General features: G+C 51.1%; 83 protein-coding genes and 1 pseudogene. 49 read left to right on the top strand and 35 right to left on the bottom strand.

All coding sequences use genetic code 11. From position 1 onward, the window contains the following. From JXQ78_RS18185 to JXQ78_RS18175, 3 genes are all read left to right on the top strand, one after another. Positions 1-2142, top strand: a complete 2142-nt coding sequence (locus tag JXQ78_RS18185) for a type B DNA-directed DNA polymerase (RefSeq protein ID WP_330633595.1) — start codon at positions 1-3, stop codon at positions 2140-2142. Between the two features lie 762 nt (positions 2143-2904). Continuing rightward, positions 2905-4134, top strand: coding sequence for an RNA-guided endonuclease InsQ/TnpB family protein (locus JXQ78_RS18180; protein ID WP_330633594.1), 1230 nt, complete (start codon positions 2905-2907; stop codon positions 4132-4134). Positions 4135-4516: 382 nt separating this feature from the next. Further along, positions 4517-5845 carry a restriction endonuclease gene (locus JXQ78_RS18175; protein WP_330633593.1) on the top strand — a complete coding sequence of 443 codons (1329 nt, stop codon included), beginning with the start codon at positions 4517-4519 and terminating at the stop codon, positions 5843-5845. Between the two features lie 11 nt (positions 5846-5856). Here JXQ78_RS18175 and JXQ78_RS18170 read toward each other — a convergent pair whose 3' ends face one another. Then, positions 5857-6564 (bottom strand): SOS response-associated peptidase, encoded by a 708-nt coding sequence (locus tag JXQ78_RS18170; RefSeq protein WP_330633592.1) that lies wholly within the window; start codon positions 6562-6564, stop codon positions 5857-5859. A gap of 190 nt (positions 6565-6754) precedes the next feature. Between JXQ78_RS18170 and JXQ78_RS18165 the strand changes: the two genes are divergently transcribed. Next, positions 6755-7585 (top strand): lamin tail domain-containing protein, encoded by an 831-nt coding sequence (locus JXQ78_RS18165; protein WP_330633591.1) that lies wholly within the window; start codon positions 6755-6757, stop codon positions 7583-7585. Between the two features lie 455 nt (positions 7586-8040). Here JXQ78_RS18165 and JXQ78_RS18160 read toward each other — a convergent pair whose 3' ends face one another. Together JXQ78_RS18160 and JXQ78_RS18155 are read right to left on the bottom strand one after the other, a co-directional pair. Then, a complete protein-coding gene (locus tag JXQ78_RS18160; protein ID WP_330633590.1) occupies positions 8041-9072 on the bottom strand; it encodes a hypothetical protein in 1032 nt (343 codons plus the stop codon). Between the two features lie 112 nt (positions 9073-9184). Beyond that, positions 9185-10363, bottom strand: a complete 1179-nt coding sequence (locus tag JXQ78_RS18155; RefSeq protein ID WP_456237581.1) for a competence protein CoiA family protein — start codon at positions 10361-10363, stop codon at positions 9185-9187. 248 nt (positions 10364-10611) lie between these two features. On the opposite strand from JXQ78_RS18155, the gene JXQ78_RS18150 reads away from it, so the two are divergent. From JXQ78_RS18150 to JXQ78_RS18120, 7 genes are all read left to right on the top strand, one after another. Beyond that, positions 10612-12975 (top strand): DEAD/DEAH box helicase, encoded by a 2364-nt coding sequence (locus tag JXQ78_RS18150; protein WP_330633588.1) that lies wholly within the window; start codon positions 10612-10614, stop codon positions 12973-12975. Between the two features lie 515 nt (positions 12976-13490). Continuing rightward, positions 13491-14051, top strand: a complete 561-nt coding sequence (locus JXQ78_RS18145) for a hypothetical protein (RefSeq protein WP_330633587.1) — start codon at positions 13491-13493, stop codon at positions 14049-14051. Next, positions 14052-14933 carry a hypothetical protein gene (locus JXQ78_RS18140; protein WP_330633586.1) on the top strand — a complete coding sequence of 294 codons (882 nt, stop codon included), beginning with the start codon at positions 14052-14054 and terminating at the stop codon, positions 14931-14933. Positions 14934-15409: 476 nt separating this feature from the next. Further along, positions 15410-16639: an RNA-guided endonuclease InsQ/TnpB family protein gene (locus tag JXQ78_RS18135; RefSeq protein WP_330633585.1), complete on the top strand. Its 1230-nt coding sequence runs from the start codon at positions 15410-15412 to the stop codon at positions 16637-16639. Positions 16640-16849: 210 nt separating this feature from the next. Beyond that, positions 16850-18184, top strand: coding sequence for a transposase (locus JXQ78_RS18130; protein ID WP_330633584.1), 1335 nt, complete (start codon positions 16850-16852; stop codon positions 18182-18184). Positions 18185-19310: 1126 nt separating this feature from the next. After that, positions 19311-19520, top strand: coding sequence for a hypothetical protein (locus tag JXQ78_RS18125; RefSeq protein ID WP_330633583.1), 210 nt, complete (start codon positions 19311-19313; stop codon positions 19518-19520). Positions 19521-19632: 112 nt separating this feature from the next. After that, the gene (locus tag JXQ78_RS18120) at positions 19633-20157 is read left to right on the top strand and encodes an NUDIX hydrolase (RefSeq protein ID WP_330633582.1); all 525 of its coding nucleotides are present in this window, start codon (positions 19633-19635) and stop codon (positions 20155-20157) included. Here the strand turns inward: JXQ78_RS18120 and lanM are convergent. Beyond that, a complete protein-coding gene (gene lanM / locus JXQ78_RS18115; protein ID WP_330633581.1) occupies positions 20151-22145 on the bottom strand; it encodes a type 2 lanthipeptide synthetase LanM in 1995 nt (664 codons plus the stop codon). The two genes, JXQ78_RS18120 and lanM, sit on opposite strands and share 7 nt — an antisense overlap. Positions 22146-22751: 606 nt before the next feature. Between lanM and JXQ78_RS18110 the strand changes: the two genes are divergently transcribed. Further along, positions 22752-23489, top strand: coding sequence for a recombinase family protein (locus tag JXQ78_RS18110; RefSeq protein WP_330633580.1), 738 nt, complete (start codon positions 22752-22754; stop codon positions 23487-23489). 413 nt (positions 23490-23902) lie between these two features. On the opposite strand, the gene JXQ78_RS18105 is transcribed toward JXQ78_RS18110, so the two are convergent. From JXQ78_RS18105 to JXQ78_RS18095, 3 genes are all read right to left on the bottom strand, one after another. Further along, on the bottom strand, positions 23903-25387 hold the full coding sequence (locus JXQ78_RS18105) for a hypothetical protein (RefSeq protein ID WP_330633579.1): 1485 nt from the start codon (positions 25385-25387) through the stop codon (positions 23903-23905). A gap of 21 nt (positions 25388-25408) precedes the next feature. After that, positions 25409-26023, bottom strand: coding sequence for a hypothetical protein (locus tag JXQ78_RS18100; protein WP_330633578.1), 615 nt, complete (start codon positions 26021-26023; stop codon positions 25409-25411). 869 nt (positions 26024-26892) lie between these two features. Then, entirely contained in the window at positions 26893-27078 is a 186-nt protein-coding gene (locus JXQ78_RS18095) for a recombinase family protein (protein ID WP_330633577.1), read from the bottom strand. 160 nt (positions 27079-27238) lie between these two features. On the opposite strand from JXQ78_RS18095, the gene JXQ78_RS18090 reads away from it, so the two are divergent. Continuing rightward, positions 27239-27967: an FxLYD domain-containing protein gene (locus JXQ78_RS18090; RefSeq protein WP_330633576.1), complete on the top strand. Its 729-nt coding sequence runs from the start codon at positions 27239-27241 to the stop codon at positions 27965-27967. 197 nt (positions 27968-28164) lie between these two features. Here the strand turns inward: JXQ78_RS18090 and JXQ78_RS18085 are convergent, their stop codons facing one another. From JXQ78_RS18085 to JXQ78_RS18065, 5 genes are all read right to left on the bottom strand, one after another. Continuing rightward, positions 28165-29817, bottom strand: a complete 1653-nt coding sequence (locus tag JXQ78_RS18085; RefSeq protein ID WP_330633575.1) for a hypothetical protein — start codon at positions 29815-29817, stop codon at positions 28165-28167. A gap of 121 nt (positions 29818-29938) precedes the next feature. Then, complete coding sequence (locus tag JXQ78_RS18080; RefSeq protein ID WP_330633574.1) at positions 29939-30382, bottom strand: recombinase family protein; 444 nt, start codon at positions 30380-30382, stop codon at positions 29939-29941. Between the two features lie 540 nt (positions 30383-30922). Beyond that, positions 30923-31528 (bottom strand): site-specific integrase, encoded by a 606-nt coding sequence (locus JXQ78_RS18075; RefSeq protein WP_330633573.1) that lies wholly within the window; start codon positions 31526-31528, stop codon positions 30923-30925. Between the two features lie 166 nt (positions 31529-31694). Further along, positions 31695-32633: a polyprenyl synthetase family protein gene (locus JXQ78_RS18070; protein ID WP_330633572.1), complete on the bottom strand. Its 939-nt coding sequence runs from the start codon at positions 32631-32633 to the stop codon at positions 31695-31697. Positions 32634-32650: 17 nt separating this feature from the next. Further along, on the bottom strand, positions 32651-34042 hold the full coding sequence (locus JXQ78_RS18065) for a terpene synthase family protein (protein WP_330633571.1): 1392 nt from the start codon (positions 34040-34042) through the stop codon (positions 32651-32653). A 738-nt stretch (positions 34043-34780) separates the two neighbouring features. Here JXQ78_RS18065 and JXQ78_RS18060 point away from each other — a divergent pair. Next, entirely contained in the window at positions 34781-36202 is a 1422-nt protein-coding gene (locus JXQ78_RS18060) for a terpene synthase family protein (protein WP_330633570.1), read from the top strand. Here JXQ78_RS18060 and JXQ78_RS18055 read toward each other — a convergent pair. Beyond that, the gene (locus JXQ78_RS18055) at positions 36189-36341 is read right to left on the bottom strand and encodes a hypothetical protein (RefSeq protein WP_330633569.1); all 153 of its coding nucleotides are present in this window, start codon (positions 36339-36341) and stop codon (positions 36189-36191) included. The genes JXQ78_RS18060 and JXQ78_RS18055 overlap by 14 nt on opposite strands. Positions 36342-36458: 117 nt before the next feature. Here JXQ78_RS18055 and JXQ78_RS18050 point away from each other — a divergent pair, with 117 nt between their 5' ends. Continuing rightward, positions 36459-37397: a polyprenyl synthetase family protein gene (locus JXQ78_RS18050; RefSeq protein ID WP_330633568.1), complete on the top strand. Its 939-nt coding sequence runs from the start codon at positions 36459-36461 to the stop codon at positions 37395-37397. 425 nt (positions 37398-37822) lie between these two features. Here the strand turns inward: JXQ78_RS18050 and JXQ78_RS18045 are convergent, their stop codons facing one another. Further along, positions 37823-38650 carry a transposase gene (locus JXQ78_RS18045; RefSeq protein ID WP_330633567.1) on the bottom strand — a complete coding sequence of 276 codons (828 nt, stop codon included), beginning with the start codon at positions 38648-38650 and terminating at the stop codon, positions 37823-37825. Then, complete coding sequence (locus JXQ78_RS18040) at positions 38604-39425, bottom strand: hypothetical protein (RefSeq protein ID WP_330633566.1); 822 nt, start codon at positions 39423-39425, stop codon at positions 38604-38606. The genes JXQ78_RS18045 and JXQ78_RS18040 overlap by 47 nt, the downstream gene beginning before the upstream one ends. 1239 nt (positions 39426-40664) lie before the next feature. Between JXQ78_RS18040 and JXQ78_RS18035 the strand changes: the two genes are divergently transcribed. From JXQ78_RS18035 to JXQ78_RS18025, 3 genes are all read left to right on the top strand, one after another. Then, the gene (locus JXQ78_RS18035) at positions 40665-42014 is read left to right on the top strand and encodes a prenylcysteine lyase family protein (RefSeq protein ID WP_330633565.1); all 1350 of its coding nucleotides are present in this window, start codon (positions 40665-40667) and stop codon (positions 42012-42014) included. A gap of 359 nt (positions 42015-42373) precedes the next feature. Beyond that, complete coding sequence (locus tag JXQ78_RS18030; protein ID WP_330633564.1) at positions 42374-42862, top strand: hypothetical protein; 489 nt, start codon at positions 42374-42376, stop codon at positions 42860-42862. 411 nt (positions 42863-43273) lie between these two features. Then, positions 43274-44872 (top strand): transposase, encoded by a 1599-nt coding sequence (locus tag JXQ78_RS18025; RefSeq protein ID WP_330633563.1) that lies wholly within the window; start codon positions 43274-43276, stop codon positions 44870-44872. Positions 44873-45316: 444 nt separating this feature from the next. On the opposite strand, the gene JXQ78_RS18020 is transcribed toward JXQ78_RS18025, so the two are convergent. Continuing rightward, a complete protein-coding gene (locus JXQ78_RS18020; protein WP_330633562.1) occupies positions 45317-45667 on the bottom strand; it encodes a nuclear transport factor 2 family protein in 351 nt (116 codons plus the stop codon). A gap of 1095 nt (positions 45668-46762) precedes the next feature. Here JXQ78_RS18020 and JXQ78_RS18015 point away from each other — a divergent pair. The 4 genes from JXQ78_RS18015 (at position 46763) to JXQ78_RS18000 (ending at position 49997) form a co-directional block, all read left to right on the top strand. Continuing rightward, positions 46763-48361, top strand: a complete 1599-nt coding sequence (locus tag JXQ78_RS18015; protein WP_330633561.1) for a transposase — start codon at positions 46763-46765, stop codon at positions 48359-48361. A gap of 355 nt (positions 48362-48716) precedes the next feature. Further along, on the top strand, positions 48717-49322 hold the full coding sequence (locus tag JXQ78_RS18010; protein ID WP_330633560.1) for a site-specific integrase: 606 nt from the start codon (positions 48717-48719) through the stop codon (positions 49320-49322). 102 nt (positions 49323-49424) lie between these two features. Next, complete coding sequence (locus JXQ78_RS18005; RefSeq protein WP_330633642.1) at positions 49425-49853, top strand: TRAM domain-containing protein; 429 nt, start codon at positions 49425-49427, stop codon at positions 49851-49853. A gap of 12 nt (positions 49854-49865) precedes the next feature. Continuing rightward, complete coding sequence (locus tag JXQ78_RS18000) at positions 49866-49997, top strand: hypothetical protein (RefSeq protein WP_330633641.1); 132 nt, start codon at positions 49866-49868, stop codon at positions 49995-49997. Positions 49998-52104: 2107 nt separating this feature from the next. Here the strand turns inward: JXQ78_RS18000 and JXQ78_RS17995 are convergent. Further along, complete coding sequence (locus JXQ78_RS17995) at positions 52105-52608, bottom strand: hypothetical protein (protein WP_330633640.1); 504 nt, start codon at positions 52606-52608, stop codon at positions 52105-52107. Positions 52609-52762: 154 nt separating this feature from the next. On the opposite strand from JXQ78_RS17995, the gene JXQ78_RS17990 reads away from it, so the two are divergent. The 3 genes from JXQ78_RS17990 to JXQ78_RS17980 all read left to right on the top strand — a co-directional run bounded on the left by JXQ78_RS17990 (position 52763) and on the right by JXQ78_RS17980 (position 55224). Next, a complete protein-coding gene (locus tag JXQ78_RS17990; protein ID WP_330633639.1) occupies positions 52763-53017 on the top strand; it encodes an HAD family hydrolase in 255 nt (84 codons plus the stop codon). Between the two features lie 1330 nt (positions 53018-54347). After that, positions 54348-54731, top strand: coding sequence for a winged helix-turn-helix domain-containing protein (locus JXQ78_RS17985; RefSeq protein WP_330633638.1), 384 nt, complete (start codon positions 54348-54350; stop codon positions 54729-54731). A gap of 163 nt (positions 54732-54894) precedes the next feature. After that, positions 54895-55224, top strand: coding sequence for a hypothetical protein (locus tag JXQ78_RS17980; RefSeq protein WP_330633637.1), 330 nt, complete (start codon positions 54895-54897; stop codon positions 55222-55224). Here the strand turns inward: JXQ78_RS17980 and JXQ78_RS17975 are convergent, their stop codons facing one another. The 3 genes from JXQ78_RS17975 to JXQ78_RS17965 form a co-directional block, all read right to left on the bottom strand. Next, positions 55225-55611 carry a hypothetical protein gene (locus JXQ78_RS17975; protein ID WP_330633636.1) on the bottom strand — a complete coding sequence of 129 codons (387 nt, stop codon included), beginning with the start codon at positions 55609-55611 and terminating at the stop codon, positions 55225-55227. Positions 55612-55613: 2 nt separating this feature from the next. Beyond that, on the bottom strand, positions 55614-56537 hold the full coding sequence (locus JXQ78_RS17970; RefSeq protein ID WP_330633635.1) for a ParA family protein: 924 nt from the start codon (positions 56535-56537) through the stop codon (positions 55614-55616). 427 nt (positions 56538-56964) lie between these two features. After that, entirely contained in the window at positions 56965-58233 is a 1269-nt protein-coding gene (locus JXQ78_RS17965) for a Cdc6/Cdc18 family protein (RefSeq protein WP_330633634.1), read from the bottom strand. 1095 nt (positions 58234-59328) lie between these two features. Between JXQ78_RS17965 and JXQ78_RS17960 the strand changes: the two genes are divergently transcribed. Continuing rightward, entirely contained in the window at positions 59329-60063 is a 735-nt protein-coding gene (locus JXQ78_RS17960; RefSeq protein WP_330633633.1) for an HTH domain-containing protein, read from the top strand. A gap of 41 nt (positions 60064-60104) precedes the next feature. Next, positions 60105-60698, top strand: a complete 594-nt coding sequence (locus JXQ78_RS17955) for a hypothetical protein (RefSeq protein ID WP_330633632.1) — start codon at positions 60105-60107, stop codon at positions 60696-60698. A 223-nt stretch (positions 60699-60921) separates the two neighbouring features. Here JXQ78_RS17955 and JXQ78_RS17950 read toward each other — a convergent pair whose 3' ends face one another. Then, complete coding sequence (locus tag JXQ78_RS17950) at positions 60922-61221, bottom strand: hypothetical protein (RefSeq protein WP_330633631.1); 300 nt, start codon at positions 61219-61221, stop codon at positions 60922-60924. A gap of 510 nt (positions 61222-61731) precedes the next feature. On the opposite strand from JXQ78_RS17950, the gene JXQ78_RS17945 reads away from it, so the two are divergent. The 4 genes from JXQ78_RS17945 (at position 61732) to JXQ78_RS17930 (ending at position 66670) form a co-directional block, all read left to right on the top strand. Continuing rightward, a complete protein-coding gene (locus JXQ78_RS17945; protein WP_330633630.1) occupies positions 61732-62952 on the top strand; it encodes a Cdc6/Cdc18 family protein in 1221 nt (406 codons plus the stop codon). 678 nt (positions 62953-63630) lie between these two features. Then, the gene (locus JXQ78_RS17940; RefSeq protein WP_330633629.1) at positions 63631-64221 is read left to right on the top strand and encodes a hypothetical protein; all 591 of its coding nucleotides are present in this window, start codon (positions 63631-63633) and stop codon (positions 64219-64221) included. A 309-nt stretch (positions 64222-64530) separates the two neighbouring features. Further along, positions 64531-65625: a hypothetical protein gene (locus tag JXQ78_RS17935; protein ID WP_330633628.1), complete on the top strand. Its 1095-nt coding sequence runs from the start codon at positions 64531-64533 to the stop codon at positions 65623-65625. Between the two features lie 151 nt (positions 65626-65776). After that, positions 65777-66670 (top strand): hypothetical protein, encoded by an 894-nt coding sequence (locus JXQ78_RS17930; RefSeq protein WP_330633627.1) that lies wholly within the window; start codon positions 65777-65779, stop codon positions 66668-66670. Here the strand turns inward: JXQ78_RS17930 and JXQ78_RS17925 are convergent, their stop codons facing one another. Both JXQ78_RS17925 and JXQ78_RS17920 read right to left on the bottom strand, forming a co-directional pair. Further along, positions 66671-66865, bottom strand: a complete 195-nt coding sequence (locus JXQ78_RS17925; protein WP_330633626.1) for a hypothetical protein — start codon at positions 66863-66865, stop codon at positions 66671-66673. A 53-nt stretch (positions 66866-66918) separates the two neighbouring features. Then, positions 66919-67386, bottom strand: coding sequence for a hypothetical protein (locus JXQ78_RS17920; RefSeq protein WP_330633625.1), 468 nt, complete (start codon positions 67384-67386; stop codon positions 66919-66921). 149 nt (positions 67387-67535) lie between these two features. Here JXQ78_RS17920 and JXQ78_RS17915 point away from each other — a divergent pair, with 149 nt between their 5' ends. The 4 genes from JXQ78_RS17915 to JXQ78_RS17900 all read left to right on the top strand — a co-directional run bounded on the left by JXQ78_RS17915 (position 67536) and on the right by JXQ78_RS17900 (position 77512). Continuing rightward, entirely contained in the window at positions 67536-67994 is a 459-nt protein-coding gene (locus tag JXQ78_RS17915; protein WP_330633624.1) for a hypothetical protein, read from the top strand. A gap of 185 nt (positions 67995-68179) precedes the next feature. Further along, positions 68180-70231, top strand: coding sequence for a hypothetical protein (locus tag JXQ78_RS17910; protein ID WP_330633623.1), 2052 nt, complete (start codon positions 68180-68182; stop codon positions 70229-70231). Next, positions 70224-73505 carry a VirB4 family type IV secretion system protein gene (locus JXQ78_RS17905; RefSeq protein ID WP_330633622.1) on the top strand — a complete coding sequence of 1094 codons (3282 nt, stop codon included), beginning with the start codon at positions 70224-70226 and terminating at the stop codon, positions 73503-73505. Before JXQ78_RS17910 ends, JXQ78_RS17905 begins: the two co-directional genes overlap by 8 nt. A gap of 56 nt (positions 73506-73561) precedes the next feature. Beyond that, positions 73562-77512, top strand: coding sequence for a type IV secretory system conjugative DNA transfer family protein (locus JXQ78_RS17900; RefSeq protein ID WP_330633621.1), 3951 nt, complete (start codon positions 73562-73564; stop codon positions 77510-77512). 3 nt (positions 77513-77515) lie between these two features. Here JXQ78_RS17900 and JXQ78_RS17895 read toward each other — a convergent pair whose 3' ends face one another. After that, positions 77516-77917, bottom strand: a complete 402-nt coding sequence (locus JXQ78_RS17895; RefSeq protein ID WP_330633620.1) for a hypothetical protein — start codon at positions 77915-77917, stop codon at positions 77516-77518. Between the two features lie 912 nt (positions 77918-78829). Between JXQ78_RS17895 and JXQ78_RS17890 the strand changes: the two genes are divergently transcribed. After that, positions 78830-79282, top strand: a complete 453-nt coding sequence (locus JXQ78_RS17890) for a hypothetical protein (protein ID WP_330633619.1) — start codon at positions 78830-78832, stop codon at positions 79280-79282. Further along, positions 79283-79555, top strand: a complete 273-nt coding sequence (locus JXQ78_RS17885; RefSeq protein WP_330633618.1) for a hypothetical protein — start codon at positions 79283-79285, stop codon at positions 79553-79555. Between the two features lie 40 nt (positions 79556-79595). Here the strand turns inward: JXQ78_RS17885 and JXQ78_RS17880 are convergent, their stop codons facing one another. The 3 genes from JXQ78_RS17880 to JXQ78_RS17870 form a co-directional block, all read right to left on the bottom strand. Then, positions 79596-80498: a hypothetical protein gene (locus JXQ78_RS17880; RefSeq protein ID WP_330633617.1), complete on the bottom strand. Its 903-nt coding sequence runs from the start codon at positions 80496-80498 to the stop codon at positions 79596-79598. Positions 80499-80733: 235 nt separating this feature from the next. Then, a complete protein-coding gene (locus JXQ78_RS17875; RefSeq protein ID WP_330633616.1) occupies positions 80734-80958 on the bottom strand; it encodes a hypothetical protein in 225 nt (74 codons plus the stop codon). A 191-nt stretch (positions 80959-81149) separates the two neighbouring features. Then, entirely contained in the window at positions 81150-81473 is a 324-nt protein-coding gene (locus tag JXQ78_RS17870; RefSeq protein WP_330633615.1) for a hypothetical protein, read from the bottom strand. 880 nt (positions 81474-82353) lie between these two features. Here JXQ78_RS17870 and JXQ78_RS17865 point away from each other — a divergent pair. Further along, complete coding sequence (locus JXQ78_RS17865; protein WP_330633614.1) at positions 82354-82746, top strand: SWIM zinc finger family protein; 393 nt, start codon at positions 82354-82356, stop codon at positions 82744-82746. 33 nt (positions 82747-82779) lie between these two features. Here JXQ78_RS17865 and JXQ78_RS17860 read toward each other — a convergent pair whose 3' ends face one another. Further along, a complete protein-coding gene (locus tag JXQ78_RS17860; RefSeq protein ID WP_330633613.1) occupies positions 82780-83019 on the bottom strand; it encodes a hypothetical protein in 240 nt (79 codons plus the stop codon). Positions 83020-83251: 232 nt separating this feature from the next. Next, entirely contained in the window at positions 83252-83443 is a 192-nt protein-coding gene (locus tag JXQ78_RS17855; protein ID WP_330633612.1) for a hypothetical protein, read from the bottom strand. A gap of 735 nt (positions 83444-84178) precedes the next feature. Between JXQ78_RS17855 and JXQ78_RS17850 the strand changes: the two genes are divergently transcribed. Then, positions 84179-84442 carry a hypothetical protein gene (locus JXQ78_RS17850; RefSeq protein WP_330633611.1) on the top strand — a complete coding sequence of 88 codons (264 nt, stop codon included), beginning with the start codon at positions 84179-84181 and terminating at the stop codon, positions 84440-84442. A gap of 405 nt (positions 84443-84847) precedes the next feature. On the opposite strand, the gene JXQ78_RS17845 is transcribed toward JXQ78_RS17850, so the two are convergent. Continuing rightward, positions 84848-85525, bottom strand: a complete 678-nt coding sequence (locus tag JXQ78_RS17845; protein WP_330633610.1) for a hypothetical protein — start codon at positions 85523-85525, stop codon at positions 84848-84850. Positions 85526-85527: 2 nt separating this feature from the next. Continuing rightward, positions 85528-85758, bottom strand: coding sequence for a hypothetical protein (locus JXQ78_RS17840; RefSeq protein ID WP_330633609.1), 231 nt, complete (start codon positions 85756-85758; stop codon positions 85528-85530). Between the two features lie 514 nt (positions 85759-86272). Here JXQ78_RS17840 and JXQ78_RS17835 point away from each other — a divergent pair. Continuing rightward, on the top strand, positions 86273-87616 hold the full coding sequence (locus JXQ78_RS17835; RefSeq protein WP_330633608.1) for a hypothetical protein: 1344 nt from the start codon (positions 86273-86275) through the stop codon (positions 87614-87616). Positions 87617-87619: 3 nt separating this feature from the next. On the opposite strand, the gene JXQ78_RS17830 is transcribed toward JXQ78_RS17835, so the two are convergent. Further along, positions 87620-88552, bottom strand: coding sequence for a hypothetical protein (locus tag JXQ78_RS17830; protein ID WP_330633607.1), 933 nt, complete (start codon positions 88550-88552; stop codon positions 87620-87622). Positions 88553-88703: 151 nt separating this feature from the next. On the opposite strand from JXQ78_RS17830, the gene JXQ78_RS17825 reads away from it, so the two are divergent. The 6 genes from JXQ78_RS17825 (at position 88704) to cyaB (JXQ78_RS17800) (ending at position 93657) form a co-directional block, all read left to right on the top strand. Continuing rightward, positions 88704-89654, top strand: a complete 951-nt coding sequence (locus JXQ78_RS17825) for a transcription initiation factor IIB (protein ID WP_330633606.1) — start codon at positions 88704-88706, stop codon at positions 89652-89654. Then, positions 89645-90433 carry a M14 family metallopeptidase gene (locus JXQ78_RS17820; protein ID WP_330633605.1) on the top strand — a complete coding sequence of 263 codons (789 nt, stop codon included), beginning with the start codon at positions 89645-89647 and terminating at the stop codon, positions 90431-90433. Before JXQ78_RS17825 ends, JXQ78_RS17820 begins: the two co-directional genes overlap by 10 nt. Before the next feature lie 449 nt (positions 90434-90882). Beyond that, positions 90883-91242, top strand: coding sequence for a hypothetical protein (locus JXQ78_RS17815; RefSeq protein ID WP_330633604.1), 360 nt, complete (start codon positions 90883-90885; stop codon positions 91240-91242). Between the two features lie 125 nt (positions 91243-91367). Next, positions 91368-91697, top strand: coding sequence for a hypothetical protein (locus JXQ78_RS17810; protein ID WP_330633603.1), 330 nt, complete (start codon positions 91368-91370; stop codon positions 91695-91697). 724 nt (positions 91698-92421) lie between these two features. Beyond that, positions 92422-93093 (top strand): hypothetical protein, encoded by a 672-nt coding sequence (locus tag JXQ78_RS17805; protein ID WP_330633602.1) that lies wholly within the window; start codon positions 92422-92424, stop codon positions 93091-93093. Between the two features lie 6 nt (positions 93094-93099). Continuing rightward, the gene (cyaB, locus tag JXQ78_RS17800) at positions 93100-93657 is read left to right on the top strand and encodes a class IV adenylate cyclase (RefSeq protein ID WP_330633601.1); all 558 of its coding nucleotides are present in this window, start codon (positions 93100-93102) and stop codon (positions 93655-93657) included. Between the two features lie 382 nt (positions 93658-94039). On the opposite strand, the pseudogene JXQ78_RS17795 reads toward cyaB (JXQ78_RS17800), so the two are convergent. From JXQ78_RS17795 to cyaB (JXQ78_RS17785), 3 genes and pseudogenes are all read right to left on the bottom strand, one after another. After that, positions 94040-94423, bottom strand: a pseudogene (locus JXQ78_RS17795) (RNA-guided endonuclease TnpB family protein); the annotation flags it as partial. A 123-nt stretch (positions 94424-94546) separates the two neighbouring features. Then, a complete protein-coding gene (locus tag JXQ78_RS17790; RefSeq protein ID WP_330633600.1) occupies positions 94547-96472 on the bottom strand; it encodes an ABC transporter ATP-binding protein in 1926 nt (641 codons plus the stop codon). Between the two features lie 158 nt (positions 96473-96630). Beyond that, on the bottom strand, positions 96631-97155 hold the full coding sequence (cyaB, locus tag JXQ78_RS17785) for a class IV adenylate cyclase (RefSeq protein ID WP_330633599.1): 525 nt from the start codon (positions 97153-97155) through the stop codon (positions 96631-96633). A 281-nt stretch (positions 97156-97436) separates the two neighbouring features. Between cyaB (JXQ78_RS17785) and JXQ78_RS17780 the strand changes: the two genes are divergently transcribed. From JXQ78_RS17780 to JXQ78_RS17770, 3 genes are all read left to right on the top strand, one after another. Further along, the gene (locus JXQ78_RS17780; protein WP_330633598.1) at positions 97437-98465 is read left to right on the top strand and encodes a Cdc6/Cdc18 family protein; all 1029 of its coding nucleotides are present in this window, start codon (positions 97437-97439) and stop codon (positions 98463-98465) included. Between the two features lie 137 nt (positions 98466-98602). Then, the gene (locus tag JXQ78_RS17775; RefSeq protein ID WP_330633597.1) at positions 98603-99418 is read left to right on the top strand and encodes a P-loop NTPase family protein; all 816 of its coding nucleotides are present in this window, start codon (positions 98603-98605) and stop codon (positions 99416-99418) included. Positions 99419-99420: 2 nt separating this feature from the next. Next, positions 99421-99699 carry a hypothetical protein gene (locus JXQ78_RS17770; RefSeq protein WP_330633596.1) on the top strand — a complete coding sequence of 93 codons (279 nt, stop codon included), beginning with the start codon at positions 99421-99423 and terminating at the stop codon, positions 99697-99699. Position 99700 lies beyond the last annotated feature (1 nt).

The raw sequence follows: 99700 nt of genomic DNA, 5'->3' as shown, positions 1-99700 counted from the left end.
ATGGCCTACACGTTCGACTTTCTGGACGACGGTCGTGTGGTAGAGTGGGAACTCACAGCTGATAGTGCCGACTATACAGTCCAAACCGGCTACACTCCACGGTTTTTCGTCGGCTCGCGCTCTCCGGACACTGGGGTCGATCTCGACCCTCTCCATACGCTCTACGCCAACCATCCAGATGTCGTGGCTGTCGAACGTGTCGATCGCCGGCCAGGCTTTCGTCGCGAGCACGAGCCCGTGCTGGCCGTCGACGCAACGCATATCGATGCTATCCCCTCGCTCGCCGAGCAGGCCCGTCAGCTTCCAACGATTCCGATCGGCGATGTCACAACGTTCAACGTGGATATTTCCAGGGAGTTCCGCTACTGTCTGGAAACAGATCGCGATCCAACACCGGCACGTACCCCTAGGGCACTTACACTCGACGTTCCGATAGCCGAAACTGCTGGAGAGCAGTATGGCGAGCTCGCGATCGACGGCGACACAGTAACCGGACGACCGCCAGCTATTCTCGATGCCGTTCAGACGGCGATCGACGAGCGCGATCCCGACGTGCTGGTCTGTTCAACCGCCGAGATCGTACCGACGCTGTACTCGATGGCCGACGAGTGCGAGCTCAATTGGTTTTCACTGAGTCGCTGGCCCGATATCGACTATCAACAGCTGGCCACCCGATCGACGTACGCCAGCTACGGGCAGATCGGTCACTCACCGGCACGGTACAATGTTCCCGGTCGAGTGATACTCGATCGATCGAGCTCGTTTTTCTACAGCAAGTCGAATCTCGACGGCATTCTCGATCTAGTGTTCCGGTCACGAAAGCCACTCCAGGAAGCTGCCTGGGCGTCGATCGGGAACATCCTGACGGCGATCCAGATCTGTGAAGCCCACGACCGTGGCGTGCTGGTCCCGAATCGCTCCTGGCGACACGAGCAGTTCAAGTCGATGACGACACTGCACCATGCAGATAGAGGTGGCTTCATCTTCACCCCAAAGGTCGGCTTGCATGAGGCGGTTCACGAACTCGATTTCGCCAGTCTCTATCCCAACATCATCTGCACGCGTAACGTCTCGCCCGATGTGATCCGGTGTGACTGTCACGCCGATCGCAGTGACGTCCCCGAGCTCGGCTACTCGATCTGCGATGAACAGGGCTACCTCACCGATGTGCTCCAGCCGCTGATTGACGATCGCCAAGTGATCAAAGCTAAAATCCGAAAAGAACGAGAGTGTGCTGATCCCGACCAGGACAAGATTGATTCGCTATCCGGTCGATCGGATGCCCTGAAGTGGATACTCGTCGCCTGTTTCGGCTACCAGGGATTCAACAACGCGAAGTTCGGACGCATCGAGTGCCACGAAGCGATCAACGCGTTCGCTCGAGAGATCCTCCTCACCGCCAAAGACCACCTCGAGGCCGGTGGCTGGCGGGTCGTTCACGGTATCGTCGATTCGATCTGGGTGAAACCAGATTCTGATGCTGACGACCAGCAATCGCTTGAAGAGATCGCTGCGGCGGTCACTGAGGCCGTGGGCATCGAACTGGAGTATGAGGGCGAATTTGACTGGGTAGCGTTCGTACCACAGCGCCACGCTGCGGCCGGTGCGCTAACCAAATATTTCGGCAAACACGCCAACAGAGACGAGTTCAAAATCCGGGGGATCGAGGCCCGACAGCGCTCGACCCCGCCGTTCATCGAGGCATTTCAAAACGAGTGTCTGGACTGTCTCGACAGGACCCGCTCTCCCGAAGCTGTGATCGGACTGCTCAACCGTGCAATTGGTCGGCTTCGACGTGGCAACGTCGATCCCGCCGAACTCGTCGTTCGTAACCGTGTCTCAAAACCAGTCGATGCTTACACGCAGTACACCACCAACGTCGCTGCGCTTGAACGAGCTCGCAACCAGGGACTGTCGATCCATCCCGGACAGGACGTCCGATACATAGTCGTGGATGATGACAAACAATCGCGCGACCGCGTGGCGCTCGCTCACGAAACGCTGGATCGATACGACGCCGAGTACTACGTCACCGAACTCGTGCGAGCCACAGAGAGCATTCTCTCACCGTTGGAGTGGAAACGAGACCGAATCCAAGCAGAGTTAGAAGGGACCGAGGAAGTAGACCTCAGGAGCTTTTGACCCTACGAGGATACGTCTGGAAACAGGCACAACCCTCACGACAACATCTTTGGACCAGCTTCGACCCCTAGGGTGCATTTGTAACTCGGCTTGTCTCGCGAAGAGTTCAAAGCCTTGGTGGCTTCGACCCCACTAGGGTGCATTTGTAACCATTGCCCATTTCGGGGTTACAAGCACTGTTGTGGAGGTTGCGGGTCGGTCGTTTCCGTCGACCCTCAGTACTGCGTCACCCCCCGGGGGTCGATGGAACAGTATTGTATGATCCCCCACGTCGGATATGGATTGGAAATATTCTTTTTCCACTTTCACGGAGGATTGGAGTATCCCCCTCGGTATGTGGCGGGGTGCCTACTCTTGGCCTGAAGGGTTCGCATCCCCCACACCGTGTGGGTATAGGTCTGTAATTTTCGGGACCTCGTCGAGCACCTGCTCTGTGTCCCAACCGCCGCTACTTCCGCGAGCCGGATGCTGTCTATGCATCTCTTTTCCCCTCGTCCAGCGGACGCTGGGTGAGCTGTACGTCCTATGATTCCCTACAGCCGCCAGCTGCCCGAGGCTGGACCTTACGGGCAAGGGAGCTTGGTGACTCCGGGTAGGCTCGATGCCGATACTATCAATCGACATCGCGCGGCGAAGCTACCGCGTCCCGCCGACTGACATATAGCCAGCAACGGTCACAGAAACCTTCGCTCGTATACCTCATTAGATTTCTTGCCACTTGCTACCAATGAACATTATACTGGGCCAGGCCGACTAGCTCCCATGGAAACAGTAGAGAAGAAGGTGAATCGGACGTTCATCTGTAAGTTAGCATCCTCGAAGCGCAAAGACGATCTTGTTTGGAATACGATCGATGCCTGGCAGGAGATGGCAGACTGGTTTTCGGACCAGGCGATGTCATTCCAACCATCTCAGTGGAGTAATTCACGTTCGAATCTCGTTACAAAGACTCTCAAACGAGGATTTCCAGACGATAACGGGATAATGGCGGCCCATGCCCTACAGGCCGGATTCAAGGTTATGGAGGCCTACGATTCCTGGAACAGTAACGGGGGACCGTCAGATTCCCACCCGAGTGGCCAGTTTGGCGACGCTTCCTATATGCGGTTTCGCGGGGATCATTACGAGCTTACTGCCAACGAATCCGGGTACGGTGTGAAGCTAAAGCTCAGACCGTACAATCACGAGTGGTTTCGGATCGATGGCGGTGAGCACCAGAACGAGTATCTAGCGCGAATTCTCGACGAGGATGACCCAATGGCCTATGGTTCAGCTGAACTGCACCGACAAGCAGACGGCTCGCTGTTTCTGCATATCTCGACGAAAGAAAAGGTGCCAATTGTCACTCCAGAGCTGGATGAGATCGAACACGTCGTTGGTGTGGATCTGGGTGAACGGACAATCTACGCCGCTGGCGCAATTTCGCCCCTTGATGGAGGTTGGAGCGAGGTCTCGAAAGAACAACCCGCTATCGAACCGGGCCGAGAGTTTCGGCACCATCGCGATCGATTGACAGACAAACGATCACAGCTGCAAGCCGCTGGCGATCTCCAAGGGGTGAAAGCGTGTGAAGACGAACATGCTCGATATACGGATCAAGTGACGCACCAGGCTTCGCGCGCGGTCATCGAATACGCCGAGCAGTTTACTCCATGCGTGATTGTACTCGAAGATCTCACCGACTACCGCGAGACGGCTCGTGATCCGGTTCACGAGTGGCCATTTCACCAACTCAAAGAAAACATCCGCTATAAGGCGAATGAACGGGGGATTCCCGTCGCTGGTATTGATCCAGCAGGAACGAGCACCACATGCCACCAATGCGGAACAATAGACAAGGCGTTCCGGGACCGAAATGACTTCGAGTGTGAGAACTGCGGGCTCGAATATCACGCCGATGCGAATGCAGCCTTCAATATCGCCAAATTGTGGGTGCTGCGGTCACAGCACGATGATGTTTCGGGGATCAACGATTGTTCCATGTGGATCTGACTCTGTAGACCGCTTGTGTGGCTGAGATGAAAGGTTGAAGGATAGAACTGTATAGCTGATGCTAACCCAGTTTCAAAAGTCTATCTTCCTCGCATTCACCATAGAGGCGTTCAACAGCTAGAAGCGCCCCTCCTTGCTGGGATTTATTATTTGAATTTGCGGGATAACAATCGTTGTCCTGTCCGTACCGGCTGATGACATATATCTCTGTTTTTGTTGAAATTATACACTCATAGCTTTCAACCTGCTTTCGTCACGCGGATCTCTCTCTTTGAACACTCCGAAGACATCGATATGGTCCACATCAGGAATCCTCATAGAATATTCCAATCTACTAATTAATATCCTGAAGTTATATTATATGTGAATAGTATAAAAGCATATGCCGGTATTAGATGACCTATCTGGGCTCGAATTCGAGGCTATCATGGTAGATGTGTTTAGCAACTATGGATACGAGAATGTCGAGCAAACACCCCAGACGGGAGATGAGGGTCGCGATATTCTAATGGAAGAGACGGTGAATGGGCAACGGCGCGAAATCGTCGTTGAGTGCAAGCATATGGATCAGGTCGGTCGGGAAATCGTCCAGAAACTCCACTCTGCTGCGCTTACTCATGACAACTCCGCACCGGTTCGAGGGATGGTCGTGACAACTGGAATCTTCACGGATCAGGCCAAGGAGCATGTCGACAAAATCAGAGCCGGGGGGGATGGAATGGAAATCGAACTCGTCGATGGAAACAGACTTCGTGAGATCTCGGAAGAAGCTGGGCTAGATCTCCAGAACGGCAAAGTTGAGCTTGTGTGTCGCCACACGCTTCCACCAGGAGATATTGAAAAGCCAGTTTTAGAGCAATTCGATTCCGTCAACAATATCGAACCCAGCGAGATTGGGTCGATTGAATCAAGCGTTCAGTTCTATCCAGTCGTTTCGATTGAAGCCCGTACGGACGCGAAGTTCGAAACGTCAGTGGGAGTAATTCACAGGGTCAACGAGTGTGACACGTTTCATCTTCGGGGGAACAGTTCACAGCCGAAGCCGATCGATGATTCACTCCAACAATTTCTTGATGATGACTCTCACCAGTTCGTCGAACTGAATGATCCGACCGTCCAGGAGGGATTCGATAGCATCACGATCGAACGGTTCCGGCACGCAGAAAGTGATTTCAAAGAGTGGGCAGCGGACCAAGTCAAAGCTGAGCATACTGAGACGGTAGAGTATACGGGGAAGAATAACGTCGATTACGACAAAGAATGCGTCCCCTCTGATTCAGACATCTCTATTACCAATCTCACTCCGATGTATGTCCCTCGGATTCGATCGAAGACTCGATTACTGGAGCATGGGTATTCACTGGAATACGATGCTGCTGGTGAAAACCATCGCATAATTGAGAATGGGATCTTCCGATGCAACCATTGTGGCTGGTCCTGGATCTCTCTGACCTACTGTGAAAATTGTGGGAGTATCAATTGTTGGCGGCATATTCGAACCGAGCGGGTTGAGGGAACACCCGTTTGTACAGAATGTGCTGTGACTGGCCGTTTTGCTCTGCGAAAACGGTTCTTCTACGATAAAGAGAATATGGAGCAATTCCGTGAGGAGTTCGAGCAATATTCTCCTCATAAGATGATTCTAGAAAATAGGCCGGCGATTATAGGATTCGTTCTGGTCGTTTTAGTTGCGCTAATCTATCTGTTGTGAGTCCCGTGGGGCTACACAATATTCAAATCTCCAAATCCCCTAAAAAATTCGTCAAGTCCTGATTGCTCAGAATCTATGGATTCGATAACCTGAGGATCGTCGTTCTGAGGATTGTTGACTCGAGTGGTGATCGGATCTGCTGCGAGATCTTCATCGGGATATGGCCGACACATTTCTTTCCGATGCTCTGATCCAGTTGAAAGCCACACATCTTCAGCATCTTTTGGCAGAACAACCGGCATACGGTCGTGGATCGGTTTCATTAGGTCGTTCGGTTCTGTTGTCAGAATTGACATACACGAGATAGACGCACTATCACCCTCCCACTGGTCCCAAATACCTGCCATAGCAAATGCTGGATCATCTTCCCGAAAGATTCGGTAGGGTTGTTTCGATCCCCCCTTTGATTGCCATTCGTAGAATCCGGTCGAAAGAACGAGGCAGGGGTGCGATTCCCAGGATTGTTCGAAGACCCGTTTTTCGTCAACCGTCTCCGACCGAGCGTTGATGATCCCTTCTTCAGGCTCATCGGCCCAGAACGGAATCAACCCCCAATGAAACCGCTTGATTTCGTCTGGAGAATTATTCGTGATGATCTCCATACGCCCACCAGGAGCAATGTTATATCGAGTTTCGTAGGCTTCTTCGGACTCTACTTTTGCTTCGAAACGTTGCTCTAAGTCCTCCAGATCGATGAAGAGTGAATTACGCCCACACATAGATTAGACTTTTTCGCCAGTTCAATCAAGATATGGCTAGCAAATCAGGAGATCCCCCATGCCAAAAATAATAGCAAATAATACTATAGCATTCTATTAGAAATTATTAAAATAATAGATTGGGAAAGATGTATTGATGCGCTTTGGTACTGTGATCGGAATTGTAGCATTAGTTCTCGTTAGCGTAGCTATGCCAGCAACAGCGCCAACGACGACAAATACGCTCTCAGCAACCATTACAGACGTTGTTGATGGTGATACGGTTAATATTCAGTACGAAAACGGTACGGAAGATACTGTCCGGCTGCTCGGAGTTGACACACCAGAGGTGTACGGAGAGAATGACCCCACAGAATACGAAGGAGTCCCAGATACAGAGGCTGGAAAGCAATGTTTAGAAGATGCGGGTGACGCTGCGAGCTCGCATGTGAAGTCTGAACTCTCCATCGGTGAGCAGATCACGCTCGAGTTGGATTCGGAAAGTGACGGACGTGGATACTATGGTCGACTTTTAGCGTACATTCAAGATGACGGCCAAAATCTCAACTATAACCTCGTCGACAGCGGCCATGCGCGCGTATACGACAGTCAATTCAGCCTTAGCGATAGCTTCTATTCTGCCGAATCAGCTGCTCAGGCAGCTGAGCGGGGGCTTTGGCAGTGTCGCAATGTCGGGAGCGAAGACGGTAGTGGAAGTCTGTCAATCGCTGAGATTCACGCTGACGCGGCTGGCAATGACAACTATAATCTAAACGATGAATACGTTGTCTTCGAGAATTCTGGCTCGGAGACGCTCGATATGGCTGGATGGACTGTGTCAGATGCAGCTGGACATAGTTACACGTTCCCGAGTGATGCCTCGATCGCGGCGGAAGCAACTGTCACGCTCCATACCGGCAGTGGTTCGGACACTACCAGTGATCGCTACTGGGGCGCTTCGGGGGCTGTTTGGAATAATGGCGGCGATACTGTGACAGTAACAGATAGCTCAGGATCGGTTGTCGCGACGAAATCCTATTGAAGGTAACTTCTACATTCGGGGCTGTCCGAATACCTCGGTGCTTGCTCCAGAGATAGTCATGAATCCAAAAAAGCCAATTAAGTTGAGCATGTGTCCGATTCCACCTGGAGAGTCTTACTGAAAATTCGAGGCGAAAGCCTCGTCCTTCAGGGCGTCACCAGAACTGCAGAGCAGTTCTGGTTGCCCGCCAGACGTAGTCTGGCGACGGGGATGAACCCGACCAACTGTATTCAACCGCTGCCGATGGCACGGCCCGTGCGATTCGAGTGGGACGACCACGATTGGTCTGGGAAACCACACCCTCACGAAAGTCCCAAAGAAGTGCGCACGAACCCGCAAGTTGCCTCCGTGGGTCGGTAGCCGAACCCCCAACGGAGGAATCCTCGCGCTTCGCCAGAACTTCGTTCTGGCTGATCAGCCGAGCTTCGCTCGGCCACTTTAGCGCGCGGAGGATGTCAACGTTTTATAGGATCTACCTTTCCAGAGGCTAGCACAATCCCATTCAGCGCTTCAAAGCTCAGAAAACGACAATCAGCGTTGATGAATTTATCAACATCAACCCCTAACGATCCACCTCGAGGCCGCATTGGAATGCGATCAATATTCACAATTACAGAGTAGAGATCATCATGAGCCGCTGAGTTTCCAAGCTGTTGGCTTAATTCACTCTGACGTTCTTCATCAGCCCGATAGTATGGGTTCAGGCACGTGATGTATTCGATCCCATTACCCTGATTTGGTGGATCGGGTGTGTCAATTTCGTCTACATAGCCCATGAGCCTATGGCCCTTTACCTTATTGAGTGGCCCATCGAGCTGAAGAGATAGTTGGTCGAGCGATTGTCGTCTAACTGCTGAAGGTGAACCTATCGCAGAATGTTGAAGCCGGTCATGTAGCCATTGTGCGGTGAGTGGTCCTTGTCGCCTATATGTCGTCAAGCATAGCCATGTCTCTATGTGCTGTCGCTCTCTGGTCTCTTGATTAATGAGAAATGTTGAGTAAAATTGAAGTATTACATCCCCTACAGTAACGACACCAACACCAGTCACCTCTAACGGTAGGTCTTGACGCTTTTGAGAAACTTTATCCGTCGGTGCTGGAAGTTGTTCGTCCAAGTCTGAATACGTGATGGAAAAATTTCCTAATGCGTCAAAATAGTCATCAATGGTATTGCCACAGATTTGTGCTCGATCACCCGTAACAGCATAGTAGAACTGACGTTCGGAGTCCACCTTGAACTGGTCAACGATCTCTCGAATGGTGCCCTCAAAAGTCTCCGATTCCGCTATCTCTAACGAATAGCGCTGATGACGGAGGAATTCACCGTCAGCACCTATGAGCGGGTCATCATCAACAAACACAAAAGGTGTCCCCGTATCGTTTCGGATGGCAATTCGATCCGTTCGATGAGTAAGAGGAACTCTTTCATTCCCGTTCTGAGAGTTGTTATCGGCCATATCTACTTCAGAAAAAGCAACCATTTCCATGTTAATATACGTAGTGATCAAATCTTACTTTAATGAGGGAGCAAGCTAGTTGAATTTAATATCCAATCTGATAGATCATCAGACAGTTTTACAGACCGGAAATGTGCATAGGTTACGTAAATTCTTCAATAGCTTCGAAAAAGGAGCGTATCTCTCCTATTCCAACATCATCCAGGGAGAACGACGCTGTCACTTTTTTCCTGGTTCCAGAATGATGCTCCTTTTTACCAAGATTGAATGCCCACTCATTCCACGGAGTGGACAATAGACGAAGCCAAAGTGTCAATGGATGGCGTCGCAGCGAGAGCCAGCTAACACCAATCTCTTCCCATTCTCCATCAGTTGAATCGTGGTGAGACATTGTGTCGAGGAGAGTATTGATTTCTGAAAGAATATCTGCATTCTGTGTTGAAACAGGGACAATCACGTATTCGGGTGAATCACCACGAATGCCTTTACTGAGCTTTAGATACCGCACATTAGATGGTGATTCAATATACTGGAGTGCTCGAACTGATTGGTGATAGCTCTCGGACAGCCAGAGATGCTCAATTGGTTTCCAGGAAGTACTGTCTTCAATTGACTCATCTGCTGGCGACTGAGTAATAGCTGGTTGTACGGATTTTTCACCAGTGACTATATCGTACTGCTCTTTTCCTTGTTCGAAAGCCGTGCGTATTTCTTGTTCGTATGTCCTAACCATTTCACCTGGAAATGGAATTTCCACTTCTACTGCCTGATCCGATTCAACTAGGTCAATTGGCCAAGATAGACAGTCACTCATTGACTTCAGATTGGGCATCGACTTTGGCCATACAGAATTGGTATTGTCAAGATCTACATCAAAACCAGTATAGTCATCCTTCGTCAGCCAAAGCACACTGTATCCGAAGTCATAATAATGTCGATCGGTCTGAAATAGCTTTTTAGACTTGTTGCGGTGTTGGACTTCGACTGCTATACCGTGCCCAAGCGGATACCGGGATTCGGGAAATGACACCAGAATATCGGCTCGTCGGTTGTCCACCTCGGCTTCAAGTTCTACAGACGCATTGGGATATTCATTACGTAATTTAGAAAAGGCTATGAGTTTCATCCGCAGATGGAGATCAGATTCACCTCCACAATCTTCATTCTTATGACGGAAATGACGAGCTACGAATGTCCCATCCCGTAGATGGGCAGTAACAACAGAAAGTGAATCACCGCAATTGCGACAGCTTAGGGAATCTCCGGGTGATGTAGCATGGGGCAGCACTGGTTCTCCATCCCGAAGAGCTATGAACGTCATTCACCACTCAACTCCATACCATTTGGAACTAACGCGCCCATAAAATGCAATACTATAGTGATTATATTTATACTATGCTAAGCCAATAGAATTAGCGGCTTCTATGAGCTTTTGTCGCCAGTATCCAACAACATCGATAAATTTTGAAGTTCGGACGTATTATAAATACGGATTATGTAAAATATAATTTCCATCTTCTTTGTCAAATGTTCTATTATTTAAGTATAATAGTTACATATAGTGTAGTAATGCCATCAGTACCATCGAACATATCAAAATCAGATCGAGACCTAATCAATGAGCTCCTTGACCAGAAACCAGCTGAATTCACAGATCTCACCGTCACACAGTACGAAGCACTCGAGGAAGGAGTTCTAGCCGAAGGCAATCACATCCTAATCGCAGAAACAGGCAACGGGAAGACGTTTGTAGCCGAAACAGTCACTAAGAACGCACTCCAGCAGGGAGACAATGTTGCATACTTGGTTCCATCTGTAGCCCTCGTTAGCGAGAAACATGCTACAATCTCTGCATGGACTCCAGAAAGTATCACCGTGTCACAGGGCCATGGATACACGGAAGCAAATGTCATTGTCGCCACGTTCGAATCGTTCTTTGAGGCTGTAATTCGTGGCTATGCTGACCGATTTGATACGGTGATTTTGGATGATTTTCACGAGATCTATAGTTCGCATCGAGGACCAAACATAGAGAAGGGCATCAGTGCTGCTCTAGACCGAAACGCGGAAATTCTGGCGATATCGGCAACTGTGGGAAATCCTCATACTATCGCACGGTGGCTAAATGCCGATCTCACCATCAGCAGTGAAAAGCGAGCTGTCCCGATTGCCGAACATCCGGTCGAAAAAACTCGAGAAGACTATGCGGAGCAGATCGATGCGATCATTCGTTCGAACCGTGAGAAAGGTCCTTTCCTCGTATTTAACGATACGACAAGTCATGCTGAGGCACGAGCTCGCGGTGTTGCTAAAAATATCGCATTTCAAACGGAGAAAGATATAGACTTTCACGAACTGGTCGAAGAAGCAATCTCCACCGAGTTAACTGACAAACACCGTGAACTCATTAGACTGCTCAATAACGGTATCGCTTACCACCATGCCCAGATGGAAGATGAGCTCAAAGACCTAATCGAGGCGTACACTGACAAAGGGATTATTAAGTGTGTATTTTGCACCACCACACTTAGTTATGGATTCGACTCACCCGTTCAGTCTGTGATTGTTGCGGATCTCAAACGGTGGGATGGGTTCAGACAGTTTATTGGTGTCTATGAATACGTACAGTGGATTGGACGAGCCGGTCGCGACTCTGAGATCTATGATCAGGCCTACGCCTTTGTTTTATATGATGACGAAGATGCTGCGGACACGTTCCAATTTGATATCCCTGTTGAGAAAAAGGACTTAGAGGATGTTACATCGCATCTCTCTGGACAAGTTGCACTTCGGTGGCTAGTCTTAGAGCTCATAAATCACGGCTGGGATAACGATACGGATGTTCTTGACTTCGTACAATCAACACTGTTCTGGTCAGAGAACGTTGATCAAGCTCCACACCACGTACAAGAAGATATTGGTGAGCAACCGGGGCACGACATTGCAGATGAGGTCAGAGAAACCCTGACCTGGTTAACCAATCATGGATTAGTGACGAAGCCAATTGGACAACCACAAGAAGATAAAACTCGATATAAATCGACCGACCTAGGGTCTGCTCTCGTTGAATATGAGCACAGTAATTGGTTCGACGATAGAGTTCGAAACGTTCTAGAACTCACTGATTGGCTGAAAGAAGAAGGTAGTGAACTAACTCCGGAACGGTTGGTAGAGCGGCTTGCTGATGCATACTATGCTTGTGATGAGGGCTATTGGATTGAAGACGAAGGACCAGTATATAAAAAGATGGAACTACACAACCTCTCTGGGAAATCAGGAACGACTTCTGCGATAATATGTTGGTTCTGGTGTGCTGGAGCTTCGATCACGGATATCGAAGATATGCTGTTAGCTGATGATCTTTCGGGGCTCGCCAATACCACATCTAATCTAAGTACAGCCCTGAAAAGCGTTCAGTTGTTATATTCTCCGTTCGACATGCCTGACGAGCCAGAATGGTTGCAGATATTCGCTGACCAAGTTGATGCTGGAGTTCCCGGGCCAGATATGTACCTTATTAAAAACGTGGAACATTTTGGTCGGGTTCTGTACAACAACTTAAAGACTCATCTAAATAATTTGGGTAGGGAAGCAGACTGGGATCCAGGGGGAGACCACTTCATGATCGAGCGACTCTCTAAACTACTTGCAGATCGGGATGAACGGTTGTTTATAGATTTGGTGAAAGAAACAGATAGAATCGGAACGACAATTGGTGAAAATATCCTCAACTGCGTAAAGGAATGGGATCCAGAATCAAATGAAATGGTAGAGGTTCCTTTCTCCGACTCGATTACTGATCGACGAGAAATCGACCAGCTAACGAAGTATCACGAATCAGAACGAAAATCAAAAGATGGGGCGGATACTGATGAGGGCGAAGGGACATCAACCACTAATCTAAAATCAACAACCCTAGACGATTTCCGGTAAACGGTAAACCTGACTTTGTATAGAATATCTGAGAGCGCGAAATGAAAGAATTCGATTTTGAGTTTTTCTACGTTGTAAACCGAAATGTCGATACACTCTTAAGTGTTAAGACAATATAGTTTACAAAGATGTTCACGAAGTCAGGGCTCGCAATTCTAGATGTACTGAGTTCAGGTGACACCGTAACTATCCAAGAGCTGGCTTCAGAGACAGGCTATTGTCGCAAACAGGTTTACCGCGTTGTAGACGATTTCCGTGACGCAGAATTGCTGGATGAGTATCGGTCACACCACAATCAACGTGTTGTGAGGACAACTGACAACCCGGTTGTCGAAGCATACCGACACCTGAGAATGAACCTCAGTCACGTCGACTGGGAATCACTCCTCTCACCTGCCACGATCCAGAGCTGTTGGTATCTTAATCAACCACGTCGAATCAGTACGATCGCGAAACGATTAGGTATCACCCGGCAGGCTGTCCACAAAGCCATCTCCCCATTGAAGAACCGAGCAATGCTCGATCCCACAGGACCAGAGTATGCCCTTGCCGACGATCTCCACCCCTTGCTTGAATTCACTCGCACCCTCGTAACCCACGAACATCGCAAGCGTATCCACAAAGTTGCACCAAGTGCCACGATTGCGTGGTGTGACCCAAAACGCGCGCTCAGTCAAGTCGCTGACAACGAAGAAACTACCAACCTCCAAGCAACCAGCGAATGGAATGTGACTGGGTTAGCGAGATTCCAAGAGTATGGGTTGCGGTTCTACCTCGCAGGAGAGCCCGCGTTCTGGTATGCATCAGACGATCTCACTCCAGAGGAGGTGATTTGCCACACGCTGAGTCTCACTACGGACTCACGGAGAGTGGGCTATTCGATGTTACTCATAGAACAGGAAGAAATCACACAGAACGACCTCATGGAAACTGCAGCCTGGTATGGACTGGAATCGATAGTCGAGCAAATGTATCGACTCATCAATGGAGATCACGATACAACCGAAGAGATGAGTAGGCCCATGCCGAGTGGCCAAGAATATGCGGATCTGAAAAAACAGTATGGAGTCGTATAAATGACGGTATTCCGTGGCGAGGACGCTATTAGGGAGTTTCTTAGCGAATTCGACAAGTGGCTTTCTGAGGCAATTGATGTGTACCTTCTTGGCGGGTCTGCGATGACGGTTCAGGGCCTGAAAGACCAGACCGAAGATATCGACCTAGCGCTCGGCGTGACTACTGAGTTTGAACATGTCTACACCGTTCTTCGAGAGCAAGGTTTCGAGGTAACAGGTGAGCCAACTGCGCCATTCGATGAAGTCGGAAAAACTGTTGAACTACACCATTACGATCGAGGATTTCGAATTGACTTGTTCGAGCGGCAGGTCGTTGGAAAGGTGTGGATCACAGATCGAATGCATGATCGAGCGCACGAATTCTGGACCGGCACATTTGCCACAGCTTTCGTACTTGCTGATGAAGATATGTTCTTATTGAAGGCTGTATCCGGAGGAGATCTCGGGTCGGCAAGAAGACGCGATATAGAGGATATGCGGATATACGCACAGCGTGGGCTAACATATGAGTCGATTATAGACGAAATTTCACATCAGCGGCCATTCAACACCGGGGCAACTGAGGCAACACAGATCCATGACCGGTCTCACCCCTTGTTTACCATCGAAATTGCAGTACAATCGCTCACCGGTCTTCCCCAATCGTTTGTGGACTCTGTGTCGGAATTTGCAACTGAGTTCGAGATTGAGTATGTGATCTTGGGAGCAGTTGCCGATGGACTTCAGACACCAAACTCCATTGAAAATCGTGTTCTCTCGACTGTCCAATCACTCTCAGCCGACCATACTGGGGCTGTCTCAAGGGCGATTGACCGGCTTGTTGATAAACAGGTGCTAGAACGGGATAGTGGTACAGTCCGCCTCTCTCATCAATTGCGCTAACGGATTGGAGGCGAGAAAATTCTCATGCGAGAAATAGACCAAACTATATTCGAAACATATTCGAGTAACATCATTTCCCGCTATATATTTATCCAATAGTTTCCTATTGGTGACTATTGGCCGAACCACGATTGAGGTTGACGAAGACATTCGCGACCGTCTACGAACCTTCAAAGACAGTAACGGAATGACATATGATGGAGCGATCAAACGATTATCTGGAGATAGGACCTAAGACCCCTTCCTCAACGAATGAACGGAGTGAGTGAGTCGGGAGGGGATACAGTTCCGCATAGTTGCCTGACACGTACGACGCTCGGCCCCCATAATCGAAGTATTTAATACATATTCCATTCGGTACATACATATAGTGAAGCGGAAGCCAATCAACATCAGCGGTGACCAGGATGAGTGGATTTAGGTGAATCGTCTGCATCTCTTTTCATTCAACCGCGATTAATTTGACGAACTCATAGATGAACTACAACTACCGGTACAGGCTCGACCCGTCCGACACTCACCGAGAGACGTTGGACCGGCATCGGGATCTGTATCGGCAAGTGTATAACCACTTTCTCTATCGTCTTAATCACAATGACGGGACGACGAAATACGGTGAGATCAATCAGCTCCCGTCGATAAAGCAGTGGTGGGACAACCTCACTGATCTGTATTCCCGAACGCTACAGAACGTCGTTGAGAGATTATACACCAACCTCTCACGACTCAAAGACGCGAAGGATAATGGTCGTGCGGTTGGCCTACTCAAATGGAAAGCGCCGACCGAGTACCGATCGTTCACGTATAGACAGTCTGGGTTCGATCTCAAGAACACGAGTGGTCAGACAGTCCTACGGCTTTCAAAGATCGGTGAAATACCTGTTCATCTCCACCGAGAGATCCCCGAGAACGCGACTATCAAACAGGTTACGGTGAAAAAGGAACCAACGGGCGAGTGGTTCGCCGCATTCGGCGTCGAAACGCCCGAAGCTCCACCAGAAAAACCCGAAAACCCCGAAAAGTGCGTCGGTATCGACGTGGGGATTCTCAAGTATGCTCACGATACGGACGGTACGGCGGTCAAGTCGCTCGATCTCTCAGACGAGCGCGAACGGTTGGAACGCGAACAACGGAAACTTTCACGCAAGCAACACGGCTCCAACAACTGGGAGAAACAGCGGAAGGTCGTTGCTGAGCGTCACGCGATGCTCAAGCGAAAGCGCCGCGATTTCATCCACAAACTATCGAGTTACTATGCCAGTGAATACGATCTCGTCGCTGTTGAAGACTTAAACGTCGCCGGAATGATGCAGTTAGATTCAAACTCACGAAACCGAGCATCCGCCGCATGGAGTACTTTTCTCAGGTTGCTCGAATACAAGTGCGAACGCGAAGGAACGCACTACATTCCGGTTGAGCCAAAAGATACCACCAAAGAGTGTGCGGCGTGCGGTGTTAAAACCAACAAACCGTTGTCGGTCCGCGAACACTTCTGTCCATCATGTGGCTTCACGGCGGACAGAGACGCGAATGCTGCCTGGAACATTCTTTCAAGCGGCCTCGAGAACATAGGAGTGGGATACTCCGAATCAATGCCTGTGGAGACTGCGCTCCCTACGGGGACCACTTCGGTTCCTGCAAAGCGCGTCATTGAAACAGGAAGCCCCGTCCTCAAGGAACGAGCCGTGTCTGCGGCGAGTGAGTAGGGCGGGGTAATTCACCCAGAGGGTGAAGAATATGATTACAAAGTAAAGCAGTTGACCCTCCACAGCCACTGTGATCTAACTCAGGGATTTGGGTTCACCAACGTCAGCTGTCGAGCACGAACGCTCTTCGAGACTGGATGTTCGTAGCAGTGTGCTTTCTCGGCTGAGAAATTTACAGGGGACTTGACCTCCAAGTCAAACCCATTCACAATGGGTGAAACACCCGACGCGACTCGACAAGCAATATACGAAGAGGGATACGAGAACCTTCTCGGTCAGTGGACCACTTCAGCTGTACTGCCGGAGGAAACTGATGACCCAAAATCCAACAGTGTGAATCTGACCTATGTTATTCCGGTAACCATTGGGACACGGACAGCTTCCCACCTTGAGAACTATATTAGCGAGGCGCAGACACTTCGACGTCTTACCGCAAACGTTCTGTGGGCATACGAACGTGATCAGTGGAAAACTCGATGTGATGTGAATGGCTTCCTTAAAACTCTCCCGTATTGGACTCAAAACAGTCTCAAGGCCGGCAATAAGCAATCGAACGTGAATAAAGTCGCTGAGGCGTTTAACTCATGGGATTCGAACGATCGAACGGCAGAAAACTCAGCACTTCCGACATTTGGCTCGAACGACTTTCTGTGCATTCGCAATACCTATGTCGATGTCTGGGATGATGCGAACGGGGTCACCCTAAATATTGGGGGGCTTCAAGGAGATGCCCCTGACCCCGGTCGTGATGAATTATTCGATCTCGTCTGTCACGGTGGGGAGTACCAGCAGCGGGCGCTCGATGCTGTGTCGGATGGAGTCGTAGAGGCTGGCCGTTCAGAGATCCACAAACGGAATGGAGAGTGGTTTTTCCATCTGACGATTTCGTACGACAGACCACAGTATAACGACAACACCCTAGATCGATGGATCGGGATTGACCTGGGGACGGTCAACTTGTACACTGCAGCTGTTGTCGAGCGCACGGAGTCGTCGCCCAAAAGGAACGGAGTTGATGTTGTGTCAAAACCACAGTACGGACCTGGAACAGGGCTGATGGAGACGCGTCGGCAGCAACTCCAGGAACACACACGACTCCAGAAGCAGTACGGGAGAGAAACAGCTCATGAGGAGCTTGGAAAACAACTCTCAGAACAGAGCCAGCATCTTGAACACGAGTATGCGAATGATATTATCCGATACGCGCTCGAACATGCTCCCTGTGGAATCGTCTTTGAGAACCTCAAAGGGGTGAAAGGACTGGGGTGGTCGCATCTCTGGGCGTATTTCCGGTTTAAAGAGACAATCAGTTACAAAGCCGAAAAGCACGGCATACCGATAGTCACACTCGACAAATCCCAAACACAATACACCAGTCTGGATTGTTCGGCGTGTGGCCAACGGACGGGAGACGGGGATCACTACGGGCGAATCACTCGTGATCAATTTCACTGCGATGAGTGTGGATATGGGCCAATGAATGCCGATAAGAACGCTGCCATCAATATTGCCATCAGACATCTTGGAGAACTTTTTTCCTTGTGACCGTCGATGCTGAATATAGCGCCCAATCGGCCACTGCGCCTGTTGGGAGACGGGGCAGCTCCGCCCCGCTCACTGGATTGATGCTATCCAGTGTGTGGTCATATCCGTTAGATCACCGTATCGCCAAGGTAGCCAATCCCTGTGATCGGTGAGTAGGATCTGAAATACAAACCTAGACCAATGAGCTAGGGACAAGTAGTCCATCGTGGACGAACGCCCGATAAGCTGCACGTGGACCGGCCACCGCTGTAGAGCTGAAGACTGATCACCCTACACCAGATATCTGTCCGCTTGGACAGAGCCCAGAGGGCACGTCGCTGACGTGGTGTATGATGCACTGACAGCTGTGTCGCTCGAGACTGGAAAAAGTACCTTTGATTCATACCGTTCCGTCGACCCCCCGGGGGGTCACACAGAATTAGGGGTCGACGGAAACATCTGACTCGTACCCGGCACAACAGGGCTTGGAACCCCGAATAGTAGCATGGTTACAGAAGGACCCTAGTGGGGTCGGAGCCCTGATTGGTGGGACCCCCAGGCGGACGGGGATTACGTTACAGAAGGACCCTAGTGGGGTCGGAGCGAAGCGACGTGCCACAGAAAGGGGCCGTACGATGCCACGCACGACCGTTCAATGAGGTACCCTTGTGGGATAAGAAGACGATATACCACATTTCGCTATCATCACCCAGCCCAATTTGTGGCGCCGCATAATTTGCATTGTGTATAGTATTGAAATAATGTACAGAGCCCGCCAGCAGTCACCTACTGCAGCCAGCTGTATACAACTACAGTACTTTATATATTCAGGCCACAATCAATTATTCCATTAAGAGGGATGGACTCGAAGGAGCAGAACAATCGTGTGTTACGCAACTTAAAAGATGGATTCGATAGCGAGCAACGTCAGTCCGTGATCGATAAAGGGGAGCCGTATGGTGAAACAGCTGTAGATACCGTAATTTGCGATCGGCCAATCCGAGTATCCGAAGATCTCTCGTCAGAACAGCTCAATTTGGTCAGACGTGTAATTCAAGATACAAATCCCATCATTAAGCACTGTTTCCGGAACTCGCTGGAAGTATCGAACCTGTATCCTGAGTTTAGTTACGTAGAGGGATTCGCGATGATGGACGACGTTGAGATAGTGTTCGAGCACGCGTGGCTCTCCCTTGATGGAATACTCGTCGATCTTACTATCGACGGATTCGATGATTACTACGGCATCCAGTTCTCCGACCCAGAATTACTCTCGACGTACTACGAAATCGGCGTCGAAGCCGATACCTGGAGAATTCTCGGAAACCACCAGCAACGGTACGAAGACATCACGTAATCGTCTCTGTGACCGAGGTTTCGGCTAATGGACCAAAACACCACAACGGTCCATGCTCCGAAATACGCTCCTCCCAGAACCTCTAATATCTCCGCATTTGAAGAAGAAAGCAATGCTTGGACAAAAAGCGGTTGAGACCCAATTGGAAGAACTCCGCGACAAATATGGTGAGCTTGCTGTTGAGACCACCGAAAAAGAGGTCTCTTCGTCGGCTATCGAGACAGGACGACGTGATGTTCGGGAGGGGAACACCGTCGATGTTCGTGTTTGGACGACCCGTGGTAATGAGGAAGTTCTTCTCGTTCGGGAACATGACGCTCCCGAGTATTGGATCGAACCAGGAGGGACTGTAGAGCCAGGTGAACCGATCGATGCGGCAGCTCACCGAGAGGTAGCGGAAGAAACCGGTATCGACTGTCGGATTGCCCAACCGCGAGCGGTGCGGCAGATTGTGCTTCGAGATGAGACTGATCCAGATCAATCCGCTCAGTTCCTCCAGGTGTTCTTCAACGCAATATACAACTCTGGAAATCTGTCCATTAATGATGATGAGATATTAGATGCACAGTGGATGACGACGCTTCCAGACGGATTCTATTCACATGTCGGCACGCCATCAGAGTGGACAGATCAGTGAGGAGAAGGGCTGTCAAAGGCTTCTCCGAACCCTCGTTCAAGATGCTGTCGTTGTGTCTCATGGTTCCTCACCGTGAGACTGGAAAGCCGCTGTCGGATTCGCTGGCAACCGGTCACCTCGAAGAATTCTTCTACAGTTTGATCATCGCCTCGGATCACCGATTCGTCGGTCGTCGCTTCGAATCGAGGGAAATCACAATGCAGCAGGGACATCCGTTCACTTTCGTAGAGCGGCCACACTGCGTCCGTTTTATTGGAGAGAAGTGGTTTGGCTAGCTCTTCGACTTTGCAGCCGAACGGAAGGCCCGATCGGAGATACGCTGGCGTTGTGAGGAGTGTGAGAATCTTGGCATACGAAGTCGTTGAGCGAAAGAGAACACGGATATCGATTCCTTCGAAGCACGAAAGCGGAGGACTGCCAGCCCGCTCGCCTTGCTGCCGTAGGAACTGAAACATCTCATCGAATCCGCCGATAATGTCCTCGATGTACTCGTCAGCAGAGACTACGGACTCATTCAATTTAGGGAGATTGTCTCCCTCGATGGCTTTGCCCTGCTGATACGTGAGGTCCATCACATCAGTATTGATGTTTTGAAACTCACGGCACTCTGCTTCCGGCGAGAATGCCTGATTGCTGCCGAATCCACTGGTTCCATGAACATCCTCAGTCGGCAACTCGAAAGGGACAAGTCCCGTCCGTAACACCGAAGCAAGGAGTGTCTGCCTAGTGTTCCCGGAAACGGGAAGCATATCATCAGCTGCATCTGGTTGAGCAAGCGTCTCTAAATCGATGAGAACGGGTTGATCGCCTGCTGCGATGACGTTTTCTAAATTTCCATCTGAGAAGTTGAGGCCGTAAAGGAGTGCAATGAGCATCCCGGCTCGACGAAAGTACGCCCGTGCATCATCGCTGGTGGCACACACTTCTGTGGAAATCCATTCCATCCAGCCGTGGGTATCTCTGGAAAGGTAGGTGGGAGTTCGGAAAGAAGGAAACTCAGACGTCCGATTGACCCATGACAGAAACTCATTAAACGCCTCTTCGACAGCAAGTGAGCGCGGTTTGTAGGCAATACTTTGGCCAGACTCCAAGACAAGACGAAAAACATAACGACCTCCGTGATGTGGCTCTCCCAGTGGGTCGAGTGCCGTTACTGCTCCGAGAGGGTGACCCTTGCCGAACGTCGCTACAAGCTGATCATAGTCGGAATCAAGCCGCTCGCTGAATTCAGCGACCATACTCTGCCAGTCGACGATGATTGACCCGACCAACCGACCAAGAAACGCGTATTCGGTGAAAAAGGCTTTCAGTCCACCATCCCGCAACTCTTCGACGAACTGCTCGTAGTATTGCTGTGGTGGATCACGGGCGTCTTCTATGTCGTTAAAAGCGAGTGACGGGTCTCTCTTGGCGATAAACGTCTTGAACTCAATAAAGAGCGGATGGGCACAATACGATTCCAGCCGGGAAGCAAGCACCTCTCGTAAATCGTCTCGGGCAGAAGCAGAGAGATGAGACGAGAAAGTATGCTGATCGAGATGCGTTTCGGCATAGGAGACGGAAGACGAAAGTAGCGGAGCAAACGGCCGATCGGCAGCCCCCTCTCGATCATTCGGTGGAGAATCGTGCTGAGCGACGAACTGGATCAGCTCGTCGAGTCGGTCGATCCAATCAGGAAGTGGCTTCTCCGTTGGCCATCCATGCCGACGAATACGAACTCGAATTTCATCTTGGGATAATCCAAGCCGTTCTAGACGCTTGCTGAAGCGGGCTGGATCACCATCGGCCACACGATCACTCCACTCCTCGATCCACTTCTTCGGCTCTTCAACCACATCGCCGGACGGAGCAGGGTGAGCTACGCGCTCCTGAAGCGTCCGGGCCTTACCTGCAATCGACACTTTTTCTTCTTGAGTAAAGTTCATAAAGGTAATAGCAAGAAGCGGAAAAGCAGACAACCTTTCCCCTTCGTTTTGGATACTACACACAGCGGAACGACGCTTAATCGCAGTCGGGATGGCCCTTAACAGACCCACCAGATGAGCTACCCATCTCGTGAATCCGAATCTGATAATCATTCCGGCTGTATTTCGCTTCTATCTGCTCTTTCACCGAAGTCATGTCTAGTTCAGACATTACATATACCTATATATACAATATACTTTAATCCTTTTTATTTTTATTTAACTAGATTATATTGTAATATTCGGTAAGGATTTCGGCGTTGTACCTGTCCGACTGAACTTCGGGAAGACTGCGAAAAGCTTCGCTTTTCGCGTTGCCAAGGAGCGATTGCTTTTGCTGAGAAGAATGGACGCACTGAGGAACGGGACCAATTTCAGGATCGACTGGCAGAGCTAGAATCTCCAGTCGAGTAATGATCTTCAAGAACGGACTGGTGACACTGCGGGCTCGAGGGACTGTATATTGTATATCGCTATACAAATTCGAGATTTGTGCGCCACAGAAATTTCACACTATAATAATCGGAAATTAACCACTAGGGGCCTGTCAGTAGGGAGATGACTGCTGACAGTCTGTCAGTAACCACTGTTCTTTATATAGCTGGCACCCGGTCAGTAAGTCGTACTCAGATGGCTCACTATGCTACCTACATTCGTGCCTCGACCGACGACCAAGAGACCACCCATCAACGATCAGCGATCGATGACTGGCTCGACGAGCGCGAAGTCGACGCTGGAGAGGTCGATCACTACGCCGACCTCGGTCACTCCGGGTCCGATCCTGGTCGCGAACAGTTCCGAGAGCTAATCGACGCGATCGAGACCGCCCAGTACGAGTATGTGGTGGTGTGGGAGATCTCCCGGCTGGCTCGCCTCGGGAGCATCTACCAGCGGTTCTTCGAGACGTGTGAGGACGCAGGGACGACCGTGGCGATTACCGATGGCTGGGTCGAGGAAGTTCGTCCTGATGGGACCGGTAAGCTGATCGCAGATATCTCGGCGGCGGTGGCCGAAGAGGAACGACGACGGCTCATCAAACGGGTCGAAGCTGGAGTAGCCAGTGCCCAAGATCAGGGCAAGTGGCTCGGTGCTGTTCCACTCGGATTTGAGCGAGATGATGATGGCTACCTCCAGGTGCTCCTGGATCCCGATCGGGACGCAGGGGAAGTCGGCTATCTCGATGTTCGTCGAGCGATTGAAAGAGTGGACCAGGGAGACTCCTATCGCAGTGTTGCTCGCGACGTACCCAACCTCGCGCGTACAACCCTCATGAGCATTCACAAAGACGACGATCGACGCCAGTGGTATCTTGGGAGGACTGCCGACGATGAGCGGGTCAACGCCGCCCTTGATCCAGTAAAAAACTGACACGATAAGACAAAATAGACACTAGACAGCAATAGCGGGAAAGACCGCTCGCGGAACACATCCGCATCTTCAGCACTGCTGGGCCATCTACTTGCTCGCCGCCATCGTCTACCTCCTTGACCGGCGGCGCTCTGTGAGGGCACCGTAGCATTGCTCATCCGAACGAACGGTAGTATAGTTCCGGGGGATGTGTTGAGGAGTACGGTGGCGATCGTTCCTCCGTGGGTTACTGCCCCACACCCGAGATCGTGAACGAAGCCTTCAAAAAAGCCAGCGATGTGATCACGGACAGCTGGGAAACCCGACAACAAATACCATAAGATGTGGTTTCTCGTTGTCCACTGCTCCCGGTATTCTACCTGAATCGACTACATCGACAACAGTTTCCAGAGGTATCGTATGTATCCCGATAATCAATTCACCCTCTCATCTCTAAACTGTTCATCGACTCGGCGAGAGAGGACAGTCTGGTTGACCATCTGAATCGAATCCGTTGGGCCATCAAGCAACTCAATGTAGGCCAGTACCGTTTGAGCGAGCGTTTTCCGAACGGCATCTAGAAATTCTCGTGGTTCATCCGGTCCGGGATGGTTTATTAGAACCGATTGAGAAAGCGTCACGTCGTTATGGGCGACTTTATTCCGAACCTGCCGGATGCCGTCGAAGAAGGCCCGCGTTTCCGCGATATGGCTGTCACTGGGGTCGGTCAGGAGAACGGTTCCTCGCTCCGAAAGGACATTTTCTGGATCACCACGAATGAGAGTGGTCTCGAAGCCAAGATACGCATCGAGAAGCTGATCCTCGTACGCAGAGCGCTCGTACATCCGGTTAAACCGGGAGAGACACTGCTTGAGCGTCGTTTCCGCTTGACTGTCTTGCGCACAATACGATCCGATATTCACCCAATGCTCGCAGAACCCATCTTCGTCTGGTTCTTCCAGTGTGACTGAACTCCGCTGGAACTGGACACTGCGCTGCCCAAACTTCGGCTGAAGGACTCGGTCAACATCAGCGCTGATCTCCCGATACGTCTTCCACGAATCTCGAAGCAGATACCCCGGACCCAATCCCGCGTACTCTGTCGGCTCCCACAATCGAAGTGCGGTTACGAGTTGCTTCGCAATATTTCCAGCAATGTGGAGGGCACGATTCCCAGTCCAACCAAGATCTAAGCCAACTGCATCAGGGTTATGCTTCGTAGGTCGGTGTGTGACCTCAAGTTCGACTTCGAGTTTTGTTGTCCAGCCGAGACGTTTCTGAGCCTGGTCCTGTTTCGTAATCATCCCTGGCGTTCCATGCGTCTGCATAGCTGTCATCTCCTCATCGAGAATTTTCGAGAGCCGGAGGTCTTCAGTGACCGTCGCGACGTATTGCCCGGAGTCGACATACCCCTGTCGGGGCGGGAGTGTTACGGAGAAAGAGGTTCGTGGGGATTCCGACCGAAGAATTACTTGAGGGAGCGGAAAGATAACGCGGTGCGTATGAGTACTCTGGTAGAGGGATGAGAAGTGCATGGCGTATGCGCTCTCGAAGGCGTCAGTGTCGAATTCGAAAGCACCAGCGTAGTCAAGCGTGAGCTTTGCAAACTCGAACAACCGCTTCCGGAGAAGGGTCTCTTCTACGTCGGGCCGTTGCGGACAGAACGAGAGGCCCTTGTCAAGGAGCGATTGAGTGAGATCCGCGAAGTAGGAGCGGTTGAAGCGGTTTGTATCACGGACGATATTAGACGGCTGTGATACCGAGAACTCATATTTACGGTTACGGAACGTATTTGAGGTGAAGATCGTAGTCGTTGGAGTGTAATCATAGCCGGCCTCTGCGTATGCTTGGACATCGCCGACGAAGCGTTCGATCTCGTCTCGCACAAGGGGTTTCGCACGTTCTGCGAGCGTAGGCATTGATTGGAATCTCTTTTATAGTTACTTTATTTGATTGATGATCCAATCATCGATGTGGAGATATTGAGCAACAGGTGTCAGGAGAACAAGCATGAGAGAAATAAATGTGAGAATTATACACCAATTAAAATATGAAAATTTTGGATTGTTCTTCCCCTTGTTACTACCTGTAGTGGCCTCATAATCAAGTAGGAGTTGCTCTCTTTGGATGTCCTCATTGTCGAATGTCGAGTAATCGTGAAAATCACGAATGTGTTTTCCAGGACGCTTGTAGTCACGGGAACGTATTGCATAGAGTCCAAGCCCGGCGGAAGCGAGTGCTGGTCCCAGTACCACTACTATGAGAAGCGGATGGAATTCTTTGCCGAAGAGAGCGCCGAAGGAGATGAGGAGTGCATCGACGGTGACGACGATCCCAATTTTGTTTTCGACGGCATCTCGCCGCCGTTCTTCATCATCGTACTGCCTCCGGGCCTCTTCCAACGTCAGTTTCAAGGTTGGAAAATCCTCGGGGGAAATAATCTTCTGCTTGTTCTGCTCTAAGTCCTCTACTGACCCACCTGAATCGTCGTCCGCTTCACTATCCTGAATCTCTTCAACAGATGCTTCATGTTCACACCCCTCTATATTGGTCATCTACGTAATTGGCTTCCCGCACCGGCTACAGGTCTTGGGCTTTTTATCATCGTTACGATTCGCAGCCAAACTGTACTCTGCTTCATCTTGACATTCTGAACAGAGGGGCATCAGTTGAGTATCTTACCGCATCGGCTACATTCGTTCGGTTCTGGGTCCTTGGCAAGAGCGGCATTCGTCGATTCCGCCTCCTCAAGACAGTTTCTACAGAGAGCCATCGCTAGAACTCTCTCCCACAGCGACTACATGTCTGCTTACCTTTCTGGACCGTTGATGAGTCAGAGTTACTCCGACATTTAGGACACAAGGGCATAAGTGATGGTACTATCTGGTTATGTGTAAATTTGGTGAAAGTGGAGTGAAAGTGACTGTACGAATTAAAGGTTAATTTGAACTACATAGACGAATTGCCAATAGGAATGTAGGAGAAATCACCTTCCTACGACCTCATATGTCAATACTTCTATCATTTACGACATTCGGCAAGCGGTTTTCCGAGTTCGCGTGCGCAACGAATCTGAACCACCAATATCCCCAACCCTGTGAAACTATTGATACTATCATGACTATCGAATCAGTCAGATGCGCTATTTGTGATAATCAGAGGTCGGCTAGGTGGATTGTTCATGCATAGCCACCTTCGAAATTTAGACTGCCGATATCGGTTTCGAGATCAGTCGTGCATGAACAATCCATCTGCCTGACTTCAGCTGGAATGAACGCCCAGTCTGTGCATTCAGCGACCACCTAGCCGACTTCAGGTTTCATTATTTCAGCGGTCACGAGATTGTAGCGCTCCAGCTTGTCAAGAAAATTCCAGATCGTATCAATGTCGACGAGTTGGCGGACGAACCGACCGTGCCAATCGGCTAGTTGACGGGATCGATACCGTTCTCACTTAATTCCTCGACGAATCCTGCAAGATCGGTAAACGACCAGCAAAGTCGATTAAGCTCATGAGTAACGACAACATCGTACTCCGTAACGTGCTCGCGCAGGTGTTGGTATTCTGTACGTGAGGTTGTGGCTCCGTCCCCATCGAGGTCGCATATCACTTGATCTTGGTGTCTTGCTCAGACCCACCGTACTTATCCCGGATTGCGCATGTCTGCCTCAATACACTAAATCTCTCATATAGATAAATAAAATAAACTATAAATATTTTGAGATCTGGAATATCATAAGACTTATTGCAGATATCACACACATGCGAGCATGCAACGCAGGCGATTCCTCACGTTGGTTGGCGCAACAGCGATAGCAGGATGTCTCGGAGAACAGAACAGTGAAAACGATGGGACAACAATGACAACGACAGAACCGATGGGGACAGGGACACCAACTCCAACGAAAACACCGTCAGGCGAGCCCGATGCAGAGATCCAGAGCTCCCAACTCGTCGATGAGCAAACCAGCTACGGCTCGACTAACTATTACATGACTGGAACGGTCGAGAACACGGGAAGTATACGGTTGCGTCTTCCGTCGGTCTCCATCAAGTTTTTTGACGATTCGGGGTCGGTCTTCGAATCGACAGAACGCGAAATATTCTCGCTCAAACCGGGGCAAAAATGGGATCTTCGCGTGCCGTTCACAGAAACGGATTCGAGGCCTGCTGAAGTGGAGGCGGAGCGCGGAAATCTCGAAGTCGGTTTCGTGGATTATTCGCATCCATCGGAGTTGAATCTTTCCGACATCGGGATAGAGGAGGGGGAAGATCCATCAATCACGGGGTTGATCGAGAACACTACTCAACACTCTATTGATACATATGCATTTGGTCAATTCCTTACAAAGGATAACATCGTGCTTGAGACGGGGACTGATAGTATCTCAGATCTTGATGCGGGAGAATCGTGGTCATTTGATATCGGAGCCCTTTTTGTTGACGAGCAGCGCGCGCAAACAGCAAAGAAGTATGAGATCTATCTTTCTACTGAATGAAATTCTTCTCGTTCGAATGATTCGGATTGTGCGACCGGTTGAGTCAAATACACTTTCGTGCAATTCACCACTTACCACCACGCTCAACCCTCAGATTTCGACTAGTTCACGAAAATAATTTGCCATCTGCCATCAAAAAATCACATGGTACTCTTAAGAAAAACGTGCAAGCTAGGGACGATGTCTCTTGCCACGAATCAGCCCGTCTTCATCGCCGTGATAGTGATGTCCCCTCCGCTGATGGGCACGGGGACGACATGTATCTGCGTAGCGTCGGACTGATTTCTGACCTTCTTCTCCAATCCCTCCAGACGCTCGTGCGGGAAGCGGTTTTTCTGAATTCCCTTCACCTTCCCACCGTTCTCATCCACCCCAATGACTACCATCCCAGCACCGTTGTTCAACTCCTTGGTCAGCTTGTTGGCAAGTTCGTAGTCCTTCCCGCCGTAGAACCACTCGGGCGACTTCAGTTCCACCGACGCCGGGCCGCCCTCGCGGAGGGTAACGCGCGTCCCCTCCGAGATGGTGTCTTTGTGGCTCCGCAGGTACTCGTCCGCCAGCTCACCGAAGAAGTGGCAGATCGGTGCGTTGGCCTCACGCCGGAGTAAGTCGAAGGTTACGTGCTTCATGAGCGACCCCATGTTCGACGTGCCGAGGTCACGGGCGGTGCGCACGAAGTCGTGGAGATCGTCCACAACGCCCTCATCCAGTCCGATTGTATTGTAGATTCGGAGCGCACCGATTCGTACCGGCTCTTCGGCGATGCTGTTCCCGGGATGGTGAATCGAGACGCGTTGGTCGTTAGCGAGCGCCTTCGAGGCGAGTGCCTGTCGCCAGCCAGCCTCAAGGTCGATGAATTCGTTGACGAGTACGATCTCGAAGTCGTCGTGGGTCTTCCTCACCCTGACCTCTTGCTTACTTCCAGACTCGATGGTCAGCCTCTCCTCCCTGTCGATCGCAGTCTTTGTGGCCACGCCTAGGTCGCCCTTTGCCAGCTCATCGAACTTGTCCTCGTAGTACGAGAGTTCATAGTGGTGGGTGAGAGCCTCTTGCTTGAACTCCTCCGCCGACTCGTAGGTCGAGTTGCCCCACCGGATTTGCTTGATGCGGTAGTCACGCTCCGTATCTGGAGTCTCGAGGAGGTTGCCCTGCAGGTTAAACTCGTCCGTATTGATAATCTTCTCCACGATGTCGTCGCGGGTGAACCGGAAGGTCGCCTGTATGTCGTCGGCGATGACCGAGTATATCTTCACGTCGCCCTTGATGTCGTACACCACCTGATCCACCGGGATGCCGAGCCACTCGACGAACGACTTAGTGTCGTACTTGTCGAAGTGGTTGATGACGATTTCGTCTTCTTCCCGTGTGAATTCGGCGTACTTGTCGATATTGTCGGCACTCAGCAGCTCCTCGATGATCTCCATCTCGGTGGTGAGAGCTCGCTGACCGGTGTAGGAGTGGCAGGTGATGAGCCGACCCTCGCCGAGGATGATTACGACGTACTTTCCCGCGGCGCGGGCGCGGGTCTGCATGTCATCCGAGAAGTCCTCGGCTATGGCTTCAAGGTCTCCCTCTGCGCGGTTGTCGAAGGCCTCGCCGGGTTCGATTGCCTCGGATGCGTCGAGACTGCCTTCAATCCACCGCTCGAAGTACCGAGTCGTGTCAAGCTCTTCGAGCGTGTGATCGCCGCTCGCGTTGGTGAAGATATCGTCGAGGAGCATCTCCACGGCTTCCGCATCGTCACCGATGAACCGCTCCTCGGTCAGCTTCGTGGAGTCAGACCGAATTTCTCGATAGAAGATGTAATAGTATTCGCCGAGGGCATCCTCCCTGAGTATCTCCTGACTCATCTTTCTCTGCCGCTGATTTGTATCGCGGACTTAATGTAACTGACTGTTGACGCCAGTTGCGGATGGATCTAGCGGGACGCGCTCCTAGGGGTGTCTCAGAACCCCACTTTCCGAGATAGTTCTACTCGGCTATGTATCGCTCGCGGTTGTCCGCGATCTTCCGCACCGTCGAGCGTGCGATCCCGGGTGAGCGCGCCAGTGATCGTTTGCTGGTTCCCTTGTCGACTTCGTCGAGGGCGACGACCGCTTTCTCAAAGTCGTCATTCGGCGTGAGATAGCCCTCGGCACCAACGTCAAACCCGAATGGTGGCCGACCGTGCAACTTGCCCTGGTCGCGAGCGGCCGCAATGCCTTCCCGGACGTTCTCGAGTTTGATCTCGGCCTCCAGCTCGGCGAACGTCGCAGTTAGAAACGCGCGCGTGTAGGGATCGGAGTCGTTGGGGGCAAGGGCGATCTCCATATCGAAGATATGCAGTCCAACATCGTTCTCGTCGACGATACGCTCGACGGTCGCAGAGAAATCCCGTACTGATCGTGAGATCCGCGACACCTCCGACGCGACCACCTAGTCGATCTTTCCCCACGGGCTCGACGACGCCGGGGACGGAACGCGGGTATTCGTCACCATCGAGTCGATCACTGGCGCGCTGCTTAGCGCTCTCCTCGACTTCGTTCTCGGTCGGCACGGTGAAGCTGGCAGACTACATGAAGAGACATTCAAGAACTCTCGGGGTCCAGTGCTGCGAGCTCGCAGCGTTATATATCGTATGTCGCTATATTATTTCGGAGAGTAGTTTCCTCCCTTACTTCGGAGTGTGGTTTTCTGTAAATGCATTCTTCTCACGAAAACGCGGTTGGAATTTGGAAGGTAGTGGCACGAGAGACTCTCTATCGGTATGCTATTGGTTTTACGAAACTGGTACAAATGTTCTGAGAGTGCCTGTGGAGTAAGCGATGTGAGATCTATTCATAATAGAAAATCACGATCGTTGAATGCAGAAAACAATAGTTTTCAGCCAGACAGGCGAGAAGGTGGGTAGCTTACCGTCGTTGGCGGGTTGGTGCAAATGTCACGTTTTGCCTTTTCCCAAGCACTGTGTGGCACTCACAACGCGACCTTGGTCATCGAGTTGATGATGTTCTCCTCGGTCGGGGCAGCGAGATACGGCTCGATCGCGTCGTAGCTCGACCAGCCACCGAGCGCCATCACAATCCGCGGTGAGATGCCCTCTTCAACGAGCAGGTGATTCGCCCAGCACCGGCGGAGGTCGTGCGTTGACACACGGAGGTAATCATCGTCGCCGGTGTCCTCGGCAGCCTGTTCAGCCGCCTGCTCGACCCAGTACTGGAGCGTACGTTTCGACCGATCAATGATTGGCTCGTCGTGAGTGATACCCTCATGCTGCATGTACCGGTTAATGGTACGCTCCAACTCGACCGGGACCCAGGTCTCCCGGTGTTTTCCCTCCTGGTACTCACCGGAGGTGTCCTTCCCACCGACGACCTCCAGTGAGTGATGCGTACCATCGCTCATCCTGGAGACGTGGGCCGGGCACACGTCAAGGACTTCAGCGACCCGCAGTCCACAGTCTCCCATCAACCGGATGGCAATCTCCCGATCCCACGACGATGCAGCTCGTGGGAGGTGCTGGTACTCGTCGCGGCTCATCCAGACGTTGAACGAGCCGTCTTTGTTCCGTTCGGTTCTCATTATTGCACGCTTCTATTATGGATTTTATGCAACTTAGTTACTCCGCACGCGTCACCCGTCTCGCTGAAAGTACCGAATTCGGCCGTTAGAGAGAATCAGTGGTGTTGTGGTTGCACGTTATTGTATTAACGTGCAATCCGGGTGCTGATGACCTATAACCGGGGGGTTAGTGGTCTCTGTCGGTGCAGAACCGTCCCAGTGCGATGAGTCGGTGTCGCTGGGGAGTATCTGGGAGCGATTCCAGAGCGGTCAACGCCTCTGTGGCAAGCGAATCCATCCGCTGGCGAGCGTATTCGAAAGAGTTCGTCTCTTCGAAAATCTTCTGTACCGTTTCGATCTCCTCGTCAGTCGTTTCGGCAGCCGGTTTGTCGAGGATGTCGTAGACGCGATCGTCATCGGCGTGGATGGCCATGAGCGTGCGTTTGCCCGCCCGCACGTCATTGCCGATCTCTGCCCGGCCCTTCCCGGCCTCGAAATCGAGCAGATCGTCCCGGATCTGAAAGGCTGGCCATAGTGCGTTGTAGCCGTCAATCCCGAGGTCGGTGTCAGTCAGGATTTGTGGTAACGACAGACAGAGTTCTAGCAGCGCGCCCGTCTTGTACTTGACCATCTCCATGTACTCCGCTTCGGTGACGTCTCGGCGGTCGGACAACTCGAAATCTAACTGTTGTCCGACTGCCATCCCGTGAACAGCCTCAAGAGCTACTGATTTTCCCCCCTCAGGAACCAGCGAGAGCGCATAGACCAGTAACAGATCGCCGATGTTGACCGCATCATCCGTCCCGTATTCGACCCAGAACGCGGGCTCCTCCCGGCGTACTCGGTCGCCATCGACGAGGTCATCGTGAATCAGCGAAAAAGTGTGTAACAACTCGATGGCCGCCGCGCTGTCGAGCTTCGGGGACTGACCAAGCCCACACAGGTCGCTGATAAGCAGCACAAGCCCAGGACGGAGTCGTTTTCCGCCCGTCTCCACTTGATACCACAGTCGGTCATGGTAGCGGTGGGACTGGACCGAGCGCTCGATATACCCATCGACAGCTGGCCGAACCTCCTGGGTCAGCCACGTGCCGACTTCGTCCGCTGGAGCCGTTGGCGGTGTCATAGTGGTTACTCGGGGGCTCAATACCGCTCCGTCTCCTTAGACCATGCCAAACCGCCACCTGTGATCCGCTCCATTCCCATGATGTACGCCTGCAGATCGTCCTCTGTGTCAGACACAGCAGTGACCCGGTCAGAAAGCGCTTCGAAGCGGCGGGTTTCAGCCTCGATCAACTCACAGGTCCTGGTCACAGCTTCTTGCAGTGAACAGCCCTGTTCCTCCCGGATAACGACGACGAGATTGTTGATCTCACTATCTGCCAATTCCTTCTGAAGGGAGTAGACATCGTTGATCCAGGCGTTAACGTTGATTGCCGCTTCACGGAGGCTTCTGACGGCCTTTTGCTGATAAACCTCTGTGGGAAGGGGAGAACTATCCATCGCCATGAGATCAAAGGTGATCTTTGCTCCGCTGGTATACTGTCGATTCTGAATATAGGCGTGATAATCCGGAATGGTGGTGGTCTCGCGGTTGCGTGCCTCCCACCGGAAGCCAGCAAACAGCTCACGATGATGCTCGGCGAACCGCTCGGACCAGGTCGGAGGCATCCGGGCCGCAGCTCGGTAATGGATGTCGGCCAACGCTCGGTCGAGGGGCTTTTGGTGTGGCCCGGAGGCTTCCCCATCGAGGATTGCAAGCAACGGTTGCTGGGCGTGTTGCATCTGGTCCGGACCCAAAGGATCGGTCGCATCATCAAGCAAGAACCCCCAGCAATTCCAGTCGTTGCACAGACGGAGTGCCTCTGGCTGAAACTGCGGGTACATCCGACCCACAAGGTAGGACAAGATGGCAATCTTCGATGACGGCTCATTTATTAGCCCCATCTCCTGGGCCCATTCTTGGGTGTGAGCTGTGGCGTCTTCCAGATGTGGGTTGATCTCGGCGGAAAACGGACAATACACCTCTGGAATCGTAACGTTCGTGGCCATACTGGCCGGTGGTGAGGGCTGTTCACAAAGCGTTTTGAGGTTCTCTAGTACTGCTGAAAGGGTATCGGGAAGCTTCTCGTGAAACTCGGCGATCAACTCATATGCCTCCCAGTCAACTGGTGGATCGGCAACGCTGACGCGAGGAATGGTTGCTGCGGCACTCACGTGCGTGCTTTCGTCCGTCTCCTCAAGCAGCCACTGAATCGTCCCCTCCAAATCACCCTCAAATCTCATAGAAACTGCTGTCGGCGCTGAGTCAGCGCTGACTTGGGGTTCGACGGCGAGGGAAATCTCTGGAAGCTTCTCAGGGAGAGCTGGCGTATATGTCATCATCGGGGCTTCATCGGTCTCGGAAAGCGTCATGCCAGGCCAGTATTCCGGAATCGCCTGAGAAGTCGAAAGAACCGCATGGATATCGGCTTGTGGCGCGTCGATTGATACCGTCCGTTCGATTCTCGTCGGGGAGTCACTCTGCGTGGTCATTGGCTGATGGGGGATTGAGAACTGGGATCTTTAGACCGTCCGTGCAAGCACTGTTGTACGAGTTTTTCGACGAGCAGGTGTCGTGTCGTGGGTATTCGAACATTACATCCAGGCATTTGGTACATAATATCATAAGTTTTTTCTAGAAGATCCTTATATGAAATAAATAGAAAGGGACAGAAATGGTTTGGTATGGAAACACAATAGAGAAAATGTCATTACTACTTATGTGAGTGAAATAGTCAATTACCTCACCTACGAACCAGTTGCGCCACCCAGTAATCAAATCGGGTGGCGTTGGGGGCTCGCCCGGTCGTGGGCTAGTGAAGCGTTGCACGTTATTACACTAACACGAAACTCAGACGGGCGCGTCGACCGGCGTGATCGGGGCGGTTCTGGGGCGTGTGGTAGTGGTCGAAAGTTGTCGACGTATTCTATTACTCGGCAGGATCGAGAGGAGGACCTTTCGTCCCGTCGACCCAGCACACGGGGAGCGTCTGGACACTGCACTGTCCGTTCGATCTGCTTGCCTGGCAGCGGAGAGCTAGACACTGACTGTTGTCCTTTACCGACCTTATATATTTCTTCTAGGGATAATATCTTATATTACATTCTAGTAAACCCTTTTACAAGTTCAATACTAAATGAAGTATAGTCTATAATGGAACAATCAGACAGCATCCATCGACAGGGCGGGAGTAGTGTAGAACGTAAGCGACCCGCGTGTGGAGGCTCGCCATGACGGCGGATGCCCCCACAGGCCCCCTCGAACAGAGCGTTTCCATCGATGCAGCCCCGGCCGACGTGTTCGCTGTGCTCACAGCGGTCGAGTCGGTGCTAGAAGCGTGCTCTGGTCTCACCGTGAGGACTGCTGAAGAGGGCGTGACGGTCACCGATGTTGGACCAGAGGGTACGTCTCCGAGCGTGTTCACTGGCCAGGTGCGCGTGACCGACAGTGAGGAGCCAACCCGCCTCACCATGACCTTCGATGGGGCACCTGAAAGTACAGTGGCGTGGACGCTCCAGCCGGAGGGGACCAGCACACTGGTGACGGCGACCGTCACCGCCCCCGATCGTGATAGGCTCACTGGTGGAGGGAACGCCGAAGCGACTGGCGGCGAATCTTCTGCTAGCGACACGCAGCTCACGGCTCCCCTCGATAACATGCTGGGGTCCCTCCAGACGCTCTGTGAACAGCCGTCACCGCCGGCCTGTATGTTCAGCAGTGAGTTTCCAGAAATAGATATATTTCTCACATCTAAAATGAATTCTCATTTGGATGCGGTTACGGCTCACACGCGTGGATGGGCACAGCAAATGGGAATGTTTCAAGAGGAGGAGGAACCGGAGTGGTTTCGTGGAGTAGCATATGGCACTTGCCGGGTACATCCCCAAGCGACGCTTGAAGCGGTCAATCTCTGTAACGACTGGAATAGTTGGGGCTTTGTATACGATGATCAACTCGATGACACCGAACTTGGGACGCAGCCAGCTGCTATAAAAGCGTTCCAGCAACCGCTCCTTGCGGTCTTTGAGGGAGACACTGGTCAGATCAACGACCCATTAGTGCGAGGACTTGCCGATATCTGGAACCGAGCAGCGACTCGGATGTCTTCTACGGGGCAAGAGCGCTTCATTCAGCATCATATCGATTTCTTTGCTGGCCAACGATGGGAAGCGCGCAATCGAGCCAAAGCCCAAGTCCCTCCTCTCGATGTCTATATGGAGCACCGAAGGGATTCAGTTGGTTCAGGTATTGTATTTGCACTATGTGAAATCGCAAGAGATCTTGGCTTATCTTCTTCTGTATACAACGATGAAGATGTCACCATCCTTCGAGAGACGGCGGCCAACATCTTTGCGTGGACAAACGATATCTACTCTCTTCCTAAAGAGTTAGCTCATGACGAGGTGAACAACCTCGTTGTCGTTATACGGAATGAACAGGACTGTTCGCTCCAGGACGCCGTTGAGGAGGCTAAAAAGATGCTTACTGCTGAAATTCAGCGATTCGAAAGTCGTTCTCAGCGCCTTCCTACCGATTCTGATACGGATACTTCCCTCCCTAGCTATCAGACGGTGCTTGAACAGTGGATACAGGGATACCTGACGTGGTGTCAGGAAACATCTCGATACCAATCTTGGACTAGCCCCTCATGACACTAGCTTTCTCTCCCAACAACGTTCCCGTTTGGTCGAGGAGAAACGACATGTCCTTTGCCTGGTCGAACTCTGCCAGCACTTCGAAAATCGCCCTGGCGGCTGCGACCGGTTCGAAGCCGTCGTTCAGACGCTCCACGACGATGACGTGGCGGTTCGACCTTGCTGCCTACTACGAGGTATTTGGACGATGTCTTGCAGGGAATTTGGCGTGGTCGAAAGAAACGGTCCGATATCGCCATGCGGAGTGAGATCGATGCCACCGACACAGTCCCAGCCCGATGAGATCTCCACGTGGCTGGCCGAGGAGGTCCGGCCAATGATCGATGCGAGCATCGAGCGCTCGTTGTGGAACCAGCGGTACCGAGAGCGGCTGCAGTATCAGGTCGAGACGGGCGGCAAGCGGCTGCGGCCCGGTCTCGTACTGCTTGCCGGCGAGCTATGTGGACTCGATCAGCAGCCACTCGATGATTGCGCGGCAGCAGTCGAATTGCTGCACACGTTTTCGCTCATCCACGATGATCTGGTTGATGGTGACCAGGTGCGCCGCGAGGAGCCCACGTTCTGGGCCGAATACGGGGAGGCTGAGGCGGTGAACATCGGCGATATGTTGTTGGCCCACGCGGTGGCGCTCATCCCAGAGCGTGGAACGACGCTGGCCGCCGAGGCCGTCCGCGAAATGACCGTTGGACAACAACTGGATTTCGCACTGGCTGATCGTCGTGACGTCACCGAGGGAGAGTATCTTGATATGGTCGAGCACAAGACGGGTGCACTGTTCGAGCTCTGTTTGGAGCTCCCGCAACGATTGACCGACACCGACCTTGGTATCGATGGGTACAGCGCACTGTGGCCAGCGTTCCAGATCCGGGATGATCTGCTGGATTTCGAGGCAGGAAAAGGGCGAGACACGATCGGCACCGATGTGCGGACAGGCAAACGCACGCTGATGGCGATCTACGCCGATGACGAGCGCGTCTACGAGATCCTCGACACACCAGCCGAGGAGACGACGACTGAAGATATCGAGACCGTCCAGGCCATCTTCGAAGAGACTGGCAGTTTCGAATACGCTCGCCGCCGGATGCATACCCTCGCCACTGAGGCGGTGACGGCCCTTGAGACGCTGCCTGATACGCCCCAGCGCCAGCGGTTGATCGCGCTGGGACAGTACTGCACCGACAGGGACCGCTAGTCCCCTCATCGCTGGCTGCCAGCAGTGGGACCCCAGTGGCTCATCCATGAACGTGACGGAATAGTGTGTCTCAGAGGGGTGGTTATAGCTGAGTTGCGTGAATATACAGAAACACGCAACTAAGGAGGAGTTCGGGTACGTCCCGATCGGCACGGAGCACAGGTGGATTTCTGACTTCTATAATAAACCGGCAGGATTGAGGACAGAGTCTTAGTCAACAAGATGCCCTCTATCGTCCACCGATTGTTGACTAAGGCCAAAGTCCCTACTCTCCTCGTCGACGGCGAACATCTCACCCAGCCCTAACTTCGGAGTGTAAACGTGAATAGCTCCTCAGCAACTTTTGTTCTCTTATCTATCGTAGAGATAAAGCAGCCCAGATGGACGTATCAGGAATGGCGTTGGTCCACGATTTGTCTCCGGTGTCAGTCGTTCATATTGGGGTGGTTGGAGAGAGCTGTCACTCTATCCACCGCTTTCCCGACTGGCAGAGCAGTCGTCAACTCCCGTGAGACTGTCGCTTTCAGCATCACATCCGTGAGCCGCCAGACGTTGTACATGAGGATACCGAACACGAAGTAGTAGAATCGCAGGGTATGATCTTTGGAGGATGTTCGTGCGAGAAACTCCTGTTTGATTGATTGATACTCAGCTTCAATCCACCACCGATTGGCGTAGTGATTCACCCACGCTGCTGCGTGCTCGGCAATGATCCGTTTGTTCGTGATGAATGGTTGTGTGTCACTATTCCGACCCGAGACGAACAGTACTCGACACTCATGGCTCCCATGTCTGGCTCTGACCATCGCCTGTTCGACGGCCACATCTTGTCCTTCCTGTTCCATCTCGTCAATGTACGTTTTCTCGGGTGATCGTTCGACCTTGGGAAAGAGATAGGTGACATCCAGGTTATCGAGAGTTTGATAGACCTGGAACGATTCAAATCCTCGGTCTGCGAGAACGAGGTCAATCGAGACGAACTCCTGGGCTCGTTGCACCAGCCGTCGGACCGTTCGATGGTACTGATGTGTGAAATTATCGTCCCACGCTGAACTCTCGATCACTGGCTCAACGGCGAAGACAATCGGCATGCTCTTGCCGACTAACGAGAGGGTCGCGAATTTGTAGGCCATCTCTCCCGAGTCATCGATCCCGCTGACATCGCTGGGTAAGTCGTCCTCAGTATGGTAGGGCAACGTCGTGATATCAATGGCAACGGTGACGGGTGGTTGGAGGATCTGGAGGTGATTCACGGCATCGAGGAGATTCTCGATCGACTGCTCGAAGCCCGCTTGAATCTGCGCCTGTGAATAGTTCTTGATCGTCCGGAGGTGGGTATCGCCGTGGGGGGGTGTAGTCCTCGCCGAAGAAATTCTCCATTCGTGATTGGCCCTGCGGCGTGCCACAGCCACCCAGCACCATCAGTGCTTGGAGTTCGTCAAACCGGCTGTCGGGATACGTCGCGTTCGCTGCCCGTCCAGAGTCGAACGCTCCGAAGACCGTCTCCCGCGCGTGTCGAACGTGTGTTCGAATCTGCTCATTCGAGAATTCGCCAACATGACGGCCACGAAGATCAGACTCGGACTCGTCGACGTGCCGTGGTGGCCGGAGATCGAGTGCAGCATCGTTCTGATAGGCGGCAGCGACGAAGCGCTCGCTCAACGAGAGAATAGCACGCTTGATCTCATCTGAGAGGCCCACATCCCACGCAGTCGTGAGCGTTTGGCGCGTCGGGGCCGTGTTGTACGTCCCGAATTTCGCGGGATCGAAGCCCAGGCGGACGGCTCGCTCGTCGGTCGAGAGGTACTCATAGAGCCCGTTCCACGAGAGGCCGGCGAGCTCACGGCAGAACAGTGCCCGAACGAGTGGTGTTGCGTCGTATGTTCGTGTCTCAAACTCCGTGTCGTCTGCGTTTTGGAGGAGCAGTGTTGGATGTAGCTGTCGAACGAACGTGACGAGTGATGATGCTGTTTCGAGCCGTTTCTGTGCGTTGTTAAGTCCCATTTCAAGTGAGGCCACTGCATTCATTGCAGCACCTCTTTGGGCGTTCGACCCATATCCAGTTCGAGGTGAGCGTCATGGTGACCTACTCAGGCTCACAATTGAGCGTGTCGTCGACTGGCTGACTGAGGCTGTCGCCACGCAGACTGAAGCCATTGCCGTCTCCTCGCCAGGACGCCCGCCTAGGCACTGTCGGTTCGGAGACGCGTGGTGCTCGGATCATGCGTCATGATGAATGGATGCGGAGATCGACTATTGACCGAAGCATCGATTTTAGTCGGTTTCAGGTATCGGTAAGCCCGAGCTTGACCGTCTCGGTCCGATCTGCGGCGACTGTGAGAGCGATGTACGCATCTCGACCCACAGTTCAGTCACCCAGACAGCATCGTATCCGAGTGCTTTTGCACGTTTAGTGAATGTTGCGATGTCGTCGTGATCCTCCGGAATGAGGATACCGATGCCATAGCAGAGCCAACGGAGTGTGGAAAAATAATATCTGCAACTCTAATAGATAATAACGTCAATTTTGCAGGCGGTTCAAGCGTCGGCCACCGATGAACGAGCCGTCAGCTGGACGACGACCGCCGCCAGTGGTATCTCGGGGCTAACGCCGAGATGAGCGGGTACCGCTGCGCTCGATCCGATTGAACACTACGGCGTCAATCAGGGTACAGCACCTGAAAGCGGTCAGATGACGATCACAGTAATATAGATGGCGAAGCCACTCGTGCCACTCGACAGTGTGTTGACGGTGCAGGGGCTGCCTTAGTCGACAATCGGTGGACGATTGAGGGCATCTTGTTGGCTAAGGCTCTGAGCAACCCACCAAGGCAAGGAGTTGGCAAAAGGAACACCGAACCCCAGCCTCGCCGATCATGCCGAAACACGTATGCGCTGGAACTGCCGACCTCACCCCTTCTCGGATTGAGTGCTTATCCGTATTCATACCATTTTGGGAGAGCTGATCCTGCTGGAGGATTGTAGTCCTGCTCACCAGAGGCCTGTCCTCACGCGGGGCTGGATAAAGCCACCAATGACGAACTGGGCTAGCTTCCTTCAGAAGTATTGTTATGATAACTACTAAATAAATATAATTAAGTTGTTGTAATATAAATGTTTGTTATGGCGAATAGATCTGAGCAAACAGTGCGTTCGAAGAGATCCCCTCCGCTGCCTAGTGAACCGGTATTGCGCGCGACCGATGTCGGAACCAGCACCACACCACGGCTGCCCGCTGTCCAGATATCTGGGCAATTTAACTAAGCAATGTCAGGAACAACAGGGTCCGATCTCCAGCTCGCGATCGTCGGTTCAGGGATTGCGGGATGTGCAGCTGCGGACTTCGCCCGTCAACAATTCACTAACATCGAGATCGATGTATTCGAGCAACAGTCTCGGATCGGCGGACGGATCCGCGAAACGGCGTTTGCCTCGGACACCTTCGAAACAGGAGCGACGGCGTTCCACGACGAGAGCCGCTACATGATGAAGTACGTCGATCGTTTTAACCTTGAGCTGGCCAACCCAGTAAAACCCCGTCAAAAACCAACGAATGCACCGATGATGGGGCTCTCCTTCGGGATCTGGGACGGACAGCGTTTCTTGGCAAAAATGTCGGGCGCACTCCGAGACAGACTGACGATACTCAGGAAGTATGGGCTGTCGTTTCCCCGGTTGTGGTGGCAGTCTCGGCGCGTCTTCAAGCAGTTCAATTCCCTGTATGACGTATTGGAGGCTGGTGGATCCTTCAAGTCGCCTGACGAGATGCTTGCCAGGGTTGACCTCTACGATACTGCTCAACAGTCAGCGATGGAGCATCTGCGCGAGCATGCCGTTTCACAAGCATGTATCCATCAGGTGCTCGATCCGATCTCGCGGACGCTGTACGGGCAGGACGCACGGATGAGTGCGGTTGTCGATCTTTACATGTTTAAGGCAATAGCATCCAACAGTTGGTATTCGATACGTGAACGGAACAGCCTACTCCTCGACCATCTCCTTGATGCTGCATCTGCTACGATCCACATGGAGACCAAAATCACGGCGATCGACGCCAACACAGGATCGTACACGCTCACAGCCGCTGAGCCGCCGACGGAGTACGGTCCCTACGACGCCGTCATTATCGCCACCCCGCTCGAAAAGACTGACATTGAACTCAACGGTGGCGCTCCCCCCGTCAGCTCCGACCGTGAGTATCAATCAATGTACATCAACTTAGTGAATGGTGTTCTTGATCCTACCTACTTTGAACTCGGGGCTCAGGATGACCTTCCGGACGCCATCAGCACGACCACCGATGTAGACGAATCCTTCACTTCCATCGTAACACTTGTTCGAGAAAACGGTGGGACAAATATTTATCACGTCACCGCAACCAGTATCGTTCCCAACGATCTGTTCTTGGAGGTGTTTTCGTCAATTGAAGACATAGAACGGTTCTCATGGGAGGCATATCCCGTCTATGAGCCGCCGTTGTTATGGCCGCCGTTCCAACTGGATCATGGCATTTATTATACCAACGCAATGGAATCAGCCATCTCGTCAATGGAAACAGAAGTCATGGGCAGCCGTAACGTTGTCAATCTCCTCAGTCGCCGTTTGAGAGAAGGATGATGCGTATTACTGGTTCCTGCTGGTGCAGTACGCCCTAAGAGCACGCAGCCGCTGGCGCTGTGGGGAGTCGGCAGCGGTTCGAGCGCGGCCTCTGCCTCGGTGGCCAGGGCGTGGATCAACAGCATGTCGCCGACGTTCACCGCGTTATCCTATCCGTATTCGACCCAGAAGGTGGGTCGTCCCGGCGCAGTCGGTCGCTATCCGCGAGGTCGTCGTGGATGAGCGGGTACGTGTGGAGCAGCTCCCCCCAGACCGCGCTATCGATGTGCGGAAGGAAACACATCATGGGTGTATCGCTTGCCGGTGGAAGGGGAGAAAGAGCGATTGTTCTCGATTCCAGAAGAGGTCTGTTGTGGGCTGTGAACCCAGTTTCTGGGCTGATCTACTACCGTGTGGATGATACCACACTCCGCTGGCGAAATCCAACTACCGATGAATATGGCGACTTCCCCCAGTTTCCTGGGCTTGATACACAGATCGCAGCCACGTGTGCCGTTAGTCCAGACGGGAAACTCGTTGCCTACTCGTCCAATCCACCGCAGACCAACACAGCTGAAACCACGTTTGTGAGCGGCCTCACAACCTATATTGCACGATCGGACGGAAGTGATCCTGTCCGTATAGACATGTCAGACCACGGCAAAAGACTCACCCCTGTACAGTGGCATCCACACGAGCACAAACTGCTCGTCGAGCGCGACGACGGGCGTCAGAAATTCTACGAGATGAGCCGGTCAGAAGCCGTTGAGATGGTCGGGCTCGCCGATGAGTGTATCCGACAGAATATCGAGAGTATCCTTGGCTGTGACATTGTGACGCAGTCTGGCGAGGACACGGACAAACACTGACAAGCATGAGTAGCCCTCGATGCTGACTGCCGCCTGGGTGGTGGCTCAGTCGCCTGTTACCTGCCATTCGAACTCCTCGGAGGTACAGTGGGACGAAGTAGATTCACAGGCATGATCGGAGTTATCGATGCAACTGTCATCAGTGGTGGTATTCCCACGGCACTGTTCGCTAGTGGATGCCAACAGAGCAAGTGGTGCCAAACGACTGTGGACGAATATTCGGTCTATAGTCCCAAACATAGATGGCTGGAGCCGACTGCGACTATGCTTGAAAGCCATCGCTAGGTCGACACTGAAGAGATACGATCCCTCTACTGGCTTGCTTCCCACGATGATGAGATGGCCAGTGTTGATCGGTTCTCTTCCTCAAATCGGTCCTTCAGAAACCCTCGAAATGTCACAGGAAATGATGTGAACCCTCTTGAGCCAGTGGTCGACGACGTTCACGATCGACTAGAAACAGCACCGACGCTTGTAGATCTCGTTCGACATATGAATGTTGGCCAGATGGTGAACGACGAAGACATCAAACGTTTTGAGGGGTTGGAATACGACATTGAACCACTCATTCGTGCGTTATTCTGCCGTGACCTTGCTGGACTCTCCTGGAATGGCCTCTATGAGTTCCTTTCAACAGAGAACCGGGCTACTCGGCTCGGATTCGATCCGGCAAAATTCGGGAAGTACAACACAGCACCCACACGACAAACGGTGGCATCTGTTTGGGATCATAGTCTTTCGGAGGAGACCAAACGAACCATTCTTGCGGTGAGTGAGCAACTCGTGGAGGAAGCGTACGAAAGCGACGTTGCACTCAACGTACGACCCCCACGGCACGTCGGTGTATCGGATTCAGATCTTCGTGAGCGTGACACGCCTGAGTTTACGGAGGGCCAGATTCGAACTCACGTCCGGCACGCTCGAGAAACAGTGTTCGGAGCGTTCGATACTGGTCGGGCTGGCAATGCGGTATACCCCGACAGTCGCTTCGACGAGCTTCAGGCACTGATGGCACTTGGCGGCTCTGGAACACCGCAGGGGCAATCACGGATGGAGAATTTCTTCGGCAAGGACTACACTCCTCACGGCGATACCCATCTCCGAACAATCAAACAATACACCCCCGAGACGATTCAAGCAGGCTTCGATCGGTCGATCGAGAATCTCCTTGATGCAGTGAACCACCTCCAGATTCTTCAACCCCCCGTCACAGTTGCGATTGACATTACGACGTGGGAGTACCACGCTGACGGTAAGCTTCCTTCTGAAGTTAGCGGAATCGATGACTCAGGCGAGAAGGCCTACAAGTTCGCGACACTGTCGCTGGTGGGCAAGAGCATGCCGATCGTCCTCGCTGTTGAACCGGTGATCGAGAGCTCAGGGTGGGACGAGAATTTTCCACATCAGTACCATCGTACGGTTCGACGGCTTGTGCGACGAGCCCAGGAATTCGTCTCGATTGATCTCGTCCTCGCCGATAGAGGATTTGAATCGTTCCAGGTCTACCAAACACTGGCTAATCTTGGCGTCACCTATCTCTTTCCAAAGATCGAACGGAATCCTGAAGCCACGTATATCGAAGGAATGGAAGAAGATGGCCACGATCTGGCTGTCGAAGAGGCAACGGTCACCGCCAGAAATGGAAGTCACGACTGTCGAGTGCTGTTCGTGACGAGTCGTACTGGCGACGACACACAGGTGTTCATCACGAACAAGCAGGTAAAGCCCGAACACGCAGAGAAGTGGGTACACCGCTATGCCAATCGGTGGTGGATCGAGGCCGAGTATCGATCTATCAAACAGCACTTCCTTGCACGAACGTCCTCAAAGGATCACACGCTGCGGTTCTACTACTTCGTGTTTGGCGTCCTCATGTACAACGTCTGGCGGCTTACGGATGTGCTGCTGAAGGCCACGGTCTCCCGAGAATTGACGGTAGGACCGCCGGTGCTTACTGCTGGAGAGCTCGCTGACTGGATCGCAATCCATCTCCAGCTCGATCCTGGCTAGAAAGGCTCTCTACTACCGTGTGAGACGAGATATTGAGCGGTAGCTCTCTGCAAATTCGACCCAGATCGATCGTTCTCACAGTATACTTCTTGAATACCAATTACAATCCTAAATCGTACAGCACGAGAGCATATTTCGACTGAATATTCACAGAATCAAAACTCCAGGCCAACTATGCGCGTTTACACTCCGAAGTTAGGACTTCGGAGTGTGGTCTTCTGTAAATGGGTTCTATTCAGGTAGGTGGTGTCGGAAATTGGGAATTCTTCGCACGAGAAGGCCTCTATCGGTGTGCTTTCTCCACTAGCTATTTCTCTTAGGAGCCGAGGGGTTTGACTTTGAGCGTATCGATATACTCGACATTACCCATTAAAAAGTAACATATCTTAAATGGTTAATTCGCCGGGTTTTAGTTGCAGTTCCTATACACATAATTTCTATGGACTACACTGTACCGCGGTCGGTGTAGGTCCATCGTCTCGTTATTAAATAATCATCATTGAATTGATGGATATCAGCGAATCCAAACGATACTGGTGTTCCATCTAATGTCCCATCAAAGTAACCTTGGACAATAGCAGTATCCCCGTCAATGTAGAGGGTATCAACAGTGTGGTGACTCTCTCCAATCGGCCGATGTTCAAGGTAGAACGTTTGAAATTCCTCCTTTCCCTCTAATGGTTTCCTACCAGGACGAGTATAAACGATATCGTCAGTAAATAAAGAAAACATATTTTTGTAGTCTCCCTCATCAACGAATTTATAGTATGATTGTATTGTTTTCTCAATCCCCATATAATTAATTACTGTCCTATTCACTTATGCCTTATTACTAGATTAGGAGTATTCCAATCAGAATTTTGGTAACATTACATTTCTTGTATCATCTTTATAAATCTCAGACTCCAGCAATTTTATATACACTGCTGTATCATATCTGTTCCTATATTCTTATGTTCACCAAACCTTAGAGGAATAGGCGCTAAATTTCTGGTTTTATTGATGTAGTGGATGTCAAGCCAGTAGCGGCAACGGTCGCCGAGCTGGAGGCCGTGATCAAGTGAGAGTATGTTTAGGAAGGAATAGCGTTCGCTCGCAAATAGGACTAGGCCAGGTCGGCCACCATCGAATTCGATGCTGGTACTTCGGACAACCTCGTTCCGAACGATGACTCCGAAGATGGCAGTCGTCGCTCTCAATGAACTCGATACAAAGTTAGTAACCGATTGTTGACACAGTTGCTGGGTTGGTTGACCGGTATCGAGGTCTGTTCTGAGAAACGTTCGACCCTGTGGTTGGAGGAGCGTGTCTTCAAAGGTGTCCAAGCCAGTCAACCCGCCATCCACTCATGGCTGCAGGAATTTTTCTGTGCGATGGGGCTGCTCTTCCTGGACATCGACGAATACGATATGGACGAGGGCACAGAGAGTGACAACCACCTGGTGAGCACCGATGTCGACCGATTACAGTATCCCGACCTGTGGGATACTATCGATGCTGACTGCCGCCGAGGTAGTGGCTCAGTCGCCTGGTACCTGGCGTTCGAACTCCTCGGCGGTACAGTAGGACGAGGTGGATTCACAGTCATGATTGAAGGTATCGATGCAACTGTCATCGATGGTGGTGGTATTCCCACGTCACTGCTCGCTAGTGGATGCCAACAGTGCAAGTGGTGCCAAACGACTGAGGACGAATATTCGGTCTATAGTCCCACGCATAGGTGGTTGGAGCCGACTGCGACAATGCTTGAACAGACCATCACGAGACGACACCGAAGAGATACGATCCCTCTACAGGCTTGCCTCCCATGATGATGAGATGGCCAGTGTTGATCGGTTCTCTCCTTCAAAACGGCCCTTCAGAAACCTTCGAAATGCCACAGGAAATAATGTGAGCTCTCTTGAGCCAGTGGTCGACGACGTTCACGAACGACTAGAAACAGCACCGACGATTGGAGATCTCGTTCGACATATTAATGTTGACCAGATGGTGGACGACGATGACATCAAACGTTTTGAGGGGTTGGAATACGACATTGAACCACTCATTCGTGCGTTATTCTACCGTGACATTGCTGGATTCTCCTGGAATGGCCTCTATGAGTACCTTTCAACAGAGAACCGAGCTACTCGCCTCGGCTTCGACCCGGTAAAATTCGGCAAGTACAACACAGCACCCACGCGGCAAACGTTGGCATCTGTTTGGGATCATCGTCTTTCGGAGGAGACCAAACGAACTATTCTCGCGGTGAGTGAGCAATTCGTAGAAGAAGCGTACGAAAGCGACGTTGCACTGAACGTACGACCACCACGGCACGTCGGTGTATCGGATTCAGATCTTCGTGAGCGTGACACGCCTGAATTTACGGACAAACAGATTCGGACCCATATCCGTACCGCTCGAGAGACGGTTTTCGGAGCGTTCGATTCTGGTCGAGCTGATAATGTAGTGTATCCCGACAGTCGCTTCGACGAGCTCCAGGCACTGATGGCACTTGGCGGCTCTGGAACGCCGCAGGGGCAATCACGAATGGAGAATTTCTTCGGTGAGGACTACACTCCTCACGGCGATACCCATCTCCGAACGGTCAAGAGCTATTCAGAGGAGCAAATTCAGGTTGGGTTCGATCAATCAATCGAGAACCTCCTTGACGCAGTAAACCACCTCCAGATTCTCCAACCGCCGGTCACGGTCGCGATCGACATCACGACGTGGGAGTACCACGCTGACGGCGAGCTTCCTGCCGAAGTCAGCGGAATTGATGACTCGGGCGAGAAGGCCTACAAATTTGCGACACTATCGCTGGTTGGTAAGAGCATGCCGATCGTCCTTGCTGTTGAACCGGTTATAGAGGACTCAGCCTGGGACGAGAATTTTTCACACCAGTACCATCGAACGGTACGGCGACTTGTTCGACGGGCCCAGGAATTCGTCTCGATTGACCTCGTGCTCGCCGATAGAGGATTTGAATCGTTCCAGGTCTACCAAACCCTGGCCAATCTTGGTGTCACCTATCTCTTTCCAAAGATCGAACGGAATCCTGAAGCAACGTATATCGAAGGAATGAAAGAAGATGGCCACGATCTGGCTGTCGAAGAAGCAACGGTTACCGCCAGAAATGGAAGTCACGATTGTCGAATGCTGTTCGTGCCGAGTCGTACTGGCGAAGACACACAAGTATTCATTACGAACAAGCAGGTGAAGCCCGAACACGCAGAGAAGTGGGTACACCGCTACGCCAATCGATGGTGGATCGAAGCCGAGTATCGGTCCATCAAACAGCACTTTCTCGCTCGAACGTCCTCAAAGGATCACACGCTGCGGTTCTACTACTTCGTGTTTGGCGTCCTCATGTACAATGTCTGGCGGCTCACGGATGTGCTGCTGAAAGCAACGGTCTCCCGAGAATTGACCGTAGGACCGCCGGTGCTTACTGCTGGAGAGCTCGCTGACTGGATCGCAATCCATCCCCAGCTCGATCCTGGCTAGAAAGGCTCTACTACCGTGTGAGACAGGTTGCGGAGCGGCAGCTCTCTGCAAATACGACTCAGATCGATCGTTCCCACAGTATACTACTTGAATACCAATTATAATCCTGAAGCGTACAGCACGAGAATATAATTCGACCAAATATTTATAGAATCAAAATCCCAGGCCAACTATGCGCGTTTACACTCCGAGGTTAGGGTTTGGAAATCTAGATGTTATAGATAGTGCCGATTTGTTCTATTAATCGGAAACACAATCACCGACCACCACCTCAAACACCCGAATTACACACGAAATCCCCTCCGCTTCCTGTCCAATCGCCAAGATTATACTGCAACTTGTTATAGTAGTCCACATGCGACTGGAATCGACGGCCAAATCAGACGAATACAACGTGTGGATGACCGACGAAGAACTCGAACAACTCCGGCGAGCTGCTGCCAGTCATCGCGACGATCTCATTCTCCAGCTCGGTGGGTACGTTGGGTTACGGGCGTTCGAGATTCCCCAGGTGTGTCCGAAACACGTGAAACGGACGACCGACGGTGATCACTATCGGCTGCGGGTCCCTCGAGGGAAGGATACCACCGGCTCGGGTGGGAAACCTCGCGATGCCTACCTCCCACCCGACGTCGAGAGTGATATCCATCGGTATACCACTGCCGAGACGATTGCTCCTGACGAGTCGCTCGTCGATCTCTCAACCCGTGGGGTACGGGCTGTGGTGAAGCGAACCGCTGAGCGAGCAGCTGCCGAAACCGGTGATCCCGACTATCGGCATGTCTCTTCGCACGATCTCCGGCGACGCTTCGCTCAGCGACTTCTCGTCGATCGGCAGATGAATCCACGAGTCGTTATGCAGGTCGGCGGCTGGGACTCGTTCCAGGCCATCGAACCCTATCTCAATGCTCCAACGCCCGACGTCGTGAACGAAGCCTTCGAAGAGGCGGGGCTGACGTGAGTACGCCTACTCACCCTGATTCTATGACGACCTCCCATAGCTGTGATCGAGTTCTCCTACACCGCAGAATTAAGGCGATAGCACCCTGAGTAATGGACTCTAATGGTCGAAATTTCCGATGCATTACAGTGTGTGTTTAGTGCGACTATCCGCAGCCGTGATGGCGACTACGTAATTGAGGCCCCATCGACTGAGATCTCGAAAGGAACAATCACTCCACAGAGTACGTATCGAGTCGCTCTACTTGAGACACCAGAAACAAACGAGAGTGACGGAACCAACCACGCCAATGAGAGCTACCAGGGGACTCGAGCAGCAGGGTCCGGTCCACCGATTGCAGAGGGTGAGGTTCGGGACGTGACGATCGAGGCACGAGGTGACAAAGGCGATGGGATCGCCAAAGTCGAAAGGGGATACGTCGTTATCGTTCCAGGTACCCATCCCGGTGACCAACCAACGGTCAAAATTGAGCAGGTCAAACCGAATGTTGCGTTCGCCAGCATCGTCGATCCGGACTCAAGACTGCACTAAGCCTGTCCGAAAATGTGTTCTGATAAAAAGGTCACCGTATCAGCCCAGGAGTGGAGTCGCGAACAGTTCCGAGAGCTGATTGCGGAGCTCTCAGCAGGAGTAGCCGAAGAAGAATGGCGACTGCTCAGCAAACAGGTCGTCTAACACTGTCTGCGTCCATTCCCTTCGAGGATCGTTCCGCTTCAACCTTACAAAAGTTCGTCTGAAACCTCCGCAAACCAGCAATCGTAGCAGAGGGGCCGTCCGTCGCTTCAACCCTACAAAGGTTCGTCTGTAACTGCTATCCTGAACGTAGATAGAGCAGGTAGGATGGCCGCTTCGACCCTACAAGGGTTCGTCTAAAACACTTTGCACATAGCATGAACCCCTCCTCGGGTGGGTGGCTTCGACCCCACAAGGGTTCGTCTGTAATCCGATTCGCGCCGTTTCCCCCCCGAAGAGTTCTGTGCTTCGACCCTACAAGGGTTCGTCTGAAACCATAGCCGATTCGTAGGCTATAGAGGTCGATGTATTCGAAATCACATCAGAATTTCCATCGACCCTCGGTAGCCTCACTTCCCCCGGGGGGTCGATGGATCTAGATACAAGAACTACTGGTCGTCCATCGTCGTTCCTCACAGTTGCTCGCCTGTTGTAGATGCTCCTCCGGATAAGCTTTCCTACGAATGACTGCCGTCGCTCTATCCATCAACCCTAGGGGGAGACTGCCCTACTGACGGTCGATGGAGAGGGGGCGACAAAATAGGTATACACAAAGCCCAGCTTCCACCAGTTGGGCATGGTTACAGCAGAACCCTTGTGGTTGAAGCCGGCAGGGGTCGCAGATCGGGACAGTAATCACCTCGTGTTACAGTAGAACCTTTGTAGGATCGAACGCGATCCCCATGTCGAAGAAAGGCAGTCCGACGTTATTCATCCATGATCCGGTCGACAGTCGCTGAGAAGTTATGTACTGATCGTGAGATCCGCGATTACTCCGGTGCGATTACCTGATCGATCTCCACCATCGCTTCACAGTACCCATCCCGATCGGTGAACTCTATGTCGACGAATATCTCGATGTCCACTGGCTCGGCGTTGACCCGGTGGGGTTTGCGAGGGAAACGGTGACGACTCTATCGGTGCTTACTGCTTGAATAACTCAGAGAGATTTTTATAGGCGAGCGAGACTTTTCCTCCCCGAATTCTAGGTTCTATCTAAGTATCTCACGGAAGGGCTAAGTGAAATGGCGTATATTGCCGTCCAGGGCACTACTGATGAAGTGCAGTATCAAGAAGATGGTCGTGATCTATCGATTAAGGTACTCACAAATCCATCAGTATTGCAGTACATCAATCCAGTAGAGTAACTCGTCTCTGAGGACAGGTAGTCCGAAACCTATATCAGATAGCTAATTTCCAAGTGGAAACCTGTATAGCTGGTTCTAAAATACGATATCGAAATCCAATTTCTTACTATTTAAAAGTTGGGACAATCCTTAAGTCTAAGAACTTACTATCAAAGAATGCCAACTGAGAGTCGCGCTCAGGTGTTATGAGCGCACTCGTATTCTCACCCAGAGTCCCAACGCTACCAATCCAACCTCGATACAAGCTACGCTGAACGATGCGAGACTCACTATCGTGTCTGTCTGCATACTCACGTCTCTCCGTCGTACCGAGCTGCAGAACTCAGTGCCAACTGAGAGTCGCGCCCAGTACGACGTGTCAACTAAGGACGTGCCCCCTGAAAAACCCCTCGCACGCGCGCGAAGCAATTAACGTTGTACCAGTTCTAGACTGAGTAACGGTTCCGATTCTTTGCGATCTTCCGAATGTATCACGAACACTGCTGATTGGCCGTTCTCCCCTGCTCACGCACCGTAGCAATTCCGTATGTGTGTTTGCATTCTCTGCATCCAACTCGGCAAACATCGCGACGTGAGTATTGTGCGCGTATACGGGCAGAGTAGTTCATCCGGGGAGAGGACGGGGGCCCCATAGCTCAAATCAATCCGAGACGATAGCCGACCTCTGCTCGCAACGAATGATTCCCTCGAACCGACCCGCGCTCCGTATCGATCGGGACGGAAAATGGCACCCCTTGATTTCGTATTTCTACTGAAATACGAAATTGAGAGAGTGAGGTTTGCATGGTGGCTTGTGTCAGTTGAAAGCCAAGGACGATGCTGGCTGATTTCACATCCGATCACATCTTGACAGACATATTCGACGGGGAAGAATCGTTCTTGGAGGTATCGTGAATGATATGCTACGGCTGAGTCTCTTCAGAATTAATCTCTATCATTATGCCAGATAAATCTGTTATAGATTTTAATATTTCATCGGGGTCGGTAGTATTAAATACTATTTCAAGATTCTTGCCATCATCTGAAGTATGTGGTTCACTCTTCCATGTTATCGAACAAATCGGCATAGACGCAAAACTAGGATGGTTTGATATCTCTTCTGTGGAAGGTAGAACAGGCGATTTTCCACCCTCAGGAGGAGTGAAGTTGAGATATATAAGGCCATCTCCCTTTGTTCCACCAATATAGGGAAGATACTTCCAAATAACATAGCCCCATCCACTATATTCAGCTATTTGGACTCTTCCTAGTTGGTATCTGTAAAAATTTGTTATATTCTGAGAATCCTTTAACCTATTCCGAACAGCGCTTTCCAACTCATATGGACTCGCTATTGCTGCTTGTTTCCAGGAAAGGTACGCGAATAATGCTGCGAGAAAGGGGATGATAGTCTCACCTAAAGTCATATTTTATTGCTAGCTAATGTTCTCTCCCCATAAGATTCTTCATCCTAGTTTGACTAATATTCATTGATCAGAAAGACGAAATATCCAGACGGCAACAGCAAAAGGAGACCTAGAGGTACTGAAGGACGATCTTGATGCTGAGGTAATCGCCGAGGTGGGGACCGCTACCGATTCGGACTCTGACGAACGGAGGGCCAGATACGCAGGACGCAAAGATCGAGACACTCAGCATCAGCGACTACTTCGAAGTGACTGTCCGGGCGTCGACACCGCGCCGAAGCCTGCCCCCGAGCCGTTCGAGTACGCGCTCAATCAAATGAGCGTGACTCCCGAACAGGCCATCTATGTGGGCAACTCCCTGGAATACGACGTGGCTAGCGCACACGCAGCGGGAACGACTGCAGTCTGAGTTCGTGACTCTTCTCAATTTGGCCTGAAAATTCTCGCTTTGGTAATACAGTAGATGGGTCAGGTGCCATTCGCTCTTTCCAAGGTGGAGTCCACGTTCGTTAACTGTCGTCTCAACTCCGTATTTCTCCATCCGGCTGGCAACGGCTTTCTCCCCCGTCTATTGATATGCCGCTATTTTTGAATATTGTCACCCACATTCCGCAGGGATCAACTCAGTAGGAGATACGTTTGAGTGACCAATAAAAGACAAAATATTTATAGTTACTAGAGAGAAGATTAATTATGTCCTCCAACAATTCGACGATCAATCCGTTGTTTACCATTGGACCAATTCACGTGGTCAGCACCTCTATCATTCTCCGGCTGTTTGGACTTATACTTGGATTCTTCGGATTTAACATGATCGTCTGGTCTGTCGATCCACATACGGCATTTACTGGAGCCATCATATTTTCTGCCATTGGAGGGTTCCTATTGCTCAGTGGACTATACCTCAACGGGGTTCAGTTCCAGAAGATCAATCTAGAATAATACGTTCCACTACCATTCATTCTACACAACTCTAGTCCCCGCCTTGGGATCGATGTCCTCTACTTGATGAACGTGAAAAGACGAGAGCTTCTCGTTGTATCTCTATAATCATAGAATAGGGCAAGCAACGGGCTGTATAGCGATTCAATCCGACGATCCAGAAACTTCCTTCTGCCAATAGACCCAGTCCCGAGGCACCTGGCGGTGACCATTCGTCATCGGAGTATCGAACGTTCGTTGAGACGGTCCGATAGTACGCTACTCGCGACGACCAAGAGCCCGGCGAGAACGTCCGCCGGGCGAGTACTGATAAATATGCCTGTGACCGCTCCTGAATCGATCGCGACCGGTGTCAATTGGAGTCGGAATAAATGAGCGTCGATAAATGGGGATACCCGACGTTGGCCTATAGAAACGTCGTGTCAACGTCGTGTGCTTCGAGCCATTTCAGCCCCTCTGCCCTGGATGTGAGACGGATGTTATCCCGTTCACCACCTCCGTAGGCTTCGATTGGACTCTCTGGCTCGGTGATCCAATCGCGGATTAGCTCTTCTGCTCGACCTTCGTCGTGGCTGGCGACCCAGCCCTTGGCCGTATCAACAGTTACCTTCCGACTTCCAACTTACCCACCACGGACGAGCTTCCGCATGATTTTGATCGCTATCTCTTCTTCACTTGCCATGTGGGTCTCCCCAAGTACTCATATAAGTTCCACTATATTATGGCTTTCCGTTTGAACGGAGAGTACTATCCAATACTGCGGAAAATATAAGTCGCTGAGTAACTGATTTAGTAATATGAGCCAAGTCGTAGCCGAAGAGGATACCTACGCTGATGGAACGACCCTTGTTAACCTCCTCGGGACACCCGCCCGTGTACGAATCCTTGCTGTCCTCACAAGCGAGACGGACCGTGACCTCAACCCCACACAGATCATGGAGCAAGCTGGTATCGGGAGTACTGCGTTTTACGATCACATTGACGATCTCCGTGCATGGGGCCTTGTCGAGAAGACACGCATGGCCGGAAATTCCCCTATGTTTCGCCTGAACACCGACAGTGAGGCAGCACAGTACCTCGGGAAACTCGAATGGGCACTCATCGAGCACACTGTCGAAAAAGAAGAAGCCGGCGAACTCGACGAAAACAATCAGCCAATCCTTCCCGAGGACGCAAGATAATCAGGACGTTCCGTTGAACACGTCTGCGGCGGCTATCACCGACCTACAGCCTTAGAAACTCCGTCTATATCTCTACCTTATCGCCAGAACTACTTAAACGAAAAGTGAAGATCCAGCTCAGACCTTCACCAAGGTCATCCTCCGTGGGAACGTTAATCCCTCTATGAGCCGCTTTAACCGCAACCCATCGCCAGCGTATCGAGAGTTCGTTGAGACCGTTCGAGAGTTCGCTGCTCGCGACCAGGAGCCTGGCGAGAATGTCCGCCGGGCGATAGCCGAGGGACTTGAAGATCACCTTCGAGAGCGGTTCAAGAACGCCTGGAAAGTGGATGAGCGGGCAGACACTGCGTGCTTCCGGCGGTTAGTAACGGGAGAAGACGAGTGCAATTGTGATCGGTCGTGGATCGATCGGAACGAAGAATCAGGGTTGGTGTCGTTGCTCCAAGACCTGATCCAGCAATCTGCTGTGAAATATGCCAAAGAGTTCAGATAGCTATTTGAGTCCGAATCCGTCGGCTCGCATCAATTCTATGGCGTCATCTGTATTTTCTAATCCAGCTCGGATGAGGTAGTCGCGAACATCGAGATCGTAGACAGTATCATTCTCGAATTCCTCACTGGCTTCTCGTTTGAAATCCTCGAGTTGCCATTTTACTTCATCTGGTATTGAGACTGTGATACGATTTCGACCATCACTTGGTCCACTCCGTCGGAGAACATATGGAAGTTCGTCTGTGTCTATCGACGGAGATTCATCTTCTGCTGCATCAGGGGTCTGTGTCGTCGAATTGGTGTTGGGCGACATTGATTGAGTATCCGAGTCGTCACTATCGAGTCCGTCATCAGTACCTTCGAAATTATAGCGATCGTTTTTACCCATTCCTACATCACCGCTAGTGTTTCATCCTCATAGCCAGGGTTTTCTTTCACGATTGCATCCCACTGCTCCGATACATTGTCTTCAGTATAGTCATCCAAGGGGGTCCATTCCCCCTCGATCAACCGGGCAAGGTGATCGAATTTGAGGAACAGATCTTTCTCATATTCGTACATTGGCCGACATTCGTCGTGAGTAAAGTCGTCTTCATCCATCATTCCATAGGTGAAGAGATCCACCCGTTCTCTCCATGCGTATTTTAGTACATCGCGATTCCTGTACGAAAACGGGGTTAGTAATTTCCCCTCGTCCTTCATTTCGGTCTTGATAGAGTCATAGATATTTGAATCTCCTGTGAGATTCGGGACGATGCTGAGGATATTGAGATTGATATCAAACCCAGCTTTGCCAAGACCTTCTTCCATTTCATCCAGTGTTCGCTCAAGGCCGTCGATGTTGTCTTTGCCTTTTTGACTCAGTTCCACTGGAGCCAAAATATTCCGTGCGGCAAACAGAGCGTTGTCGAGCGGCAATGAGAGTGTTGCTGGAGGGTCGATGATGAAGTAGTCATATTCACTCGATAAGTCCTCAATGTGGCCTCTCAGCAACGACTGTGGCAACTGAATGGAACGGTCCGTGGCACAGATCTGTTCAAGGTTAGCCAGTGATTCGTGACCAGGAATGAAATCGAATCCTGGTCCTTCATAGATACAATCGCGAATGGAAGCATCACCAGTGAGCGCATCAGTGATGTTTGGTGATGCATCTGTTTTCAATGAAAGCCATACTCCGCGACCAATGTGTGACGTGAGTGATCCATTCTGTGGATCGAAGTCGATCGCGAGGACATCATAGCCCCTCCGGGCGAGCGCAGCTGCAATATTTACAGCGAGCATTGTTTTTCCTTCCCCGCCAGATTCCGACGTCATTGTGACCGTTCGGACCATAGTCTAGACGATTATTTGCACCCACATATATCCCCCTGATGTGTGGTACGGACATTGGTTCGCGCGTCGATCGGTGCCCAGACATGCACAGAGAGCCAGACACATACACCATCGCCCGATCAAATACACGTTCTGAGGTACGTACACACGTACATAGACACGTTCCCGTGTATGTTCCCAGATATATTCAGACGTTCGAAGAATAAGGAATATAGAAGACTTAACGGCTGTAGCCCCACAACTCAGACGAAATCACCACAACACTTCTTCTGTCCACCATCGCTTCTTCTGCTTCAGATTTCCACCAATAATATTATAACACTTCTTCTGTCCACCACCACTTCTTCTGCTTCAGACTCCCATCAATAATTCTACAACATTTCTTCTGTCCACCACCACTTCTTCTGCTTCAGTCAACGAAATCTAATTCACTTTCCGAGACGATGCTATTTTGCAATGTCTTACTTATGAGTTTCTCTACAAAAACATCATCAAAGACTCGTGATTCAATACGATAAACTGCCTGGAGAAACGTTTTCATATCGGGTTCTAGTTCAAATGTGTAATACCTTCCCCCATCAATTCCTTCATTCTTATCGTGCTTATGTAGCAGATTTTGGAAAGCCAGTTCATTCAGATGCTCACGCATTTGCCGTGATGTCGTCGGCTCACGACTAATGGATTCACAGATCGCGCAGTATTGTCGATACAGATCCTTAGTCCGAGATGGCGTATCCCCATTACACTCTGCAAACACAACAGAGGCAAGCGATACCTGCTCCTGTGAGGAAATAGCCTTTACAGCACTACTGACCCAGTTTGATTCCAAAAATTCCTCAGCTCGTTCAACATCATCAAGGCTCACTGTTGAAGAGTCACGGCGAACTGCGATTTCTCCTGCTTCAAGCAATAGATCCATAGCAAGTCGAGCATCTCCAGCTTCTTGAGCAACAATAGCAGCAATTCGCTCGATAACCCCCTCATTAATAACGCCCTCATGGAACGCCAGATCCGCACGATGTTCCAGAATAGCAATTAACTCATTCGCATCGTAGGCACTGAAATGGAGTTCAGTCTCACGCAGCGTTGACTTAGCCTTTGGTGAAAGGTCTTCAGTAAATGAATAATCGTTTGAAATCGCGATGATTCCTAATCGAGCATCCTCTACATAATTGTTCTTTTGCGCTCTCGGAATCTGATACAGAATATCATCTGGAGACGAGATATTATCTATTTCATCCATAACGAATAAGATAGTCCCTCCGATTTTGTCGATTTCCGACCACAGTTTATCGAAGATATCTTGTTGACTATATCCAGTGGCCGGAACAGTCGGCTGATCTCGTTGTCTGAGCAATTCATTAAGGAGCTTCACTGCGGCCTGGTACGATGACGACTGGTTATCACAGGTGATTTTGATTACAGAGAGTGGAACATCGAACTGGTCAGCACTGTCTTGGAGATCCTTCAGGAGTCGTTCAGTTACGACGGTTTTACCGACCCCAGTTTTCCCGTACAAGAAGATATTCTTTGGTTTCCAGCCATTGATCACCGGCTGGAGATATTCCTGATACTGCTCGATCTCTTCATCACGCCCTTGAATAGTTTCAGGAGTCCATTCTTCATCCAGCACATCGTGATTATCAAAGATGCTTGTTTCAGGAGTGAAGCGTGGCATGGGGATACTTCTTAATACCACGGTTGCCTCTTAAAACCACCACTTCTTCTGTTTCCAGTGCTAAGATCGTTTTATATACTATTTAAATAACCCTCCCCCTCCACATTTCCAGTGTTACAACTAGATAGCTAGTACTAGCAGCATAAGCGGCTATTTAAAAACGATAATATTAATACTAATTAGACTCAAACCACAACCGTGGTGTAGTGGAACTATGACTAATTGAACTTACTTCAATTAGTCATTGATCTACCCCTACTCTAGAGAGTGGAAGCATTGGAAAAGTGGAGGGGGGTGTTTTATAAGCTAAACTAACACAAGAAGCATTAGAAGCAGAAGAAGTGGTGGTTCATTCGTGATCACTGATTTTATCGAGTGAGTTGTGGATTTAGAACAAACGAAACAGATGAAGGATACCGCCACAGATCTTTCAGCCGTTGAGTTGCATTCTCGTGTCCCCGCGAAAAGTGAGAATCTGCAACTGGTAGATCACTCATTGTGTGGTCACCAGCAAAGATCATGCACATCTCGCGACGAGCCATGCAGTCGTGGTCTCACTGATGCACCCCTCAAGTTGCGTTAGGTCGTCCACTGAAACAGTGAATGAATCTTGGGCTGTGTTCTTCAGCTCGATCGCATGATTGCCTGAATAGCCACAGGGATAGATCTAGATCGACTGTGGCGTCTGTCCTTTGATGTCCTTTACGACGTCTTTTTCATACCGAAATCCCTCGCCAAACACATCGCCGTCGTTAGTCGATACGGGGGCTATCCCGCCCATCGCATCCTCTACGAGAGTGACGGCGATGTCCGGGCGGATTCACTCGGCTGCCCGAACGTCGACGACGTCGACCCGGTGGGCGAGTGCTTTGGCAACTGGATCCTCCGTGGGCCAGGGATCGACCGCTAGGCTACTGAGCTAACCGACCTCGAGACGGTTGGGGAGCTTGCCCTCCAGGAGGACGCGGACAACTACACGCCGTTCTTCGTCGAACTGTCGATCGGCCAGGCCACTCGGAAGGAGACGATCGAGGAAGCAGCGACCCGAATGTGTGAGCTGAAAGAGCTACGGCTGACCGCTCTGCGTCGGCGTTGTTGGCGGCGTTCACTGACAGCGTGTTCCGGACTGCTGAAGCACTCTCGGGACTCGCGACCGCTCGTGATTTCGAGCGGGACATCAGTCTCGACGAGGTTCGCTTTGCGCTGTCAACGCTTGATCCAGAAGAATTGTTTCCGAATCTCGATGTGAATCGAGATGGCAGTGGTCGGAAGAATGCTCGCTCGAAGATGGTCCACGCCTTGTTGACGACGACCGAACCACTCACAACCGGTGAACTGGCTGAACAGGCGGGAATCTCCCGGCAATCGATCCGGAATCATCGCGACGATCTCGCAGCACTGGGCTTGTTGGAGATCTCCGACCAAGGGAAAGGAAAGGCCACTTATTACCGACTCCGGCTGCCGTTCAGCGATGAACGCTACGAGCAGGATGCTCCAAAGCCGCTATACTTGCCGGGCGGAGACGGTGTGGAGTCGATGGCCTCGATCCGTGATGTGGTGTACAATCTGCTGGATGCTCGTGGTTTTCTCGACGAGGTCCACGAGGATCGTGCTATCTCTGACGGACTCGTTGGATGGCCGCCGACCCTAGAGCCGGCTGTCGATCAATGGCCGTGGTTACGTCCCTGGATTGAGGTGGTCTGCTGGTTGTTCGGTACCGAAGGAGGTGGTTCCACCGTTGGACCTGGAGACTGGTTCGATGGGCCGTTTGAAATCGCAACTCGACTGGGAACCGAGCCAACAACGACGCAACAACAGTTGAGTGCCTAAGTGGGCGAAACAGCTACGAACAATACACTGTGATGGTTTACATGGGGAAATCAATGTCAGGTATTACCGAGGAATCAGGCACGGAGTTCGCAATTGGAGATGTCGTACATGATCGTGACCACGACGATCCGAATGATGGAGTTGTCGTTAACCTTCCAAACGAACCTGCTGAGGAGTGGGTTGCCAGAGTAGGATCGTATCAAAAGAAAACAGTCGCCGATGATAATCCGGACTATCCAAGCGATGCAGCTGTTGTTTCCGTTGTTTTTGCAGACGACCTTGAGGAGACATTTCCGGAATGGAAGGGAGAGGAACCACTGTCGCTGAAGGAAATCGATAAATCTGGGATTAAACACTATTCATTTCCTGCACCACGGCTTCAAATCGTCGAGAGCATTGCAAAAGACGAAGATGGATCGAAATCAGAGGAAAATGAAGGCACAGACTCGATCCAGGAACTAGTTGAACACTTAGAAAACCGAGGAATGGATGTTAAAGTCGAAGATGATGAAAGAACAGTCCAAGCATCGAAGCTTGGTGAAACTTATCGAATCAGTGACAACGAGGTAATTGAAGGAGATGGAGCCCTTCGCTCTCGTTTAGAATCTGTAATAACTGAGATTTCGCACAACTAAATTGTAAAATCTATTCATCGATATGTTCGACCTGTTGCTGAATGACTGAGACGCGTTGTGATTGCCGTCGGAACAAATCGAACACATCGATAGGGGTGTGGGGGAAGGGGGAATCGGAATGTAAATAGCGGGAAGAAGATCGTGGTAGGGGTGGAGGTGTAGGATTGACTATTGTGAAGTAAGAAACTCTGACTACCTCTGGCTGCTACTATATTTAGAAACGCTATTCAAGTGCGGCCAGGTGCTCTTTGTCATCCTCTCTCAAGTCTTCACGGATAAGTCGTGTTCCGAGATCAGTTAGAAGGTAGTGTCCCCGCTCATCTCGGTATTGTTCCAAAATATTGGCATCGGTTAGAAATAGGATCCGGCGTTTGATCTGACTATATGATGGAGCATCAAGTTCCGATAGCTCACGCTCTAGATTGATAAACATCATACGTGGAGTGAATACAATATCATGATCTGAAAGGAATTCGATAAGATGGAGATCCACACGGGTCATCCAAGGTAGCTTTTTCACCATACAGTAAGGGGCTTTTGAGAAGCACATAGATAATTTTCACGGGAGTCAATGATCAGAACTAATTAGGTGCATTTGCTCCTAATTAGACGCATATCTTTATTAAAGAGGCCACAGTAGTCAGCTCTAAGCGATGGTTGTCTTCTGAAGAAGATGATCACCCGGATATAATGGTTTGACAGTCCACTCCGGGCAATTTGCGCTGCCACAACAGCGCATGTCGCCACCTGTCGGAACTAACCATGTCAACAGGATCGAAGCAGACGACAGTAAGAAAATTGTGCAGCATTCACCATAGAGATTCCGCCCGAATTGTGAGTTGGGAAAGCAGGATTCCCATAAGAACCATTCGACGGAGTGGAGGGTATCGACACAAGAGAATTACTCGACGTGTGGGTACTACTCGACACAAGGGCCAACATGTTTATGATTATGTGAGCATTGGCACCGAACGTATATTGGAAATAGACGAATTGTCCCCGTAAATATCTGCTAACAAGAGATAACATAACAATGGATCTATTCAATACCGAGACCGAATCAATCTTCAAACGACGAGATACCCTGCAGGATGGGTTTGTACCCGATGATCTGGCAGGAAACACTCGGGATGAAGAAATGCAAATGCTGGCCACGGCCCTCCAGCCAGTGATTCATGGAAACTCTCCTGATAACGTGATTCTCCGTGGTCCGAACGGAAGTGGGAAAACCGCAGCTGTGCGGATTGTTCTGGATATTCTTAGCCATGAGATCAGTCAAATCGAAGAGCGCGAGTTTTCACCCATAATCGTCAATGGATCGCAACATAACACGGGCTATCAGTTAACACGGGACCTCGCGAACAGGCTTCATCGAGATAAGGAATTCAAGCAAGGGCACTCAACTTCGTCCCTGTTAGATGTCGTAGCGGACGGAATCGCTAGCTTACCTGGAATCGTTGTTATCGCGATAGACGAACTCAGCGATATCGACGATATCGACAAATTGCTGTACTTGCTGACAAGGTCGTCATCGCACGAAAAACTAAACTCAACGAAGCTTGGTGTGCTAGCGACGACGACAAACAATTCGTTCAAGGAGGAATTATCGTCCGATGTCGTCTCAACGCTTGGTCAGCGAACGATCTCGTTTGAACCGTACACTGCGGACGACTTGCAGGAAATCCTCTGGCATCGTGTTGAACAGGCCTTTGAAGAGGGAACGGTCGATCAAGCAGCCGTTTCGTTGTGTGCTGCCTTGGCGAGCCGCCAGGGAGGAGACGCTCGATTTGCTCTCGATATTCTGAAGATGGCTGGTGACATCTCCAGCCAAACCGGTCACGAGCAAGTTACCGTCGATCAAATAGAGGCGGCTCGCGATCAGTGGGACGCTGAACGTACGAAGACGCTCGTGACAAGCGTCCCTTTGAAGAAACGGCAGGTGATTTGCGCATTCGCAGAGCTTGCCCACATCGAAGGATGCGAGCAGGCACGAACTAAGCAAATAACTGAACGATACAAACGTGTTGCTGAGCGCTCAAAGTCCGCAGAGTTGGTGAGCGGTCGAATGGTTGATCGATACCTTCGGTCATTTGTTGATACCGGCTTACTCGAAAGCGAGCTCCATCAGCACTCTGAAGGAACGTGGCGCACCTACCGATTCGAATTCAGCGTTGAAAATGTCCTATCTGCCCTGAAAACAGATTTCCACCAACAACGCATTGCCCCACATGACGATCTCGGTGATGGGTGGTAACGGACGGCCCTGAACAAGTTTCGTCCTGAGATTTTCTAGATCACACCTTCCCGGAACGCAATAGGAAAGTAGGCCAATCCATTATCGATCTGTTAATAACAGAAAACACCGAAATGTCGAGTGGGTCGAGTGGCGGGGGTGGCATTTCGAGTGGCTTTAGCAAATAAGGCGGAAATCAACGGACAGCTAGCGATTCTGGCGTATAGACACACACACACCGAGAATGTCGAGTGGCTTGCCTAGATTGGTGCGTTCCTATCGAAAAACGCTCTCTAGACCGGCGGTAGCTTTATTAGGTTTAGTTGTGAATAGTATCCGTAATGGGAACAATTTCACTATTATTCCTAGATAATAATAGTGAAATTATATTAATCGAGCACGCCCACACCGTCATCTAGCTGATCCACTCGACATTTTTGGTGTGTGTGTCCGAGATTGACTGAATCCGGCTTGCGTCATGCGTTTTTGGTGCAATAGAGGGTTAACCATTCGACAAGGGGGTGCCCATTCGACATACCACTCCCCCCACTCGTCCCACTCGACACGTCGGTGTTACGAGTAACGATTAGTAGCATCTTCCGTACTCAACCTGTTCTAACCCGCTACCTAGCAATTAGCAAATTCTCCCGTTTCTCACTCGACGTATGGGTCCCGGCACTCGTCCCATTCGACATGATAGTGCCACTCGACACACCACTTTTCCACTTGGGATTTAACTTACAAGCAGAAGTTAACGAGAATATGTCTGATCCAATTCGCCGAGAGATCGCAGAGGAACTGCATGCGCTGTCTTTTGAGGAGGATATAGCTTGTGACTATCACGATCGTCCGAAAACAATATCCAAGGATGAAGTGTTGATCGAAGCGATTCGTCTGATCGACCACCCACAACTTCGTCTTGAGGAATGGCCCGATGGCTGGATCCTTGATGCTGCTCGGTGTTCTGATTGTGGCGTAGAGACGATTGAAGAGCCAACAAAGGGATTTGAAGAGGCACTGGTCATCCTCCCGGTGAACCGTTCGAATAACGTTGTGAGCGTTGATACTCCGGAGCCGTCGGATGTGAGCGTACTCGCGTACTCGCCGGCCACCGAAGGTTGCCATCCGATGACGATCTCACAAATGCTGATGGATGCAGCAGATCCGGACGACGTGGGAATAGCACGATGGATTCGTATCAAAGGTGCGCTGGATGGTGCGCCTGATCCACTGCGCGCTCATTTAGAGCAGCTGATCAAACAGTCCAACGAGGTTCCTACGTCTTTATAGATGCCGGATCAGGAGTCGTCGTTCAAGTTGAAGCCAGACGTGAGGAAATAGAGTCTGTCTTCCCGATTCGATCCTATTGGTGGGTAGGTTGGCCATAGATTAGCAGGGCCATTCTTTCTTTCCGACAGATGTATACGGCAGTCTCTAGGTGATGGGGTAAATGTATAGAACTTCTCTATACGATCCGAATGTTGACTATCGACGACGAATTGGGTTGTCGTGATGGGAAGATCGCGTCGTCGACTGTTGCGCTCGATCCCAGCGATGGCAGCCGTCGCTAGTACGAGCCTGAGTGGATGCATGTGGCTTATGGGCACACGCCAACAGCAAATTCGTCAGCGGCAGAAGCAACAACAGCAGGCTATCGGCGGTCCCCCTGTCTCGTTCCAATCAGAACGGAAACGCGTGACGAAGCAAGCAGCCAATACAACCGTAACGACGAAAGCTGACTTCATCAAGGCGGTCCAGACACCGAAGACAACGGTCTGGGTTCCAGAGGAGACCACGATCGATCTTACTGGAGAAAGCATACCGGTCGCTCCGGGCGTTACGATTGCAAGCAATCGTAATCTCAGTTCCAATGGGGGAACCGGAGGGCTGATCAAAACGACCCAGTACGACCGGAATGTCCTTGTCGCTAAGGGAGACTGTCGCATAACGGGTATTCGCCTCGAGGGACCACGGATGGATTACCTCGATCCACCATACGAAAATCTCGCAGCCTATGAATCAAACGGTGTTCAGTTCGAGGGTAACAAAGCTGTTGTCGACAATTGCGAGATGTACGGCTGGACGTTCGCTGCCATTGCTGTCGGTACAGACGAGACCCCAACACAAGGATGGATTCATCATAACTCATTTCACCACAACCAGATGAATCACCTCGGGTACCCGATGGAATTGTTCAACGGTCTGTCTCTCGTTGAGTGGAACTATTTCAGTAAATATCGACACGCTATCGCCGGATACGGCTACAAAACTAACGGATACGAAGCCCGATTCAACGTTGTTGGCCCGCCTGGTGGCGCACCAAGCGCGTTCGCGTTCGACATGCACCGTTTAGGCGAACAAGATAATTTTCCGTCAAGTAATATGACTGGGGGGAAATATGTAAATGTACACCATAATGTATTAGAAATAAAAAACCACGCTGCGTTATCGCTTTCGGGCATCCCAACGCAGTACGCTCGCTTCGTCAACAACTGGTGTGCGGAAGAGGGAACTGTCGATGGTGAGAAAGGCGCTGATTTGCGAGTCAAGAAGAATGAGTACGGCCCCCAGGCAGTCAAAAAGGGGCGGCAAAGGCTGCAACAGCTCTCGACGGGGCTCCCGCTCAGCAATGGCAAACCATCGATCTCGAAGTGGACCTCACCTAAACAGCAACAGACGACAAAAAAGAATTAGGACAACCCACGATGAATTCTATTAATGAGATATCAACGTAATCCGAACCGTACCGCTCAGGACAGGACGCACAACATAGGGATCGACATTACCCCACAGTTATCGGGAACCATGGGGGTGGTCTGAGATGCATAGGTCACGTGGGTGGTCGGTGGTAGTCGTGATCCTTCTGATGGGAAGTCTCGGATCGACTTTCTTTCTGTCTGGAGCATCTGCCCAACAGACACCACAGTCAGATGATTGGGGTACCAATGCGCTCGTGATCAAATATGTAGGCGAATCGAACAGCGATTCCGCATCATATGTCGTGGATTTCACTGGGGAAGTTCACTCTGTAGACACTGAACCCGAGGATGGTGTTTATAAAAACCGTAGCGTGATGGGCGAGGTGTCACCGTCCGATTCGACGGATACTATCCGCTACAGTGGTGACATTAAGCGAATCAAGACGGCTGGTGATAAAGAAACAATCCGACTCTATGTGAATAGTAAGGAGATTAATGAGAATAATTATCAACCAGATCCACAGACCACATCGACCCCCATTGCTACCGAGCCACCGAATCACACTCTCGTGATCCAACCAAAGGGAGACAAGCGGGGCAGTTATAACGCGGTGTTTTCGAGCCAACCGACGCTCAAACAAACCGAGGATTCGGATACGAGAAAAGGTACTAAAGTAAATGGAAATGTTGGTGGACTCCCATGGCAAAAAGATAGCACGGATAAGAAGGATGTAATTCAATTTCGTGGACAAGTACAGGATTTCGAAACGTCGGGTAATATCACAGTCAAGCTTGATGGGACGCGTGTTGATCCCACGTCGTTGAGTCAGTCCCCACAACCAACAGCTTCACCACCATCACAGGAGGAGTCAACCCACTCTCCAACATCCACTGTTGAGCTATCCCCTTCGACAATTCAATCCACACAGGGAACAGCCGCAGACTCTGGTGGTTTTCCACTTTTTGAAGTATTGGCCGGAGTGGTAGCCGGTGTGGTAGTTGTCATGATCGGTGGGTTCCTCCTCCAGAAGAAGTCGTAGTCACTCTTCTCCTTTCTCCTCGCATCCGGATTTTTGATGCATTTCGTGACGGGGTGTTAGCTGGTTATCGAGATATGATTGTGCTAGGTGCTGAAATATACCAGATTTCGTATTAAAACAGTTCAGCTCTTCTTCAAGCTGGTCCATCGCCTCTGTCGGGATACGAATTGTGATCCGAGTATCCTCGTCCGTCATCATCTGTTACCATCCCCGAGGATGCTAAAAGGTCTTAGATTGTATGGCATCCTCTACACAGTGAGCGATGTCGCTTTTGTCAGATCAGGGGTGCGCACTAACTGCCGCTGTGGCGAGGACCAGATCTCTTCTAGCACAACCTTCAGAAATCGTGATCCGTTGGTGGTCTGTCCTCCGATCAATACTACGTGTGTGTTCGCTCCGAATTCCTCTACACTGGAGGGGACCGTCGCCATGCGGCAGCTTGATCCGTTTCGAATCGTACCAATGTGACACAATGACTCTTCTATGAGCCCTTTTTCCACGGCTGGCGGACGACCCGCCTCAGCATCGATATTTTCCCCCTTTTCGCTTTCAATTAGTCGCATGTAGAGGGACTGTCCGGAGTGATCGCTTCCTTGGTAGACGATAACCTGTGCTTCCGCGCTGAAGTCTAGATGAGATGGAATAGTAATTGTTCGCGAGTTACCATGCATGTAGATGGTATAATGACCTAGCATGAATTCTATGCCGTTCTGCATAGTAATTGGTAATATCTTCACCATATATAAGTGATCCGGGGATAATTTGACAATTAATATATGTATTACTATAGGTATCTTCATTGGTCTTGTATAGAATCGCTTCATACGATATGAGGCTTTTTAGTATCGGACAATGATCTGTGACTATGGATCAGCGACGTGCCAAACGGCGTAGGGCACAGGTGTGTTTAAAATTGGTCGGGGTTCTCATCGGAATAGACATAGCAGTAATGCCGGTCGCGGCGCAGAACCTGGGCGAATCGCTCTGCGCAGTCAATGGTGTCGGAACACTTGTTGGGATGGTTATGAGCGGATTGGGTCTGATATTACTGTCCCTGTCTGTGATGGATTTCTATAAAGGTGTCAAACAGGGTAAAATGAAATCGTCGGGAAAGCGCGCGCAGAAGGGGAGCTATTACGAAGCTGCTGCAAAGAAATTACTGGGAGCGGTGCTAGTTCCTGGTCTACCAACGGTGTTCAGCCAGATGGGCTTTATGCTTCCGCCGTGCTTTAGCGCAGCGTCAATGTTTGGTATGGTCACCCCCGTGTACCCTGTTCTGTGGGTCTCTCCCTCCTCGATGGGTGTGCTGACTGTTCTCGTGTGATGACCATGACTGCTAGGTCTCTACGGACCCGTGTTGTGGTTGTTGTATTCTGTTGTTGGCTCATAGTTTCGTCCGGAATCGGGGCCGTTGGTGGCGTAGCGGAGTCCTCTCAATATCAATCATCACAGCAAGGCGAAGACTGTGGCTGCGTGACTATCGCTATACAGCAACGAGGGCCGCTCACAGTGTCGAAGGCCGATAAAAACACAATCAAGATAACGTACACTGGCGAAGAGAGGAAGTCATGGAGCCTTCACAACAAATCGATCTGGCGGACGCCAGATCAGGCAGGTTGGTCCGGCGATTTCGACGACCTAACGTTGGATGAAGTGAAGCGGTTACAGAGTGAGATTCAAGGGCTAGAGGACTCAGACGATAAAGGCGTCTATGAGGACGAGATCAAGCCTTATCTAAAATCCAGGGAGACGGACGGGACGCTCCAAATGAAGTCGCACAACAAATCCGTCCCCATGACTGTCACGATGTACAACCGTGATTACTTCACGGTTAGTTATGAGGAGAAGTCGTGGAGAATTCCGTGGAATGAAATCTCGATAGAGTGGGGGCTGTTCGCGGAGCCGGGCGTCCAGAGAGACAAGGGAATCCGTGATCTCCTGCCGAACGAACGCGGACAACTCAGAAAGGAAATACTCCGGACAGAGGAGTACCAGTATCAAATCGAGGACCACATTACCAAAGATGTTGGCGGAGATCTGAGTGAGGTAAATCAAGAGGAGAAGGTGGAGGGGTCTGATAGCGGTATGATGAATGTTCGGGGACCAGTTGAGTCCTTTAAGGACATTCTTGAGTATGTCGGAAACGAATTCGCCAAAGGCGTCGGTGGGTTCGTGGATTCCTTCCACTGGGTAATGTTGACTGTCCCAGCTCCGGGTGATGTGACTGAACCAACTACCTGGTTTCCACAGAACCAGTTGGGTGTTTCGGGCACTAATACTCAAGCAGAAATTCCATCAAATCAGAGTGATGGAAATCAAACGCAGCAGTCTAACGAGACAGCCAATGAATCCTTGAACGTTGGAGCTCGCGACGAACGGCGTCCCCCTGACGAGATGCAGTCTGGATCCTGGTGGCCCGTGGTTTGGGGAATCTATGGGGGATTTACAGGCCTGGTCGGGCTGCCGATCGCTGTATCAGGGATCTATGCCTGGTCGAACACTTCATCCCCCCGCGAGAAGGATAAGCGACTCAAGCGTGTCGGTGTAATGATTGTGATGATCGTTGGGGGAGTTGTGTTCATCCCTTTAATTTTACACCTTGTTAACTCATTAGCGCTCGGTATTGTCCCCAATGGGGGAGAATTCCTGAAGACACCGGGCGATTTCACGAAGCTCGGATTGGGGTTAGTTCTTGGAGTGGCACTAGTACTTTTAGAAGGTGGATTAATAATTATTGGATTAATAGTATTGTTCATTCAATGGGTACTAATGTACTTCGTAGTCGCGGTCTGGCCACTTGCGGCGGTTTGTCTTGGGTCAAATAACCGGTATCTCAAACCATACGGCCATACGATCTTCTCAATCTTCGCCGGGTTATTGATACTGAAACTGATTCAGGCGATCTGGCTCAGGTTTATCTACGAGTTGCCTCTCTCGTTTGGAAATCCGGGCAGCAGTTTGTTGACGTTAGGGACGATCACCGTCGGAGTTCTCCTTGCGTTCATTCATCTCCCCCTTTACTCCGTGAGAAATCTCTTGCCACAGGTTGTCACGACCTTGGGACAGAACTCAGCATCTATGGGCCATCGACGACGGAGGACATGGCACCACCAACCGCAGTATTACGATGATCACCACCAGTCTCTCCACCGTGGAGAATGGCACAACGGCAGTCGAAACTACCGAACTCGCAGCACGCAGGTCATCGACTCGAACGGGTCATGGCGGGACTCCAGCTCACAAGGTGGGCAGCAGACGATTTTAACAGACTATACCATTGACAGCGAGCAGCCGGAGTATCCTCGACGAGTCCGGGCTGTGGAGTGGTTGGGACAGAATGTCAAGAAGGGCATCGAATATCGGCGATCCGCAAAATCCCACTGGGAGGGAGCTAAGTGGTATTGGTCCGGGATGCTTCCTGGTAATCGGTATCGAGGCCGTCTCAAGCCAGTGCGTCCATTGAGAGATCGGATGCGTGGACGCGTTAATCAGGCATCGGACTGGTGGAAAGATTGGAAACAACGATACGAAACCGACAACGAGAAGGATTCCAATGAGTGACAAATCAACCACATCCAGTCAGTCAGAACAAGATGATAGACAAGTTATACTCCCCCGTGTGGATACGTCCCCTGCTATCCGGGGAAAAACGATTCGGGAGTGGAAAGGCTATCTACCTGCGATTATTGGCCTCGTAGCGGCGGGTATTGCGTTTATGCTGGGAATGGTGGTTATTGGTGTGGCGTTGCTCGTGATAAGCGTCACTGCGTTGACCTACCTGGGAGTGAGCATCGAGGCCGAGATGAAGGAATCATGGTATCTCACTCCGAGTGGCTTTGTTGAAGACCACTTGTCATACCGCAGCTTGAAACGGTCACTTCCGTGGGGAATTGATGCTGAACAACGTGCCAAGCTTCACAACGTACGACATATCACCGCAGATGGGAGCTATCATCGACACGATGGAAGCCGTGTGGCCTTACTCCGAATAAAGGGGGTGAACATGGATCGACTACCGATGCAGAAGACTGAGGCCCGAGTCCGACAACTCACTAACGGGATTGACGAGGAGTTGGGGTCTGTCAACCAGTGGTGGGGGTTTTATGCGACGACTCGTCAGGCTACGAGTGACCCCCACACGTTAGAGCGTGAGAGACGTGCGACCGACTACCACACCGACATATCGAAGGAACATCGAGAAGTGCTATCACAGACAGCGGAATGGCTGCGTGAGAAGGATAACACGATCGACGCGAACGAGTGGCGATACTACGCCGTCGTGGAGGTTCATCCTGACGATCCGGAGGTTGAGTTACCTAGTGGCAGCATAGCTGCGCGTGCGCGTAAGCACTGGAATGAATTCAAAGACGCTGTTGGTTCTCACTTCGATGGAAATCAGAACTCGACTGATCACGACGTAAAGCAGTCTCCCGAAGAATCTGATACAGCGGACAAACCACAGAATACTGAGTTCACTGCTGGAGATGACGAAGAGTCGGCTGATACGGTGCTGATTGGTGATGTTCTCGACCGCCGTGTAGATCTCGTCACGAGGGCTATTGAGCGCGTAGAAGGAGTCGATGTAGAGCGAGCGGATGCTGTTGAGCACATCAACGTGTTGCGGTCATACTGGCAAGGTCGAGGTGCAACAATCGGCACAGATTCCGACGGATCACCTGCACACGGCGGCACGGACTCGCTCCTCCAACTCGCCTATCAGCGCAACCTAGACACTGATGGTGTAACCCCTACCGAGCGGATGCTAGCAACTGGCCCCTTCGATGTCGAAGGTGAGACAGTCAAGCTCGCGGGACAGTATTGTAGGATATTTTGGATTGCTAACTGGCCTGTATATCCGGTTGCGATGTTTTTGGACGAGTTGTTCACGTTCGGTGGATTGGATATCGACGTTCGAATTCATTCGAAGCCGTTAGATCAGATGTCGGCTGCTGACAGCGTTGAGGAGGTGGGGTTGGATATCGGTGCAGAGACAATCAACCGTGCGAAGCAATCAGATTTTGGAGCTTTGTCAGTTGCTGGAGTCGATGATGTGTACGAGGATGTCTATCAGCAGTTAGAACGCACCAATACCGATGCATGGTATCTCAACGGTTATGTGTCGATCAGGGCACCCACTGAGGAAGCGTTGGAAGAGGCTTGCAAATCCGTGACCAGACGACTAGAAGGCAATCCAGCAGGCTGTGGGCCGGTCGCACCGGCAACCAACCAGCCAGCAGCGCTCACGAGCTGTTCGCCAGCAGGTCTAGATCGTTACGCCCGTGAGGCGAGTGGCGATCGAGAGCATATTGCCCTTTCAGGGGCATTTGGGGCGATGTTTCCGTTTGGGGCGACCGATCTCTCCGAGCCCGAGGGGATCTACTGGGGACGCGACACTAGGACTGGTAAACCTGTCGTCGTCGATCCGTTTGACCGCGGGCGTGCGCCGCACCTGTTCACGATCGGGATGTCTCGATCGGGGAAAAGTACTTTCGTGCGGGATCGGGCTGGAGATTGGTATCTGGCGGGAGATGATCGGACGCTCATTGTCACGGACATGGAATCTGGCTTCGGTGGGCTGACTCGCCTCTGTGATGGGGAACATATCGTTGTCGATGGCAATGATCCGGTCAATCCGTGGCATATTGAACCGGTCTCCGAAGAACGCCGTCGCCAAACGGATGACAAGCTAGCGCCGCTCGCGGCTCAGATCAATTTCGTAACGGAGTTGACGATGAACGTTATTCGGGCGGGACTGCCCACCGGTAGTGTGTCGATTGATCCGGATACGTATCGCATTGTCCGATATGCGGTTGGTCTCACGTACGATCGTGCGGGGATCACGACTGATCTCGATACACACGCCGAGCCCTCCCCGACGTATGACGACTTCTTCGACTCGCTCGAACTGATTCGGAACAACCCCGGGAAACACACGATCCGAGGAACCGAAGGTGAGCGGGAGGCCCGCAGACAACAGGCCGAGCAACTGCTTGAACGGCTAATCGAGCTGACGGACCGAGGCCAGTACGCCCACCTCCGTGGGACCGGAACGACGAGTCTGCTGGATGATGACGTGTCGATGGCTTACTTGGACATGCCGCAGTTGCAGGGAAGCAGCGATGCAGCGAAGTCAATCGGCCTCCAGATCGCCCTTCAGCAGATCAGCCAGAAGATCAAGCGAACACCGGGCAAGACGATCTTCGCCATCGATGAGGCTCACGTTCTCTATCACAGCGATGAAATGGTCGATTGGCTGGCTGGAGCTGCTCGTCGGTGGGCCCGCTATGATGCGGCGATGTGGTCGATCTCGCAGTCTCCAGAGGAGTTCGTGAAGCAACAAGAAGACTCGTCACGGGAGGCGGAGAACAAGCGTCAGGCAATCTTCGAGCAGGCCTCGACAATGCAGTCGTTCTATGTCGGAAACGCCGACACGGACACGCTCAGACAGTTCGGCATGGCCACACCCCAGATCCAAGCCGTCCAGAACTCCCTCACGCCGGGGAAGTCGGCGGGCTATTCTGAATGTATAGTGAATTTCGATGATCAGGAGGGCTGGATTGAGTGCAAGGTCGAAACATCACCAATCACAAAGAGGATTGAGGAACGTATCAACGGAGACAGCTCTACCGACTCGTCTGCATCCAGCGTAGGGGATGATCTTGATCCGCTATCAGATCTCGACTCCACGCACCGGGCGCAGCTGCGTGATGCGGGGATCGAGTCGCCGGATGATCTGTTGCAGGTTCCGCCGCAAAAGGTAGCAGCGATCTGTAACGCGTCTGGTGAGCGCATTGACCGCTGGTATGATGATGCACTAACAAAAAACGGACACTAAGAAATGCTGGCTGAAGAGGAACTATTCACTAGCGAAGTATTATAGGTGATCTCCACATGGGAATTTTAGATCGGCTCCAATCGACGCAGGATAGCACAACAGCCTACAAACCGCTCAGAATCGATGAGTCGCTGGCAACGGCAGCAACTGAGAAATTGCCTGACGGTGAGTGTGCCCTTGTCGTCCGTCCGTACCGGGATAACGGTGGCATCCCAGCGATGGATGAAGTTCTTACTGCTCTCCATGAGGTGAAATCCAGGCGATCGCGATCGCTGCGGAACCCTCTTCGAGGCAAGCGTGAGAACGTCTCTGCCGCTCACACCGCAGAGATCCGCTATGGACCAACCCAAACCACCACGACTGGGCCCAGTGAACGTGTTATCACACTTCAATATATCCCCGCACAGGAGTACTTCGAGACCTTCAGACGACAGCTTGAGAACAAATACCCGAACTCAGAAATAAAAGCTCGTAATGCAGGATTCCTCGATGTGTCCCCTGGTAAGTATCTTGCAGGGAGTACGCTCGCCCTCCGACGCTATACCCTCTATCCGATCAATAACATCGCATTAGACGGTTTCCGATCAGACCCCATCGGCGCGATCCTCCAGGAGATCGTCGGAACGACTAGCAACGGATCGTCAGCCGAGACAGCACAGAACGCTACAACTGAAACCGATGTCGCGGTGCAGCTCATGTTTCAGCCAGCTGATCGTAGCTGGCTGCAAGGCGTCCCGAACGGTGGTGGAATCGCTGATGGGCATGGCGATCGTGACTGGGATGGTGGGGCTGTCGGGACGCCGATCGAGGGTGTACCGTCAGTTCAGGACCTCACGTACCAGCTCCGCCAAAAGACAATTGAACGTCACAACATCTTCGGTATCCCGTTCGGACCGAAAGAGGTCATCGAGCACCCGCCGTCGAAACGTGACAAGGACGTCGCTCGGATGCTCGAAGAACAGGATGGCAAAGCCTGGCGACTGTTCGTACGAATCTTCGCGATCTCGGACGATCCGGATGAAGCCGCTCATCGCGTCAAACGCGTTGCTGGGATGTTCCGGAACTACTACGAATTCAGATCAGAGCAAACCTTTCTCCCCGAGCCTATCACCGGCTCGAATCTTGCTACGCAATTCGAGCGCGCCTGTGGGCGTGTGTGGGAGGATGCTGGGATCGTGAAAACCCAACCCGAAGCGTCCGGGCTGTTGAACGTCCCTCGAGCGGATGATATCACGACCAATCGACTCCAGTGGTCGCTCTCTCGTCCAGGCGACGGCGTTCCGGTGGGCACGCCACGCTTTGATTTTGACGCCGTTGATCTTCCTGACGACCCGACCAGCGCCGAGAAGCAGGTGGCGATGCTGGACCATTCTGAGCCCGGTGATCCGTTCTGGTTCGGGTTCGGACGCCGAAATGGGACGGAGGTCGGTGTCTATGAAGAATATCTGAATGCTCATATGTTGGTGACAGGAGGTACAAGAAAGGGCAAAACCACCACACTGGGGAACCTCGCGTCACAGGTCTACGATCGAGACTATGGTGCGCTCATTATCGCCAAGGGCAAGCAGGACGATGATGAGCGTTTCATCGAGGAGTGGCCGGAGGACCGCCCCGAGGAGGATTTTGTCTTTATTGATACAGGGGGTGAATTCGATAAACGGGTCCGATTTAACCTCCTGGAAGTGCCTTCGAATGCCGAGCCAGGGACGAACGCCTTCGAATCGGCGGTCCATGCACTGGCTGACGATTGGGGGGCGTCGTTTGCCGAAGCAGGTGGCTCGGACAAATACTGGGGAGCTGTCATGGAGCGCGTTACCAGGACGGTTATTAACGGGCTGGCGAGATCGGGGCTCACGGCCACCCCGCTGGATGTTGCAGGGGCCATCGGTGCAGCTGCTGGCATTGATACGTTTTCAGAGTTGATCAGTGACGAGCGGATGCCTTTTGTCAAAGATGCCGCCGAGCGCATCCGCGAAAAAGAGGATTCGGATCTCGAGCCGCTCGCGGGGCGGACTGATATGCTTACTCAACACGCCGGGATACGGAATTTCCTGTGTGCGCGCAATCCCTCGGCAAGCATCCAGGAGTTGGTTCGAGAAGGCAAGGTCTGTGTCCTGCGGCTAGATCCTCACCTCGGTGAGTCTGAGATCAAATTCATGTTGACTCCCTTGGTCAGACGGTTCTACACGGCGAAGCGAACGCTTCCAGATGCGCCGCGCTTCTATCTGATCTGGGATGAGTTCGATAAAGGAGTCTCACCCCTCACGAATGTTCACGAAATGCTCTCGATCGCTGGCGGACACGATTTCAGGATGATTCTGGCCTGTCAGGCTCCCTCAAATCAGCTCTACGGGAAACTGAAAAACGCCCTCCAGAACCAGGTTGACACAGCGATTTCATTCGGAACGGGAGAGAAGGACGCCGGATATATCCTCTCACATCACTCGCTGGAGAACACGAGTGATCTCACGAATCTGGGACGGTTCAAGTTCTGGCTTCGGACCTACTACCAGACAGACGACGATGAGGATACGACTTATTCGTACAAGGTCGATGCCTTCCCTCCCAGCCGGGAAATCCGTCAAGAAGTCCACGGTGACGATTATGAGGTTGACGTAAAGGCGATGAAGCGCCGGTCGGTCGAACGCTTCGGCGATGTCCCGGAATCTGCTGAGGAACTCAGAGAAGAATCGCGGTTCTACGATGGGGAGGAAACAGATGTAGACGATCCTCAGCAGCTCGATGAGATCGACTTTGGTGAGCCACGTTGGCGAAATCAGGTGCTCAAGGCAATCACTGACGAATCTATTCGCCAGGGATCTCCGCATGACTACGTTGCGGTGCGTGACTGTTTGGACCGTTTGCGACGGTATCTCCCTGGAGGCGGAGCACTCCGGGACGCAAACCAAGTTTGGCGGAAGGTATTGCAGCACGTCCCCGACGCCTACCTCAATTATCGTGAGGAGGACGACGAGATCTTCGTACAAGCTACTGACACTGGGTTTATGAATGTCGGAGGGAGTGAGACTGCTGGCGGTAAGGACCATCAACGACTGATGGAGGATGCGTATGTCCCTTTCACACAACTTGGGTTCCTCTTCGAGATCCTTGACCAAGATGCTGATTCCATGCCAGATGCGCTCGCTACGCTTGATGATCAACTTTATCTCGACGGGGTCGAAGATCCGAAAACTATCGCTGACCGAGTAAATTCGTTCCGCGAGAACCATCCCGAACTCTTCAGACTAGCTGGCGTGGAGGATGTCTATATCGAGGCCGAACACTCGACTGGGGAAACACAGCCATCACAGACGATTATCAATCTCGTTTCCGCTCATAACGCCGACCGGCGGTGTGTATTCTTGTGCCGTCTGGATGCAGCTAAGGCCGTCTGGACCACGCTCTGCGCAGGGGATGAGTACTGCCACAGCAACCACTCAATTGACGAAGAGCGCCGATTCTATACCATGACGAGGAATCTGATGATTGACGGCGAGAAAATGACCCGGCCAGGAGCAGCAGCCAACATTTGGGTCCACGATCGACAGACCGGTCAGTATATCTTGAGGGATACGGACGGTACCGAACACGCGCGCTTCAATACTGCTGCCGAGATCTTTACTGACGCGAGTCAGTATCCTGCTGGCGGCGAGCGGAACATCAAACCGCCCGTAATCCCAGAATACGAGTTTGATGGTAAGCCGTCAACCGCCGAGTGGGATATCATTGTTGTCCCAGAAGCTGAAGTGGACGAGAACGACGAGAGACGGTTGTTGACGCCATTAGATCTCACTCTCTATCGCCATGACCAAGATAACATTCCGCTGTGTGACCTCCCACAGACAGTCGCTGAAGAGGATGTTCCGAAAGATGAGCTAGGCAACACTACCAATCGCATGGAAGAGACTTCTGACAAAGAAATAACTGAGAAAGCAGAGAGTGAGGAGGTCAGTGACGATACAGACGCTGCATCACAACGCGAGCCTCGGAAATTCGAGCGTTTCTGAGCGCTAATTGTCTACAGTCCGTTGATCGATCACCTCAACATGGTCGGCCAGCTCATTGTAGAGATTTCCGAGGCGCTCAAGTTCATTCTCAAGCTCCTCGATTCGATTTTGTAGCTCTGTTGCTGTTTCTCCCGATGAGAACTCCACTAATTCGTTTACGACCTTGCGGCCACGTTCTGTAAGATGATATATCTTTGCTGATCCTCCTTTTCCGACGTACTCCTCTCCACTGGTTTCGATTAGTCCCTGCATTTCGAGTTTGTTAAAATGATAATTTTTCGACGGAATATTGCAGTAGCTGCGAAGTTGGTGTGCATTGCTTTCACCCCCATAGAACCTTAGTCCATCTAGTATTCTCTCCCGTGGTGATCCCTGTGTTTTCTCAACCAGCTGATCGAAACTCATCGACTTACCCGACTTTCCCATACCCTCAAGAGGTCTCTAATACCTCAAATATTTACCGGTAATTAACGTTTAATTCCGATTGCCGAGGAACCCGCATGCGGGGGCCTCCCCCCTAGGGTGGGAGTGATTTGTGGGAGGCCTCCATGCGGTGAGAAGGTGCAATTCCAGCTCAGATGCAACAGGTGGACACCCGAGAAGAGCGACGACAGGTGGAAGCCCGATATTGCGAAACAATGGATACCCAGAGATTACGACGACTGGCCGACATCCCCCTAGAGCGACGATGTGGACAGCCAGGCTAAGCGGCGACAGATGGAAAACTGGGGGAGCGACGAATACCGACATCCGGGCTGAGCGACGACAGCCGGACAGTTGACCGGCGACACCGTGGGACAGCCAGGCCTGCAAACGACCGGCCTGGTACCCCTCTCACGACGAATACCGGACAGACTAGGTGCGTTGCGGAGCGAGCCGAAGGCGAGCGGCCGTCGCCAGATCGATAGTTCTAAAATAGTTGTAGTGAAAGAAAGGCACAGTAGGGTAAGGAGAGTGTCTGAGATGCCAGAAAATTATCCACGTGGTGCAATACCAAGCGTCGAACCATACCACAGCTACAGCACGTTCTTAGAGGCTGTTACGCCAGAATATGCTCTATTGAAGTATACAGATATGCGTGCGTTGGTAAACCGAGATGAGACTGCGAGCTCATGGTTCCCCGAAGAGACCAGCTTGATCACCACTACAACAATCAGGGACACACAACTGAATCTTGTTTCGTGGGAACGAGAGCTGGAGCATGTGCTAGCCTTTGGGCCTGACTTCCACATTCCAGCGGACTACAGTACTTACGAAAATCAGGATGTAGGCGACCGGAGCCACAACGTCTTGCACAGCATGGAGGGATTGCTGTGGATGCAACGCCAGCTACACGAGCACGGGGCTGAGACACGGCTTATTCCTATTGTACAGGGTGTTGAACCCGAAGAGCGTGCAGTCTGTTATGAGGTGTTCGATCGAGCGGGGTTTGATGATTACTGCGCGTTTTATGGCACCCAATATTTCACGGCAGGAGCTGGAATTCGGATTGATGAGCTTGTGGCTGACCTCCAGGAGATCGACACCGAGCAGGACCGCAATATCTTCCTGATCGGATTGCTATCGCCGAACTATCTCGAACGTGTACCCGATTCAGTTGGTGCAGCTGCCGGACAGACGGCGTGGCGATCGGATATGGCACCTACGAAACAGAGCGAAGAGGAACTCCGACAGCAGTGGGATATATTCACCAACCGAGCTGTAGATGCTCTAGGAGTAGATCCCGATTCGCCTGTCAACGGTGAAACGACAAATACGGAGATGATCTAAATGGGAGGTCGATACGGTGGCAACGATGACGGTAGCAGTGAGTATCAGGATCGACGCCCAGACGCGGGTGAGCGCACCACCGAACAGCAAACTATTGCTGAGGCAGTTCAGGCTGTCGCTGATCGGATGGGTAACGATCACGATGGTGGAGGAAGAACCGGCAGTGGACATCCCCTCACTAGGAGCCGTGATTCTGTACTTGCTGAATACTTAGCTGACAAGCTTACTGACTCTGCTGAGAAGGCTGTTGAAGAGGCAGATCCAGACGAGTAGACATTACACATTTGTTATGGGCTTGAATACGGTAATAGATTCATTTCGAAATAAGATACGTATCTATAGCGATGGATGCAAGTATTAATCCAATGACGATTGAAATTCCAGCCCCCAAACCGATCGTCACTGAGCGGACCAGTGAAGAAGATTGCTCTGATGCTGGGGCATCTGCTTGAGAATCGCTAGATGTTGTGGGACTAGTGCCTGTTTTTGTAATTCGTTGCTGGGTAGTCTGATGGGTGTTTGTGTTGGTAGTTGTAGAGACTGTAGTCGTCGATTCAGTGGTGGTGTCGGTTGACGAGATCGTTGGTGTTGGCTGTTTTGTCTCCTTAGTCAACGTTGTCTGTTGTGGTCCACCCTGGTTGTCCACTAGCTCACCATTGACGAATACCGGAGCAAGGCCCTGAAAGGCGTGATCCGGGATAGTGCCCCGATAGTAGAAGGAATCGACCCCTTTATCGATCGATCCTAAAATTTGCATATCAGTGGCTGAGTCGTCTTCCTCGGCATATTCGCCACGTGCGGATTCACCATTCAATGGATAGTAGTATTCGATTGTCTCTGATGCGTTCGTTGGATGGACGATTTTGATATGATTCCCAGTCAGTACATCGGGGGATACTTGCCGACCATTTAGATGAATCGTGATATCCCCCTCGTAATCGAAAGACTCGATATAGCCGTTATATTTGATCACATCCTTCTCGTCATTCTCCTCTCCGACAGTCCCAGCAGCTTGCTTTGATCCACGTACATACTCCGCTGGTTCTTCGGATCTGAAACTGAGTTTGCTGGAACTCGTCACAACGTATGATGCTGTGCCGTTGCCGTTTGACGAGATCGTAAGAGTGTGTGATGGTGATTCGGTCTGTGCCGAAACTAGCCCATTGGATAAACCGATAATTAACAGAATCACTAGCAGACAACGTGATTTACTCATCAAGCTATCAAATATCGCTATCAAAATGAATGTTTAGAAGCGATCTGTTTGGGTATCTATGTTGTACCCTTCAGATACTAAACCGCGCAATGCATATCTCTCTGATAGGAGTCCCGATCAGGTTACCAGATCTGTTACGACCAGCCCTCCAGCGGCAAAGATACCAGTATCGAGTTGGAGAAGCCCGACCGTGACAAACACCCAGACTGCGAATACCCCGACGAGACAAATCTGTTCAATTCGTCTCATCGGCCACCTCACAGTCCTCTTTGTGCGGCATGTTCGCCAGATCAAATCCGGTAACTAACTCGTCGCCGCACTCAGTACACCGGTAGAACGCGCTACCGGTGGTCTGACCATATTTGTCTACCTCCTGGTGTACTGAGATTTCTCCCTCAATCTCCCAACGGATAAGACGATGCTTTACCTCTTCAACTGGTTCTGGCTTTATCTCGTACATAGCGCGTCTCCGAGAAAGTCAGCATCGGGATGTTGGCGCATCCTGGTGCGATTCTCTCACACCAACTGACTCCCTCTACCATATGGTATACGCCACATGTACATAAGTGTTTCGCATATTGCTTACACCATATGCTAATTGAGGGTCTGCAATATACAGAAAAGCTACAAAAAATAGGTTCAGAGAATTGTTTACTCGAACGCTTGTTCAACAGGGACCGCCATCAGGCGGCCTTCTGGGAAATCGTACGATTTTCCCACCTTGTGCATCTTCTGCGGGCTGGTTTCGATGAATACGCATTCGAAGACCCTATCATCTCGGTGAATAGGCAGGTATTCATGCATTTTGTACGTTGCTAGGTCGAAATTGTTCTCCTTCTGGTGCTCTTCTAGGTCTTTTGCAACTTGTTTATGGATGTACAGCGGTTGACGCGTTACCAGATCGAAAGCGATCGATCCAGGTGCAAATTCTCTACTTGATTCATCGTTTTCTTCGGTTGTGTTCTTTTCTGCCATGGTTACTCGAACTTGCTTGAGGTAGATCAGGAGGTAATCACGTCACCATCGTGCTTTTCTCCCTTCCGCCTCTACCATATGGTATACACCACATGTACTTATGACTTTCGCATATTGCGTAGACAAGATGCAAAACGCTTATGTACATATGGCGTATACCATATGGTAGAGACATACCAGTAAGAGCTTGGTTTGGAGAATGCCGACGTGATGGTGACACGTCAGCTGGTTGTCTCAAGCAAGTTCGAACAACCATGACAGACGAAGATTTGGAAGTGGATAAATCTGAGGAATCGACAAAGAGTAGCTTCGATCCTGAAGCAGAGACCGTTACAGAAGATTGGATAGGTGTGTTTATACACACAAGTTGGGGATACGGACAGACGAATTGCGAATTTGCGAGAATAATCGACGTTAGTGATACTGGCAAGACAGTGATCGCTCGACGTGTCTCCGTTAAGACGACAGAGTCCAGCCATGGAAATAACCACCTACAGCCGGAGCCTCAGCAATTTGGGGATGAATTCCGGCTATACGTCCGGAATGCCAACGGAGAACCGGTTTTCCGAGGGACATATCCATCATCTAGTGATGGAAGCATGGATGGGCCAACCCGCCGAGATTCATTCTATGTCTTCGACAATTCTGTAGATAACTCGGTTCGCGAAACAGCGACCAACTACGGCCACTAGTCGTTCACTATTTTCCTATTTCGGTAGAATCGAGCCTCCTGATAGCATATGGTATAGCCAATATGCGAAACGCTTATGTGCATATGGCGTATACCATATGGTAGAGAGAGCTGGTCTGTGCAGGGGTTGACCCCCACGACACGATGGTGACGTGTCCGACTGGCAATCTCAAGCAAGTTCGAATACCCATGTCCGAAGAACACACAAACGACGAAGACGTATCAACAGTAGCTAAACGAGCATTTTGGGAGAGCTTCGAGTTCACGGTTCCCGAACCGGCCACTGTGATCGTAGAGAACGCTAGCTATGGATCTAACAGTGATGAGCACATTCACGTAGTGAGTGTCGAAGAGGTTGCTGTTGAGTGTTCTTGCAAGGCATTCAAATTCGGTAATGGGCCTTGCAAGCATATACTCGCGGTCAATTGGGAGCAAGCCGTCATTGATGCAGCTTCACCCGAGATAGAGATAGAAGCCACTGCACCCGTTCCACTCCCAGAGGAAAACAACAATGTAACGGAGCCTATACAATCACCCTCCCGTGGGGTTGCTACTGACGGAGGAATCAGACAAGATCGTTAGGTAGAGAACGGTAATTTGCTGGTTTTATCGGTTTCAATTATTTTCTTCAGCCAGCCACCAAATGATACGACCAGCGGTTTTGCGTTTTTCCACAATCCCCTCATTATGAAGCTCTTTTAGCTTCCGTCGTGCGGTTTCGGGTGTGCATCCGAGTGATTTTTTTACGTCACCTGATGTAATACACGGACTACGATAGTCATCGAATACCTCAATGACATCCTCGTGTGACACTGTTTCTATAAAGTCCCCTGATTCATTGTGTTCTCGCGGCATACACCGAGATAGAGATTCTATCTATTTACAACTTCTGCTTTTTGCAATATGCATTTACAATATGTGTTTACAATATGCGAAACGCTTATGCACATGTGGCGTATGCCATATGGTAGAGGGAGTCAGTTGGTGTGAGAGAATCGCACCAGGATGCGCCAACATCCCGATGCTGGCTTTCTCAGAGACGCGCTATGTACGACGAGAAAACCAACGCAATATCGGTTGAGGAGCGTTATGAAACCATCGCAGTGGGTCGGACGGAGGCGAACCGATGACAGACCTGAAGGTCTCGGGGGAACCGGTCGGAACACCGGACGGCCAGGTGATCTGCGATTCCTGCAACAAGCTGATTACCAGCGTTCGCCAGTTGTGTGATGACGAACACGACCCAACGGCGCACATCTACGTCACCGGTGATTCTCATGGGTGGTACCTTCGATGGACGAACTGCGAAGAATGTGGTCCAATCGGTTCAGGGGAAGCTAACGAACCTGGGGAAGCTCATATTCGGACTACATTCCAAGTTACCCCCATAGGGATCATAGTCGTTGATTCGGCTACGATAGTTGACTACGCCACTCCCCAGGGTGAAGACAGATGAGCGTCCGAGAACGGGCACTCACAGCGATTGAAGTTTTAGGGCCTCCCTCAGACCATCGGAAACCCGACGTTGAGCCTCCTGTCCGTGTGGGCGTTCACTTCAAAGTTCAGGCCTATACTGAAGTGGGGCAAGATCTCGTGCCCACAGAAGTTCTGTGGAGACACGGAGAGGTTGACCGATTTACCAACCCGGAGATCTCCCAACAGAACCGGTGCCGAGCGAAGGAGGCAGTCTAATGCAGTTGGTGAGAGACTACTGTCCTCGGTGTCGCCGGACGCAAGTGTACTTCGCCCGGTTAGAAACGTATTCAATCGCAATCTGTCTCAATTGCAAAAAACTGGAGGCTTCGATATGAGTGGTTGTCGGCAGGAGGATGGCAAACTAGTCATCTTCGATCCCGATACTGGCAGCTGGATTGCCTACGACGGTGATCCAGCCGATATAGAAGCAAACAGGTAGCCAGGGAAACGCGCGGCCAGGTGGCAGCTTCCGTGGGGAAGCTGTCGGAGTTCGATTCTCCGAACGCGTTTCGGGGGAGCAGTTCCCCCAATCAACACAATGACGGAGGACACCGATTACCCAGCACCGTGGATTGCAAAGGCCCACGACCGGATAGACCACTGGATGAAACCGCTCGCTGATGAAGTCAGGTACTGCGAAGGGGACGTATTCGAGATCCATCCCCATCGCCCCTGTACTTTTGAGCAGGAGATTTTCGACGTACTCGATGGGGCCGACTTCGAATTCTTGCGAATTCGCGACGGCGTCCTTGAGTGCGCGGCGAACAAATCGACCCCAAGCGAACTGCCTTACGAAGATTGAAACGGTTCTCAGAGCCATTCTCCTATAGCCAATTGGCCAAGACCAAAAGGTATACGTGTATAGCTATTGTACAAGTAAATGGAGGTGGCAAGGTGCTGCGGTGCATTCACCAAACGTCATCTCCGGAAGATAGAATGGCTCGGTTTATCGGCGTTTGCAGCGAATGTGGCTTCGGCATTCGACCGGAACAGGAGAAATATCCTGAATGCCCGAACTGCGGGCATTTCCCACTCCGGATCGAATAACTAAACGGCATCGCGCCGTTTTCGCGCCAGAACGCCGACTACTCAATTCGAACTGCAGGGACCGTCATCCCTGGAAGATAGAATGGCGGTTATTATTTTTGGCTGCAACTACACATATCTTTTGCTAAGTTACTCTTTTTGGCTACAATTAAAAATAAGATTAAGCGGTCTGTCGCGAAGGGAGCGGCTCACCAAATGACGATAATTCTCGTGCGAATACAGCACGATACTTACGATAGATGTTGTCTGTGAGTGTTCCCAGATTCGGGATTCCCCACTGGTTTGAAAGTTGTTGTAGCAGTCGATATCGCTCTTTGCCGAGTGAGATTACTTGTTGATAGCTGTTTTCGGTGTTGATCGGGAGATAGCACACGAAGGCAGTATAGCCTATCTCAGAAGCTGTGAATATCCCTTGGTCGACATAGTCGCGTGGCGCGAGTGCATTCCCTCCATTATCGACAAACTCTTCGATCGCATTGTGAGGGTATCCCATAACAGTTCCAAGACGTCGATGGTAGGCGTCATTCACAGTTTTCGTAGAAGGCAGCATCTCCAGCCACATGCTATTTTTTGCGACAAACCATCCCGGTGAGTCTGTGATTTTTTGATATTCGAGATTGAGAGAATCGAGCAGTTTCACAGCACAATGGGGAGTTGAAAGAGGACTCCACGGGCACATATCTGGAGGCGGATCAACAATTGTAGCTGGTTTTTCGTTAGCGAGCACGAGCGCAAGTCGTACGGGTTCTCTGAATGCTTCGCCGGTATTGCAAAATGCGCTGAAATACTCGCTTAGGACAAGTCGCTGATCCATGGACAGCTCTGGAATCTCAGACATGTCTATTCACCCTCCCGCCACCAGATGGTGTCCCGAGCGGGAGTCCGGGATTTGACTAATCCCTCTAATTTCAGGTCCTTTAGCTTATTTCGAGCAGTTTCGCCAGTACAGTCAAACCTTTCGACGATATCACTTGAAACGATAAATGGTGATTCGACGTCATCAAAGACACTTAGAACATCCTCGTGGGTGACTGATTCAACAAAGCGGCCATCGTCTCCCTTCTCGCGCATGTGCCAATATTTATCATCTCTCCATTTATCGTTTCCCATTTGGAATAGCCAATTGGCTATATGCTGGAAGGGTACTTTATAGAAGACGCTGCTTTTCCAGCTAATCAAGGGGTCCCATGGCAAGGCCTGGGTCTGAGAATTGTCCGCTGAATACGACGGCTTCCCGGCCGTCATGCTGAGGGTGCAGCTGCTAGTCCGTGTCGAGAACAGATTGGATGAAATTCCCTCTGTCGGATACCATATAACGGGGAATACCAATGAGAAGATCAGTTATTTCATTCTCATTTTTGAGTTTTGAGAGACTGTTAGATCCCCCTTGATGCATAAGGCAGGCTCTCACTTCCATTAATTAGTTGATAGATCTAGGAAGAGGGAATAGGCGACAAAATTAACAACTCTAGGTGTGTAATTCATTAGCATGAAAACACGTCGGAGTCTACTGAGATCTCTCTTTGGGATTATTGCTGGAGGTGGGATTGGATCTAGAGTGGCAAACTCTCCCAGTATAATTAATATGGATAAAAACAAAAACAGTTATCGGAATAAAAATATGGCAAGTGGTTATGTAGCCCTTCCTGGATTTTGCTTCAGCACGCTCTATACTCATCTTCCTCAGTTATTTCATTTCAAAAGGCATAGGCCGACGATTATAATCGATAAATTCGATTATGACAGGTTAATGGGTCGCGTAGTTCGAGAGAGAAGCAATCGGAACGTGCAAATTCGCGGTAATATTACAGAGACACTACGTCAGCGAGGAGATTTGAAGGTAATTGACTACTCCAAATATTATCGACCTGATGAGAAGGGGCGACTACTCGAACAGTACCAAAACGGTCTTGATGAACTCTCAGAAGGTACTCACGAGAGATTAGCTAGCCAAGCCTTGCGTGGCTATGAGAGATATGGACGTGGAGATTACGTAAAACCATTCCGTGACGGATTAGGTAATTGGGAAAGCAATGTTGACCGCCGAAATCGACTCCAGAAGAACAGAAAACGGATTGAGCGCGGACTAAACGACCCTAAGCAATTTAATAAGGACATAGCTGCCCAATATCTAGCAGCACTTACAGTCCGGGAGAAGTACGAGAAGGTTTCAAATCTAGACTTCGTGGGGGTTCTAGGTCAAGGGGAACAGGAAAGCATTGCACGTGTAGTTCGGTCTACAGACCTTGATATCAGCCTAAGCCAGAGCGGCGAAACCCTCCATCGAGTCGGACAACCGAGCATCGAGGAAACAGCCAACTATCATGAAATCTTTAACGAGATCCAAACAGCTGCTCACGTAGCTACTGGAGTCCAGCATCACGATTGGTTCACCGTTGGCCCTCGACTTTCGATAGCGATGTACCCAGAATTGTATGGTCAAGTCGATATGGATCGTATAAATGAAGACACGCGATCAGTAGCCAATGAAACAATGGATGTACTTCGATATCTAGATAAAGAAGCAGCAGACAACCAAATGATCCGAATCCAGTCAAAAGCTGAACGGATCGTAGAGCAACATGAGATGCCAAACCAGAAGGTCCAGAAGATAGCCGATCAGCTGAATTACCAGACGGATCTTGCTAATCACTCTCGTGATATTCGTTCTTTGATTGACTCAGAACGATTCTCGAAGGAATCGCTTTTGGTAGCCACCTCTGTGAAGTCAGACCCAACTGCTCGATGGACTACAGACCATATCTATCGTCGGGCAATGGAACTCCAAAACCGGCTCACACCAGTTTCTGTTCCTGATAATCAATTACTGTTCTTTATTGACCGGGGAGATTTCAAACGTGGAGCGGTCGGGAAGGATTGGTACCATCAGAACAGCCAACAGCAGCGTCCATGCGTACAGAATGGATAACTGTTACTGTGTTTCAGATTCTGTGGCCTGAGATCGAAGCATTAGTTTTAGACTCAATTCCGAATCATAGTCATGACTCTTAGTGAGATGTGTGATCTGCTCAATGAGTTCTGAGATAGTCATACCATCCGAAAGTGTGATTGCGTCATCCGCGATTTGAAGCTCAGGTACAACATCCATCTGATCAGATTCAATATCAATATTAATCCCTGTATCCTGCCATCCGTTTGGGGTGAACTGTGATCTCTCCGGTATTGATCGAGGTAATTCTTCCCCATGTTCATCTTCTATAGTTTGTACAATATCCTCAAAAAACCGCAATTGAGCTTCGCCTTTATCGGTGAGCTGTATGCGTTCATTCTCAAATAGGATACTATCTGCCTGAGCAAGTTGTTTTAATTGCCATCTAACCTGTTTCCGCCTTACTCCTTCGCCTCGATCCTGTTGCCGGCTTTCTACATCGGAGACGATCGTCGCTGTCTGCACTTGCTCCTGTTGATAGAGATCAATTCGATTCCCGAGTGAATTATTAACTCCAATAGAATGGAACACAAGGAAGAGAAGCGGGCCACGGGCTGAATAGAGGGGAGACAGACAATAATCGATATCAGAAGGATTCCCTTGGAAATCAATTTTGTCGAGATCAATGTCGAGCCGTCGTGCTAGTGATTTTAGATGGTTGAATATAGCATTTCCAGCTGCTGTAATCGCCAGGTCTGTTTTATTAACAAGCGAAACAGGAAGTTCCTCAAGTGCACTCAGATGCTTCGAGATTAATGAGGAAGAACGGTCCAGTGAATTAGCAACCTCTAGCTGGGTTTCATGCCCCCTTTTTAGTTCTGAGAGGGTCGCAAGCCGTGGCGGACTGAGAGTCCGGATTATCTCTCCCGACTCGCAAATGGTTGTTGTTTCCCTTACGGCCACTTGGCTGTCCATATTTTAAGCAAAAACAGAATTAGCAAATAAAGGTTTTGTACTCTTCCATATCCGTAGTTAGTAGAACAAACAGAATATATCCACCACTTACTAGCAATTTGGAACAGTACTAGGAATATTTTTATATAGTTGGAACTTAACATATGCGTATATGAGTGTTAGAAACACGGAACACTCTGAATCTACTAATAAAAAGAAAGTTCCAAAATCAGTGTGTCCGGAGTGTGAGGGCCGCTTAGTGGACGGGAACTGCGAAACCGTCTGCAAAGGCTGCGGGCTCGTCATTGAGACAGAGGGGATTGATCACGGTCCTGAGTGGCGGGCGTTCAACAGTCAGGATCGTGATCGCAAGTCGCGTGTGGGTGCACCAGTGACGAACACAATGCACGACAAGGGGCTCTCAACTGTGATCAGCTATTCAGACAAGGATAGCCAGGGGAACTTGTTGTCGGGACGCAAGCGTCGTCAGATGCGTCGCCTGCGAACCTGGAACCAGCGATCAAAAACTGGTGGCTCTCGTTCCCAGTACCAAAAACAAGCATTCGGAGAAATCGAGCGAATGGCGAGTGCACTTGGACTTCCCCAAGATGTTCGCGAGACCGCCTGTGTGCTTTTCAGGCGATCACACGATGAAGGACTAGTTAGTGGGAGATCGATCGAATCAGTAGCCGCTGGGACACTACACATTGCCGCCACAATGGTAGGTCTTCCTCGTTCGCTGGACGAAATAACCCACGTCGCTCGTGTGGCTCGAATCCCTATTGCTAGGGCAAAACGAGAAATCATCTGCGAATTCGAGCTCGCAGTTCAGCCAGGAGATCCAACTGCGTTTCTAGATCGGTTCGGTTCACAACTCGAGCAGACTGATGAGACGATTCGAATGGCACGTCGAATTCTCAAGACAGCACCGGATGAGTATCTTGGATCGGGGGCGAGCCCAGTCGCAATTGCAGCGAGTGCACTGTATCTCTCGGATCAGCTCACCCATGGCCGATCAGTGAGTCAACGGGCCGTAAGCGAGGTCAGTGGTGTTTGCATCGCTACAATCCAGAAACACCATCCCACTTTACAGGAGAATTTGGAGGAAGTCTCATGCGAGTAGAACAGTTGGGGGAGGGTGAGCCAGAGATTGCGATCGTTGGGTCGATCCACGGTGACGAACCATGTGGCGCGGAGGCAATCGAACGAGTGCTTGCTGATCCCCCTGCTGTGGGTCGGCCGGTGAAGTTTATCATCGCCAATGAGCGCGCGCTTTCGCGAGGTGTCCGATATACGGAGTCCGATTTAAATCGCGAGTTTCCAGGCGATCCAGACGCCGATACCTACGAAGCACAGCTTGCACACGAGCTACTGGAACAGATTGGTGGGTGCACAGTCCTATCGATGCACTCAACGCAGTCCTACGATCGACCATTTGCGATCGTCGACGAGACAGGGCCATTGTCTCGGACGATTTGTCCACAAATCTCGATCGACGCGCTGGTCGAAACAGGTGGCTTCGTGGGAAACACGCTCGTCGGCTACGTGAACGCCATCGAGGTTGAGTGTGGGATTCAGGGCACAGCCACCGCGGTGGAGAACGCTGAGAAACTCGTTTCTGAGTTCCTACGAGCAACCGGCGCGGTTACTGACGGTGGGGGTAAACCTGCCACCCCAGGAACAATTCCGGTGTATATGCTCCGTCATCAAATCACGAAAGATCCCGAATCAACATATTCCGTTCACGTCGAGAATTTCAGGCATGTTGAGACTGGGGAACCGTTCGCAACGATCGACGGCAAAGAGCGTCGGGCTGAGGAGTCGTTTTATCCGGTGTTGATGAGTTCGCATGGGTATGAACGCCAGCTCGGATATGCCGCTGAGTTGAGGGGGGTGATCTGAATGTCTCGCCGGCGAATCCGACATCAACCTATTCCCAATCGATCATCGACTCCCCTTCGATGGGGACGGAATGGAACGAGGTGGTGGCTGTGACTCAAAACCAGTGGAGAGTTCACGTGATGTCCACCGGACCCACCTTTCTCGTGTACGTCGGTGGTGGACGTTCGAAGACAATCAATCCGGATGGTGACATAGATGAATAAGACATGTACGGAGAAACACCGAGTGCAGAGAATCACCACCGATCACCGTATGGTAAATGAATATGATGGGGTATTTGGTGCGGTTGTGTGCCCGCACTGCGATCACCGAATCCCACTCAACGGAAACCCTATCGAATTCAGACTGACGGTGTCTCGCTGCTTCATGTGCCGAAGAATCATCCTCATCAATCTAAACGAAACTGGCGAGATAGAGAAAGCCCCCCACACGAAATTTTTGGAGGAATTATGACTTGTGACCACGAGCCCGAACGGATTAGTAACATCAGGTTGGATGGCTCGACAGTCGAAATCGAGGCTGAGTGTGAATATTGCGGAAAACAGCTTTGGGGGTCTGTGGAGTTGATGCCCGTAGTAGACTACTCGATTGGTGATAGATTTGAAGGCCCCGAAGGGCGCTATTGGACAATTTGTAATCCCAGGACTCCAGGACCCGCTGGATCGCCTGGCCTTAAAATTGATCAATTATATGACCAGTTGGAGGATCGTGCAGTTGGCGTTCATCTGAAAGCTAAAACTGGTGTCGATCAGTGGTTTCAGCAGGATCAATTCGAGTCCATGGTTGGTGACATTCTGGAGGAGCTCTGATGAGTCTCGCCATTGGCGAACTGATGTGTCCCAACTGTGGCCATCAGTTCGAACTGGAAGAGACTCTCAAAATTCGATAGCGTGGCCCACAAACAACTGAAGTCTCATGTCGTCGGTGTCGGCATATGTTTCCCAAGTCGATTCCACAAGAGCGTATTGACCGTCCGCCACAGCCAAAGGGTCGGTCGTTCGTTATCGACCAAGATGGCTATAGGATCGGACGACTGCTCTTTGAAGGCGGCGTCTGGTATCAGTTTCGAGAGACGCCATACGGTACCGTCGAGGAAGTCGTGGTGCAGAGGAATACGAAAGAATCGATTCCAGCTCAGAGATTGGGCCTCCCGATCGATTCGGTTGAGGAGGAGATTCTAAATGAGGAACGTAGAATCCAAAATATGACGGTGGCTGGCCTGCGTCTCCAGCGGCCATGTCTGGCCGCACAACTCCTCGACTGAGCAGCTGAGAGTGGGAAAATCTCCCAATAGTTTCAATAGAAAAATAAAAGTTTAAAAATAATTACAGAAGTTTTATATGTATTGAGGATGATATTCAAATGGATGCAGGTCACTCACCGAAAACTGCATCCAGCGAGGATCGAGTAGGACGTAGTGGACCCCTCAGCGGGGGAGGTTCAGGGTGTCAGGGATCCTACTTGTCACAGACGACTTCTCGCAGTTCTTCAAGAAGTTGAGGGTTGTGCTCTCGCAGCGTTTCAATATTCTTAGGAAGTTCTTCTTTGATTCGTCGACGGATGCGAGAGGTTGCTTGGTAGATTTTTTCGTCCTCAACATCCGCATCTCCAGTGATTCGTTCTCTCTCTGTGTCGGTAATTAGTCCGCGTGATTTCACGTCGGTACTGTAGTCCTTTATCCTAATAGTTGCTAATACTCGCAACTTCAATTGGTTGCGTATTTTCCTAACATTGCGAGTATTCGCAATGTTTATAGTGATTGGTGATATATTATACTACGCAGGCATTGAAACAAATCCTGTGGAGGTGAAATTAAATGGCCCTCACTCAATGTCCAAAATGCAAATTCGGATGGAACAATAAACAGCGAAAAAAGGCGGCAAAGACCGGCAAATGTCCCATCTGCGGAAAGCGAATCAGATAATACCAGTTCTATTCTGTAGGTAATATATAAAGATCTTTTTCATATATCTCACTGTAATGAAGGTATGGAACCAGAACTAACGGGGAAACAACATCAGGAGCTGGGGCAATACCTAAGCTGGTTCCGGGATGAACCACATCGAGACCCACTCAAAATTGCGCTTCTGATTTCAGGGGATCGGTCAGCTGCATTGATCAATCCAGACCCCTGGATATCACTCCGCAGTCCACTGACCTTCTGTGATGGAAGTGTAGAACTATTCAATCTATTTGGGTTAGAAAGTAGAAAAATCCGTGACATGCCGGCATGGATTGCTGCTCGAAATTCTCTCCGGTTGGATCTGCTGCCAACGAGGGTGAACAGTTGTGCGTCTTACCACCGACGGTTGGGAACCATACTGGGATATCCTGCCGACGCGATCGACTACTTCAGCAATTTTGATGAGATCACGGTCCCCGAACAATACGCTGAAGATTCTTCACTCGATGTTGAGGAGGTAGCATACACACAATTCGTGTTCTATATACCACGTCCTACATCGGAGGGATATCAACAAGCTATCAGTCTAGGCAAAGAGCGGTACTCCAGGCTGTGTATGTTAGCAGATCTGTGGCAGCTCCCAGACATCAAATCTCTAGCGGATGAAATTCGAGAAGAGTTCATCAGAACAATCGAATCTAACGAACAGAGGATTGCTCGGGAGAAACGTAACAGATTACTGAAGAAAGAGGGGTGATACATCATGGAACAACAGAAAGAAGTCGAGATGAAAATAAAAGTGACTGAAGAACAGGCACACAAACTTCAAGAGACACTCACTGAGTATGGGTCAATCTCAGAAATGACCGAACGGGATATCTACTTCACAGCACCTGTCAGGGATTTTCTTGAAACGAACGAATGCCTGCGGATCAGAGTACGAGATAACGAACCAGTCGAGCTAACGTATAAGGGTAAGACAACACCAGAGATGCAAGATCAGTTCTGGAAAGATGAGATCGATATCCCTATCGATGATGTGGAGGATGTGAGGCATATTCTCAAGGCGATTGGGTGTCAGGAACTCACAACCGTTGTTAAACATCGTCAGAAGGTTGTAGAAGATAGCATGGTGATTACGCTAGACGATGTGGAGGGGATCGATCATTACCTGGAAATCGAAAGTGCAGCGACAACTCCCGAAGAAGTGACGAAAGCACGGGAAAACAACAGAACCCTCCTCGGAGAATTGGGAATAGATAGCCCTGAAATCGTTGATGAACCGTATCGAGACCTCGTTTTAGAATGTCAACAAAACTGATATCCTCGTCCATAAAGAGCTAGCAGAGACTGTAGGTTATCGTCTGTCGGTTTTTCCAGCCCACTCGGACTGGCGAGTGTCCCTCTATCTCCACGATTCGGTTTGAACAGGTCTTCAAGGGCGCTGTCGGGCCAGACAAGTCGGTGAGTCGATCGACGACAACCAACTGTCCGATCGAAGGCACCGGAGCCACTCAGTGCAATCCAGCACGGAGGGCTATATGTGATGCACCAATCATCTACTGCGATCTGCTCGGCTCTCTCGAGGATCTCATGCTGACTTTCTCCAATGTCGTGAACGACGGGGCTTCCCGTACCGCAGATGGGATATTCGCCGGTCTACGGTATATTCAGTTCTCTCGTTCGAAACATCCCACTCTGTGGTCGAACGCCCAGGTATGCAGCTTCTTGTTGCCAGTCTTCCTCAAGTCTGAGTCTCGCACGTCTTCGGGCCAACTCACCGCGAGTGTACCGACACCACGTTTGACTCACTCAGTGATGATGGTCTCTGTGAGGATATGGTAGAAGTGGGTTTCACGTTCTGAAATTTTTCGACGCGCCCACATCGACCTTTTCCGAGGGGTCTATCTCACCCTCGGTGTCGTATTTTGCTCACGTGAAGTAGTGCTTGTCATGCTTGATGGAATTGCCAGGATGTAAGACGTATTCGTTGGGAAATGCGACTATGGCGAGGTTTGTGTTGCCAAGGTCAATATCTGCCCCCTGTCGCCTGCTGCGTCGTTTGTTTCGAGTTCGCCTTTGATGACGACACTACAGGTATGTTAGACGGTGAGTGTGCTTCGGTTGGAACGTACGAAGGAGTGGTACGTGTCGTTCGAGATAGTAGTGACAACGACCGAATGAATCTCGGTGATGTCATGGTCGCACCGTCACCGACTGAAATTAGGTGCATCTGCATCGACTGTTTGTTCGAGAAATGTGTCTGGTAATTCTTCCAATTCCCCAACCTGGACCTTCCATAGATTTGAGTACAACCCATCGCGCTCAAGAAGCTCTTCATGAGTACCCTGCTCTACGATCTCTCCATCATCAAGAACAAGTATCGTATCGGCGTTACGGACCGTCGAGAGTCGGTGGGCAATAGCGAAGGTGGTACGATCAGCACTGAACTCCCTTAGGGCTGTCTGGATCAACACCTCAGTTTCGTTGTCGACGTGTGAGGTCGCTTCATCGAGAATTAACAGATCTGGATCTGTGATTATTGCACGTGCGATGGCTATTCGCTGGCGCTGACCGCCCGACAGTTTCACGCCACGCTCGCCAACCTCAGTCTCGTAGCCGTCTGCAAGTGCCGTGATAAACTCATGAGCTCCACCCATTCTGGCCGCTTGCTCGATTTCGGCCCGAGAAACGTCTGGGGTGCTGTAGGCGATGTTCTCGCTAACCGTGCCAGAAAACAAGAACGGCTCCTGAGAGACGTAGCCGATCGCTGACCGGAGGTCAGTGAGCGCAATCGAGCTCAGATCGTGCCCATCAAGGCGAATCGCCCCTTCATCTGGATCATAAAATCGGGGAAGAAGTTTCGTCAATGTGGTTTTGCCAGATCCAGTTGGTCCAACGAGCCCGACAAATGCACCCGGTTCGACTTCGAAGCTGATCCCCTCGATTGCAGGCTCTTCGTCAGAATCATATCGAAACGTTACGTCTTCGTATGTAACGTTGCCGTCGATGTCGACGAGCGAGAGTGCGTTCTCCTGATCCTTAATTTCGATGTCGTAGTCTTTGAGCGCGAAGATACGAATTACCGAGGCTCGCGCGTCGTGATACAAGTCAATCAAGTGCCCCACCTGAATCAGTGGACTCGTGAACTGTCGATTGTAGGTGAGAAAAGCTACTAGCGTCCCAACTGACAATGGCTCGGTGAAGAACAGTGGTGGACCATTGAGAATCCACAACCCGCCGACTATCACGAGAACGCCGAAGCTGAGCCAGTTGACGACATTCATCGCCGGAAAGAAGCTAATACGTGTGGTAATCACATCCCATCGAGTATCGAGCAACTGTTTGGACGCATCATCGACCCGATTAGCTTCGAACGATTCCGCCGTGTAGGCCTTGACGACCCTGATCCCACTCAGACTGTTTTCAATCCGCGCGTTGAGAACTCCCACGCGCTGGCGAACGTCGTCGTACATCGGACGAATACGGGAGATAAACCATCGACTCATCACGGCCAATACTGGCACTGGAAGCAACGCGATGATCGCGAGCTGCCAATGCAGATAGAACAGAAACGCGGCGATGCCGATAAACCGGGCTCCGATCCGGAGTAGTTCATCAAGAAATCGCTCAAGCAATCGATTGAGTTCGTTTACGTCATCGTTGAGGATGCTCAGAATCTGTCCGGTCTGCTGGTCGTCGAAAAAGGCAATCCCAAGCTGCTGGATCTTCTCGTAGGCATCCGTCCGCACAATGTGCTGAACCGTTTGGGCGAATCGTCCCCATGCCCAACCGCTGATCCAACCGAGACCTGTGCTCGTTACTGCTGCAACTACTATCAGTCCCACCAAGACGAGAAGCTGGGGCCAAGGTTGCGTTGGCATCCAACTGGCAGGGACGAACGGTACATGGAACGGCGTCGTTTGGAGAAATACGCTGTCGATCACCACCTTCAGAAGATACGTGGGCAGAAGACTGACTACAGGAGAAAGGAGGGACGCCCCGAGTGCCACTGCTATCAGTGGTTTGTACTCTGCCCCATACTCCTGAAATAGTCGAGGAATAGGCCAACTAGTCGCTGCTTGGTCTTGTTCGAACAACAGCGGCTCGTCGTCAGTATCCTTGTCTGCAGTCATGATCCCTCTGTCTCGTTGAAATATGGTGTCTACAATGACACATCGTACTCCCGACCAATGACTGCGTAGATAACGTGATTTGTGGTGGTGTGCTAGTTACACTCAATATCTTTACCCACTATTTTCTTTGACACCAATCTAAGAATTAAGGACGAGGTTTAGTTCTGATTTTCTATGATTAGCTCGGGATATCCTTTGTTCTTCACCCGATGCCCCCTATTGAGATCAAAGCGCTTAATGATGGAATCGAATCGTTGTTCTTTCTCCGCTGTGAGTGTTCCTTCCATCTCAATCTCCACGAAAGTGCCCAAGCTATCAATCTGGTCGATTGTGATCACCACGTCACCACGTTCATATACCGCCCTTTGTTTGTCAACTACACACTCAATATTATAGCCGAGACGACGCAAAATCTCCCTTCCCTCCTCACCATTCTCAATCGAAACTTCAGTTTCTTCAGTTTCGAATTCGGAGCGGACTTGGTGGTAGTCCAAAGAGCTTGCTTCGGTTAGTTTGTCCTCTCTGAGTCGAAAATAGTGCCGAAAGCCAACTTCATCAGTCTCACCTACAATGTAGTAATGATCAATCTGTTGCTTTTGCACCGTGGCTTCGAATCCTCCTCTCTGTATACTCTGTTTTATCGGTTCACTATCTGACACTTGGAATTTTGCTTCTAGTTCCATGGTGACAAACCACTTATCTCAAATTTATTTGTCTGTTTATACGGAGTGCTGAGAGTGCTGTTATGCTTATCATTCTTCCAACTTCTTGACCTGGCCCATGGAATGTACGATGACCCTGGATGATTGCTTATGACATCTAGGAGAGTGAAGTGACTGGTGAGTATATTATAACTAGAATTGGGCGATTTTATGTTCAGACGAAATTAAACCTTCCACTAAGTGGCCTGTAGAAACGGTTTTTAAGAGGATATGCTTATTTGGTCGGATAGAAATTGTTAGATATGATCAGAGATGCTCGAGTGCTACGGGCCGGGTTCGTCCCTCGAGAAATCGAGCATCGGAATGCCGAGCTCAATCATCTTTCCAGTGTCTTTGAACCGATCAAGAGTGGCGAACCTACTGACACAGCTCTGGTGACTGGTCCTAGTGGGGTGGGAAAGACGTGTCTCTCGAAGTTCGTTTCCGAACGGTTGCGTGAGGAGGTTCTGGATGTCGAAACCACCTACATCAACTGCTGGCGCAATTATACGCGATTTCGCGTTCTGTATCAGATCCTTGAGGATCTGGGTGAGACGATCGATATTCACCGGCAATCAACTCCTCATGATGAACTGATTGCAAGAATAGAATCGTACGACGGTCCTCGACGGATAATCATTCTTGATGAGGCGGATCAGCTCGAAGATCCATCGATCCTATACGATCTCCATAGCCTGGATCGATTTGCGATCATCTGCATAGCGAATCGGGAGACAGAACTAATGTCTCACGTCGATGACCGACTCCGCAGTCGGCTACAGTCAAGCGAGCATGTTTGCCTGGAAAAATACCACGACGAACAGCTCATCGATATCCTTCAGGCCCGCGTTCGGTGGGGGCTTGAGCCCGATGTGATTTCTAACGACCAACTCGCGACGATCGCGAATAGTGCGGCTGGGGACGCCCGCCTAGCGATAGGCACGCTCCGATCAGCTGCGAGCGCTGCAACTCGAGAAAATCGTGACCGGATTGTTGACGAACTGCTCCAACAAGCAGCGACTGACGCCCAAGACCAACTCCATCAACGGAGTCTCGACTCGTTGACGCCACACCAGCAGTCCGTTTACGCCATCGTTCGCGAGCATGAGCCACTAAGTCCTGGTTCTATCTACGATCGCTATACGGACAGAGTTGACGAGCCCCGGACGAAACGCACGGTCAGAACGTATCTTCAAAAGATGGTTCAGTACAATCTACTGGTTGCCGACGGATCAAGTCGTAATCGCGAATATGCACTCGTCGATTCGTCGGTCGTCTCAACACCTCCCTGATTCCGGAAGCTGATTTTCTGAAATGGAATATTGGAGAATTCACTGTCGTAGCAAGCGCTCAGCGATGATCAGCTGGCACCGGAAATTCCAGAAACGACACGCCTCCGCTTAATCCCGAGAGCAGTGTTATCTCAACCATGAACGATACCAACGTCTCTGATCGACGGCTGGCAGTTTCACAGCCTGCCTCAGGAGCGAAGCGTAATCGCGATTTATGTCGTGACGCATCATTACCAGACAGTGCGACAGTGTTTCCGACGCTCGAGGCAGGTGTGACGCTACTTGATGGTGACCACGAGCGGATTGTTGCACCGCTCCAATCGCTCGTGGTCGATCACCTGCTCCTGAACGATGGTGTTGCGTTCTGGGTCGACGTCCATGGCTACGCCACCACAACACAGTTCGCACGGATTGCTCCCAGCCAGCAGCTGCTTGATCGCGTCCAGGTGGCGCGTGGATTCACCCCCTATCAGCATTACAGTGCTATCTGTGATCTACCAGCAGCGATCGAAGCACATTCAGATGAACCAGCGCTAATCGTCGCGCCGGCACTGGACGCCCACTACCAGAATGAGGATACACTCCCCACTGAACACGCTCAGACGCTCCTGAGTCGTGTTCTTGCACGCTTGCACCGATACGCAGACAAGTATGGGGTGCCCGTACTCGTCGGGCGCACGAGCGTGGATACAGCCACCGAGCCGATCGCAATGATCGCCGACCGACAGCTCCGCTGTGAGCAAACCCCGATGGGGCCACAGTTCGTCGGTGACGATTTCGAAACGACACTCTATCCCGTTGGCGACGGACTGTATCAGACCACCATCGGGTACTGGCGTGGGGTGCTGACCGCTCGTGCCAGACAGATCGGGTCGCCGATCGACGACGCACAGCTAGCGACCAGTCCAACAGCACCGGAGCCACTGGCCGCACTCCAGTACGGAGGCCGATAACGATGGGGCGCACCACCCCGACATACCGTGATGTACTCAATTCGCTCGAAGATCGCTGGGCAGAGTATCGTCGAGCGTTACGCACGCACGATCAGCCACGCTTCGATCAGCTGTTCAGCTACGCCCGTGAGCACGCTGACGCCAGTGGGCTGTTGAATCACCAGGAGCCATTGCTCCCGACACTGATCAGCATCGACCTTGAACAGGAGTCACGATTGGATGAACACGAACTAAGAATCGAAGCCCTAGAAGCTGCGATCGACGGCCAATCGGAGGACTGAC

Source organism: Halocatena halophila (genome assembly GCA_027563145.1).
GTDB classification, from domain to species: domain Archaea; phylum Halobacteriota; class Halobacteria; order Halobacteriales; family Haloarculaceae; genus Halocatena; species Halocatena halophila.
This window is presented reverse-complemented; position numbering and strand designations above follow the sequence as displayed.

Excerpts from the sequence above, each read along its gene's own strand:
- JXQ78_RS18130 (WP_330633584.1), top strand. The coding sequence starts at position 16,850 with ATGGGTGAAACACCCGACGCGACTCGACAAGCAATATACGAAGAGGGA.
- JXQ78_RS17815 (WP_330633604.1), top strand. The coding sequence starts at position 90,883 with ATGACTTGTGACCACGAGCCCGAACGGATTAGTAACATCAGGTTGGAT.
- JXQ78_RS17780 (WP_330633598.1), top strand. The coding sequence starts at position 97,437 with ATGATCAGAGATGCTCGAGTGCTACGGGCCGGGTTCGTCCCTCGAGAA.
- JXQ78_RS18050 (WP_330633568.1), top strand. The coding sequence starts at position 36,459 with ATGCCACCGACACAGTCCCAGCCCGATGAGATCTCCACGTGGCTGGCC.
- JXQ78_RS17920 (WP_330633625.1), bottom strand. The coding sequence starts at position 67,386 with ATGCAGAACGGCATAGAATTCATGCTAGGTCATTATACCATCTACATG.
- JXQ78_RS17885 (WP_330633618.1), top strand. The coding sequence starts at position 79,283 with ATGGGAGGTCGATACGGTGGCAACGATGACGGTAGCAGTGAGTATCAG.
- JXQ78_RS18040 (WP_330633566.1), bottom strand. The coding sequence starts at position 39,425 with ATGAATGCAGTGGCCTCACTTGAAATGGGACTTAACAACGCACAGAAA.
- JXQ78_RS18120 (WP_330633582.1), top strand. The coding sequence starts at position 19,633 with ATGCTTGGACAAAAAGCGGTTGAGACCCAATTGGAAGAACTCCGCGAC.
- JXQ78_RS17825 (WP_330633606.1), top strand. The coding sequence starts at position 88,704 with ATGAGTGTTAGAAACACGGAACACTCTGAATCTACTAATAAAAAGAAA.
- JXQ78_RS17985 (WP_330633638.1), top strand. The coding sequence starts at position 54,348 with ATGAGCCAAGTCGTAGCCGAAGAGGATACCTACGCTGATGGAACGACC.
- JXQ78_RS17865 (WP_330633614.1), top strand. The coding sequence starts at position 82,354 with ATGTCCGAAGAACACACAAACGACGAAGACGTATCAACAGTAGCTAAA.
- JXQ78_RS17840 (WP_330633609.1), bottom strand. The coding sequence starts at position 85,758 with ATGCGCGAGAAGGGAGACGATGGCCGCTTTGTTGAATCAGTCACCCAC.
- JXQ78_RS17810 (WP_330633603.1), top strand. The coding sequence starts at position 91,368 with ATGTTTCCCAAGTCGATTCCACAAGAGCGTATTGACCGTCCGCCACAG.
- JXQ78_RS17805 (WP_330633602.1), top strand. The coding sequence starts at position 92,422 with ATGGAACCAGAACTAACGGGGAAACAACATCAGGAGCTGGGGCAATAC.
- JXQ78_RS18070 (WP_330633572.1), bottom strand. The coding sequence starts at position 32,633 with ATGACACCGCCAACGGCTCCAGCGGACGAAGTCGGCACGTGGCTGACC.
- JXQ78_RS18065 (WP_330633571.1), bottom strand. The coding sequence starts at position 34,042 with ATGACCACGCAGAGTGACTCCCCGACGAGAATCGAACGGACGGTATCA.
- JXQ78_RS17870 (WP_330633615.1), bottom strand. The coding sequence starts at position 81,473 with ATGGCAGAAAAGAACACAACCGAAGAAAACGATGAATCAAGTAGAGAA.
- JXQ78_RS18155 (WP_456237581.1), bottom strand. The coding sequence starts at position 10,363 with ATGACGTTCATAGCTCTTCGGGATGGAGAACCAGTGCTGCCCCATGCT.
- JXQ78_RS17925 (WP_330633626.1), bottom strand. The coding sequence starts at position 66,865 with ATGACGGACGAGGATACTCGGATCACAATTCGTATCCCGACAGAGGCG.
- JXQ78_RS18165 (WP_330633591.1), top strand. The coding sequence starts at position 6,755 with ATGCCAGCAACAGCGCCAACGACGACAAATACGCTCTCAGCAACCATT.
- JXQ78_RS18150 (WP_330633588.1), top strand. The coding sequence starts at position 10,612 with ATGCCATCAGTACCATCGAACATATCAAAATCAGATCGAGACCTAATC.
- JXQ78_RS17845 (WP_330633610.1), bottom strand. The coding sequence starts at position 85,525 with ATGTCTGAGATTCCAGAGCTGTCCATGGATCAGCGACTTGTCCTAAGC.
- JXQ78_RS17935 (WP_330633628.1), top strand. The coding sequence starts at position 64,531 with ATGGGCACACGCCAACAGCAAATTCGTCAGCGGCAGAAGCAACAACAG.
- cyaB (WP_330633599.1), bottom strand. The coding sequence starts at position 97,155 with ATGGAACTAGAAGCAAAATTCCAAGTGTCAGATAGTGAACCGATAAAA.
- JXQ78_RS18100 (WP_330633578.1), bottom strand. The coding sequence starts at position 26,023 with ATGACCAATATAGAGGGGTGTGAACATGAAGCATCTGTTGAAGAGATT.
- JXQ78_RS17905 (WP_330633622.1), top strand. The coding sequence starts at position 70,224 with ATGAGTGACAAATCAACCACATCCAGTCAGTCAGAACAAGATGATAGA.
- JXQ78_RS18075 (WP_330633573.1), bottom strand. The coding sequence starts at position 31,528 with ATGAGAACCGAACGGAACAAAGACGGCTCGTTCAACGTCTGGATGAGC.
- cyaB (WP_330633601.1), top strand. The coding sequence starts at position 93,100 with ATGGAACAACAGAAAGAAGTCGAGATGAAAATAAAAGTGACTGAAGAA.
- JXQ78_RS17830 (WP_330633607.1), bottom strand. The coding sequence starts at position 88,552 with ATGGACAGCCAAGTGGCCGTAAGGGAAACAACAACCATTTGCGAGTCG.
- JXQ78_RS18020 (WP_330633562.1), bottom strand. The coding sequence starts at position 45,667 with ATGGGGATTGAGAAAACAATACAATCATACTATAAATTCGTTGATGAG.
- JXQ78_RS17860 (WP_330633613.1), bottom strand. The coding sequence starts at position 83,019 with ATGCCGCGAGAACACAATGAATCAGGGGACTTTATAGAAACAGTGTCA.
- JXQ78_RS17775 (WP_330633597.1), top strand. The coding sequence starts at position 98,603 with ATGAACGATACCAACGTCTCTGATCGACGGCTGGCAGTTTCACAGCCT.
- JXQ78_RS17835 (WP_330633608.1), top strand. The coding sequence starts at position 86,273 with ATGGATAAAAACAAAAACAGTTATCGGAATAAAAATATGGCAAGTGGT.
- JXQ78_RS18085 (WP_330633575.1), bottom strand. The coding sequence starts at position 29,817 with ATGAGTCAGGAGATACTCAGGGAGGATGCCCTCGGCGAATACTATTAC.
- JXQ78_RS17950 (WP_330633631.1), bottom strand. The coding sequence starts at position 61,221 with ATGGTGAAAAAGCTACCTTGGATGACCCGTGTGGATCTCCATCTTATC.
- JXQ78_RS17995 (WP_330633640.1), bottom strand. The coding sequence starts at position 52,608 with ATGACTTTAGGTGAGACTATCATCCCCTTTCTCGCAGCATTATTCGCG.
- JXQ78_RS18060 (WP_330633570.1), top strand. The coding sequence starts at position 34,781 with ATGACGGCGGATGCCCCCACAGGCCCCCTCGAACAGAGCGTTTCCATC.
- JXQ78_RS18035 (WP_330633565.1), top strand. The coding sequence starts at position 40,665 with ATGTCAGGAACAACAGGGTCCGATCTCCAGCTCGCGATCGTCGGTTCA.
- JXQ78_RS18180 (WP_330633594.1), top strand. The coding sequence starts at position 2,905 with ATGGAAACAGTAGAGAAGAAGGTGAATCGGACGTTCATCTGTAAGTTA.
- JXQ78_RS17890 (WP_330633619.1), top strand. The coding sequence starts at position 78,830 with ATGCAACGCCAGCTACACGAGCACGGGGCTGAGACACGGCTTATTCCT.
- JXQ78_RS17945 (WP_330633630.1), top strand. The coding sequence starts at position 61,732 with ATGGATCTATTCAATACCGAGACCGAATCAATCTTCAAACGACGAGAT.
- JXQ78_RS18105 (WP_330633579.1), bottom strand. The coding sequence starts at position 25,387 with ATGCCTACGCTCGCAGAACGTGCGAAACCCCTTGTGCGAGACGAGATC.
- JXQ78_RS17770 (WP_330633596.1), top strand. The coding sequence starts at position 99,421 with ATGGGGCGCACCACCCCGACATACCGTGATGTACTCAATTCGCTCGAA.
- JXQ78_RS18135 (WP_330633585.1), top strand. The coding sequence starts at position 15,410 with ATGAACTACAACTACCGGTACAGGCTCGACCCGTCCGACACTCACCGA.
- JXQ78_RS18160 (WP_330633590.1), bottom strand. The coding sequence starts at position 9,072 with ATGGAAATGGTTGCTTTTTCTGAAGTAGATATGGCCGATAACAACTCT.
- JXQ78_RS17955 (WP_330633632.1), top strand. The coding sequence starts at position 60,105 with ATGGGGAAATCAATGTCAGGTATTACCGAGGAATCAGGCACGGAGTTC.
- JXQ78_RS17900 (WP_330633621.1), top strand. The coding sequence starts at position 73,562 with ATGGGAATTTTAGATCGGCTCCAATCGACGCAGGATAGCACAACAGCC.
- JXQ78_RS17790 (WP_330633600.1), bottom strand. The coding sequence starts at position 96,472 with ATGACTGCAGACAAGGATACTGACGACGAGCCGCTGTTGTTCGAACAA.
- JXQ78_RS18185 (WP_330633595.1), top strand. The coding sequence starts at position 1 with ATGGCCTACACGTTCGACTTTCTGGACGACGGTCGTGTGGTAGAGTGG.
- JXQ78_RS17975 (WP_330633636.1), bottom strand. The coding sequence starts at position 55,611 with ATGGGTAAAAACGATCGCTATAATTTCGAAGGTACTGATGACGGACTC.
- JXQ78_RS18125 (WP_330633583.1), top strand. The coding sequence starts at position 19,311 with ATGATGGACGACGTTGAGATAGTGTTCGAGCACGCGTGGCTCTCCCTT.
- JXQ78_RS17880 (WP_330633617.1), bottom strand. The coding sequence starts at position 80,498 with ATGAGTAAATCACGTTGTCTGCTAGTGATTCTGTTAATTATCGGTTTA.
- JXQ78_RS17895 (WP_330633620.1), bottom strand. The coding sequence starts at position 77,917 with ATGAGTTTCGATCAGCTGGTTGAGAAAACACAGGGATCACCACGGGAG.
- JXQ78_RS17980 (WP_330633637.1), top strand. The coding sequence starts at position 54,895 with ATGAGCCGCTTTAACCGCAACCCATCGCCAGCGTATCGAGAGTTCGTT.
- JXQ78_RS18140 (WP_330633586.1), top strand. The coding sequence starts at position 14,052 with ATGACGGTATTCCGTGGCGAGGACGCTATTAGGGAGTTTCTTAGCGAA.
- JXQ78_RS18170 (WP_330633592.1), bottom strand. The coding sequence starts at position 6,564 with ATGTGTGGGCGTAATTCACTCTTCATCGATCTGGAGGACTTAGAGCAA.
- JXQ78_RS17970 (WP_330633635.1), bottom strand. The coding sequence starts at position 56,537 with ATGACGTCGGAATCTGGCGGGGAAGGAAAAACAATGCTCGCTGTAAAT.
- JXQ78_RS17965 (WP_330633634.1), bottom strand. The coding sequence starts at position 58,233 with ATGCCACGCTTCACTCCTGAAACAAGCATCTTTGATAATCACGATGTG.
- JXQ78_RS18005 (WP_330633642.1), top strand. The coding sequence starts at position 49,425 with ATGGTCGAAATTTCCGATGCATTACAGTGTGTGTTTAGTGCGACTATC.
- JXQ78_RS17915 (WP_330633624.1), top strand. The coding sequence starts at position 67,536 with ATGGATCAGCGACGTGCCAAACGGCGTAGGGCACAGGTGTGTTTAAAA.
- JXQ78_RS18000 (WP_330633641.1), top strand. The coding sequence starts at position 49,866 with ATGTGTTCTGATAAAAAGGTCACCGTATCAGCCCAGGAGTGGAGTCGC.
- JXQ78_RS17875 (WP_330633616.1), bottom strand. The coding sequence starts at position 80,958 with ATGTACGAGATAAAGCCAGAACCAGTTGAAGAGGTAAAGCATCGTCTT.
- JXQ78_RS18110 (WP_330633580.1), top strand. The coding sequence starts at position 22,752 with ATGGCTCACTATGCTACCTACATTCGTGCCTCGACCGACGACCAAGAG.
- JXQ78_RS17820 (WP_330633605.1), top strand. The coding sequence starts at position 89,645 with ATGCGAGTAGAACAGTTGGGGGAGGGTGAGCCAGAGATTGCGATCGTT.
- JXQ78_RS18175 (WP_330633593.1), top strand. The coding sequence starts at position 4,517 with ATGCCGGTATTAGATGACCTATCTGGGCTCGAATTCGAGGCTATCATG.
- JXQ78_RS18145 (WP_330633587.1), top strand. The coding sequence starts at position 13,491 with ATGCTCGATCCCACAGGACCAGAGTATGCCCTTGCCGACGATCTCCAC.
- JXQ78_RS18010 (WP_330633560.1), top strand. The coding sequence starts at position 48,717 with ATGCGACTGGAATCGACGGCCAAATCAGACGAATACAACGTGTGGATG.
- JXQ78_RS17855 (WP_330633612.1), bottom strand. The coding sequence starts at position 83,443 with ATGAGAATCACCGGTGACGTAGATGTGCGCCGTTGGGTCGTGTTCGTC.
- JXQ78_RS17850 (WP_330633611.1), top strand. The coding sequence starts at position 84,179 with ATGACGGAGGACACCGATTACCCAGCACCGTGGATTGCAAAGGCCCAC.
- JXQ78_RS18090 (WP_330633576.1), top strand. The coding sequence starts at position 27,239 with ATGCAACGCAGGCGATTCCTCACGTTGGTTGGCGCAACAGCGATAGCA.